Source organism: Phytoamicus setariae (assembly GCF_016722925.1).
Lineage (GTDB): Bacteria > Pseudomonadota > Alphaproteobacteria > Rhizobiales > Rhizobiaceae > Rhizobium_E > Rhizobium_E setariae.
This window is the reverse complement of the sequence record NZ_JAEQNC010000007.1, coordinates 170,900-286,242: the sequence shown is the minus strand read 5'-3', so window position 1 is coordinate 286,242 and position 115,343 is coordinate 170,900. Positions and strand designations below refer to the sequence as shown.

Here is a 115,343-nt window from a genome sequence, read left to right as displayed (position 1 = left end):
GCAACCATTCGCATATTTGGGGAGAGAATTATGAAAAGTGTTGTTGTCATCGGCGCGGGCAAAATCGGTTCGACGATTGCTAGGTTGCTGGCTAATTCCGGCGACTATCACGTCACGGTCACCGATTTGAGCAAAGAGCAACTGGCCCAGATCGACGTTCACCCCAGTGTTGCGACAGTTCAGATCGACATCGCCGACAAGGGCGCGCTGGTCGATCTCCTCAAGGGCAAGTTCGCGGTCCTCAGCGCCGCGCCATTCCAGTTGACGATTGCGATTGCGGAGGCAGCAGCAGCAGCGGACGTCCACTATCTGGATCTGACCGAGGATGTCGAATCGACGCGTCGGGTCAAGCAGATCGCCGCAACAGCCAAAACCGCCTTCATTCCGCAATGCGGCCTGGCGCCAGGGTTCATCTCCATCGTCGCCAACCACATCACAAGTGGCTTCGACACGCTCGAAAGCGTCCGCCTTCGCGTCGGCGCACTGCCGCAATATCCCTCCAATGCGTTGAACTATAATCTGACCTGGAGCACGGACGGCATCATCAACGAATATATCGAGCCCTGCGAAGCCATTGTCGAAGGCAAGCTGATCGAGGTCCCGGCGCTCGAGGAACTCGAGGAATTCTCGCTGGACGGCGTGAGCTATGAGGCGTTCAACACATCCGGCGGTCTCGGCACGCTGTGCGAGACGCTGAAGGGCAAGGTTCGGACGCTCAATTATCGGACTGTCCGATATCCGGGGCACGCCGCTATCATGAAGGCGCTGCTCAATGACCTCGGCCTTCGTCATCGCCGCGACGTGCTGAAGGACATTCTGGAGAAGAGCCTGCCGTCGACGATGCAGGATGTGGTGATCATCTTCGTTACCGTTTCCGGCCAGAAGAACGGCCGTCTCGTTCAGGAAAGCTACGCCAACAAGGTCTATAGCGGCGTCGTTGCCGGCAAGCTGATGAGCGCGATCCAGATCACGACAGCATGCAGCATTTGCGCAGTGCTCGACATGCTGGCCAACGGCGATCTGCCTGCCAAGGGTTTCATCCGTCAGGAAGAGATCGACCTTGACGGTTTCTTGGGAAGCCGGTTCGGCCACTATTACGACATGGATTCTGCCAAGGCCAAGGCTGCCGAATAAGGCCTCGGCCAAACAGCTGCCCGGCGCGCCATGCGGGCCAGTGGAACGCAGCATTGCAATGAAAGAAGGCCGCCTCGATGGGCGGCCTTATTCCGATCTACTGGGTTGCGCGTTAGCGGCAGACGCGGATGCGCTTGATATACATGTTGCCCCAGTCGTCGTAGCGACGAACTTTTTTCACGAAGCAATAGTCGCGATAGCCGGGGGCGATGACGACGCGCGGGCCATATGCGTAGCCGTGGCGCCAACCGTAGCCACGCCATCCATTGTGATGCCAGCGGCGTTCGCTCCAACGATGGTCATGCCCGCGACGGTCATTCCAGCGACGGTCGCCCCGGTCATTATTATGACGCTCTCCGTGGCGCCATTCTTCATTCCGACCGCGTGTGTCAGCCTGAGCGACAGTGGCCAGCGATACAGTTGCGACAACGGCGGCAAGCGCTCCGAGTGCGAGCTTTTTCATAGCGGTTCTCCGAATTAAGAAGGAAACTCAATCGCTTCGTTCTTGTGAGCTACTCCTAGCCATCATCGTCTGAACCGGTTCTGAACGACATGTTCATGTTTGCGCGGCGTCAGTTTCACGCTGTCACCATGTCGCCGTGCCATGCGGTCACGACGGTCCATGGCCATGACCGGCAGGCGTGTTTTCTCGACCCTGCAGACTACAGTCGTCTACCGTCGGCTGGCTTCATTCGCCGGCAGGCTTCAGCGACGTGATGATCTCGCCGAGCACCTGGGCGTGCTTTTCCTGCGTGCCCTTCGAGCCCCAATAGGTGATGACCAGAAGCTTGCCGGCCTTGGGGGAAAGAATGGAGAGGCCGATATTGACGTCCCCTTCGGAGTCGGTGCCGGTCCAATCGAAGTTGGTCATGTCCATGCCGTTTAGCTTCTGATCGGACTGCTTTTGGGTCGAGCCGTCGATTTTGACGCCGTTCTTCTCGAGGAAGGCGATGGCGTCGTCGATCACCTTGTCGCTGGTCTTTGCATCAGCGATATCGATCGAGATATAGATTGCCTTGTCATCGGACGTTGCCTCGATCCCGGATTCGGTCTCAGTCGGGCCCCAGTTGTCGGGGATGGTGATCGACGCGATCGGCGCTTCACTCGGGAAGTTCAGAGTTTCGGCGCAGGCGGCGGCGGCGAATGTCGCAACCATCACGGCTGCAGCAATAAGAGTCTTCATCGAAATTTCCTTTTGACTGCCATTTTCGGCAGGGTGCAACAAGCATGCCCTGGGTTAAGGCCGCGTGAGTTTCCGCGTGAAGAATTGCTGTATGTGGTGCGATTTCGGCGGTACTGGCTGTGATAAGGGCGGCCACGTGATCTCGTGGCAGCGAGGTAGACGTCAATCGCCCGCCCGAGCCCGTTCTAAAGATAACGGCGGTCGCGCCCCGCCGGTCTTGTGGCAGATCGCCGGCCAAAATGAAACAGAAATCGCATTGTCGGCCGATACTGGGCTATCCCCCTGATATGGAACGAATTTCAGTTATTTCATCGGTTTCCTGCCATCAGCCAACTGTAATTTAGCTGTCACAAGCGGCTGCTAGTAGCCCCCTGCAAATGAGCGCCACAGTTCTGTCGGCGTAGCAATTCAGGAGAGTACGACATGGCCAACGGCAAACCGGTTGCGACAGGTTCCGATTTCAACATCAAGCGCAGGACTGTGCTGCTCGGAGCCGCCGCATCCGCCTTCAGCATGCCGTTCATCGGCGGCAAGGCGTTTTCCCAGTCAACCTCGGGCCAGCTACGGCTCAGCGCCTGGGCCGGTTACATCTCCGAGGAGATGCTTGCGGCCTTCGAAAAGGCCACCGGCATCAAGGCGACCTACACGCCCTACGGCACCAATGACGAGATTCTCAGCCTGATGAAGGTCAACCAGGGGCAGGGCTTCGACGTGATCTGGCCGGCGCTCGACCGTGTGCCTAATTATGTCGAGGCCGGTCTTGTCCAGCCGATCGACGAAAAGAAGGTCGAATGGGACCGTTGCATCGACAGCGCCATCAAGAGCTCGGAAACCCTTGGCGCTGTCGTCGATGGCAAGCGTTACCAGGTGCCGACCGACTGGGGCACCGAAGCGCTGGCCTTCGACACGGCAAAGGCGCCGCTGGCATACGGAACCGCGTCCTACAGCGATCTGTGGAAGCCGGAAATGACCGGCAAGGTGACCGTACGTGGTCATTCCGCCCTGGTCGGTCTTGCCCTGTGGCTGGAAGCCGAAGGCAAGCTGTCCAAGCCGTTCCTCGACAGCTTCAAGGATGAAGCGGCGATGCGCGCCAACTACGATGTCATCGTCAAGGAGGCGATTGCCCGCAAGGCCAACATCGCCCAGTTCTGGTCGAACCAGAACGAGGCTCAGGGCGCGTTCCGTACCAATGGCTGCGTTCTCGGCCAGACCTGGGATTCCACGGCGGCCGGGCTGATGCAGGAAGGCCTGCCGGTGGGCTACATCTCTCCCAAGGAGGGGGCGCTGGCATGGATGGAAGGCATCTCGATCCCGGTGGGTGCCACCAATGTCGATCAGGCCTATGCGTTCATCAACTGGATGCTGACGCCAGAAGCTGGCGCCATGTATGCCGCCCACGCCAAGGTCAACACGACGGCCAAGGGCGCCGAAGCGCTGCTGCCAGCGGATTCCAAGGCATTCTTCCAGGCCGCCTATCCGGGCGATGCGCTGGAGAAGCTTTGGTGGTGGCCGGTTCAGGAGAGCTGGTTCGTCGAACTGCGCACCGAGTATCAGGACAAGTTCCTCGGCGCGTAAGTTTCATCCCTGTCTGACGGGCAGCGGCTCTGCACATGGCAGGCCGCTGCCCAACTATGCGCGATTGACAATCGCTGCTCTAGTTTGGCGTATCTCATGACCAATACTGTTAGCCTGATCGATGTCGAAATGAATTTCGCGGCCACAAGGGCTGTGAAGCGAATGTCTCTCGATATCGAATCCGGTGAATTCTTTTCGATTTTGGGGCCCTCCGGCTGCGGCAAGACCACGCTTTTGCGGATGATCGCCGGCTTTCTCACGCCAACGTCGGGACGCATCCTGATCAACGGCGCGGATATGACCGGCGTGGCGGCAAACCGCCGTCCGACCGCGATGATTTTCCAGTCGCTCGCCCTTTTTCCGCTGATGCCGGTGTGGGAAAACATCACATTCGGCCTAGAGGTGCGCGGGGTGGGCAAGAAGGAGCGTCGGCGTCAGGCCGACCGGCTGCTCGACCTGATTGCCTTGCCTGGATACGGCAACAGGATGATCCATGAACTGTCCGGCGGTCAAAAGCAGCGCGTGGCAATCGCGCGGGCACTTGCCATCGAGCCGCAGGTCCTGTTGCTGGATGAACCGCTGTCAGCGCTCGATCTGAAATTGCGGCAGCGGATGCGGGCCGAACTGCGCGAACTGCAGCAGCGCACCGGCGTCACCTTCATCTACATCACCCACGACCAGTCGGAAGCGCTGGCCATGTCGGATCGGGTGGCAGTGATGAATGCAGGCCAATTGCAGCAGGTCGGCGCGCCGCTCGACCTCTACACAAAGCCGGCCACTGCCTTCGTTGCCGAATTTGTCGGCGAAAACAACGTTTTGTCGGGGACGGTCGTGGAAACATTCGATGGCTTTGCCGTGCTGGAGAGCGCTCATGGGCGCTTTGTCGGGCGGGGCGGGGACGGGTTGCGGCCGAGCATGAAGGCTAGAATGTATATTCGCCCCGAGTCGCTTTGCGTCAATCATCAGGGACAGGAGAACCGGCTGACCGCCATCTCGGAACGCTTCGACTTCGAGGGTGCGTTCGCGACCGCGCATGGGATCGTCAGGCATTCGAATGAGCCGGTCAATGTGCAGGTTGCCATCCCGCATCGCCAGCTGGGCGAGGCGCCCGGAATCGGCGCTGAATTTGTCGCAGGCTTTTCCCGGCACGATGCGATCGTTCTTGCCCATGACTGAGTTGTTTCAACGTTTTGGCGGCGTGCTCGGGGCGCTGTTCATGCTGCTGGTGGCGTTGTGGCTGGTCTGCCTTGTGCTGATCCCCAATCTCACCATGCTCGACTTTTCATTGCGTCCCAACCTGCCGGCGGCGCAGGTCGGCGGCACAAAGGATGTGTATTCGCTCAACAACTATCTCTACCTGCTCGGGCACCAGAGCCATGGCTGGATCTTTCTCAAGACGGTCTGGTCGAGCGGCCTTGTGACGTTGGTCACTTTCCTGCTCTGCTATCCACTGGCCTACTGGATGGCGCAGGTGCTGACAGCCCGCCAGACCGGCATCGTGCTGCTGATCCTGACGATACCCTATCTGATGAACGAGGTGCTGCGCGGCCTGGCCTGGTATATCCTTCTCGCTTTCGAGGGGCCGCTCAACGCCGTGCTTCTCAAGGTGGGCGTTCTGGATGCCCCGATCAGGTGGTACGGGGACGGGGGCGTGCTGGCGGGCATGACCTATGCCTATATCCTGTTCATGCTGTTTCCGATCTACAATGCCATCAGCAATCTCGAGCGGGCGCAGATCGAGGCTGCGCGCGATCTCGGGGCGGGAACCGTACGGATTCATCGGCGGATCGTGCTGCCGCATGCGAAGGTCGGTATTGCCACCGGCTGTGTCTTCACCTTCATGTTGGCCGCCGGAAGCTACATGGCGCCAGCGCTGCTCGGCGCGCCGGGCAGCCGCTGGTTCACCCAGCTGATCTACGACTGGTTCTTCGAAAGCGGAAACTGGAACCGCGGTGCAGCCTATGGCGCGACGCTCCTGGTTCTCTGCATCGCCGTGGTGCTCGGCACCCTTCGATTGTTCCGCGTCAGCCTTACGAGCGCAATCAAATGACACTTACTCGATCTGATGCCGCGTTCATGACCGAGCGCAAGAGCAGCACCCTGCCGCGGGCGGTGGCTTTCCGAATGGTGGATGCGATGCCGCGCATCGCCTTCCGTGCCTACCTGCTGGTTTTCTTCGTCTACCTGTTTGCGCCTCTGGCGATTCTGGCGGCTGCGACCTTCAACAAGAGCAGCTTTCCCACGGTGTCGCCATGGCTGGGCACGACCCTGCAATGGGTGGAGGCGCTGGCCAACGACACCGAGATGTGGAAAGCGCTGTGGAGCTCCATCGTGATCGCGGCCGGCGTGATTGCGATTTCGCTGCCGACCGGCACGGCAGCAGCGCTGGTGCTCTCCAGCCTGCACGGGCGTTCACGCGGCTTCTTTTATGCGCTGATGGTCTCGCCGCTGCTGACGCCGGGCGTGGTCATCGGTATCGCGACGCTGCTGTTCTGGCGGCGGGTGGGCGTCGGCGGCGGCATCGGGCTCAGCATCCTGGCGCAATCGAGCTTCATCATCTCCTTCGTCATGCTGATGGTCGCCGCGCGGCTGCAGCGTTTCGACAGGACCATGGAGGAAGCCGCGCTCGGGCTCGGCGCCTCGCGCAGCTACGTCTTTCGCCGCATCCTGTTGCCCTATCTGCGGCCATCATTGTTGGCGGCGTGCTGCATCGCCTTCCTGCAGTCCTTCGAGAACTACAACACGACACTGTTCGTGCGTGGTGTCGAGACGCCGCTGACCATTTTCATCGCCGCAAAAGTCCGGGCGGGATTGACGCCGGCCGTCAATGCGCTCGGGCTGGCAATGATGTTGCTGACCATTGGCGGTGCCATCGGTTGGGAGACGGTTCGCTATTTCAGGGCCCGGAAGAAAATCCGCGCGCCTGAAATCGCTTGAAGCAGGCGGGGTAACCGATCCCGCCTTTCCTTGATGGCGCCGTGCTCCGTGGATGCGCCAAAGGACGACGCCAGCTCGGCGCGCCGCACCTTCCACACATAGAGCGCACGTATCGGCGGGCGGGCAAGGGCTGCCTTCCCGGATGTCCCGCCGCACCTCTTTCTTGATCCAACTCCCGTTCCGATGTGCCGCGTGGTTTTCCCCCGAGGTGGGGCGGTGCGCCTGCATTTGTGCAAGACCCCATTGACAGATCCGTTCCTCAGATACATAGTTCGGTCACTGAACGAATTAATTGAGGACGTCGTGAGCGAAACCCTGCGTATCTCCAGAAAGTTTTCCCAACGCGCCGTCATGGAAGCGATCGTCCAGAATGGGCCGATCTCTCGCGCTTCGATTTCCAAGCAGACCGGCCTGTCCAAGCAGACGATCTCCGAAATCGTCCGCCAGCTCGAGCTTGACGGCTGGGTACAGGAAACGGGCCGTACGTCGGGCCATATCGGCCGCACCGCCGTCACCTACGAACTGATCCCGGATGCGGCTTACATCGCCGCGGTCGATCTGGGCGGCACCAAGGTCCGCGTGGCGATTGCCGATCTCGCCTGTCAGGTGTTCGCAGAGGAGGTGGCGCCGACCGACGCGCGGGGCGGACAGTTCGTCGTCGATCAGATCGCCGAGCTCTGCAAACTGGCAGCAAGCCACCAGAACATTCCGCGCGAACGTATTCGCATGGCTGTTATCGGTGCCCCCGGTGCGCCGGATCAGGCGACGGGCCGCATCCTGCTGGCGCCGAATATTCCCGGCCTCGATCAGATGAATGTTGCAGCCGCTCTCGAAAAAGCTCTGGGCTGCGATGTGACGCTGGAAAATGACGTCAATCTCTGTGTCATCGGTGAGAACTGGCTTGGACAAGGGCAGGGAATCGATAACCTCGCCTATATTGCCCTCGGCACCGGTATCGGCGGCGGGCTGATGGTCAACGGTCAGTTGGTGCGCGGCGTCAGCAATGCGGCGGGCGAACTCGGTTTCCTGCCCTTCGGTGCCGATGCCTTCGACCCTGAATCCCTTCGCACTGGCGCCTATGAGCGGGTGGTTGCCTCCTTCGGCATCATCGAGCGTTACGAGCAACTGGCGGGGCAGAAAGCCACGGTGCCAGCGATCTTCGAAAAGGCGGCTGCCGGCGACAACAACGCTGTGACTGTTCTTGATGACACCGCCAAGCTTTTGGCGCGCGGCATCGGTGCTATTGCGGCGATCGCCAATCCGCAGAAGGTCATTCTCGGCGGTTCTATCGGTCTGCGCGAAGAGTTGATCGAGCGGGTGCGCAAATTCCTGCCGCAGTGCTTTCCCTATCCGGTCGAGATCGAGGCGAGCGTGTTGGGCGCGCGCGCGGCGATCGTCGGTGCTGCAGCAATTGGACTCAGCCATCTGCACAATGCGCTGTTCGGCGCAGATGCGCCTGATAGCCGGATGTCGCTGCCACCAGCGGAAGCCGTGGTCTTCAAGGAGGCTTCGCGATGAGTGCAGACAGTCTCGCCCAGCGGCTGCGCGCCGCGCTCAACAAGGATGATGCGGTCGCGTTGCTCCGCGCGGCGATCGGCAGGCAAAGCATCACCGGCAACGAGGCCAATTTCGTCGGCTTGCTGCAGAAGGAAATGCAGGCGCGGAAGGTCGACAACATCAAGGTCGCCGACTTCCTTCCCGGTCGACCCAACATCTGGGGTGAGCGCAAGGGTGCAGGCGGCGGCAGAAGGCTGCAGTTCATCGGCCATACCGATACGGTGCATGTCGATGGCTGGCGCGAGCACTGGGCCGGCACCGAGCGCGAGGATCCATTCGGAGCGCCCATCATCGACGGGCAGATCTGGGGACGCGGTTCGGGCGACCTCAAGGCGGGTATCTGCACGTCGCTGGCGGCGCTGTCGCTGCTCGACCGGGCAGGCATCCGGTTGAAGGGCGATCTGGCCTTTGCTTTCGTCGGCGACGAGGAAAGTGGGCAGCCCGGAACCGGCGTGTCCGCGGGCGTCAAGGACTACACGGCACGTATCGAAGCCGGCGAGATCGCCAAGCCTGATTTCGTCGTCTATACCGAGCCGACCCAGCTTGCGGTTTATTCCGCACAGATCGGCTTTTTCATCGCCGATATCACCATCACCGGCAAGTCGGCCTATTTCGGCGTGCCGGAACTCGGCAAGGATGCGCTCAAGGCCAGCCACGCTGTCATGGCAGCGCTCTGGAAGCACTCCGATGAGGTTTCTGCGCGCGCCGAGCATCCGCTGATCGGACGCGGCTTCCTGCTGATCACTGGGCTTTCGGGCGGCGGCTTCATCGCCGTTCCGGAGGAGTGCAAGCTTTCGCTGATCCGCAAATTACTGCCGGGTGAATCGCTCGACGATGCCGCAGCCGAAATGGAAGCGGTCATTCGTGGCGCGATCGCTGATCCGGAAATCAAGGTCGATATCGCCTATCCGGCGGGGCGGGACCATGCCGTGGGGGGATCGGCCGCGGAGATCGATCCAAACCTGCCCGAAGTGGCAATGCTCTGCGGAGCCGTGCGCGAGGCGATGGCGGGCAAGGGCGAGATCCAGGGTGCGCCGTTCTGGTCGGAATCGCCGTTCTTCGTCAATCGGCTGGGCGTGCCTGCCGTCTATTGCGCGCCGGGCGACATCCGCAACTGCCATACGTTCGAGGAGCATGTCGACATCGAGGAATACCTCGCCGGCATCGTCGCGTTTGCCACGTTCATGGCGCGCTACTGCGGCGTGGAGGAATAGGGCCGAGCTCATAAAATCACTGTCAACACGTCGAAAAAAGGGAACACGACAATGCTGATGAGGAAAATGTTGAATGCAGCGCTGCTCGCCAGCGCATTGATCGCCGCACCGGTTCTTGCGCATGCGCAGACGGTCGGTCCTTCCGGAGAGGCCGCGACGCAGAGCGCCGAAATCAAGCTTTCGGATGCCGATCTCGCCAAGCTGAAGGGCAAGGGCTACAAGGCCGCGCTTCTCTGGCACACCTCGTCGGACTTCACCAATGCCGTTTCGGCCGGTGCCAAGGACGAATTCGCCAAGGCCGGCGTCGAGGTTGTGGTGACCACGGATGCGGGCTTCGATGCAGCCAAGCAGCGCAGCGACATCGAAACGGCGCTCGCCGCCAAGCCGAACGTGATCCTGGCGCTGCCGCTCGACCCGACGACCTCGGCCGAAGCCTTCAAACAGGCAGTCAAGGACGGCACCAAGCTGGTGTTCCTGTCCAATCTGCCGGCCGGCTACAAGCATGGCACCGACTATGCTGCCATCGTCACCGACGACCTCTTCCAGATGGGCAAGCAGGCAGCCGATGCGCTGGCGGCTTCGATCGGCAAGAAGGGCAAGGTCGGTTATATCTTCCATGACGCCACCTATTATGTGACCAACCAGCGTGACCAGGCGTTCAAGTCGACGATCGAGAAAGACTATCCCGACATCAAGATCGTGGCCGAACAGGGCATTTCCGATCCGGCCCGCGCCGAGGAACTGGCGAGTGCCATGCTGCTGCAGAACCCCGACCTCGACGGTATCTATGTAACCTGGGCGGAGCCGGCCGATGGTGTGCTCGCAGCTTTGCGCGCAGCCGGCAACAAGCATACGAAGATCGTCACGCTCGACCTTTCCGAGCCGGTTGGCCTCGACATGGTCAAGGGCGGCAACGTGACCGCGCTGGTTGCCGACAAGGCCTACGAGCTTGGCCGCACCATGGCCGCGACCGGCCTGAAGTCGCTGCTCGGCGAACAGACCCCGGCCTTCATCGTCGCGCCTGCTCTGACCGTCACCAAGGCCAATGTGTCCGAAGGCTGGAAGGAATCGCTCAACCGCGATGCGCCGCAATCGGTCCTCGACGCGGCAAAATGATCGCTATTGGCCGGTGGCGCATGCCGCCACCGGCTGACCAATTGTTGTTTTCAGGAGGAGTTCCCCATGCGTAAATTGGCAACGCTATCGCTGAGCCTCGCGGCCGCATTCGTCACCACCCATGCTTTCGCCGCCGATGGCGTAACCAGCGGCCCGCACGGCGAGAAGCCCACGCCCGCCTCAAGCTATGTGCTGACGCAGGCTGAAGAGCAGAAGATCAGGGACGGCAAGTACACCGCAGCACTCGTCTGGCACGAGATGAGTGAATACACCACGGCAGTCAACGCCGGGGCGCGTGACGAATTCAAGCGTCTGGGCATCGAGGTCATCGCCGAGACCAATGCCGGCTTCGATGCCGCCCGGCAGAAATCCGATATCGAGACCGTGCTCGCCAAGAAGCCGGCGATCATTCTGTCGCTACCTGTTGATCCCGCCAGTGCTGCCACGGTTTATGAACCGGCGCTCAAGGCCGGGGTCAAACTCGGCTTCGTCGACAATTCGCCTGCCGGCTATGAGCAGGGCAGGGACTATGTGACGATCGTTTCCGACGACCTCTTCCAGATGGGCCACAAGGCCGGCGTCGCCATGGCCGAAGCCTTGGGCAAAAAGGGCAAGGTCGGCTACATCTTTCACGATGCCGATTTCTACGTGACCAACCAGCGCGACCAGGCCTTCAAGAAGACTATCGAGCAGGACTATCCCGACATGAGGATCGTCGCCGAGGCCGGCATGGCCGATCCGGCGCGCGCCGAGGAAATCGCGCAGGCGATGATCACTCAAAATCCCGATCTCGACGGCATCTACGTTACCTGGGCCGAGCCTGCGCTGAGCGTGCTTTCGACGCTGCGTTCGGCCGGCAACTCTCATACCAAGATCGTCGCACTCGACCTCAACGAGCCGGCGGCGCTGGACATGATCAAGGGTGGCAATGTCGCGGCCCTGGTCGCCGATGAAGCCTACAATATCGGTGTCACTGTGGCGCGCGCGTCGGCAGGTTCGCTGATCGGCAAACAGGCCGCACCGTTCCTGGTTGTCGACTCGCTTGCCGTCACCAAGGATACGGTGAAGGACGGCTGGAAGAAGTCGCTCAACAAGGATGTGCCGGCGAGCATCGCCGACGCCCTGAAGTAACACTCAGGCGGGAGGCATCCCCTCCCGCCGTATTTCCCAATTCGGAAGAACGTTATGTCTACCGTCAGCAAAACAGGCGCACCGGTCGTGACCATGAAACGCCGCATCAATCTCCAGCAGTATGTCGTCTATTTCGGCTTCGTCGCGATCTTCCTGTTCTTCGCGGTGGTGCTGAAGGACAGCGGCTTCCTGACAGCGCGAAACCTCTCCAACATCGTGCTGCAGACCGCGCCGGTGACGATCATGGCGATCGGCCTGGTCTTCGTGCTGTCGGCCGGTGAAATCGATCTGTCCATCGGCTCGATCGTGGCGGTATCGGCGCTCAGCGCTGCCGTGATCATGGGCAGCTACGGCATGGTGCCGGGCATTCTTGCAGGGCTTGGCGCCGGGCTGGCGATCGGGTTCGCCAATGGCGTGCTCGTCGCCTATGTCCGTCTGCCGTCCTTTCTCGTCACGCTCGCCACGTTGGGCCTGTTTGCCGGCGTCGCGCGTTCCCTGACCAACCTGCGTTCGGTGCCCGTCACCGATGCGACGTTTACCGGCTTCTTTGGCTCCGGCTCGCTGCTCGGCATTCCCTCGCTGATCTGGTGGACCGCCATCGCCATCGCGGTGGGCCATATCATCTTTCGCGAGACGCGTTTCGGCGCGCATGTGCTGGCGGTGGGCGATAATGCCCGCGCAGCCAGCGTCTCGGGCATCAAGGTGCCGCGCATCCGCCTCGCCGTGATGATGCTCAGCGGCGGCCTCGCCGGTCTGGCTGGCTTGCTCTATGCCGGGCGGCTGCAGGCGGCCAAGTACACGCTCGGGGAGACAGACCTGATGACGGTCATTGCCGCTGTCATCGTCGGCGGCACGCTGCTCAACGGTGGCAAGGGCTCGATCGTTGGCGCGCTCGTCGGTTCGCTGATGATGGGCATGCTCAACAACGGCCTGATCCTGATGGGGCTTTCCGTTTCCGACCAGATGATCGTCCGTGGTCTCATCATTCTTGCAGCGGTCGCCGTGTCGCTCCGCGAAAAGCAGCGCTGAGGAAGGGTTTTCTCATGTTTCTCGACATTCTCCGCCGCCGCAATCCGAAATTCGTCGAGGCAGCCATGGCGCTGCATCGCGAAGGCAGGATCCCGGTCAATTCCTACGTGCTCGATCTCGACGCGGTGCAAGCCAATGCCCGCGTAATGAAGACCGAAGCCGACCGGCTCGGCCTCAAGATCTTCGCGATGACCAAACAGGTCGGTCGCGCCAGTTCGTTTTCGCATGCTGTCATACGCGGCGGCATCGATCGCTCTGTCGCCGTCGACATGGCCTGTGCGCGTGCCACCCATCGCGCCGGATTGAAGGTCGGGCATCTCGGCCATCTGCAGCAGGTTGCGCGCCATGAGGCAAACGCCGCAGCGGCGGCGTTCAAGCCCGACTACTGGACTGTTTTCAACGATGTGAAGGCGGACGAAGCGGCAGCAGGGGCAAAGGCCGCCGGCTATGTGCAGAACCTGCTCGCCCGCATCAAGGCCGAGGGCGATACCTTTTACCGTGGCCATGAGGGTGGCTTCGATGCCGCCGATATCGCTGAAGTCGCCGACGCATTCGACCGGCTGGATGGCGGACGCTTTGCCGGCATCACCACCTTTCCGGCCCTGCTTTTCGATCACCAGACCCGCAAGGTCGTCCCGACCCACAATCTCGCAACGCTGACCAAGGCTGCCGAAGCGCTAGCCAAAGCCGGCCGCAGGGACATCGAGGTCAACGCGCCGGGCACGACATCGTCCGTGCTGCTGGAGGCCCTCGCCAATGCCGGTGCCACCCAGTGCGAACCCGGCAACGGCCTGCATGGCACGACCGCGCTGCATGCGGTCGAGGACCTGCCGGAGTTGCCGGCGGTCTGCTACCTCACCGAGGTCTCGCATCTCTCCGGCGGCAAGGCTTACTGCTTCGGCGGCGGCTTCTATATCGATCCGATCTTCCCTGATTATGATGTCAAGGCGATCGTCTCGGACGAACCGACTGTCGCCGCCTCTGCGCTCCGCAGTGTCGAGGTTCCGCCGCCATCGATGATCGACTACTACGCCATGATCGATGCGTCCGGGCCCAATGCGCCCAAGCCGGGCGATACCGCCGTGTTCGGTTTCCGCGGCCAGGCTTTCGTCACCCGTGCCTATGTGGTCGGCGTATCCGGTATTTCCACGGGGCAGCCCAAGGTCGAAACAATCGAGAACAGCTTCGGCGAGACCGAAGCCTGGCCGGTTTGAGGGATATGTGATGAATGCTTCCGCACCCGTCCTGGAGCTCAAGGACATCAAGAAGAATTTCGACGCCGTCGTGGCGATCGAGAACTTCTCGCTCGAGATCTATCCCGGCGAGATCGTGGCGCTGGTCGGCGACAATGGCGCCGGCAAATCGACGCTGATCAAGATCATCTCCGGCGTCTATGCGCCGTCGTCGGGCACGATCACCATCGAAGGCGACACGGTTGCCATGTCGAGCGCGACGATGGCGCGCTCGCACGGCATTGAAGTCGTGTACCAGGATCTGGCGCTGGCCGACCAGCAGACGGTCTACATGAACATGTTCCTCGGTCGCGAGCTGACCAACGGCATCGGCTTGCTCGACCGCAAGACAATGATCGCCGAGACCGAAAAGCTGGTACAGGAACTCGACGTCCGCATCCCGTCCGCCCATGCGACGATCAAGGATCTTTCGGGCGGCCAGCGGCAGGGCGTGGCGATTGCGCGCGCCACCCGATGGGCAAAAAAACTGATCCTGCTCGATGAGCCGACAGCGGCGCTGGGCGTGGCCGAGACAGCCAAGGTCGAGGCGATCGTGCAATCGCTGAAATCGCGCAATATCGGCGTGCTGATCATCAGCCACAGCCTCGATCAGGTGTTCAAGCTGTCTGACCGCATCTGCGTGCTGCGCCGGGGAAAGCAGATCGGCATCCGCAAGACATCGGAGACCGACAAGAACGAGATCGTTTCAATGATCACGGGCGTGCAATAGTCGCGCAGCGACGACTGCTTTTCAATCGGGCGTACAATGCATTCGGGACCGCATCTACATGCGGTCCCGTTTTTTCGTTGTCTGGTATCAGACCTTGGCGATTGCGGTCATCTCGACGCGCAGGTTGCTGTTGGCGAGACGTGCCTCGACGCAGGCGCGAGCCGCCGGATTGGCCGGGTCGATCCATTTGTCGTAGACCGCGTTCATTGCGTCGAAATCGCTGATCGCCGGCAGGAAGACGTTGACGGCCAGAAGGTTCGACTTGTTGGTGCCGGCCTGCGCCAGCAAGCCATCGATCTTTGCCAGGACCTCTGCCGTCTGGATTTCGAGCGACGCGTTTTCACTATCGGCGACCTGTCCGGCGATGTAGACGGTGCCGTTGTGGACTACGGCTTGGCTCATGCGGGAGCCGACCTCGAAGCGCTTGATCATGGTGGATTTACCTTTCGATTGTCATGAAGTTGTTATTAGCGGCCCATGTAGAGGCGGCGGCCGATCTGGTCGGCAAGCGTCATCCACCGGCGGGCGACCTCGCGGGGGCGACCGCGCGATGCATCAAGGGCTTCGGCCTGCAAAGCCTCCAGTCGATCCTCGGAGAGCGTCGCATTGGCATCGATTTCCTCGGCGATCGCGACATAGCGATCTGCTGCCTTGCGACCGCCCAGCATGGGAGCGACGTCGTCCTCGATGAAGCGATCCCAGGTCAGGGTCGGGTCATAGGAGAAGCGGGCAAAGGCCAGATAGCTGAGTTCGACATTGGCATGATAGGGCGAGGGTTCGCCCCAGACCGTCAGACCCTGCATGCCAACTTCGTGGCTCTTCTGTGCCATCGAGGCGAATGTCTTGGCGTTGAGCGCGTAGCGTTCTGTGCGTTCGTCGCCGTTCCATTGGCAGGCAAACTGGCAGCGCAGCACGTTGGGCTGGGTGGGCAGCGCCTCGACGTAATCGCGCTTCAGCTTGTCCTTCAGCACCCCCCAATAGGTCTTGTTGGCCGTGTGCTGGTAGATGGCGCCCTCGGGCATGGCGTGCAGCGAGTTGTGGGCGACCGGATCGAGAAGATTGTCCCACTGCAGTTCACAATAGGTCCAGAGATCCTTGCGCTTGGCGTTGGCGGCGGCAAACAGGCGGGGGAAGTTGTCCATCATGTCGGCATGCGACCAGGATTCATCGGTGTCGCCCGCACGGCGCGAAGAGTCCTCGCGATCATTGCGGCGCGACGAGCAGCGCGCGCAGCCACAGACGCCGTAGTCGCCGCTTTCGATGTTGATGCCGCCGATTTCGAACGTTTCGGCCAGCCACGAAACCGCTTCTTCCATCCAGTCCATGGTCTCAGGCGCGGATGGGCAGGCGGTCATGGTGTAGTCGCTGCGCGGGAAGTTCAGCGGGAAGGCGAGGTCCTCAAGCTGGAAGCCGACGCCCTTTTCCAGCGTGGCGGCATATTGCGGATACTTCTTCAGCCATGTCGAGAGATTATAGGGATGGTCTCCCTCCCAGTAGACGCCGCCATAGGCGCCGATCGCCACGCCGGGAACGATGCGGACGCCGCGCGCGTTGGCGTAGCGGCACAACTCCTGCGCCGTCTCGATGCCGCCATGGGTGTCGCGCAGGAATCCATAGATGACGACGGCGGGGACGCGGTTGATGCTGCACCAGTCCACGAGCCGCTTGTAGTCGGCCAGGAAGCCGGACGGCGGCTTTTGGAACGGGTTGAACACACCGATTTCCTGCTGGCCGATCTGCGACAGTTCCCAGTTGGTGGAATGGTCCCAGGTCCAGAATGTGCGGTAGGCGAGGCCTGGTGCCGCCTCGATCGGGGCGCTGCCGGCATTCAGCAGGCCGCTGTTGGCGCCGCCGCGGCGGATGAGTTCCTCCACGCCGTAGATGACACCGGAGAACGGTCCGCCGGCGACGGTGATGATGGGCGCGCCATTGCTACCCGAGGCGGTGGAAATCCTGAAAGCGCCTTCGGCCAGACCTGCATCTCCGGTCAGCCGGATGATCGGCTGGGCGGCATCTTCGTTTGGCGCGCGGTCACGCCATTGCAGGCCGCTGAAGGTGTCCTTCAGCCTGTTTGCAGCATGCGGAAAGGCCTGGCCGCCCTCGATAAGAACCTGTCCGGAAATGGCAATGTTATCGTTTTGAACCATGCTTTCTGCTCCCTCAAAAAAACGAATACAGTGTGTGTCGGGGATCGGCGCGCGACTACAGCGCCGAGCCTTGTTTGGCGTGTTGCGGTGCACAGACCTCGCCCGTGCGATTGGATTTCAGGCAGGCATCGACGAGACACATTGTGTCCAGCGAGTCCGGGATTGCGGTCAGCAGCCGGTCATCTTCGCCTGCTTCGAACCGCTGCAGGTTGGCCATGACAGCGGCAAAGGAATCCGGCATGCGCTCACCCTGAAGCGGCACCGTCTGCCAGCCGGTTCCCTCGGTGATCATCTCCAGCCGCTCCGGTGCGCCGTCGGGATAATTGATGAGATAGCCGAGGCCGATGATGGCCGCCCCCTTGGTGCCTTCGATGCGAATGGTCGCGTCTTCGCGGTCCGGTCCCCATTTGTGGGTGTGATTGAGACTCAGGCAGCATCGCGTCCTGTCGCCATAGTCCATGACGATGCTGCTGCGCGCATCGGCCAGATTGGGGTGATCGGGATGGCCGACGGATTTCGCATACACCTTCTTGGGCATGCCGAGCGTGGCCCGGATCCAGTCGAGATAGTGGATGGAATGCAACGGTATTTCCACCGCGTCGAGTTCGGTGAGAAACGGCCATGTCTCCCACGGCGTTCGGCAGGCGAGCCGCACTTCCAGTTCGACGATCTCACCGAAAATGCCGCGCGCGATGGCGTCTTCCGCCGCCAGCATTGCCGGCGTGAACCGGAGCTGGAAATTCGTGGCCGCAGTAATGCGCCGCTGCTTCAGGATGGCCGCAAGCTCGGCGGCATTGGCGGCATCGACGCCGAGCGGCTTCTGGATCAGCGCGGTCGATCCCTCAGGCAATTTGGTGAGGATGGGGCCCAGCGCCTGCGGTGGCAGCGCGACATCGAAAATCACATCGCCGGGCGCCGAAAGCGCCTCTTGGAGGCTCTCATAGACCTTTGCTACCTCGAATTCCGCCGCGACGGTTTTTGCCCGCGCGACGTCCAGATCATAAAGGCCGGCGACCGGAAGACCCCATTTCCGGTACGCCGGCAAGTGGGCGCCCTTGACGATACCGCCGGCGCCGATGATGACGATGGATTTCGGCGCACTGGGCATCGGCCAGATTTGCCTGAGATTTTGAAACAATGTCATTGCTGCACAATTCCTGCTTCGAGCGCGGCTTGCCGCGCCTCTTCAACGAGGTCGGCGGTGGGGATATCGGTGCCAGCGGCGCGGTTCATCAGCGTGTTGATGATCGGCCCAAGGGCGGCAAAACCGGGGCCTGAAGGCGGCATGCGGGCGGTGCGGTAAATCGCCTCCATCGCGCCATAAAAGGGAATTTCCGCCAGCACCTGGCTGTCGCTCCAGGTTGAGCGCCGCGCGCCGATACCGCCTTCGAGCGCTGTTATCCGATCCAACTCGGCGCTTGCGGCATGGCGAAGAAACTCGTAGGCGAGTTCGGGTTCGCTGGAGCCGGCGCCGATCCCCAGCACCCAGTAGACCAGAAGCGAGGTGGGCCGCTCCGGCGTGGCGCCGGGCAAGGGCGCGACGCCGATATTGCCGCGTACGCCTTCGGTGCCGAACAATTGCGCAAAGGCAGCACAGCTGAACCAGTTGATCATCATGGCCGCTTCGCCACGGGCAAAAACGTTTCCGGCCGTGACGCTCGTGGTGGATGCGAACTCCGGGTGCACGAGGCCCGGCTCGCGCAGCATGGACCTGTAGAACTCCACGGCGTCACGCGCCGCGTCGGACGACAGGGCGGGTTTGCCTGAACCGTCGAACAGTTCGCCGCCACGTGCCCAGAGCAGGGCGCAGAAGTCGTAGACCGTGTTGTGGCCATCCGGATAAGCCGAAACAATCGTGCCATAGCGGCCTGCCGAGGGTTCGGAGAGGAAGCTCGCGACTTCCTTGAATGTGTTCCAATCGGCGGGAATTTCGAGCGGCCGGCCATATGTTTGCCGGTAAGCCGCCTGTAGCCCAGGATCCTCCATCAGGTCGCGGCGATAGATCAGGCATTGCGGGCCGACGTGATAGGGCAGGCCGAAAACCTGTTCACCTGATGTCTGGGCTTCGAGCAGGGCAGGCGACCAGCCTTCGGGGTAGGATGAAACGGGATTGGCACCCATCATCGATGAAAGATCGAGCAAATGATGGCCGCTGACCGCCGCGTCGAGCCAGTCGGTACAGATAAAGCCGATGTCCCATTTCCCTGATTTCAGGCCCTGGCGTTCGAAGAGTTCCGTGGGGAGGTCATCGACCTCGAACCGCTGCCATTCCAGCCTGACATCGTGTCCGGATGCGATGCGCCAGGCCTCGAACTGCCGGGAAATCGAGCGCTCGAACCCGTCGAAACTGCGCAGAGCAATTTTAAGGACTTTCTGCGTCACGGTCAGTCTACTCGGAAAGCGGAAACTGCGGCGCTTGCAGGGTTCCGCCAATTTCGCGCGACAGTGCTAAGGCACCTTCAAACAGCTGCTGGGTGGCCTGTTCGATCCCGACCTTGTTCTGCACCCAGATCAGGAATGGCATCGTCAACGCGCAATGCGCCACGCCATTGTTGTCGACGATAGGAAAGCTGACATCGGTGATGCCGCGCAGGGTTTCGCCGGACACCATTTCGTAGCCCTTGTCTCGCACCTGTTCGATCCGCTCCACGAGCGCACTCACCTTGCTGTCTGACGCATCCAGCCCAGGCATCAGGTTGGCAAGCAGGTTTTGCCGCATGCCATCGGATTGGAACGCCAGCAACGTACGGCCGGACGCCGTTTGTAGGACCGGGCTCTGCGCGCCAAGCCGCACCCTGAAACCGATAGGGGCAGGGTTGTCCGCGACCGCGATGACACGGATCATCGCGCCGTCGAGAATGCTCAGGATGATCGCCTGGTCCACTCCATCTGCGAGTTGCTGCATGATCGGCCGGGCCGCATCCATCACTCGCCGCAACGGCGGGTGATTGCAGGCGAGGTCGAACAGTTTCATCGTTAGCTTGAAGGTGTCGTTCGGTGGCTGGCGCGCCACATAGCCACGGCGTTCGAGCGAGATGATGACGCGGTACACTTCCTGCACGGACCGGCCGAGGCTCTGGGCGATCTGGCTGAGTGTGAGGCTCTCGGAATAGCCGGACAGCAGCTCCAGGATATCCAGCCCCTTTTCGAGCGCAGGCGCCCGGTAGGCCGCCTGACTGGCGAGGCTTTCCGGCTTTTCGGTCGCGGTTTCCCGCTTCGCGTCTTTCATTTCGAACTGTCCTCCACTCCCGGAATGTCGCAAGCTAGCCCATTCTCAAGAGAATTCCTGATTGACAATCTGAACGCATGCGTATCATGTGTCAACATTGTTTATCGTATATAAAACGTGTTTCGAGGGACGGGATGTTGGCTGGTGAATGGCCCGAATTCCTGCTCGATCTATCGTTCAAGTCGCGGTCTTTCTGGTTGGCGTCGCCCAGACAGGCCGTATGGAATGTGCCCCGACGAACGCAAGACGGACTTCACACGTGACAAAAACTATTGGTTTTACCGACATCGATTTCGACCGGAATGGCAAGCAGGTCGGGTTTCTCAACCTACCTTCCTCCGTGCATGATGACGCATGGGGCGTGATCCGCGTTCCGTTGACGGTGATCAAGAACGGGCAGGGTCCGACGGTCATCCTGCAGGGTGGCAACCACGGCGATGAATATGAAGGGCCGATCGTGCTCGGCGAAATCATCCGGGATCTCGACCCCGCCAAAGTGTCCGGGCGGCTGATCATCGTGCCGGCCATCAATCTGCCGGCTGTAGTGGCTGCGCGTCGGGTGTCGCCGGTCGATGGCCTGAACTTCAACCGCACATTTCCGGGCGACCCGCTGGGCTCGCCCACCCAGCAACTTTCTTCCTACGTGAATGACGTGCTGTTTCCGCTGGCGGATGCGTTCGTCGACCTGCATTCAGGCGGCTCGTCGCTGTCGATCATCCCCAGCGCGATCATCGAGCCCGCAGAGGATGCGGAACTCGCACGCAAGAACCGCGCAGCGGTGGCGGCATTCGGCGCGCCGATGACTGTGGTCATCGCCAATCTCGGCGATCCTCGCACGTCCACGTCTTCGGCCTGCAGGGCTGGCCTGATCACCGTCGGTACGGAAATGGCTGGCAGAGGTACGGTGTCGCCTGAGGCGGTGAAAGTGTGCCGTCGTGGCGTCCACAACGTGCTGCATCATCTTGGCGTGGTCGAGAGCGCCGATCCGGCTTCGGTTCCCACGGACCTTTCGCCGGCCTATGAGATCGCCGGTCATCGCGCCTATGTACTTGCCACGGATGCGGGCGTTTTCGAGCCCTATCATGAACTCGGCACCGAAGTGAAAGCTGGACAACCGGCCGGGCGCATTCATTTCCTCAATAATCCGGCGCGGGCACCCGAAGTGGTCCATTATGGGTTGGACGGGGTCGTCTATGCGCTCCGGCATCCGGGCCACGTTATCTCCGGTAGCTGCTGTGCTGTCATCGTTTCCGCTTGCAAGGATTTTGCCGCATGATCACGCTCTCCGATATCCAGGACGCTGCTGAGCGCATCGCGCCTTATATCCGCCGCACGCCGCTGATGGAAGCGGTCGCCACAGGCAGCAAACCGACCGAGGCGCAGCTGTTTCTCAAGCTCGAATGCCTGCAGGCGACGGGCTCGTTCAAGGCGCGTGGTGCGACCAACAAGCTGCTGACGACATCGGCTGAAGCGCTTTCCGCCGGCGTGGTGACGGCGTCAGGCGGCAATCACGGGCTGGCCACGGCGCGCGCAGCCCAGATGGCCGGTGTTACCGCCACCATTTTTGTGCCGACCAATGTCGCACCACTGAAGGTCGAGAAGCTGAAGCGGCTCGGGGCGAATGTGCATATTGTCGGCTCGATCTGGAATGAGACCAACGAACATGCGTTGGATTTTGCCGATACGACCGGGGCAGCCTATTTTCATCCGTTCGCCGATCCGGCTGTGTTGGCCGGGCAGGGTACGCTGGCGCTCGAACTGCTCGCGGAAAACCCTGATCTCGACACCGTGCTGATTGCCATCGGCGGCGGCGGCTTGATCACCGGCATGTCGGTGGCACTCAAGGCGCTCAAGCCGTCGATCAGGATCATCGGTATCGAGCCCGTCGGTTGCCCGACCTTCCATGCATCGATGGCCGCCGGCAAGGTCGTTCGTTTGCCCGAAGTGACGACGCGCGTGGCGACAATGGCCTGTGGGGAAACCGACCGCGGCGTCTTTGAGCTTTCCCGGCATGCGATCGACGAGATCGTACTCGTCGAGGACGATGAGATGGTGGAAGCGGCGCAATGGCTGTGGTTCGAATTCGGGCTGGCAGCCGATCTCAGCGGTGCTGCAGCAGTCGCTGCCATGCGCCAGGAACGGATCACGTTCAATGCCGACCAGCAGGTCTGCGCGCTGGTCTGTGGTGCCGGCACCGAAGGCCTTGCGGGGTGAATGCGGAAATGGACAACGCGCTCTATTCCGGCCCGATCATCGATGCCCACCATCATCTGTGGGATTTCGATCAGGGCAAGCATCCCTGGCTCGCCGGTCCGCAGGGCGACGAACTCCAGCCGCTTCGCCATGCTTTCCTGCCTGCCGACTACCTCACGGTAGCGTCCGGCTCCAACGTCGTTGCGACTGTCCATATCGAGGCCGGCTGGGATCCGGTCGATCCGGTCAGCGAGACGGCATGGCTGGAGACCCTGGAAAAGCCGGGCGGCATCGCCTCGCGCTACGTGGCCCATGCGCCGCTCCACGATCCGCAGGCGCCGGAACTTCTGCAGCAGCATGCGGCGTACCAGCGGGTGACCGGTATCCGGGATATTCTCACCTGGCATCCCGATCCCGCCAAGCGCCGGGTTGCCGATGAGTTTCGCATGGAAGATCCGGTCTGGCGGCGAAACTTCGGCCTGCTTGCCAGGCATGGTATGAGTTTTGACCTGATGATCTCGCCGTGGCAGATGCAGGCAGCGCGCCGGCTGGCTGAGGACTTTCCCGAAATCACTATCGTGCTCAACCACTGCGGTAGCCCGATGGATAGGACGCCCGAAGGCATGGAGCGCTGGCGATCAGGGCTGCGCAATCTGGCGAAGACCAGCAATGTCCATATCAAGCTTTCCAATCCGACTGCCTATGACCCGGATTGGACTGCCGAGAGCCTGACCAATGTGCTGAAGCACGGCATCGATTGCTTCGGGCCGGAACGTGTGCTGTTTGCGACCGATTATCCGGTCCTGACTTTGCAGATCGGATTTGCCGCGTGGATTGACGTCTTCAAGACTGCCGTGCGCAGCTACAGTGCCGAGGAGCAGCGGCGCATGTTCCACGACAACGCCAATGCGGTTTATCGTATGGGTCTGCCCTTGAGATGAACCCGCTGCACCCGGCTTTGTAACAAAGCCTGGCAGCCATCCTGCATATCGCGAATCTGGGTGAGACACAGGGCGTACGGAACTTCCGTGCGCCCTTTGTCGTTGCGGTACGCAGGAGAGCGGTATTCAATGTGCTCCGCCGAAATTGTGGATTTGGCGCAATATGGCTTGTTTTTGTCGCAAAATAAGAACAAGAAGCTGGCGTTCATCCGGGGCATCGCGTGGCAGTATGTGACGTTCCGCGTCGCATGCTGATGAGGAGGATCCATGGTTTTCAGCCTGAAAGAGCGTATCGGTCGCAGATTCGATGAAGAAGTAAGGTTCTTCAAGGGGTGGCAGCGGGACAAAAAGGCGGTTGGCGCCATCATCCCAACCTCCAGCTTCACCGCCCGACGGATGGCGAGCGTCATCAATCCCGGCTCCGGTCTGCCGGTGCTGGAACTTGGTCCGGGGACAGGTGTGATTACCAAGGCCATACTTGGCCGGGGCATCAAACCCGAAAACATCGTTTCGGTGGAATATTCGAAGCAATTCTATGACGATCTGGTGGCGCGTTTTCCGGGCGTCGATTTCAGGAATGGCGATGCCTTCGATCTGGACGGCGCACTCGGTGAATGCCGCCATCGGCAGTTCGACAGCGTCATCTGCGCTGTTCCCATGCTGAGCTTTCCTATGGAGCGGCGCGTGGCGCTGCTGGAGGATCTGCTGGCGCGCATACCCGAAGGCCGGCCGGTCATCCAGATCACCTATGGGCCGATGTCACCTGTCGTTGCAATGCCTGACCGCTACAAGATCGCGCACTATGACTTCGTGGTCCGCAATATTCCGCCGGCCCAGCTCTGGGTGTACACCAAAACCTGCTGAGTACGGAGGCTTTCACCAGCGCTTGCCGCCGCGAGGTTGGCGCGAGGCGCTGGATGATTTGGGCAATGGATGGCCTGAGGAAACGGGCAGCTTCAGCGCATCGCTTCAAGGATCGCGATGATTTCCTTGTAGCCCTTCTGGCGTGCGTGCTGGAGAGCGGTGACGCCGTCATTGTCGGCGAGATCGACATCGGCGCCATTGTCGACCAGCAGCCGGACGATTTCGACATGAGGCGGTCCGCCGTCACCGAGAATGACCGCTTCGATCAGTGCGGTCCATCCGAGCCTGTTGACGTGGTCGATCTCGACGCCCGCCTCGATCAGGGTGCGAACGGTTTCCACGTGACCACGCTCGGCCGCCGGGATCAGCGCTGTGCCGCCGTAGCGGTTGGTGCTTTTGAGATCGGCGCCATGGGCAAGCGTCATGCGCAGAATTTCGAGATGACCTCGCGCGCCGGCATAAAGATACGGGCTGTCGTGGATGCTGTCCTTGGCGTTGACGTCGGCACCCGCTTCGATCAGCAGCCGGGCAGCATCGATCTGGTTGGCATGGGTGGCGGCAAGCAACGCGGTTCGCCCGTTTCCGTCGCGGCCGTCGATGGGCACCCGATCCGTGATCAGAGTCTGGATAATCTTGATATCGCCGCGCTCGGCAGCTGCAATCAACGTGTGTTCAGAGGCCATGGTCGCTCCTGTCGAAAGAAGTAGAAATAGCATCAAGGCGATGGATACCAAGGCGACTGGCAACGCTTTCGTAATACGGGGCAATGCAGACCTCCTCGATAGCTATGTCACTGCTTGGTGGGCCGCGCCGGTTTCCGGCTCAGGAGACGTGTGCATCGCCATGGCCTTGCCGTAGTTTGCCGGGTTCAGCCTGACATAGAGAACGAACATGACAGCAACGCAGGCGAGGTTCAGCATCCAGCCTGCCGCAAAGCTGCCGGTCATCCCATGCAACAGCGAGGATGCCAGCGGCGCAAGCGCTGCGATCAGGAAGCCGCCGCCTTGCATGAGGGCCGCAAGAGCCCCCGCCTGCCTTGCATCGGAAAGATGGTCGAGCGCCGTGACCAGCGAAAGCGCAAAAAAACCGCCAAGGCCCATCCCGCAGAGGGCAACCCAGAAAACCGGCGAGGCGCTCGGCAAGAACGCCAGCCCGAAGAAGCCGATTGCCTGCATACCCAGCACAACCCAGAGCCAGGGGCGCCGGTCGCGGCCGGTGCGCGCAGCCAGCGCCGGGATCGCCAGCGCGGCGATGGCCTGAAATATTGCCATGGCCGCAACGAGATTGCCACTGTCCGTCAGGCTCCAGCCCTGCGACTGATAGTAGGGTGCCAGCCATGCCACCATGGACGAATAGCCGCCATTGACCAGCCCGAAGCCGGCCATCAGCAACCAGGTTCGCGGCCGGCGCAGCAGCGTGCCAGTCAACGATGACTGGTGGGCGGAGGTTTGCACGTCGCCAAGCGTGCGACTGGCCAGCAGGAAGGCCACGGCGGCGGGTAGGCCGAGCCAGGCAAGCGCTGATTTCCAGTCTCCGTCCGCGCCCGCCAGGCGCGGTGCCAGTTGGGCGCCAAGCGCGCCGCCTGCCATGATCATGGCGGAGTAGAGGCCTGTGACCGCAGGCACCCGGTTAGGGAACCGGCCCTTGATGATGCCGGGGAACACCGCCTGGATGAAGGCCGCACCCAGCCCGCAGAGCGCCGCGGTGGCCAGTAGCAGGGATGCACTTGTGGCCACGGACCGCAAAGCCGACCCCACCAGCAGCAGCAGTAGTGCCATCAGCAGGCCGCGCCGGGTGCCTATCACGGACTGCAGTGAAGGGGCAGCGAGCGCGCCAAAACCCATCAGCAGCGTCGGCAACAGCGTCATCATCGCCATGGCGTCGTAGCTCATGCCTGTGTCGGCGCTTATGGCTGCGGATAGCGGGCCGGGCGCTGTCAGGAATGGCCTGAGATTGAGTGCCACCACGACGACGGTTGCGATGAACAGCCAGTGGCCGCCCGCCGGGGATGTTCGTTCTGACGATGGCTGCATGAGCGGAAACTCTCAGGAGGCGTTTTGGCTGCGGCCTTGCCAGAGCCGGTAGAGATGCTGCTCGCCCTGCGCCTCCGGGGAATGCGAAACTGCGAGCCGCGCGGGATCGAGCGGACCGGCAAGTTCGGCATAGATCTCCGCGGTCGACAGGCCATAGGGCTCGGCGTCGTCGTTGGAATAGGCAAACATCGCCTTTTTCACGCCGGACATCCGCATCGCAGCCAGACACATCGGGCAGGGTTGCCCGCTGGCATAGACGGCCGCGCCCTCGAGGTTGGGGGTGCCCAAGGTCGCGCCTGCCGCCCGCAAGGCCAGAAGTTCGGCATGGGCGGTTGGGTCGTTATCGGCCCACATGCGATTGACGCCGCGTCCGACGACCTTTCCATCCTTGACCACGACGGCGCCGAATGGCCGGCCGCCCTCGCGGACATTGTCGACAGCCAGCGCGACCGCTTCGGTCAGAAATTCTGCATCTGTCGTCATCGGGTGTCCTTCAATTTTCGTGGAAGGCTTACACCCTGGGTTTTGCATTTGGAAATTAAATGTAAGGATGATAACCAGTGTCTTTATGAATACATTGTTCGACTTGGACCTGCTCCATGCTTTCGTCGCCGTGGTCGATGCGCGCAACTTCACGGCGGCATCCCGCCACCTCAACCTGACACAATCGACGGTGAGCCAGAAAATCCTCAGGCTTGAGGAAACGGCGGGGCTGCGGCTGCTCGACCGGAGCAAACGCACAGTGCGGCCGACGGAGGCGGGCGAGCAATTGCTGGGATATGCAAGGCGAATGCTCAGTCTCAACGACGAGGCGGTTGCGACCCTTTCGAGAGTTTCGATGAACCGAACCTTGCGGCTTGGCCTGCCGGAAGATCTGGCGTCGGCTTTCCTGACACCGGTGTTGGCCGATTTCATCCGCAGCCACGACAAAGTCACGCTTGATGTGACAAGCGGTCTGAGCCAGGACCTGCGGCGCGGCTACGATGTCGGTGAGTTCGATCTGGTGGTGGTCAAGCAACGCAGTGGGGGCAAGGACGGCGTGACGCGCTGGCCCGACCCCCTCGGATGGCTTGACAGCGCCATGCATCCGGTGATCGAGGCGGATCCGCTACCACTTGTGGCCTTTCCGCCGCACGGGCTTTATCGCAGCGACATGACGCAGGCACTCGACGCCGCCGGGCGGCGCTGGAACATCGTCTATACGAGTTCCAGCCTTGCCAGCATCCAGAGCGCGATTGCTGATGGACTGGGAGTGGGCCTGCTGCCTTTGCGCGCGGCGCTACCCGTGCACCGGGTGCTCACGGAGGCGCAAGGGCTGCCCGAAATTCCGCCGATGGAGATTGCCATCCATCATCGGCAGGATGCATCGGCGCTGATCCTTGCGGTGGCTGCGGCTTTGGCAGATGCGATCGATCGTGGTGGTCACGGTGGAAATACCGGCAGCTGAAAAGCCGGTGTCGATATCGCACAGACCTGTCGCTATTTTCCCAATTTCGCGCTACCAATGAGCGAGTGCTGGTGCGTTCTGTCCGGGTGGCAGCATCCGGATTGCCGTGCGGGATGGCGAGGTCTTTTGCCAGCGCAAGTGAGGTCGTCCGATGAGCATGGATCTTGCCGCAATTTTCGATGCCGACCTCGGTGAGGATATCGGGGCGCTTCGCCAAACGGTTCGAAAATTCGCCGACGACAAGATCCAGCCGGTGGCAGCGGACATCGACCGCGATGACAGGTTTCCCCGCCATCTCTGGCCAGAGATGGGCGCGCTAGGGCTGCATGGCATCACGGTATCGGAAGCGTATGGCGGCGCAGCCATGGGGTATCTCGCCCATTGCGTGGCGATGGAGGAGGTGAGCCGCGCCTCCGCCTCGATCGGCCTCTCCTACGGCGCGCATTCCAATCTCTGCATCAACCAGATCCACCGCTGGGGTACCGACGCGCAGAAGGCGCGCTATTTGCCGAAACTGATCTCCGGCGAGCATGTCGGTTCGCTGGCGATGAGCGAAACGGAGGCCGGTTCGGATGTGGTTTCGATGCGGCTCAGGGCGGATCGACGCGGCGACCGCTACATGCTCAACGGATCGAAGATGTGGATCACCAATGGCCATGAGGCCGATACGCTCGTGGTCTATGCCAAGACGGATATGGCGGCAGGTGCGCGCGGCATCAGCGCGTTTCTGATCGAAAAGACCTTTCGGGGGTTCAGGCCCGCGCAAAAACTCGACAAGCTCGGCATGCGCGGCTCGCCCACATCGGAACTCGTCTTCGAGGATTGCGAGGTGCCGGAGGACAATGTTCTCGGCAAGCTCAATGACGGGGTGAGCGTGCTGATGAGCGGTCTGGATTATGAGCGGGCGGTGCTGGCGGCCGGACCGATCGGCATCATGCAGGCGGCTGTCGATCTCGTGCTGCCTTATAGCCGCGAGCGCCGTCAGTTCGGGCAGGCGATCGGCGAATTCCAGCTGGTGCAGGCCAAGATCGCCGATATGTACACGGCGATGAACGCCTCTCGGGCCTATGTCTATGCGGTTGCCAGAGCCTGCGACAACGGCCGTATCACACGCCAGGATGCGGCTGGCGCCATCCTGTTTGCCGCCGAGCGGGCCACGGCGGTGGCGCTCGATGCGATCCAGCTTCTGGGCGGCAGCGGCTACGTCAACGACAGTTCGGCGGGCCGGTTGCTCCGGGATGCCAAGCTCTATGAGATCGGGGCAGGCACCTCGGAGATCCGCCGCATGCTGATCGGCCGCGAACTGTTCAAGAGCAACGCTTGAGGGATGGCGCAATGAGACTGAAATCCTGCCTCTTGCGCAACGATCCGGTTTTTCAAGCCAACCGCGACTACATGTGCAGCCTAGTCGATGACCTGCGCGCAAAGGTTGGAGAGATCGCCATGGGGGGCGGGGAGAAAGCGCGGGCGCGGCATCTGTCGCGGGGAAAGCTGTTGCCGAGGGACCGGATCGATGGCCTGCTCGACCCCGGCACACCCTTTCTCGAGCTATCGCAGTTTGCGGCCTACAAGGTCTATGACGAGCCAGTTCCCGCCGCGGGCATTCTCACGGGTATTGGTCGGGTTTCCGGTCGCGAATGCGTCGTCGTCGTCAACGATGCGACGGTGAAGGGCGGCACCTACTATCCGCTGACGGTGAAGAAGCACCTGCGGGCGCAGGAGATTGCCCGCGAGAACCGTCTGCCCTGCATCTACTTGGTGGATTCCGGCGGCGCAAACCTGCCCAACCAGGACGAGGTGTTTCCCGATCGCGATCATTTCGGCCGTATCTTCTACAATCAGGCGACCATGTCGGCAGAGGGCATTCCGCAGATCGCCGTGGTGATGGGAAGCTGCACGGCGGGCGGCGCCTACGTGCCCGCAATGAGCGACCAGTCGATCATCGTGAAAAACCAGGGCACGATCTTCCTTGCCGGTCCGCCACTGGTGAAGGCTGCAACGGGCGAGGTTGTCACTGCGGAGGAACTGGGTGGTGCTGACGTCCATTCGCGCATTTCCGGCGTTACCGACCACTACGCCAATGACGACCGGCACGCACTGGCGATGGCGCGGAGCATCGTCGGCACGCTCAATTGCAAAAAGCGCGTCGATCTCGATATTCGTCCGCCTCAGGAGCCCTGTTATCCCGTGGAGGAATTGCATGGGATCGTCCCGTCCGATCCCCGCAAACCCTTCGACGTGCGCGAAGTAGTCGCCCGGATCGTCGACGCCAGCGCCTTCGACGAGTTCAAGGCACTCTACGGCACGACGCTGGTCTGCGGCTTTGCCCATATTTCAGGCTATCCCGTTGGCATCGTCGCCAACAATGGCATCCTGTTTTCGGAATCGGCGCTGAAGGGAGCGCATTTCGTCGAACTCTGCGCCCAGCGCGGCATTCCCCTTGTGTTCCTGCAAAACATCACCGGTTTCATGGTCGGCAAGAAATACGAGGCAGGCGGCATCGCCAAGGATGGGGCAAAGCTGGTGACTGCCGTTGCCTGCGCCAAGGTCCCGAAGTTTACCGTGGTGATCGGCGGCAGCTTCGGGGCCGGCAATTACGGCATGTGCGGCCGGGCATATTCGCCGAGATTCCTCTGGATGTGGCCGAATGCGCGCATTTCCGTCATGGGCGGCGAGCAGGCGGCCTCGGTGCTGGCTCAGGTGCGCCGAGACGGATTGGAAGCGCAGGGCAAGAGTTGGAGTGCAGACGAGGAAGAAGCCTTCAAGGCGCCGATCCGTGACAAATACGAAACCGAGGGCCATCCCTATTACGCCAGTGCCCGGCTCTGGGACGACGGTATCATCGATCCGGCCGATACGCGCATGGTGCTGGGGCTGGCCATTTCCGCCGCGTTGAACGCCCCCATCGAGCCGACCCGGTTCGGCATTTTCAGGATGTGAAATGGCGATGTTCTCAAAAATCCTGATCGCAAACCGGGGTGAAATCGCGGTCCGCGTCATCCGTACGGCCCAGCGGATGGGGGTTTCGACCGTCGCCATCTACTCCGAAGCAGACCGCGAGGCTTGGCACGCGGCCATGGCTGACGAGGCCTATGAAATCGGTCCGCCACCCGCTGCCCAGTCCTACTTGGATATCGCAAAGGTGATCGCGGTGGCGAAAGCCAGAGGCGCTGAGGCGATCCATCCGGGCTATGGGTTCCTTTCCGAAAACGCTGGTTTTGCTGCCGCCTGCGCCGAGGCCGGGATGGTATTCATTGGTCCGCCGCCATCGGCAATCCGGTCAATGGGGGGCAAGAGCGAAGCCAAGGCGCTTATGGCCGACGCCGGGGTGCCGGTCGTGCCCGGCTACCACGGCGAGGAACAAGCAGACGACCGGCTGAGCGAGGAGGCCGCCCAGATCGGCTATCCCGTGCTGATCAAGGCATCGGCTGGCGGCGGCGGCAAGGGCATGCGGGTTGCGGCGACGCCCGAAATGTTCCTGGAAGAACTGGAGGGTGCCAAGCGTGAAGCCCTGTCGTCGTTTGGTGATGCCAGGATGCTGCTGGAAAAGTACCTGCTGCGCCCGCGCCATGTCGAGGTCCAGGTCTTTGCCGACAGTCATGGCAATTGTTACTCGCTGTTCGAACGCGATTGCTCGATCCAGCGGCGTCACCAGAAGGTGATCGAGGAGGCGCCGGCCCCGGGGCTGTCCGATGAACTGCGCCGTAGGATGGGACAAACAGCCGTGGCTGCAGCCCTTGCCATCGGCTATGTAGGGGCGGGCACAGTCGAGTTCCTGCTCGATGGCAACGGCGATTTCTATTTCATGGAAATGAACACGCGCCTGCAGGTCGAGCATCCCGTGACCGAGTTTATCACTGGGCTCGATCTGGTCGAATGGCAGTTGCGCGTTGCTGCTGGCGAAGCACTGCCTGCGGGCTGGGCCAATCTCGACATCAACGGTCATGCGATCGAGGCGCGGCTTTATGCCGAGGATCCGGCCAACGGCTTTCTGCCGTCGACGGGACCGGTTTCACATCTGCGTCTGCCGGAAGCCGGTCCCAACCTCCGCATCGACAGCGGCATTCGCGAGGGAGACCAGATCACCGTCCATTATGACCCGATGATTGCAAAACTGGTTGTTTGGGATCTCGACCGGATATCTGCCGTCCGGCGACTCAGCAAAGCGTTGGCCGAGGTCGCGATCTGCGGTGTCGCCAACAATGCGGGCTTTCTGGAACGGCTGACAGCTCAACCAGAGTTTGCTGCCGCTGAGCTCGATACCGGTTTTATCGAACGCCACGAACGACTTCTGTTTCCGGTGGTGGAAGCGCCACAATGGCATTTGGTCGCCATGGCGGCACTTGGACTTCTGCTGTCGCGGCGGGCGGAGATGGCCGATACTGCCGCGAGATCAATCGATCCGTATAGCCCCTGGGCTGATATGAGCGCTTTCCGCCTGAACGCATCGAGGCGGGAAAGACTTGATTTTTCCATCGGCGGTCAACGTGCGGAACTGCAGGTGGTGCATGGATCGGGAGCCTACCTTCTAGAACTGGAAGGGAAAGTACAGACGGTGGAAGGGAAGCTTGAACCGGACGGCAGCTTGCACGCCACCTTCGAAGGTATCAGGAGAAAGGGCTTTTTCTTCAGGGACGGCAAGCACTTCGAGCTTGTTGTTGACGGATTGAATCACTGCGTTGCCGTCGTCGATAACCTGGATGTCGAAATCGATGAAGCGCATTCGGGCGGACTGGCTTCGCCCATGCCGGGGATCATTCGTGCTATACTCGCCAAGCCCGGCGAGGCAGTCGAAAAAGGGCGTCCACTTGTCGTCATGGAGGCGATGAAGATGGAGCACACTGTACGCGCGCCGTCCAAGGGCGTGGTCGCGAGTTTCAATTGCGCCATCGGCACCATGGTCGAGGCGGGCGCTTTGCTTGTCGTGTTCGAACCGGAGGCATGATCATGATGGCATTGCCCGATAAGGTCAGGATTGTGGAAGTCGGCCCCCGGGACGGGCTGCAGAACGAGGCGATTGCTGTTTCAACCGCCGTCAAGATCGAACTCGTGGAGCGGCTCGCCGACGCCGGCCTGCGGGTGGTGGAGGCCGGTTCCTTCGTGTCGCCGCATAAAGTGCCTCAAATGGCCGACACGGTGGATGTGTTTCGGGCAATCGCAAGACGGGCGGATACGTCCTATCCGGCGCTGGTGCCGAACGAGCAGGGTCTCAAGGCCGCACTTGCCTGCGGGGTAACGGAAATCGCGATCTTCGTCTCCGCGTCCGAAAGCTTCAGCCGCAAGAACATCAACTGCTCGCGGGCCGAAAGCCTCGAGCGGCTGGAGCCAGTCGCCGATCTTGCCAATGCAAGCGGGCTGAGGGTGCGCGGCTACATTTCCTGCATCGCCGGTTGTCCCTATGACGGTACGGTCGATGTGGAGGAGGTTGCTCTGATGGCGCGCACGCTCAACGATATGGGCTGCTATGAAATCTCGCTCGGCGACACGATCGGTGTCGGCACCGCAACGAAGGTACGCACCGTGATCAACCGGGTTGCCGCCACGATCCCGCGCGAACGCATCGCCATGCATTTTCATGATACCTACGGGCAGGGTATCGCCAATGTGCTGGCCAGCCTCGAGGAAGGGATCTCGGTGTTCGACAGTTCCGTGGGTGGCCTGGGCGGCTGTCCCTATGCACCCGGCGCCAACGGCAATGTCGCGACCGAGGACGTGCTTTATCTGATGGAGGGACTGGGGATCGAGACAGGCGTTGATCTCGGTTCTGTCGCGCGGATCGGCGACTGGATCAGCGAAGTGCTGAAGCGGCCCAATATGGCCCGGGCCGGGCGGGCCATTCTTGCGTCACGAACGGTTTCCGGAGGTTGATATGACGGGTATACTGCTTTCCGAACGTCACGGGTCAGTGCTCTGGCTGACGCTCAACAGACAGGCGGTGCACAATGCCCTGAACCTGTCGCTGACCGAGGCGCTCGTCGATGCGTTTGCGGCAGCATCCGCCGACGATGATCTTCGCGCCGTGGTGCTGACGGGTGCGGGCGAACGGACGTTTTGCGCTGGCGCCGACCTGAAGGACATTGACGGCGGCATGTTTGCCTCATCTGCCGGGGCCAATCCGATCGCCAATGTTATTCGCGCGATCGGGTCGTGCAGCAAGCCGGTAATTTGCCGCGTCAACGGCTCGGCGTTCGGGGGCGGGCTGGGTCTCGTTTCAGCCTGCGATCTCGCCTACGCCGCCGACCACGCGAATTTCGGTACGCCGGAGGTCCGGGTCGGCGTGTTTCCGTTGATGATCGCGACGACTCTGATGCGGCAGGTGCCGCAGCGGCGTTTGCGCGAAATGGCCTATCTTGGCGAACCGCTGAACGCGGCCGAGGCCGAGCGATACGGCCTGATCAATCGCGCGGTTCCTGCTGGAGAACTCGACGGTGTGATCGACACGGTAATAGCAAAACTGATGCGCGGTTCGCCTTCTGCGATGCGCATGGGCAAGGCGGCGTTTGGCGAAATGCAGGACATGCCGCAAGACGAGAGGCTCGCCTATGCCGAACGCATGATCGGATTGGTGGCCGATACGCCGGACGCGCGCGAGGGGCGAGCGGCGTTTGGCGAAAAGCGCAAACCCCGCTGGGTGCCGGAATGAGCAGCCCCGAAGGGCTGCTGTGACGGGCGGATCTGGTTAGCGCCGGGCGATGCCGTGATGGCCGAGTTTCATGTGCCGGTTGACATCCTTGTAGAGGAGATAGCGGAACTTGCCCGGGCCGCCGGCGTAGCAGGCCTGCGGGCAGAAGGCGCGCAACCACATGAAATCCCCGGCCTCGACCTCGACCCAATCCTGATTGAGGCGATAGACGGCCTTGCCTTCGAGCACGTAGAGCCCGTGCTCCATCACATGCGTTTCGGCAAAAGGAATGACTGCGCCGGGTTCGAATGTGACGATGGTGACATGCATGTCGTGACGTAGATCCATCGGATCGACGAAGCGCGTGGTTGCCCATTTGCCATCGGTGCCAGGCATCGGCGTGGGGGCGACATCGGCTTCGTTGACAAATATCGGATCGGGGACCGCCAGACCGTCGACCTGTTCATAGGCCTTGCGGACCCAATGGAAACGCACCGGCGCATCGCTTTCGTTGCGGACCGTCCACGAACTGGCTGGCGGAATGTAGGCGAACCCGCCCGGCTGCATAACATGGGTTTTTCCGCCGAGATGCACGGTCAGCGTGCCTTCGACTACAAACAGCGCACCCTCGGCGCCGGCATCATTTTCCGGCCGGTCGCTGCCGCCGCCGGGTTCGACTTCCATGATGTATTGCGAAAAGGTCTCGGCAAAGCCGGAGAGCGGGCGCGACAGGACCCAGAGCCGGGTGCGCTCCCAGAAGGGCAGGTAGCTGGTGACGATATCCATCATCACGCCCTTGGGGATGACGGCATAGGCTTCCGTGAAAACGGCACGGCCGGTCAGGAGTTCGGTCTGCTGCGGTGAGCCGCCATGGGGTGCGTAGTAGGTTCTGCCGCTCATTTCACGTCCTGCCTGATTGGTTGCTGCATCTTCATTTCCGTACCTCCTCCGCGCATTTCCGGCGCCGGTCTCCAACCGGGCTATTGCCATTCGATTGATTTGGCAACCGGAGAAAACCACATCTCGCTGATGGAAGCGAGAGGCCTGAACCATCGTCGGTGGAAGATAGATGCTGTCTCAGGCTGCGTGAACGGGAGCGCCGACCAGATGGAACGCCGCTTCGCGGATCGCTTCGTTCTCGCCGGGATGCGGGTGGCTGGTATAGGCGATGTCCTCGGCGGTGGCGGAAAATTCCATCGCCTGAACCGCTTGCGCAATAATCGTGCCGGCAGCACCGGCGACGATATGAGCGCCGATGATCCTGCCGGAGCCTGCCTCCGCCAACAGCTTGACAAAGCCATCGGTCTCCCGGTGAACTTTTGCCCGGCTGTTGGATGACATCGGCACCAAAGCCTTGCGGTAGGGATGGCCGGACGCGACCAGTTCCTGTTCGGTCCTTCCGACACTGGCGGCTTCGGGTTTGGTGTAGATCACGCTGGCAATGAGATCGTGGTCTGTTGGACGGAACCCTCCCGCCAGTCGCTCGGCCAGTGCAATGCCGTCGTCCTGCGCGCGATGCGCCAGCATCGGGCCGCGCGTCACATCGCCGATGGCGAAGATGCCTGCAACGCCGGTGGCGCCTCTGGAATCGACGGGAATGAAGCCGCGCTCGTCCGACACGACCCCGGCATTTTCGAGTTTCAGGGATCGGGTGTTGGCCTTGCGCCCCGTGGCGACGAGCACGGTATCGGCCACCAGCGTTTCCGTCGACTGGCTTGCCGACGAGCGCACCGTTAGTTCGGCTTTGGCGTTGCCCGCTACGGCATCGACGACTGATGTCGCTGTCCTGAGTGCAAGGCCTTGCGTCTTCAGGAGTTTAGCCATGACGCGTCTCACGTCGTTGTCCATGCCGGGCAAGATGTCGTCTTGGAGTTCGATCACTGTCACTTTCGAGCCAAGCCGCCGCCACACGGAGCCGAGTTCCAGCCCGATGACGCCGCCGCCAACGACGACCATGTGTTCGGGGACACGCGCCAGTGCGAGTGCACCAGTCGAGTCCACGAAAGGACCGGATTCGTTGTCGATATCCAGCCCGGGAATGGCCGATGGTGAGGAGCCGGTGGCGATGATGATGGACCGCGCCGTTACCGCCTTTCCTTCGATATCAATCGCATGAGGCGATGCGAAGCTCGCAGTTCCCTTGAGGCGCGTGACGCCATGCTTCTTGAACAGAAAGTCGATGCCCTTTGCCAACGACGCGACAACATCGTCCTTCTGGCGCATCATTGCAGCAAGATCGAACGAGACATTGTCGAACCGGAGGCCGAATGCGGCCAGATGGCCGTTGCTGGCGCTCTCGAAATGGTGGGACGCGTCAAGCAGCGATTTCGAGGGAATGCAGCCGACATTCAGGCAGGTGCCACCCAGTTTGTCCCGTTCCTCGACGCAGGCCGTTCGAAGCCCGAGTTGGGCTGCCCGGATGGCACAGGAATAGCCGCCCGGACCGCCACCGATGACGAGCACGTCGTAGTCGTGGGTTGGGCTCATGATGGCCAGTTCTCGAGCGTGCCGACGAACTCAGAAAGCCAAGCGTTGGTCTGGTAGCCGTCGAGGGCCCGGTGGTCGATGGTCAGCGACACATAGGCGAGCGGCCGGATCTGCATCGTGTCGGTGCCGTCGATTTCGCGCACCACGACACGCTTTTCGACCTTGCCGACGCCGAGGATGGCAGATTGCGGCTGGTTGATGATCGGCGTCGCCAGCAGCGAGCCGGATACGCCGTGATTGGAGATGGTGAAGGTGCCGCCGCGCACATCTGCCGGATCCAATGCGCCGCTACGGGCGCGTGTGGTCAGATCCTGCAGCCTTGCGGCTATGCCTTCGAGCGAGAGCTGTTGTGCCTTATGGATCACCGGCACGATCAGCCCCTTGTCGCCGAGCGCCGTGCCAATGCCGACATTGACGTCGTTGAATACTTCGAGGCGGTCGTCATGCCAGCGGCTGTTGATCTCGGGAACCTTGCGCATGGCCGCAATGCAGGCTGCGATGATATAGGCCGTGTAGGACAGGTTGATGCCCTCAGCGGCCAACAGGGCCTTGTTGCGCTCGCGGTGCCGGATGATGGCGGTGAAATCAGCTTCGAAGACGGCCGATACATGCGGCGCCGTCGCGACGGAATTGACCATGTTGCGGGCAATCGCCAGGCGCATGGGCGAGTGTGGTACGCTGCGGCTGCCGATTGCTGGTTCAATGGCAGGCATCACCGGTTCCGGTTGCCTGAATTCGGGCGCCAATGGAGGAGGCGTTTCGGCAACGGGTGGAGATAGGGGCGCGCGCGGACCTGACGCTTTGGCTTCGTCCATGTCCATGCGGGTCACTCTGCCGCCCTTGCCGCTTCCTTTTACAGTTGCGGGATCGATGCCGTATTCTTCCGCAGCACGCCGAACAGCGGGCGAGTAGCGGATCGGCATTTCGTTATCAAGGGCGGCAGTCCCCGCAGGAAGCTTTGCCGCTGTCGCATGGCCATTGGTGGCTGAAGATCGTTCGCCCTGGCGGATGCGCCCAAGCACAGCGCCGGGTTGCGCGTCCTCACCGCTTTTCATCAACATTTCGGTCAGGACGCCGGCGACGGGTGAGGGGATTTCCTGAGTGACCTTGTCGGTTTCGATCTCCACCAGCGGATCGTCGACCGAAACCGTATCACCGATTGCTTTCAGCCAGTTGCGCACGACGGCTGTGGTCCCCTCCTGCTCGGCCGGGACCTTGACTTCGACAAGCTCGGACATCTCAGAACTCCAGGAGGGAGAGGATTTTCTGACTGATAGTGTCGGCGGAAGGCACAGCCCAGCTCATGAGAGCCGGATTGTGCGGGCTTGTCACGTCGGGCATGGTCAGGCGGGATACGGGAGCATCGAGCTCCATGAAAGCCTCGTCGGCGACCACCGCCGAGATCTCTGCCCCGAAACCGGCCGTCGCCAGATCCTCATGCACGATCAGGCAGCGGCGCGTCCTGCGTACGGAAGCCAGAACGGCCTGCCGATCCCATGGCATCAGGGTCCTGAGGTCGATAACATCGGCGGACAGGTTCTCGGTGGCTTCCTCGCAGCGGTGCACCATCGAGCCCCAGGTCACGACCGTAATGTCGTTGCCTTGCCGGACGAGCCGGGCCTTGCCGAATGGCAGGGCGTAATCATCGCCCGGATAGGGACGCCGCGCCGAAGTATGATCCAGCAGATAGCGGTGTTCGAAAAAGACGACGGGGTCGTTGCCGCGCAGGGATGTCCTGAGCAACCCTACGGCGTCTTCTGCATTCGATGGCACTGCGACCTTCAGGCCAGGCTGGTGAATGAAGGAAACCTCGTTGGTTTGGCTGTGCCAGGGGTCGCCGCATTTGAAGAACCCACCCGGCATCCTGATCACCATCGGGGCTGCAAACCGGTTGTCGGTTCTCCAGCGGATGGTGGCGCAGTTGTTGATTTGCTCGGTGGCGGGCTCGGCATAACGGCGGAACTGGATTTCCGGAACCGGCATCAGGCCGGCGAGTGCCATGCCTATGGCGCGTCCGATGATGCCTTCCTCCGACAGCGAGGTATCGAATACCCGGTTTTCGCCGAATTTTTCCTGCAGGCCGAGAGTAGCCGCATGCACGCCACCCTTTGGTCCCACGTCCTCGCCGAACACCACAACCTTGGGGTTGACGTCCATTTCGCATTCGAGAGTGCGGCGGATCGCCGTCACCATGTTGATGCGCTGGCCGTCCGTGGTCGGCACGTCGGTTGCCCGCGGGGCGCGATAGCCGGCGGGATGCTGCCCGCCCATGGTCTGCAGGTCGCCCTCGAAGAAGATATTGCGCATCACCGATTCCGGTGGGGCAACCGGGCGTTCATCCGCTTTCGCAAGCGCTGCCTCCGCCTTTGCTTGGGCCGCGCGTTCGAGGCCCTCCCATTCATCGGCACCGACAATGACTGGAACAATGTAGTCCTTGAGGCGCGGCAAGGGATCGCGGGCGCGCTCCGACATCAGCACCGCCTCGCTCTTGTAGGCCTGGGTATCCTGGTAGCTGTGGCCTTCAAGGCGCGGCACGGTCAGCCGCAACATGGCCGGCTTGCGGATCTTTCGTACATATTCGACGGCCTTGCGGGTCAGCCGTGCCGCTTCGGCCGGATCGGTGCCGTCGCCTTCGAAAATCTCAAGGCCGCCCCAGCTTGCGAGATTGGCGGCAATGTTGCCGTCCGGCGTCTGCAAGCGCGAAGGGACCGAGATGCCATAGCCGTTGTCTTCGATGTAAAACAGTACCGGCAATTGTTGCGTCGTGGCAATTGTCAGCCCCGACCAGAAACCATTGGAGGCAACCGAACCGTCTCCACCGAGAGCGACAACGATGCTGTCGCCATATTCGCCTTGGCCCAGAGTGTCGCGATAGTAATTGAGTGCGTTGGCCCAACCCGTCGCCGGCGTGTATTGCGCGCCGACGCCGCCGCACATCGGCAGAGCCGACGGGCCATCGAGATTGGGATAGTTGAAGGACACGCCAATATCGCGGCCGCCGGAGTAACCGCCCATGCGCGCCATCGAGGATCCCAGCGCATCGACCGGATCGACGCCAAGCGTCAAGAGGAGCGGGCGATTGCGGTAATATCCCGAAATGGCGTCATGCTTGCCAGTGAGATGGCAGGCCAGCATGATCTGGGCCATGTCGTGGCCCCTGGCGGAAAACTGATAGAGAACCTTTTTATCCGGAACGAGGCTTTTTTCTTCCATCTCGTCGAGCGCGCGGGACAGAAACATGTTTGATGCGATGCGTTTCCAGTCAACGGATTGATCGGGGACATCTCTGACCACGGTCTTCAATACGGCATGCGGCATCTCGGTCCTCCTCCGGTACTGCGCCCTATTGCCTATAGTAGTCGACGCAGTCCGTGAGTTTCGTTCAATTCGAGCTGAAAATAAGCGCTTGCTGATGTAGCTGTTTCGAAATAGCCGGCTTTCTGAACCAATCTGATCGGAAGCCAAGAAGGATCTGTCGAATCGACCTGCGACCGTTCACCCGGGTTCGATTGACGGTTCGTACGCCCTGGATACGGTTCGTGAGTGTATTTCTGATCCGTGATTTGGTAGCATGGTGAAACAATCAGCTCAGAAATGGTGCGATCGTGAAACAGAATGACATTGACGCAATCGACCGCAAGATTCTCAACGTATTGCAGGCACGAGCCGATATCAGTCACGCGGAACTGGCCGAGTTGGTGGGGGCGTCATCGGCCTCATGCTGGCGGCGCATCAAGGCGATGGAGACCTCAGGCATTCTTGGTAGTACGGTGCGGTTGGTCGATCCGGAAACGGTAGGCCGGGGACTCAATGCATTCTGCCAGGTTCGAATGAAGACCCACGATCCGGTCGTGCGCCGGGATTTCGAGCGGTTCTGCGAGAGCCACAACGAAATACTTGAGTGCTATTCGATGTCGGGCGAGTGGGATTACCTGTTGAGGGTGCTTGTTGCCGATGTCAGCAGTTACGAAAGGCTGCTTATGCAGGGGATCCTGACGCATCACGGGGTTGCGTCGTCGTCGTCGCATTTTGCGCTGAAAGCCGTCAAATACACGACGTCGATACCTGTCTAACCAAAGTTGAGGCGTTTGGTCCGCTTGCCAGCGGCAGCCAGAGGAGCGGCGGCTTAGCTCTGTTCCTCGTCCAGACCGACGAGATGGATGAACTTCTCCTTTGGAAGGAACAGTGGTGCAATAGTGGTGAAGCCCTCAACGACGTAGTAAACCCGATCTTCCTCGATCGCGATGATTGTCAGTTGTTTGCCGGTTCGGCGGGAGCGGTGCATTTGGCCAATTTCCAAATTTATTGGATTACTCATCTTCAATGGCATCCGATGCGGGCCTGACTTCGTATTGATGTACTCAAACTCCTGCTGAAACTGGCATCAGGATTCATAGGAGTAAAGAAGGCATTCTCGCCACAATGGCGGATTTTCCAAATTGCCAACAACAAAAGGCAGTGATCGGCGGATGAATACCGGTTTTCCACGGAAACGAGGGGTTTCTCGTGCGTATTGCTCAAGTATTACACAAAATTTGTATCTGCCATTTCCCGCCGATGATGGGGTCAGCCGGCCGGGTCGCGTTGCGGAACGACGTTGCTGAGCCAGGCGGAAAGATCCTGCCCGGTGGTCGTACCCAGCCGCTCGACCTGCGGAGCATAATAGTCGATCAACCGCGTCTTGAGGTCTTTGCTGAGCGGCGGGTAGCGCAACTCCCTGGCGATCACCGATCTGGCTGCCTGGAACACCGGGTTCTGGCGGAATGGCTTGGCGATCGATTTCAGTGGCGCCAATACTTTGCGCAGTCCGGGGCTGATAACCGGCTGCGTCTTGTCCTTGACCTTGGTGGTGACGGGAGGAACTTCCAGTTCGCTGTCGAGCAGGAGGAAATCGCGCACGGCGTCCAACTGCCTCTGCGGTTGCGTCCTGATGTTTTCGAACAGCAGCACGAGTAGTCGATCAGAGGAATAGAGGTCCAGGAAAGCGCGCAACTGGTCGTAATAGAGACCGCCATTCAGGAACCGTCCGCCATCGGCGAGCCTTGGGTCGAGATACTGGTCGATGTCTTTCCCGACCTCGCCCCGGCGGTAGAGCATGCAATAATCGGAATAGGCCCGCTCCACCGGATTGCGCAACTGGGCGATCAGCCTGATATGCGGCAAATCCCTGCGGATGCGTGGGGCAGCCTCGGGCGTATCCATGTAGGAGTTCGATTTTTCTCCCACCAGCCGGTGATGCGGCTGGCGCGCGAATTGCTGCGTGTACCAATCCGTGCCACGCTCATAATAGCGACTGAAATAGTGCAGTTCGGGGTCCGGCATGTGGATTGCCGAATGTTGCTGGAGCGATTGCTGAAGCCAGGTCGTGGCGCTTTTCGTCGCGCCGATGATCAGGAAGTCGATTTCTTGCAGGCGCAATTTCCTCTCCCCTGGGTCGGCATGGACATTTTATGGCTGGCTGACGGCTTGTCGCCAACTATCGTACTTGTGTCGGTCTGACCATTTTTTCGTAGATCTCGGTAATGCCATTCACATGGGCTTTGACACCGTAGTGCTCCAGCGCCTGCTCCCGGGCAGATTTGCTGAGGCGGTGCCATTCATCGGGGTTGCTGAGCAGGCGACGCAGTGGCTCGATAAAAGCTTCGGGATCCTCTGGGCGCACGAGATAGCCGTTTGTGCCGCTGGTGATTGCCTCCGGGTTGCCGCCATGGTCGGTGGCGATCACTGGAGTACCCAACAGCATCGCCTCGATCAGCGTCCTGCCGAATGGTTCGTTGACCGCCGGTACCAGCAGCGCATCGACCGCGCACATAAACGGCGCCACGGGAGAGCGAAATCCCATGCGGTGGATGGAAGAGGAAATACCCAATTTGCGCGCGGTTTCGTCGACTGCAAGGTCCAGTCGCGGGCCGCCCGGTTCAGGTTTGCCGAACAGCAGGCCATGCAATGGAGTTCCGGGATAACGTTTCAGGTATGCGGCAACGATTTCGACAAATAGCATCGGCCGTTTACGCTCGTTCAGGGAACCGAAATAGCCAACGAAATGCACATTGTCGTCCAGTCCCAGTTCGCGCACCAAAGCCATGCGGCAGGCGTCGCGGTTCGGAAGGGCGGCCGGATGATCAAACGGGCTGTGCAGCACAGTTATCTTGTTGTCGACGGCAATGATCGGGCGACTTGGTCGGGAAAATCGGGAGACTGTCACGATCTGGTTTGCAAACAGCGGAGCCAGAACGTTGACGCCGCGTGCAGTGGGATCTCCCCGGTGGTGCCAGAGCAGTCGGGCGCCGGCAACGCGGGTGGGCACGGCCCAGGTGGCGTGCATCTGGCCGTCGTTGGTATGGACAATCGAGACGCCATGCTGGCGCAGGAACCGCACAAGCTTGGGGAAGCATCTGACATAGTCGAGTGCGCTGGACGGGCCATTGTTGCCGGTCGCCCTGTGGCGCGGTGTCAGAACGTGGTCGGACGGGGCTGCCACATAGGAGATACCCTTTTCGCGGAGATAGCCAGCAAGGACCCCGTCGGGTTGATGCAGCACGATGAGTGCCCTGATCTTCGCGGGATCGAGGGCCGTAATCAACTTGATTGCGGAAATATGGCTTCCGCCAACCTCATCGCCGATGAACGGATATGCAACAATGAACGGTTCGGTACTCACGCTGTTCTGTCCTCGCCGTTACAACCGGTATTCGCCCAGATCGGCTTTCAGAACGGCATGTCGGCATCAAGATTTACAGTCACAATTGGCCCGTCTTCACGGATTGTATCATGGTGTGGAGGCGTTTGGGTTGTCAACGCCTAACCTTGAGTAAGGTTGCAAGGATAGTCTCTCCGACCGGTTTCGATACACTTGCGATCGCCAGTACAGCTGTTTTCCGCTCAAATGAAACATGCGGGACAATATTTGCACCGGCTTCATCATTCCAGTTGATCGCAGCTTCAAGCCGATTATGATCGTTTTTACGAGCAAAGGCAGATGTATGCCGGAGCATCGCCGTGCCTGCCGAGCTTCGCCGTACACGAGACTTTTCCCACCAACAGGGTGATGCCGATGTGTAAGCTGCAACTCCAGAAGCGTTTGCATTTTCTGCTGTTGTTTTTGTTCATGGGGTTCGCATCCGTTTGCACAGCTGCACATGCGGCAGAGGCACCTGCGTTCCCCGGCGCCGATGGTTATGGCAAGTTCAGCCAGGGTGGGCGAGGCGGCGCAATCGTGGCCGTGACCAGCCTGGCCGACGATGGCCCTGGCAGCCTCAGGGCCTGTGTGGAAGCGCAAGGGCCGAGAAACTGCATCTTCGCGGTCGGGGGCGTCATACACCTGAAAAGCTCGATCATGGTTTCCGAGGACAACAGCTTTCTATCCATTCTCGGCCAGACGGCGCCCGGCGGTGGGATCATGCTGACGATCGATGAGACGAACGCGAAGAAAAGGCATACGCCGCTGATCGTCAAAGGTGCCCACGATGTCATCCTCAGGCATCTCCGCTTTCGGCCTCGCCTGCCCAATACCGTCAAGAACGTCGACGCGCTGACAATTGAAAGCAGCACGCGCGTTTATGTCGACCACGTTTCCGGTTCCTGGGCGACCGATGAGAACTTCAATTCGCATGCCAACTCGACAGAGTTGACGATTGCCAATTCAGTGTTCGGCGAAGGCCAGAACAAACACAGCAAGTGCGCGCTGCTCGGCTCAGACCCGCGCATCCCCCAGAAGATCACGTTCTGGAGGAATGCCTGCATATCGAACCGGGACCGCAATCCCGATGACAACCACTACGGCGGATCGTGCATCGACATCATCAACAACGTCTTCTTCAACGCCCGGTCGGAATGGGGGGAAGTGTTCTCTCAATATCCGGGTGGAACGCCGATTTCCTTTGTCGGCAACTACTTCAAGGCCGGTCCAAGCACGGAAGACGAGACATATGCGATCAACTGGAACGATACGTTGAGCATGGACGGGCCGCAGATCTACCAGCGCGACAATGAGGTCTGGAGCCCGGACACGCGCAATGTCGTGCTGATCGCGCCTGATACCGAGCAGTACATCGTACCGGTGCCGCCCTGTCCGCTGTCGGTTGCGGCTATCGTGCCGGCGCGCGCGGCCTATGCCGACGTTCGCAAACATGCGGGCGCCTTTCCTCGAGACGACTTCGACAGACGGCTGATGGAGGAGATGGGAGCCATTGGCGAGCCTGGACGAGGCGAAATGGTCAAGGCTCCGGGCGCGTTGCCGGTGTTGAAGGAAGGCCCATCCTATGTCGATGCGGATGGAGATGGCATGGCCGATAGCGCCGAAGCATCGGTAGGGGCCAAACCGGGCGTCAGCGACCCCTGGCTGGATTCCGATCGGGATGGATGGTCCAACTTCGATCAGTTCATGAACCAGCTCGCAGAGGATCGCATGTCAGGCAACTATCCGAGCTGAGCCGGAGCCTATGTCAATACGGCAGCGACCGGCGGTGGAAGATAGGGGGCTGGCGAGAGTGGGCGCGTTGAAGCGAAAGACTGGCTTGAATTTCAACTGGTGTTGACGAGGACAATCGGTGCGCGATGATGTGGGTGCATGAGTTTGAAAGAGGAATGCCGTTGCCATCCGTCGCCGCCAAATCGTTGCGGGGCGGTGGCGAATGAACCAGTTGGTCGGATCCTTGAGGCGTGCGGCAACTGGCGAAACCCCAACCAAGGTCGTCATCGTGTTACCCGCTCTCGGCGCGGGCGGTAGCGAGCATGTCGTCAATCTCGTTGCCAATCATTGGGTGGGGCTCGGCTTCGAGGTGACCATCGTGACGCTGGAGCCGCCCGATGCCAGGCCCTATTACTCCTTTTCGTCGGCCATCCGAATTGTTCGTGTAGGGGTGCCGGCTCAGCGGGCGTCCCGGCTGAAAGCGGCGTGGCTCGCGGTGCAACGCGTCCGGAGGATCCGCCGAACGATACAGGCCGTGCGGCCTGACTTCGTCCTCAGCTTTCTGACCCGCACCAATGTCCTGTCGCTGATCGCCACGTGGGGCAGCGGCATTCCCACGATCGTCTCGGAACGCAACAATCCCGAGGCTCAGCCGTTTGGCGGTGTCTGGAAGTGGCTGCAGAAGCGGCTCTATCCGCATGCTTTCGGACTGGTGACGATGACCGAGGGCGCGCTCGACTACTTTGCCCCGCATGGGCGACGAAAGACCTGGGTCATCCCCAATGCCGTCGACTTGCCGCAGGAATGGAAGAACATGCGCGGCGGCAACCGGCTCACGGCGGTTGGCCGGCTTACCCATCAAAAAGGCTTTGATCTGCTGCTGGAGGCGTTCGCGCGTATCGAGGCATCGTTTCCCGACTGGAAACTGGTGATCTGGGGCGAGGGGGAGGATCGCGCGGCTCTGGAAGGCAAGAGGCGCGACCTCGGGCTCGACGGCCGGGTGGACATGCCGGGCGTGACAGGCCGGCCCGGGCAATGGATAGAGACCGCGGACGTGTTCGTGCTGTCGTCGCGCTATGAGGGGTGGGGCATCGTGCTGCTCGAAGCCATGGCCGCCGGTCTGCCGGTGGTGTCGTTCAACTGCCAGTTCGGCCCGAGCGCCATGGTCACGGACGGCGAGGACGGCTTACTCGTGGAGTCCGGCAATGCGGAGGCGCTGGCCGATGCGCTCGCCAGCGTGCTCGCCGACAGCGACTTGCGCGTCCGACTATCCGAAGCTGCAGTTGAAAGCGCAGCCCGCTACATGCCGGAGCGCATTCTTGCGCAATGGGATGGCGTCGCTTCCGAGGCTCTTGCTAACAGCAGAAAGAAGGTAACCGCATGACTTCGATAGCCCGGCGCATTGTGCGGCGCGTTCAGAAGCGGATCGCGATAACGCGTCACGCTGCCGCTGCCGACAGTTTTCTGGTTTCCTACCCTAAATCCGGGCGGACCTGGTTCCGATATGTCCTGTCTCACTATTTTGCCACCGTCGCAGACGTTGAGGAGCCAGTCGATCTGCATAACATGTTCTCTATCGTGCCGAACTTCGATCTTGACCCGGTGCGGGGCATTCCGGCGTTCCGATTTACCGGCACGCCCGGCGTTGTTCCGCGGATCTGGGTGAGCCATCTCGAATACCGGTCGAGCCTGTTTCTGCGACGGCCGGTCATCATGATGGTACGGGATCCGCGCGATGTGATCGTGTCGGCCTATTTTCACGCCACCAAGCACAAACACAGGTATCAGGGAACCTTGTCGGACTTCATCGACGACCAGGAGCAGGGCATGCCGGCGATGTGCGGCTATCTCGACGGTTGGGCGCGCGGCATTGCCGGCAGGCCGCATCACATCCTGAGCTACGAAGCCCTGACTGCGGATGCCGTGGCCGAGACCCGGGCGGTTCTGCAATTCCTCCGGAGTCCGGTTGATGAGGTTGCGTTGGCGAACGCGGTCGAGGCCGGGCGATTTGAGGCAATGCAGGAGCGCGAAAGGGCAGAGGGCTTGCCGGCGCATGAATATGATCGCAGCGACACGGAAAGCCTGCGCATGCGCCGCGGGCAAGCGGGTGGGTTCGGAGATTATCTCGACGCTGCGATGATCGCGCGGGTCGAGAGCCACTGTGCCAAGAGATTGACGAGTGCCGCCAAGAGTCTGGTGGCCCAGACTGGGCTCATTTTAGCATAGAGCGTTCCCTGGCCATCGCCATAGCCGAAGGTACTCCGGCTGAGGATTGACTTGGCGCGATGGTACACCATGCGGCGTCACATTTAGTTTCTCAACGCTTCGCACTTACTCTGTCTCGAATTTGCATTCTAATTCCGGATTCGTATTTTTATGGGATTCTTTTCAGCTGCTGCTCGGATTTGTTGTGCCTAGTTCCACGTCTACATCGATCCAATCCAAATAATTACTGATTTCATTTTTCTAATTGTTCTTGATTATTTGTTGTTGGATGCAAATTAATATTCAAATAATTTGAATGTTTCTTTTGTTTCAATGGTTTAATTCGATTGTATTTTAGATACGCGTCATTCTATTTGATCTAGTATGTGAAGGGTTATCGTGTTTTTCGGCAGTGTAAGTTGTGCTGTTCTTATATTGCAGTCAAACGTCGAGTAATCGCATTCATTGCTTTCATGCTTGTCAAATCACGGAAATAGTGGGTAAGGCTCTGATCAGTATGCGAAACGTGAATACTAGTGCAGAAAAAAACATTTACAAAAATTTACGTTTATGTAAGCATTCTAATGAACTAGGGCGCGAAGTAATTTTGGTGCGCGCGTTGCTTCAATTCTGGATTGTGTTTCTGGAGTTTCGGGCGCTAAGGCGTCTTTGAACTGGTAAGCGAAAAGTACTGCAATGCATCGAGTAGCCGGGGTCTCAGGATTCCAGGCAGGGTATTTTGTTTGTCGTTTGTTGGATGGGTAACCATGAGACGCGGTGATGCAAGTGTACAAAAGCGTGAGACTCGTACTGAAAGCAAGAGCGCCGACGAAACCGGCAGGTTCCGTCTGTTGTTGAATTCACCGCTGGGCGTGATGTCGAAAAGTGTATGGCCTTTTTTCAAGAGGCGTGCATCGATGGCATTCTCGAGCGTACGAAAATCGACCGGGCTGTTCATAGCCGACATGCTTTCCGCTGTCCTCGCATTGGTGTTTGCGTTCGTGCTTCGCTACGGCGTCGACACGGTTGCATTGAGGCCGGATCTCGTGCGGACGCTGAGCATAGCCGGGCCGCAATATATCGCTGTCTGTGCGGTCGTCTTTCCCTTGTCCGGTCTCTATTCCAGAAACTGGCGCTACGGCTCGATTTCCGATCTCACCACAATTTTGCGCGCGGTTGCGGTCACAACGGTTATTCTCGTTTGTGTTCTGTTTTTTGCCACACGTCTCCAGGACATACCGCGCAGTGCCATTCTGGTGGACAGCCTGCTGCTGGCGGCGTTCCTGCTCGCCTCGCGGCTGAGCTTCAGATTTGACGAATTGCGCCAGTGGAAAAGGGCTTTTACAAGCACGGGCGGCATTGTCGGCAAGCGGGTGCCTACGCTCCTGATTGGCGCACGCGATGCGGCCGATCTCTATCTGCGCGCCTTGAGCCGCGACAAGAATTGCCCTCATGCGCCGGTCGGTTGCCTTGATATCGATTCTGCTCATAAGGGAATGATGCTCAGGGGCGTGCCGATCCTCGGGTCGCTCGAGGACTTCCACACAGTTGTTCAGGATTTGAAGCGCGCAGGAGAGTTTCCCCGGCATGTCGTGTTCACCGAGGCGCCATCCGCGTTTGGCGAGGAGTTGTCCGAGCGGTTGCTGAAAGAAGCCGAGGCGATGGGTATCACCGTTTCACGGCTATCGCACATGACCGAACTGAGGAACGCGAAGCGTGAAAACCGCTACGAGCTGCGTTCTATCGAACTGACCGATTTGCTGGAGCGTCCACAGGCGTCGCTTGATCACGATGCCATCGTCAGGCTGATCCAGGGGCGCAGGGTTCTGGTCACGGGAGCGGGCGGTTCTATCGGCAGCGAACTGACCTTGCAGATTGCAGCCTGCGAGCCTTCCGAACTCATCCTGATCGAAAACTGCGAATACAATCTTTATGCAATCGACATGGAACTGGCGGAACGGTTTCCGTCCGTCCCGCGGTTCGCGCATATGTGCAACGTCCGGCGTGCCAAGCGCGTCGATGATATTTTCGATGCGCACCAGCCGGAGCTGGTCTTTCATGCCGCCGCGCTGAAGCACGTGCCAATGGTCGAGCTCAACCCTTGCGAAGGTGTGTTGACCAACGTCATCGGCACGATGAACGTGGCGAATGCCGCCAAACGCACCGGCGCCCTGGCCATGGTGCAAGTATCCACCGACAAGGTCGTCAACCCCACAAATGTGATGGGCGCGACCAAGCGGCTGGCCGAACTCTATTGCCAGGCGCAGGATATCCGCGGCTTTGAGAAGCACAACGGGCCGCGCTTTATGACAGTTCGCTTCGGCAACGTGCTGGGTTCGAGCGGATCGCTGGTGCCGCTGTTCAAGAAGCAACTGGCCAAGGGTGGACCGTTGACCGTGACCGATGTGGAGATGACACGGTTCTTCATGACGATCCGCGAGGCGGTTCAACTGACTCTCCAAGCTTCGTCCTATGGGCTCGAGGGTGAAATCGGCCAAGGCGAAATCTTCGTCCTCGACATGGGCGAACCCATAAAGATCATCGAAATTGCCCGCAGGATGATCACGCTCGCAGGTCTAACGCCGGACGTGGATATTGCCATCAAGGTTATCGGCCTGCGGCCCGGCGAAAAGCTGTTTGAAGAGCTGTTTGATTTGGCGGAGCAGAGGGTTGCGTCTCCTGTTCCCGGCGTGCTGGGTGCTGTGCCTTCAGCTCTGCCTCTGGCCCTGCTCGAAGATAATTTCGCCCGGTTGCAGCTTTACAGTGAACTTGGCGAAGAAGCCACGGTGCTGAAGATCGTTTGCGACCTGCTTCCCGGCTATCAGCGCAGACCATCTGCCGCAGCCCAGCCAGCTTCGTCGATTGCCGTCGATGGCGTCCAGGTCGACCCTGCATCCGGACGGTCGCCTGGCACGCAGGGGTTTGTACCGTCGATTCCGCATTGAGAGCCTGCCGGGCTGCTTCACCGTTGCCTTCAATGAACCGGGATCGTGCCGAGTTGGAAAATTACCGAGTACTCAATTGCATCACCGGCCTGAATTTCGGGGGCGCCGAATTGATGCTGGCTCGTTTTGCCCGCAAGCTTGGCGAAACGGCCTATTCGCCGCAGGTCCTGTCTCTTATGCCGCCAGGACCGGTGGGTGATTTGCTTGAACGCGATGGCGTGCCGGTTGCGTCGCTGGGGATGGCGGAGGCACGCATCACTCTGGGCGCATTCGCGCGGCTGCCTTCAAGTATCAGGCGCACGGACAGTGACCTGCTGCATGGCTGGATGTATCACGGTAATGTTGCGGCATCGCTCGGAGCGCTCGCCATTGGGCGACTGCCCGTGATCTGGAGCATTCATCACTCCATTGACGACATCGCCGCAGAGAAACGACTGACGCGAATGCTAATCCGTCTTTCGGCGAGGCTCTCCCGTGGCACCGCCGCAATTTCATATTGTTCGCGAGTTTCTGCGCGCCAGCACGAAGCGCTCGGCTTTGATCCCTCCAAGCGGGAGATCATTCCCAATGGCATCGATTGCACAGAATTTCAGCCACGGCAGGATGCGCGCCAGCGCCTGTGCTCGATGTTCTCAATTCCACCCGAGCGTTCGATTATTGGCAACATCGCGCGCGCGCATCCGATGAAGGACCACGAAGGGTTCGTCCGCTCGCTCGCCCAGCTCCGACAGGAGGGCCATGACGTTCATGGACTAATCGTCGGTGCGGGCCATGAGGAGGGGGCTGCCCGCCGTCTGGCGCGTGAACTCGACATCGACGATCGCCTGACGACCCCAGGGCCGCGCTCCGATATTGCCGAGTTTCTGCCCGGGCTCGATGTCTTTCTGCTTTCGTCCGCCTGGGGCGAGGCTTTTCCGCTGTCGGTCGGCGAGGCCATGGCATGCGGGGTGCCGGTCGTCGCCACGGATGTCGGGGATTGCAACTGGCTCATCGGCAATGACGAGATGATTTCCCGCCCAAGGGATCCGGTCGGGCAGGCGGCCGTTATCGGACGCATTCTTGCAATGACAGCGGATGAACGCCGAAATCTCGGATTGGCCGGACGCCATCGCGTGGTCGGCAGTTTCTCGCTGGAGAAGTACACGGAAAGCCACATCAGGATCTACGAGGCCGCCATCGACAACCAGCACCGGCGTAGGGGAATGCAATGACATCGCTGGACAGCGCACCGATACGACGACAGATCGCGGTTGTCGCGAGTTATACGCCATCGCTGACGAATTTCCGTCTGGAATTGCTCAAGCGCATGGTCGAGGCTGGACATGCGGTGACCGCCTATGCACCCGAGGACGATCCGATCGTCAAGGCGGACCTGGCACGGATCGGCATCGATTTCATACCCCTGCCGATGGCCCGGACCGGCCTCAACCCGCTCGACGATCTTGGAACGCTCACCTTTCTCGTTCGGGCCTTTCGAAAGCGCCCGCCGGATACGGTCATCCCTTATACGATGAAACCGATCATCTATGGCGGTATTGCCGCACGGATCGTTGGGGTTGCCCACCGCTGCTTTCTCGTTACCGGGCTGGGGCATGTCTTTTCCGATGCGGGCGCTGCAACCGTCAAGGGCAGGCTGGTACGGTCTATCAGCGTGGCGCTCTACAAGGTTGCATTTTCCGGCGCGCAGGTGGTGTTCGCCTACAATGACGCTGACGAAGCCGACATCCGGAGATACCGGATGCTCAAAGACAATTCGCTGGTGCAACTCGTTCCCGGCTCCGGTGTCGATCTCGAACATTTTGGTTTCAGCGAGGCGCCAGTCGGAAGGCCCGTGTTTCTGCTGATTGCGCGGTTGCTCAAGGACAAGGGAATCGTCGATTACGTGCAAGCCGCCCGGCTGGTGAAGGAAAAGTATCCCGAGGCCGAATTTCGGCTGCTCGGCCATTTCGATCCCAATCCGGCGGCCATCTCCCGTGAGCAGATTCAGGCATGGGTTGACGAGGGGGTCATCAACTATCTCGGCGAGACGCGCGATGTGCGGCCCTATTTGGCAGATTGCAATGTGTTCGTGCTGCCTTCCTACTACCGCGAGGGAATTCCTCGCAGTATTTTGGAGGCGCTTGCCACGGGGCGCGCCGTCATCACCACAAATCTCGAAGGATGCAGGGATACGGTTGAGGATGGTGTGAACGGTTTTCTCGTTCCCCCCAAAGATCCGCAAAAGCTGGCTGACGCGATGATGGCGTTTGCCGCCGAGCCGGGCCTCGTGCGCAAGATGGGGCTTCGCTCGCGGGAACTTGCCAAGCGGAAATTCGACGTTCATCGCGTCAATCGGATGCTGCTGGAACGGATGCAACTGGCATAGCGATTTTCGGAGCGCGTCGCGTCGGGCTGGTTCAGCGGACGGGCGAGGGACGCGAGAGAAATGCACAGCTCAGCGACACGGTAAGAATGATCGGCATGGACCAGAAGCGTCCATAGACGCTGGGGAATGCGTTGATGGACAACAAGAACAGGCTGACAGTACTTACCGTACAGGCGGCAAAGAGCCGCCCGCCCGGCTTGTTCAGGGCCGCAAGTCCGGGTCCGAAGCCGGCGGAAATCATCACGAAGAAACCAACCACACAGAGCAGGCCACCTTCGGTCCACAGCAGCAAATAGAGATTGTGTACGGGCTGCATGAGAAAGCTCGTCACGGCATATTGATCGGCACCCACTCCCAGGAAGATGGTATCGTTGGCGCGCCCGATCGCCTCGTGGATAAGCTCCAGCCTGTGATCGAAACTGCCCGCCTGGCCGATATCGCCGCTTTCCAGGGCGCCAAGCACCCGCCGTTGAAAGACTGCTGGCAGGTAGTCGCGCCCCCAACGGTCAAGCGCCAGCACCGTACCGGCGACCACTGCCGCCGCGCCCACCAGAAACGTCCAGTTCAGGGTGAACAGAGCAAACACGCCCAGCGCATAGGCGAACGAGGCCAGGCCCGTATTAGAGCCGGTTAACATGACGGCGTAACCCATTATCGGCAGAGCCAGCAGCGCAAACTTCGTCAAGCGCCCGCTGCCGCAGAGCAGAAGCAGCATGGGCACGGTCATCGCTATGACGGCCCCGCATTCGTTTTCCCGCTCCACGAAGCCTGTCAACCTGCCGCTCCCGCTGACGAAGGCGGTGTTGGTCTGCCCGTCGATATTGATGAGGTAGGCCCCGTGTATACACATGATGACGATGGACAGGACGTACATCTTGGCGAGGACGATCATCTGCCGCTCTGATCGCCCGCCAATGACCAGAAGCAAAATGAAGTAGGCGAAAAAATACTGGGCGATATAGACAATGCCCCGCATGGGGTCGCCATGGACAAGGCTGCTCAACAGAAGGCTTGCCAGCATTGTCGTCAGACCGATCATCCAGATGGCGGTACTGGCTGGACCGAGCGGCTGCAGCTTCAGGCGACCGCGAAGGACCAGCAGAAGAAGGCAGAGGCAGGCGAGGGCATCGCTGAGCGTGAAATAGAAGAAGGGCAGCCGCAGGAAGTTCATCGGTGAGAAGAAGACTGTGCCGATCGCCAATGCGTACTCGACCGGCCCCAGAATTCGGTCCCAAAAGCCTTGCCCGGAAGAAAACGGCAGATCTACAGCCCCGCCCGTCATCGTCAGGGCGTTGAAACGGTTGCCGACCGGCCTCTGCCTGACCATGCCATGCCTTTCAAATTCTGATTGAAAGGGAGGAAAATCATCGGCACCCGCTAAGATTTAGTGCCATAATCATTGTATACTAAACAATAATTTTAACGATGCCAACAATTGTGATTGGCGATTGGTAAAATATGCATTTTAATGCTTTGACTTTGCCCGTAATTCGACGCCAAACTAGAGTTGGTTGCGGTGCTTGGAGAAGGCATGTCACGCGGCGATATCAGCATTCATCGGCGTATGCCGCCGCAGGGCAAGGCAAGACGCTGAAGTCGTGAGAAGCAGAGAAGTGCAACCGGCCAGCTAATACAGACGCTTGCCGGTATCTGGGTTGATGGTTGTTTGCAGGCCTTGGCAGGCAGTTCCCTCAGTGGCTGGCTTGCGCGGTCATGCATCAGCAAACGAACCCTTCCTGGCGAAACCCTTGCCGAGGGAGGAGCGCACAACCGAGCATGCGGCTCGGGTTTATAACTGGCAATGATCTGTCCGGAGGTGCTATGCTTACGACCGAGCGTGCAGTTGATGCCTTCACCATGCGTAGCCAGCATTCCGCGGGGACACCGCATGCTGGACGATCATTGAAAACCTACGGCCTATCGGAATTGTTCCAATTGGTGTGGCGTTACAAACGCTTTCTCGCGGCCTTCGTTGCTGCGGGGACTCTTCTTTCCATCATCATCACCATGCTGACGCCCGAGGTCTATACTGCGACTTCGGCCATCGTCTTCGATCGCAATGACACCAGACCATACGAGGCTGTCGTTGAAGCTCAAAAACAGGAACGTGACAAATCCGCCATGGAGACAGAGTTGGATGTCATCCGCTCGCGCGTGTTCGTCGGCATTGTCGTGGATGCCATGAAGCTCGTCGATGATCCCTACTACAACAGTTACCTGCCGGCTGCCGACATGGAAAATGGCAACTGGTTGCGCTCATCGATCCAGGCTGTATGGAGAGTATTCAGGGGCAAGAGCGCCGCGGGATCCGAGGCGCCAACAACGACACGCATCATTTCCGAATCCGCGCAGCGCGACAAGGCGATATCAACCCTGCTCAGCACGTTCAGCGTCGATCGCAAGGGCGACAGCCTGGCGATGTCGATCAGAGTCGATCAGGCCAATCCGGTTCAGGCGGCTGCGATCGCCAATGCGGTTGCCCAATATTATGTTTCCTGGACATCCGGCCTGAAGGAGGCCGCGACCAAAGACACCGTCAAGTACTTGCGTAAACAGGCGGAAGATCTGGCGATCTCTATTACCCGTCGAGAGCGTGAGATCGCTTCGTTCACGGCGACCAGCGATCTGACTTTCGACCCCAAGGACGATCTTCTGCGTGCCCGGATGGAGCAGCTCAACGAGCAGTTCGTACTGGCGCGGGTTGATGAAGCGGGCGCCTGGGCCAAGGTGAACGAAGCACAGCAACGTTTGAAGGCCCTGGGGCAGGATGGCGCGGGCAAGGTTTTCACGTCGGAGCTATTGACCAGCCTGAGGACCGAGGAAGCGCGGCTTCAACGCCTCAGGGGACAACTGACATCAAAGTTCGGCATCAACCATCCGCTGGTCGTGGATGCCGATGCCGAACTCGCCTCGAACAAGGCGATGATTGCCGACGAAGCTGGGCGCATCCTGAAGGAGCTGGAAAATTCTGCCGAGATCGCGACGGTCCGGGTCAAGAACTTCGAGCATGAAGTTTCCCTGCTGCAGGACAGGATCAAGTCACGCAACCTCGCTGAAATCAAGCGCAGGGAGCTCGAGCGTGACCTGTTGAGTGAGCAAAAGCGCTATGACGCCGTTCTCCTCCGGTTGAGCACGCTGGATCCGGACCAGGAAGAGGTCAAGGCGACGGCAATGGTCTCGTCCTTTGCCGAAGTGCCGGTTCAGCCATCCTTCCCCCAACCGACGTTTCTGATTGCCGCGGGGATACTCGGTTCCGCGATCCTTGCGGTAATCCTGATGATCGTGCTGGACGCTATCGACGACCGCATCCACAGGCCCGAGGCTGCGTCAGAATTGCTTAATAGACCCAATCTGGTTCACCTGCCCGATTATCGAAAGGGCAGCGTCCCGGTGTCCGATCCCTACAGGCAATTGTTGCGCGATCCCGGTTCCTCCTTCGCCAATGCGATGCGAAGTCTCTGCCTGGCATGGCGAACGATCGACAGTTCGGCCGGCGGAAAAATCGTGATGTTCGTGTCCTCCTCGCAAGGCGACGGCAAGACGACGCTCTCGCTTTCGATGGCGACGGTGGCCAAGCTCAACGGATTGCGTGCCGCCGTCATCGATCTCAATCCACAGCCCGGAGGTGCCGCCGATCTTTGCGGCGTCCGGACGCTGCCCGATGGTGTCTTGGGGCGATACCTGGACGGAAAAGGCGAACTCCGGGATGTCGTGGCGACGTCTTCCCTCCACCCATTCCTGGATGTCATTGCCTCACGAGCTGCCATGCAGGATTATGAGCGCCTCTTTGCGGTGTTGCGGGATCGCTACGATCTGGTGGTCGTTGATACGCCTTCGATCGAGACGGCCGACGATGCAATCTGGCTCTCCGCGCAGGTGGACTCCATCTTCATCATCGTCGCTGCAGGCAAGACCCATGGCCAGGCGCTGACGGAGCTGGCGCAACGGCTGAACCTCAATCACGCGCTGCTGATCGGCAGCATCCTGAACTTCTACGGCAAGCCCAAAGCGCGCCGTGCCCGCTTTGGGCCGATAAACAGCAAGGAAATATTTGCCGGGATCAAGGCTCCCATCGAACGGCGTCTGGAGACATTTCGGCGGGGCAAGAGCAAGGTATAGCAGGTGTTGGCCGCCCAACGGCTGCGCGGGCAGGGCTGCCCGCGCCTTACGCGCCCTGGCTCCAGATATTCTTGCGATAGCTGAGCGTCATCGTTGCCATCCAGATCGTCGCCATCACGATATGCGCAATGTTTGCCCCCATCGCGCCGATGGTCGGTATCAGGCCGATGGCGATGGCATGAAAGGCTGCGGTTGAAATCAGCACGCTACGCAACACCGAGTTTTCCAACCCCATCGCAAGCAGCGCCGATCGCATCACCGAACCGCAAAGCGTCATCATGACAGCAACGGCCTGGACAGTGACGAGTGGTGCAGCCCCACGGAAATCGGCGCCGGCAGTCCAGACAAGCAGCGGCTCGATGGTGACATAGATCCCCCCAACCAGAGCGATGCCCGCACCCAGTAGAATCCACTGCGTTTGCCTGACAATTTGATTGAAGGCGCCGACAGCCCGCGTCGCCCAGAGTTTGGCCAACTCGGGATAGACCACCGCCTGCACCTGTACGCCAGCCTGCTGGGCGATGCGACCAATGCGCTTGGCGATGTGATAGAGCCCGGCGGACGTGGGGTCGGCGAGGTAGCCGACGAGCAAGGTATCGAACTCGCTGGCGCTGGACCGGATCGTCAGGGAAACGTTGGCGGAGAGCGCAAACCGCCAGAGCCCGGGAAATCGCTCGGTGACGCCCCGCAAGGGTGCCATGAATGTCCCGTGCAGACCTTGTCTGCGCAGTTCGGCAAATGCGTAGAGCGTCATGCTCACAGAGGTTGCGATCTGCATGCCCATCCAGATCAGGGTGAATTCCAGCAAGCCCCAGGAGAGGAAAACGCCCAGGAGGCATAAAAGGACCCGGAGGATGCTTCCGAACACCTGGCCGTATGCCAGGACGGAAAACCGGCCATAGAGCCGGAGCGCTGCAGTCGGCATTCCCGAGATCTGGAAGGGCAATACGGTGCAATAGATCAGCGCAAATGTGCGCGTCGCATCGGTTATGCCGAACAAGGGCGAAGCAAAATAGATCAGCAGCACCGCCACGACCCAGGCAAGGAGCGCTGCGGATATGTCCAGCAGCAGGCCGAACTTCAGCAACTGACGCAGATCGTCCAACTTGCCGGTCTCAAGTGCATCCGCACCGAACTTGATCAGGGGTTGCCAGGACTGGAAGCTGACCAGCCGCTCGACTGCACGGGTGAAGGCGAAGCAAAGCGCCAGAATGCCGTAGTCCGCCGGCCCCAGGGCGCGAGCCGTCAGTGCAAACCCCGCCAGGCCGATGAGCGACGCCGAGAAATTGCCCGTCAGCATATGAGCGATGCTCTTCAGTCTTTGCGTAAAGTCTTCCTGGTCCCGAAGCGAGCCGTAGCGTTTTCGGATTTTTGTCCTGATCTTGCTGAACGTTGGCAAAAAATATCCTTTCGACGCAGGAAGAGATATTGGCCTCGTACAAAGGTGTATTGCGCCCGACGTTTTCAATCAGGCGTCTGCTTCTTTGGGAGCGCCATGCGTCCGATGAGACTTGCAGGCGCTGAAACACTCAAGTTGTGCGCAATCCCGTCAGCAATCGGTTCCGATAGATGGGGTATGCGCCGGTGCATTGATTACATAAGTTCGGGCTTTCGTCTTCCGTCCTGCGACGGAGGGAAGGGGCCGGCGCCATCTTATCTTTCGCAATCGCCTTGGCAATCGAGGAGTTCAGTAAACCAGTGTAAATATTGCATATAAAAATTTGGAGACTTGCTATTGTCAAATTAGTCCCGCGCGAACAATAATGAAATTCGCTAGCACTGCGAATGTTGAGCAAACTGAACTATTCAGTGACGGGAATGGGTATGACGTATCCAGAATTCACCGGTAGCAGGCTCGCTCCAGCCATCATGGTCGGGCTTTTTTTCTTCGCGATCTTCTTTGGTGTTATGTCCAGCGCACAGCTTGCGCGTGCGGGCGCAGACGACTACCGGCTTTCGCCGGGCGATATCGTCACGTTCGATTTTCTCGACGACGCAGAACTGCCGGTGACGCTGACCGTCACCTCGGATGGTGACGTGCAGTTTCCGCTTGTCGGCGATGTGCGGATTGCCGGGCTTACCGTGACCCAGGCGCTTGCGGCGCTGCGGGAACAATACAAAAGCCGGCAAATCCTCAACGATCCGAAAATCGCGTTGAACATCACGACGTTCCGGCCGATCTTCGTGCTTGGCGAAGTGAAAACCCCCGGCTCGTTTCCCTACTATCCGGGATTGACCGTCGAGCAAGCGATCGGGCTGGCCGGTGGCACCCAGACTGACCAGACCAATCCGTCCGACAGGATCGTTGCACGCGCCCGCCTGCGTGGCGATATCGACGGGGCGGATGCGGATATCGTGCATGAGGCGATCTATGCGGCGCGACTGATCGCCCAACTCGAGGGCCGAACAAAAGTCGACCTCAAGGATGTGCCCGAGATCGCCAAGCCGTTCGTGCAGAACACGTCAGTCAAGTCCGTGCTCGAGATTGAACAGCGAATTCTCGATACTGACCTTTCGACCAGCCGGACGCAGGTCGAGATCTTGTCGCAGGGCATCGCCGAGGCTGAGAATGGGCTGAAAATTCTCGCGGAACTCGAGGTCGAGCAGAAAGAAGTCGTGGACAGCAACGTGCGTGATTTCCAACGGGTGGATCAGATGCGTAAACGCGAGCTGAACACCATCGCCGAATGGCTGCGCGCCAAGACCTCGGCATCGAACGAGAAAGGCCAATTGCTGCAGATCTATGCCGAAATGTCGCGTTCCAAGCGGGAACTCGGCGGCTTGCGGCTCGAGCTCGCCAAGCTTCAGGCCGATCGCGAGAAGGATATCCTGCTGAAGATTCAGGAGCGCGACGTCGCCATCAAGAAGCTGATCGCGATCAGGCATTCCTCTGAGGAACAATTTTTCCTGATGGCGTCGGCGGTGGTCGAGCAAACCCAAAAGAACAAGATCTCCTTCTCCTATCAGATCCGAAGAGAGGTCGACGGCAAGCGGCAAGGGATCACTGCCCAGGCGGTAAGCGAGGTTCTGCCCGGCGATGTCGTCATCGTCGCTATAAATGGTATGTAAGACACCGCCGTCAAACGTCGATAGCGCGACTGTCATATGGAGGTCGGGTTGAGTACGATGCGCATGGAATCCCAGCTTGCCACGTTCGCGACGCATCGAGCCGGATCGATGCGTGTCAAGAGACTCTTCGATCTTCTGGTTGCCGGCAGCCTGTCCATCGTCACCCTACCGTTGATTGCCGCTACCGCTACAGCCGTTCATGTCGCTGTTGGACGGCCGCTGATATTCCGGCAGGAGCGGGCAGGGCAATTCATGCGGACCTTCCATATCGGTAAATTCCGCACGATGACGGATGCCCGGGATGCCGCAGGGCAATTGTTGCCCGACGATCTCAGGCAGACCCGGCTGACGAAATTCCTCAGGCGCATTCGCGTCGATGAGTTACCGCAGCTTTTTGCCATCCTGCGCGGCGAGATGTCCTTCGTCGGCCCGCGCCCGCTGCCACTCGCAACTCTCAGGGCGTTTGGCGAGAGTGGGCGCATCCGCTGCTCGGTTCCGCCTGGAATGACCGGCTGGGCGCAGGTGAACGGCAATACCAGGCTGACGGACGAGCAGAAGATGGCCCTCGATATCTGGTATGTCGATAACCACAGCCTGGCGATGGACATGTGGATCGTATTGCTGACCATCCGGACGATCATTTTGGGGGAACGGCTCAATACGGCCAATATCGAAAATGCTTTGCTGCATCTACGACAGCGTAGCGGCCTACGTCAGCCCTCAGGCGCGGAAGGCTGACAATGCGCATTGTTCTCGTTGGCGCTGTTGAATCGACACAAGTGGCATTGCAGACATTGATCGCATCGGGCACTCCGCCGAGCCTCGTGCTGACATTGCCCGAGGATGCGTTTGCCCGCCATTCGGATGCGATGGACCTGGCTCCGATAACGACAAACGCTGGTATCGCTCTGCACCATTGCCATGATGTTAATGCGCGGGAGACCGTGGAGACACTGAAGGCGCACGCGCCGGACCTGATCCTGGTCATCGGCTGGTCGCAGCTCTGCAAGGCGGAATTTCGCGCGAGTGCCCGGCTAGGCTGCATCGGTTTTCACCCGTCCGCCTTACCCTCTCTTCGCGGGCGTGCCGTGATACCCTGGACCATTCTGACACGGCAGGAGATCACGGGATCCACATTTTTCTGGCTCGATGACGGCATCGATACAGGCGATATCCTCCTGCAGTCGCGCTTCCGGCTGGGCAGGGAGGAAACTGCGCGTAGTCTCTATGACAAGCAGCTGGAGGCGATCAAGCGGATGCTTCCCGAGGTGGTGGAGCAGTTCGCCAACGGTTCGCCCCAGCGGCATGCGCAGGGCGAGGATGGCATCAGCTATTGCGCGCGCCGGGGTCCCGAGGACGGTCTCATCGATTGGCACGCGCCGGCGGCCGATGTGCTGACGCTGATCCGCGCCGCCGGAGATCCTTACCCCGGCGCCTTCACGACGCTCAAGGGAGAACGCATCGTGGTCTGCGAAGCACGGCTGTTTGCGATGAGTGATCGGTATATCGGGCTGACCGGGCAGGTGCAAACCAGCACGGCGAGCGGGTTCGTCGTTCGCTGCGGCGACAGCGCCTGCATAGAAGTCACCGGCTGGAGATCGCAGGGCGGCGGCAAGCCCGGTCGACATGTCGTATTGGGGAGAGATTGATGAGCTTGGTGCCTGAGATGTTCGGCCGAACGCTGGTGATTGCACCGCATCCCGATGACGAAGTGCTGGGCGCCGGCGGGACGATCGCGCGGTTGGCTGCCTCCGGCAATGAGGTCTATGTGGCCGTGGTGACAGAGGGAAAGCCGCCGGCATTCCCGGCCGAGATGGTCGCGCGCGTCCAGGCAGAAGCACGTGAGGCGCATGGGCTGCTTGGGGTCAAGGATACGTTCTGGCTGGGCCTGCCGGCTGCAGCGCTTGCCGAAACGGCGCATTCTGCCCTCAACGCTGCCCTGCAGGAAATAGTCTTCCGCCTGAAGCCAAAAACCATTCTGGTTCCCTTTGTCGGCGACATGCATATCGACCATCAACTGATTTTCACCTCAACGCTGGTGGCGGCGCGACCCCATCACCACCGTTATCCCGAGCTGATACTCGCCTATGAGACGTTGTCGGAAACGAACTGGAACGCGCCTTACCTGACGCCGGCATTCACGCCAAACGTCTTCATCGACATTTCGGCGCAGCTGGAACTGAAGATGAAGGCCATGCAGTGCTTTGCCTCTCAACTCCGCGAGCCTCCGCACGAGCGGTCGGTCGCGACATTGCGGGCTCTCGCGACATTGCGGGGAGCAACGGTTCTCAAGCAGGCAGCCGAGGCGTTTGTTCTCGTGCGGCATGTCTGTTGAGGGAAGGAAAGAATAAATCCGGAAGCGGGACGCGGATAGCGCCCACGCCAATCAAGGAGTCCGATCGTGGCAAGATGGCCTGACTATGATGAGCAGCAGATCCAGGACGTGGTTGCGGTGCTGCGCTCGGGTGAGGTGAACTCCTGGACAGGACCGCATGTCCGGGCGTTCGAGGAAGCCTATGCGACATATCTCGGAAACAAGCATGCCATCGCGCTGGCAAATGGCACCGTGGCGCTCGATCTCGCGCTTTATGCGCTGGGTCTGAGGCAGGGCGATGAGGTCATCGTCACGCCGCGAAGCTTCGTCGCATCCGGTGCCTGCGTGCCGTTCAGCGGTGGCGTGCCGGTGTTTGCGGAAGTCGATGCCGACAGTCAGAATATCACGGCAGACACAATCGCGGCAAAGATAACGGCGAAAACACGGGGCATCATCGTCGTGCATCTGGCTGGCTGGCCCTGCGATATGCCCGCCATCATGGCGCTGGCGCGGCAAAGGGGTTTGTGGGTAATCGAGGATTGCGCACAGGCGCATGGGGCGGAAATCGACGGCCAGCCCGTGGGCAGCTTCGGCGATATCGCCGCCTTTTCGTTCTGCCAGGACAAGATCATCACCACGGGCGGCGAGGGCGGCCTGATTTCGATGAACGACGACGAGCTCTGGTCAAAAGCCTGGAGCCGCAAGGACCACGGAAAGTCCTACGATACGGTATTCAACACGGCTCATCCTCAGGGATTTCGATGGCTCCACGAATCCATCGGCACCAATTGGCGCATGACATCCATCCAGGCCGTACTCGGTTTACGGCAACTGGGTATGCTCGATGAGTGGCGGCAAATACGCGGTCGCAACGCCGCCATACTCCAGGCCGCCGCCGAAAGCCTCGGAGCCCTTCGTACGCCGAAGCCGGAGACCCGGTTTCGCCATGCCTATTACCGTTTTTACACTTTCGTGCGGCCGGAGCGACTGAAGCCGGGTTATGATCGCGACCGGATCGTTGCGGAAATCAACGCAGCTGGCGTGCCCTGCTTTTCCGGCAGTTGCTCGGAAATGTATCTCGAGAAATGCTTCACCGATCTTGGGCTTGCACCCGCAGAGCGTCTCCGTGTTGCCCGTCGGTTGGGAGAGACCAGTGTTGCGCTACTCGTCGATCCGACGATCGACGAGGCGCAAGCGAGACGCAACGCCGAGGTCCTGTGTGATGTCGTGGAAAGCGCCACGCTTGGCATGGATGCGACCGCCCGGGCGGAGGCTTGACCATGGCCAAGCCCGTCTTCTGCCGCTTTAGCCAACTCGATGCCGCCAGTGTCAATGTCGAGTATCAGGTGCATACGAGCTGGACGGACGGGCAGGCGACTTCCAGCGATGTGCTTGATGTGGCCTCGAAACGCGGGCTCGCGGCCCTGGCTTTTACGGAACATGTCCGCAAGGATACCGACTGGTTTGCTGAGTTCGTCCGGGAAATTCGGGCGGTCTCCACGCTCCATCCGGAGATGACGGTGTTCGTCGGCGCCGAAACCAAGGCGATGGACGAGGAGGGGACGCTCGATATTTCTGCCGATGTGCTTGCCGCGTCCGACATCGTGCTTGGTGTGGTGCATCGGTTTCCCGATGGAGCTGGTGGATACCTCGACTTCAAGACGCTTTCGCCCGAGCAAACGGCCGATATCGAATTCCGGCTATCGATGGGCATGATCCGCAATGCACCGATCGATGTTCTTGGTCATCCCGGAGGGATGTACCAGCGCAGGCATGGCGAGTTTCCGGAAAACTATTTCCGGCAGATGATGCTAGCCACGCTCGAGCGCGGCATCGCCATCGAGATCAACTCGTCCTACCTCGTCAATATGGAACGATTTATCGAACTCTGCCGGGAAATCGACCCGATCGTGTCGATCGGGTCGGATGCGCACAAGCTGGATGAACTGGCCCGCTGCCGCGACAGACTGAAACAGATGGGGATTGGACAATCGTGAAAGTTTTCGTCACCGGCGCTGGTGCGCTTCTTGGCCAGGGCGTTATCCGGGCGCTCAAGCATTCGACGCTGGGCGCGACGATCGTCACGGCCGATCCAAATCCGTTGTCGGCGGGGCTTTACTGGGGGGAAAAGGCGCATCTTCTGCCGATGGCGAGCGCGCCTGATTACCTGGAGCAACTTCGGACCGTCATCGAACGCGAGCGGCCTGATATCGTCATTCCCGGCACCGACGTCGAACTGCACACCATGGCCGCCAACCGTCTGGCCATCGAGAGGGATTTCGATACCCATGTCATCATCAGTTCGCCCGAAGTGGTCTCCATTGCCGACGACAAGTGGCTGACAGCCGAGTTCCTGCGAAACAAGGGGCTCGGTTATGTTCCCTCATGCCTGCCAGGAGATGAGGAAGCCTTGATTGCCGAGGTCGGATTTCCGTTGATCGTCAAGCCGCGCGTCGGCGCGCGTTCGATCGGTTTCAGCGTCATCAGGGATATGGATCGCTTGCAGCGGGCGATCCACGAGCAGCCGGATGTTGTCATCCAGAAACATGTGGGTACGGACCAGACAGAGTACACGGCGGGAACAATAACATTCGACGGGGTTTGCCGCGCTTCCATCGTCATGCGGCGCGACCTGCGCGATGGAAACACCTATCGTGCCTTCACGCAGCCCTACTCGGATCTCAACAGGGCTGTCGAGGAAGCCGCCAATGCGCTCGGAGCCTATGGCCCGGCAAATTTCCAATTCCGGCTGGACGAAGGCGTGCCTCGCATATTCGAGATCAACGGACGGTTTTCCGGCACCACCGGCGTGCGTTATCATGCCGGGTTCAACGAAGTCGAGATGTGCATACGGTACATCCTCACCGGAGAGCCGGTCACCCAGCCCGATCTGCTTGACGTGACGATCCTGCGGCACTGGTCGGAGACGGTGCTGCGCAACGACGATGTCATTCAGGCGTCGTGACGCGGAATTGGAGGGAGGCAAAGCGATGCGGCAGGCAAAGCGACTGGTGATCACCGGCGCCACAGGCTTCATCGGCGGTCGGCTGCTGGATGCCGCCCTCGATCGGGGCATGGAAGTGGTGGCGCTGGCGCGAGATCCCGGCAAGATCCAGCGCCGCGACAGACCGGGTTTGTCCATCCGAACCTGGGAATTCGGCGACAGTCTTCCCGCCGTCGGGGATGCGGATGCAATATGTCACCTTGCGGCGACGATACCCCGCAACTTCGAAGATCCGGGCGAGGCGGCGCGCTGTTTCGAGGCCAATGCATTAAGCTCCCTGTCGTTGGCGTCACAGGCCGCTGACCAGGGGATCGGACAGTTCGTCTATTTCAGTTCCGGGCAGATCTATTCCACCAAAGCAACTCTGGCGTCGGAGGATGCCTCGACCTATCCGATGGGGAGGGCAACCTATTATCTCGCGAGCAAGCTTGCAGGTGAGCTCTGCGTGCAGGCGCTGGGCAAGAGTCGAGGTCTGGACGTCACCGTTTTACGGCTCGCATCGGTTTATGGACCGGGAATGCACGGCAGGGGGATGCTGCCAAACTTCATTCGGCGTCTGGCGAGCGGAGAAACCGTGACGGTCCAGAACGGCGGCGCCTACTGCGTCGATCTGGTTTACGCCGACGATGTCGCAGACTTGGCTTTGCGTGCGGTCGATATGAAGGCAGCGGGGATATTCAATGTAGGAACCGGCGAGGCACGATCCTCGCTCGATGTCGCGCATGCCATTGCCCGCATTGTCGGCGCAGACCGCAGCCTCATCGTGGTGGAGGGCACGGCGGAACCGCATGGCTTTGCTGCCCTGGACATTGCCAAGGCGTCCGATATGCTCGGGTACAGGCCGGCGCGGCTTGAGGACGGATTGGCCGCCTGGGAGCGAACCGGTCAGCTTACGAATTTCAGCACATGATCGGCCAGCCGGTGCGCCAGGGCAACGATCGTCAGAGTCGGCGTGTCGTTGCCAACCGTGGGGAACACGGAACTGCCGGCGATGAAAAGATTGCCGACGCCATGAACCCGGCAGTCTGCATCGACCACGCCCTTGGCAGGGTCAGTGTGCATGCGTGTCGTGCCCATATGGTGCCAGGTCCACATCGGCCGCTTGAGCTGTTCCCATTCCTCGGGTGCCACATCCAGCCGGCCGAGCCCCGAGTGTTGCAACTCCTGCTGAAGCATATGGATTGTCTTGCGGAGACTGGTAAATGTGGACGCGGAAAGTTGCCATGACAACGACGCAAGAGGCATGCCGTGGCGATCTTTGGCCGATGACAGGCTGACCGCGCTGGCGGCGAGCGGCTCGGGCTCCATGAAATGGTGCAAGCGAAAGTTGCTGACCAATGCCAGAGGCCGAATGAAATGCATACCCTTCGTCCAACTGAGGTGTCTTAGCAGCAGGCCCGGCCCGGCCAGCTTGCCGTTCAATATCGACTGGTCGCGATGCTCGAGGAAGAACGACCGGAGCATGTCGAGAGTCTCCGGGTTCTGCCCCACATAGGATGGCTCGACCCAGGCACGGTAATTGAGCAGCTTCTCGCGTTCCTGCACCTCGAAGGGCAGGGTGAGCCCGTTGACGAGGTAATGATGATTTCGCCAGATCTTCAGTTTGCGGGCGATGCGTTGTCGTCTGGCCACGCGAATGCGATCGAGATGGGCAAGAACACCACGAACTTTGCCGTTGGCGGGCGTCAACGTGCCGATGGTAAAGCGTGGATGGTCCATGAAGTAGGCACCCACAAGACCTTGCGGCCGCCCGGCCGCCTGGTTGCTCACCAGCAGCAGGCGGGCGTTCTCGATGCCGCCGGCCGCGACCACAAACGCCTTTGCGACAACGCGGAAACGACGGTCTTCCGCATCGGCGCATATGGCGGCGCGGATGGTGTTGCCGTCGTCGGCATATTCCAGCATCAGCACTCGTACATGCGTAAGGACATTGACTGCGGTGGACCGCTCGACCGGATCATGCATGTGTCTCCCAAGGCGATAGTTCGGGCAAAGCTCGACCTTGTCCGCTGAAACAAGCGCCGAACGGTCTGGAAAGAGATGGTTGCGCCCGGCAAATACGTCAATGTCATCCAGTCCGAGCGTCACGCGTGCCCGGTCGTAGAAGGGCCGCAGATGCTCGACCCCGAAGGGCCAGCCGCTATCGGCGACCCAGGGACGACTGACGAAATCCTGTGGGTCGAGTGGCTTGCAAAAGCCGCCCCAGCCGAGTGTCTGCGTGCTTCCGCCGAAACCTCGCAGACGGCACGTGGACAGAGGCGCATAGGTCAGCCCCGAAGGCGGCTCCGGGTCCGGTTCGTATGAAAGCGGTCGGCCACCGTTTCCGCCGCTTTCAAGGATGCCTACCTTAAGCTTGCTGTTAAGAAAGTTTGATGCGAGGCTCAGGCCCCCGGCGCCCGCACCAATTATGCAGATATCCAACTGGATTTCCGACGGAAGATCCCTGCCGACAACTATGCTCATGTACGCGTTCCCGATGACGTCCGAGGCAGAAATGTATGCTGTAAAATTCTCTGTCGGGCAGGCCACGGCGGTCAGCGTGAGGAGTGGCTGACCGTTTCGCTATGCCGAGCGACAGGCTTATGCAGATTTCATTCCCCAACCGCTGCATCCTTGACAGAGAAGGCCCATTGCCAAAATACACGGTTTACTGCTGCCATGCCTACACGTTAGTTGACTAATCGGGACAAGAGCAAATCAAATTTGACCCGAAGTCGCGTTCATAATGTGCACGTTAACCTAATAAATGCAAACTGTGGACTGTTGTTTTGTTATATCAGGGATTTATTATATTTCTATTGTGCGTTTCGGCTTGTGACAAATTCGTCACCGAAATATGCAAGGAAATGTATCAAAGAACGGATGGTCGAATATGCGTCTTGTCATGATTGGTTCAGGATACGTGGGTCTCGTATCCGGAGCGTGTTTTGCGGATTTCGGACATGATGTGGTCTGCGTCGACAAGGTTGAGGCAAAGATCGATGCTTTGCGCAATGGCGTCATGCCGATCTATGAGCCTGGGCTCGCCGAAATCGTCCAGAACAATGTCAGTTCCGGGCGGTTGAAGTTCTCGCTCGATCTTGCCGATGCGGTCCAGGATGCCGATGTGGTGTTCATCGCGGTCGGCACGCCGTCGCGGCGCGGTGACGGCCATGCCGACCTTGCCTATGTCTATGCGGCTGCCGAAGAGGTGGCCCGTGCCGCGACCGGCTATACCGTCGTGGTGACGAAGTCGACGGTTCCTGTCGGTACCGGCGATGAAGTCGAGCGGATCGTCAAGCGCGTCAATCCGGATGCCGATATCGAGGTGGTCTCCAATCCCGAATTTCTTCGGGAAGGTGCGGCGATTTCGGATTTCAAACGTCCGGACCGCATCGTTATCGGCACTGACAGCGAGCGCGCCGCAGATGTGATGCGGGCGGTCTATCGGCCGCTCTATCTCAATGAAGCGCCGATCCTGGTTTGCGAGCGGCGGACGTCGGAACTCATCAAGTACGCCGGCAACGCTTTCCTTGCCATGAAGATCACCTTCATCAACGAGATTGCCGATCTCTGCGAGAAAGTGGGCGCAGACGTACAGAAGGTAGCGAAGGGTATCGGTCTCGACAAACGGATCGGCGACAAGTTCCTGCATGCCGGCCCTGGATATGGTGGATCCTGCTTTCCGAAGGATACGCTGGCGCTCGTAAAGACCGCACAGGACAACGATATTTCCCTCGGGTTGATAGAGGCGACGGTCAACTTCAACGACAAGCGCAAAAGGGCGATGGCCCGCAAGGTGGTGGCCGCCTGCAATGGCAGCGTTCGCGACAAAAAAATTGCCGTGCTGGGCCTGACATTCAAACCCAATACCGACGACATGCGCGAGGCACCATCGCTGTCGATCATTCAGGCCCTGCAGGATGCCGGCGCAATCGTGCATGCCCACGATCCCGAGGGCATGGAGGCTGCCAGAAGCTTTCTCGGCAATGTCACCTACGGCGCCAGCGCCTATGACATCGCGGAGGGAGCCGATGCGCTGGTGATCGTCACGGAATGGGATGTTTTCCGCGCCCTGGATTTCCCACGCCTCAAGGAACTGATGAAGAGCCCTGTGCTCGTCGATCTCAGGAATGTCTATCGAGACAGCGAAGTTACCCCACATGGTTTCAGTTATGTCGGCGTCGGACGTTGAGGCAATTATAGATGAAATATTTCATAACCGGCACGGCCGGCTTTATCGGCTTTCACCTCGCGCGACGGCTGCTCGAAGCGGGACATCAGGTTTCCGGTTACGACGGGATGACACCCTATTATGATGTTCGGCTAAAGGAAGCGCGGCATGCGGCGCTCAAGCAGTTCGAGACATTCGAGCCGCATATCGCCATGCTCGAGGATCGCCAGCATTTGGAGGATGCGATCGGTACGTCCAGGCCGGATGTCATCGTCCATCTGGCGGCCCAGGCCGGTGTCCGCTATAGCCTGGAGAACCCGGACGCCTACATCCAGTCCAATCTCATCGGTTCATGGAACCTGCTGGAGTCGGCCCGAAAGGCTGAGTGCAAACATCTGCTGCTGGCGTCCACCTCGTCAGTGTATGGCGCGAACGATTCCATCCCCTTCCGCGAGACTGACCGGGCCGACGAGCCTCTGACGATCTACGCCGCAACGAAGAAGAGCATGGAGGCAATGGCGCATTGCCAGTCGCACCTGCACAAGATCCCCACGACGGTATTCCGGTTCTTCACGGTCTATGGTCCCTGGGGTAGGCCCGACATGGCCCTGTTCAAATTCACCAAGGCAATCCTGGAGAACCATGAGATCGAGATCTACGGTGAAGGCCAGATGAGCCGCGATTTCACCTTCATCGACGATCTGGTCGAAGGCATCGTACGACTGAGCGCGATCGTTCCCGCCGAAGCCAACAGGGTGCACGATCCTGCCGGCATCGATACGCTGTCGAAAGTCGCCCCCTATCGGGTTGTCAATATCGGCGGCGGCCAGCCGCAGGGGCTGATGGATTTCGTCACCGTGCTCGAAGAGGTGCTCGGCAAGAAAACCAGCCACAAGATGCTGCCGATGCAAAAGGGCGACGTCCCGCGCACCTTCGCTGCACCTGATTTGCTTTACGCGCTGACCGGTTATCAGCCGGATACGGACCTGAAAACCGGAATTGCCGCATTTGTCGAATGGTATCGGCAGGTGCAGGCGGAACTGGTGCGGTAAGGGTAAAAGCGGCTTGAACGCAGGGCGAGATGCTGCCGAGAGGTGCATTCCGTGATTGTGCCGCAAAGCACAAATTCCACGATTTGTAATATTTCGCGATTTTACTGGCGCGCCGGCAGTTATGGCGCGCTGCAAATTGCGGCAACCTACATCATCCGGTTTTTTCATGAACGCAAAAGTCGAGACATCTTCGGGTCATACAAGTGTTGGGTATGGCCTGCGAGCAAAGGATCATTTCTGGTCTAAATATTAGCAATTAGCTCAAATAACACTTTTGAATATACTGGTCGTTCATGTAGTCTCACAGCCGACTGTTTCATTGAGAATCCGAATTGTGTCCGCCGTGGAATGCACGGCACAGTAAAGCGGGAGTTCAAGAACATGGCAACCAAAACGATACCAGCAGGCAAGACTACGCAGCAACTGCTCGAAGCCGACAATGATACGTGGGTTGTAAGCCTCGGTAACACGTTCAGCGTCTCGGGTGAATCGGCTTTCTTTGGAGCGCCGGCTTTCACCGGCAATACCATCAGAGTCGCCGGCACCATCGAAAGCACCGGTCAAGTCAATGCAGTATTTATCAATGGTAACCATACCAAGGTTGTGATCACACAATCCGGTGACATAGACTCGGACGGTTCGGCGATAGTGCTGACAGGCAAAAGCTCGCAAGTTGATATCAACGGCGGCACTATCGAGGCGGCCGCTTTCGGCATCAGTATCACAGACGATGAAAGCCAGGTAGAGAACCAGGGCACGATCAACATTACCGGTGCGGGGACGGGGATTCGCATTGAGGGTACTGGTGGCGAGATCACGAATACTGGCACCATCAACGCAAACGTTGCCGGTAGCGTGGGAGTCGATCTTGATACCGGATCGGGAGACAAGAGTGAGCTGGTCAACGGCGGTGCAGGCACGATCACCGGAACGGAAAACTCTGTAGTCGGCGGTGCCGGCAACGACAAGGTCATCAACAGAGGCACATTGAACGGTGATGTCGCCCTGTCTGGGGGCAACGATACGTTCGATACCGCCGGTGGCACGCTGAATGGCGAGGTGTTCGGTGGCTTCGGCAACGACACATATATCCTCGGCAATACAGGAATTGCACCGCATGAGGGAATTGGTGGAGGTGTCGATAAGGTCCTCTCAAGCGTGACCTATACGCTCGGCGCAAATATCGAACGGCTTACGCTCTCCGGCAATGGTGCCATCGACGGTACTGGCAATGGCACAGCCAATCTTCTGACTGGCAACAACGCTGGCAATGACCTCGACGGGTCGGGCGGCCGTGACAGGCTTGCCGGTCGCGGTGGTGCTGATATTTTGACCGGGGGTGCTGCCGCAGATACGTTCGTGTTCGCCGACAATATGGGCAAGGATGTGATCACCGACTTCGTGGCGACCGGTGCGCAGCATGACCGCATCGATCTGCGCGCCGTATCCGCGATCACCAACTTCAATGATCTGGATACCCATCACATGACGCAGGTCGGAGCAGACGTGGTCATAAGGGTAACGAACCAGCACAAGATCACGATCGAGGATGTGAACATCAACGACCTGAACGGGTCCGATTTCCTGTTCTAGTCGAGCGCCTCGGGCCGCGACGTTGTCAACATGCAGCGGCATCGTTTGCCGCTGACGGTTGCATGTCGCCTCGAGAGATGATTTGAAGGACGCATTGGTCTCAAAATCATTGGAATGCGAATGTTCGATTTGATCTGGCGCGGCGCCCTGATTGGCGCAGGTGCAACTGTGCTCATGGATATATGGGCCGTGTTATTGTGGAAGGCACTCGGGCAGAGTAAGCCGAACTGGGCGCCAGTCGGGCGGTGGTTCTGGCATTTGCGCCGCGGCGTGGTCTTCCACACGGATATCGCCAAGGCGCAACCTTACCGTTATGAACAAGCGCTTGGCTGGATTAGCCATTATGCGGTCGGCATCGTCTACGGTATTGTCCTTGTCGTGTTTGTAGGCAGCGGGTGGCTTGCGGCACCGACGTTCCTGCCGGCCTGGATCTGGAGCATTCTGACAGTAGGCGCCGGGTGGTTCCTGTTGCAGCCGGGGCTGGGCATAGGCTGGGCGGCGTCGAAAACGCCCAATCCCACCAAGGTGCGGGCGTTGAACCTGGTCTCTCACACCGTATTTGCCCTCGGCCTTTACGGAAGCGCGCTACTTCTGCCCGTGCTTTGAAATTGTGCGTGGTTACTGTCGGCGCAGCGGTGCGTGGCGGGTGAGGGAAACTTCCGTTGCCTGCCTCGGTGGTTCGACGGCGTAGTCGTAGTCCGCCAGCATGGCGACGGCCCGCTCGGTGATCACAATCTTCTTTGCCGCCTCCTCGATCGAGGCGGTGATCGCCTCTATCCGGGCCCGTAGCATGTGTCCGAGCATATCGTGTTGCGGGCGCCGCTCCAGCCGCTTGAGGTGGCTGCGGATGCGGCTGGCATGCCCCTCCATCTCCTTCATGTGAAAGCGCGACTTGCTGATGTCATCGGCCAGTTTTTCCCGCATGCGGGCGATTGGATCGAATGTGCCGGGCTCGCGCTCGTCAAGCACGATTTCATTGACGAGGCTTTCGATCAGCAGCAGGCCCTGCAGATCGCCGGGATCGGTGCTGTCAGGGTCATAGCCGGTGGCATCGAAGAACTTTCGCCGCGCCGGATCGAGAAGCAGTTCTCCGGCCTTCTGGATCTCGACGAATGCATCGGTTGCTCCACCCGAATCCGGATGGGCGGTCTTCGCCTTGCGACGAAAGGCTGCCCTGATTCTTTCATCGTCGGCATCGCGGGGGATGCCGAGAGCTTCATAGGGGTCGATCACGATGCGTCCTTTCATCCGGTATCGCGGATGTAACTGCCAATCCGTTCAGCCTGTCGCTGCGAACAGCCACTCAATCCTCGATCAGTCCGTCGAAGACTTCAAGCATGGCATCGGCGATTGCCTGTCCGAGCGCGGTTCCTGATGTCGCAAGCGCCTCTTCGTTCATATCGCGTGACGCAAGGGCGAGCGCGGCCCCTTCGTTCATGACGATTTCCCGCGCACGTTCGATTGCCCATTGCGCAAAGTCGCTACGCGATGAAATCTCTACTGTATCCATGGTGTCGATCTTCCGTTTCGAGATTGGTTTGTGGGCGGCCTCTGCCAGGAGGCTTACGCGCCGGTGTTGCTATTTGCTGGATTGGTACCATCGATGTCGGCTGGCGGCCAACGCCTCAATGCCTCGACCCCGGATTGCGTCAGCGCATAAATGCCGCGCTCGACCCTGTCGAACCATCCATAGACATTATGGATCAATATTTTGGCGGCGTCAGGGGCAAATGGCTTGATGTCGCGGGGACGCACATGACCATTCTGCAGCGCGGCGGCGCACGCCAAGGCCTGTTGGCGATAGGCTGTCATGATCGGCGCGCGCGTTCCGCCGCCCAGTGCCGGATCTCCCTTCCTGCGACGGTGCTCCGCCACGAGGCGCGACCTGCGCCTGGGGTTCTTTCGCGGCATCGGCGCGTCCGGGCTGACGATGATGTCGACCGTCCCATTTTCGGCGACAGCGAGCATGCCGACACCCAGCCGACGGCACAGATCCCTGAATCGGCGGTCGGATTCGCGGCCCTTGCCCTTGGCGGAAACCCGCGCGGCGATCCACACTTCATCGGCACTGCTTGCGCGGTCGACGGCCTGCAATATGAGTTCGAGATTGAAGGTCAGCTTGAGTTCGCAAACCACGAGCACGGGCGGTTCGCCATCGCATAGCGCAACGATGTCGCAGCCACCTATTTCGCCCTTCACGGCATAGCCCGCCGCCTCCAGGAACAGTTTGACAGGCGGATAGAGCGCGGTCTCCAAACTCATTGCCTTGGTCAGCCTTTGCTCTAACGCCCCATTGTCGATGTCGGGGGATATCAGACGCAAACCGGGATTCGAAGCGGAAATCTGTTGTCGTGGCGCTTTTGTATCCCGGCTGGGGCTGATCAGCCCTGACGTCGGCCTATGCGGCGGTTAGCTCAGCCGCCCGAGATTGCGCTGACGATAGTCGCGAGGACTCAGGTCGAATTTCGATTTGAACACGCGCGAGAAATAGGCCTGGTCGGAGAAGCCGCGCCGATAGCAGATCTCGGAAATCGACAGCGGATTTCTGGTGGTGAGAAGGTCTTCCCTTGCTGCTTCGAGCCGCATGTCGCGGATCCATTGGCCGAGCGTCTGATTGGTGTCGCGGAACAGTTCGTGCAGATAGCGGATGGAGATGCCGCATTCGCCGGCGATCAGTTCCGGGTCGAGCTCGAGGCGATGCAGGTTTGCCCTGACATAGTTCTCGATGCGGGTGAGGTGAGCGGTGCGAACCGTCGATGCGCCAGACGTCAACGTCCGTTCATCGGATTCGATGGAGAGCGCCAGCAGGTCGACCAGCTGGTTGCCGATGGCTTCGCGGGCCGCCGCCGGCATGGTCGCGAAACGTTCGGGGATATGATGGATAAGGTCGGTGAACAGGCCGCCGACGCCATTAGTGGCGTTGAACTGCATGCTGCAGAAGCGGTCGGGCGCGCGGATCCTGCCGGCCAGCGCCTTGGTGGCGATCTTCAGCACCCAGAGATCGGCGTCTTCGGAATGGGAGAATTCGTAGGGTTCGTGGCTGCGTTCGAGAATGTAGCTGCCCGGGCTGCAGCGGACCTCATTGCCACATTGGGAGAAAAACACCTCGGAACGGGCGGGAATGGTGATCAACAGCTGCTCGTCGCAGTCCTGAACCAGATGCTTCTTCAGCCGCTTGTATTGCAGCGCGCCGCTGCGCAACCGCGAAAGCGATACCGAACCAAGGTTCCAGCTCAGCAGTTCGCCATTGAAATGGGCGGAATCGCCGAACTGCAGGTTCAGCGAAAAATAGGCTTCAGCAATGGCCTGATGCCAGTAAGTGCTACGGCTTGCCGGATCCATTCCGGCCGTGCTGATCACGGTTTCCATGGCATGCGTCCCAGTAGATGTGGTGTAGTTCCCGTTTTTTTTAACTCTATGCCGAGATCGCCGAAATCACAAAGCGGAAACCTGTCGCAGTGCGCTGGAAGTCAAATTTTACTGCACGGCAATGAAAGACGGATGCCGTTTGACGTGACTAGTCTTTGTCCCATCGCATCAAAAAGGACGAGGGAACGAAATCATGGCGAAGAAAACCGCAAAATCTCCGGGCAAGGCGAAGCCCAGAAAACCCGTCGATCCGATCACTCTATCGGTGGTTCGCGGCATTCTCGAAACCACCCAGCGCGAGATGACCCTGTCGCTTGAAAAGACGGCACGCTCGAGTGTGTTCAATCTGGCGCACGACTATTCCACGGCATTGTTCAACGGCAAGCCGGAGATGATCCTGCAGGGACAGGACATTCCGATCCATCTGGGCTCGCTCATTCCGGCCATGAAGATCGTTCAGGGCTATTTCGGCGACGACATCCACGAGGGCGATCTCATCCTCCACAATGACCCCGCCTATGGCGGCAGTCATGCGATCGACATGTGCATGTACAAGCCGGTGTTCTACAAGGGCGAGCTCGTCTATTGGACTGTCTGCAAGGGCCATCTGACCGATATCGGCGGCCCGGTCCCTGCCGGCTACAACCCCTCCGCCAAGGAAATCTACGCCGAGTGCCTGCGCATTCCGCCGGTCAAGATCTGGGACAAGGGCAAGCCGCGCCACGACGTGCTCAACATGATCCTGACCAACATGCGTGCCCGTCGCGACCAGGAAGGCGACTTCAAAGCACTGATCGGCGCCTGCCAGGTGGGCGAGCGTAGCCTGATCGCCATGCTCGACAAATACGGCAAGGAAACCGTCGATGCCTGCATCGAGGAACTGCTCGACATGGCAGAGCGCCAGATGCGCAGCCTGATCAAGAGCGTTCCGGATGGCACCTACAGCAGCGTCGCAATCCTCGAGGACGCCGGCCACGGCTTCGGCGATTTCGAGATCAAGGCCAAGGTCACCGTCAAGGACGACAATTGCCACATCGAGATCTCCAGCCCGCCGCAGATCCCGTATTTCATCAACTCCTACGAGGGCAATTCCTATTCGGGCGTCTATCTCGGGCTGATGATGTTTGCCCAGCTGCCGCCGCCCTACAATGAAGGGCTTTATCGCTGCGTCACGGTCAACATGGGGCCGAAGGGCACGCTCTGCAATGCGGTGGAACCGGCGCCGCACATGAACTGCACCACCACGCCGATGGAAACGCTGACCGACGCCGTCCGGCTCGCCTTCGAGCAGGCGGTGCCCTCCAAGGTTTCGGCATCGTGGGGCCATGCCAACGGCCTCAACATCGCCGGCTGGGACAGCCGCCACAATGAGGAATACGTCACGATGGTGCTTGCCACCATCATCTCGGGTGCCGGTGCGACGCCGCATCAGGATGGCTGGCATGCCTGCGGTCCGGAATGCTGCTTCGGGGCGCTGACCTCGGGCGATATCGAACTGCTCGAATACTCCTATCCGATCATCATCCATCGCTACTCGCTGATGACCGATTCCGGTGGGGCAGGGATGTTCCGTGGCGGTTCGGGCACGGCCTGGGAAGTCGAGCCGCTCAACAACGACATGACTTTCATCATGTTCGGCGAAGGCCGCCGTATTCCGGCGCTGGGTGCCGCAGGCGCGGAATCGCAGTTGATCGATCCGAAGGTCGGCCGGCTGGAGCTCAAGAAGAACGGCGCTTCTACCACCATCCGCGACAATGTCATTGACGTGATCAAGCCGGGCGAAACCGTCACCAACATGAATCCCGGCGGCGGCGGCTTCGGCGACCCGATGATGCGGCCGGTAGAAAAGGTCGTCGACGATATCCGCAATGGCCTTGTGTCGCTCGAAGGCGCGCGCCTCGACTATGGCGTGGTCGTCACCTGCAGCGAAACGCTGAAAGTCGACCTTGCTGCAACCGCCAAGCTTCGCACGACAGCCCGCGCTGCCGCCTAACCGTTCAGGAGAGATACCATCATGCGTACCAAATATCGTCTTGGCATCGATGCCGGCGGCACTTTCACCGATTTCGTCCTGGCAGAGAAGGCCGTAGGAACCCGCCTGTTCAAGGTGCTGTCCACCCCCTCCGACCCGACCCTCGCCATCCGCAATGGGCTTGCGCTGATCTCCGAGGAGCTTGGCGTACCGATGGACGAGATCATCCCCAACTGCGACCTGTGCATCAACGGCACCACTGTTGGACTCAATGCTCTGATCCAGCACAAGGGCGCCAAGACAGGGTTGATCTGCACCGCCGGCCATGAGGACTCCATCGAGATCCGCAACGGCCACAAGGAAGACGGCTATCGTTACGACGCGGAATATCCCAAGGCCGTGATGCTTGTGCCGCGCTATCTGCGCAAGGGCGTGCGTGAGCGCGTCCTGTCGGATGGTTCCATCCGTACGCCGATGGCGGAAGAGGATGTCCGCGCTGCCTGCGAGTTCTTCCTCAAGGAGGGCATCGAATCCGTGGCGATCTCGTTCGTCTGGTCGGTGCTCAACATGGATCACGAATTGCGCGCCGCAAAAATCGTCCGCGAAATGATGCCCGATGCGATCATCACCGTGGGTTCGGAACTCTACCCACAGATCCGCGAATATACCCGTACATCGACGGCGATTACCAACGCCTATCTGGCGCCGATCCTCAAGCGCTACGTGACTGCGGTGGATGGACACTTCAGGCAGCTCGGCGCGCGCCAGCCGGTGCGTTACTTCCAGTCCAACGGAGGCCTTGCCGTCGGCCAGATGATGAGCGACCGCTCGGTCTATGCCATCAACTCCGGACCGGCGTCCGCGCCGACCGCCGGTCTGCACGTCACCCGGCCGTTCGACAAGAAGAACGTCATTACCGTCGATATGGGCGGCACGTCCTTCGACATCACGCTGACGCGCGATGGCACCACTAACCTCAACAAAAACATCGACTTCCTGCGCTACCGGATCGGCGTGCCGATGATTCAGGTCGAGACGCTGGGCGCGGGTGGCGGTTCGATTGGCTGGATCGACGATACCGGTCTTCTACAGGTCGGCCCGCAGAGCGCCGGCTCCGATCCGGGCCCGGCCTGCTACGGGCAGGGTGGCACGCTTCCGACGACGACCGACGCCAATCTGGTGCTCGGCTATCTCAACCCGGACGGGTTGGTCGGCGGACGCTTGCCGCTCGACGTGGAGAAGGCCGAGACCGCTATCCGCGAGAAGATCGCCGAGCCGCTCGGCATCTCGCTTGAAAAGGCCGCCTACGGCATGTTCACCATCGTCAATGCCAGCATGGTCAATGGCATCCGCCGCGTCTCGGTCGAGCGCGGCTACGATCCGCGCGACTTCGTGCTGGTTTGCGCCGGCGGTGCCACGGGTGCCCATATCACGGCGCTTGCCTCCAGCATGGGCATCACCCAGATCGTGGTGCCGAAGCTGGCATCCGGTCTCTGCGCCTTCGGCCAGATCATCTCGGACGTCAAATACAACTACATGGCCACATGCCCCGTTCGTCTGGACAATGACGAGGCCTATGCCAGGATCAACACCCTGTTTAGGGAACTCGAAGCCCAGGGTCTCGTGCATCTGAAGAAGGATGGCTTCGGCAAGGCAAACACCAAGATCAGCCGCAGCCTTGAAATGCGCTATGTCGGCCAGGTGCATGAATGCACCGTCGAGATCGACAATTTCGAGATCAATGCCAAGACCGTCGACCGGCTGAAAAAGGCGTTCAACGAGCGGCATGAGCAGCTCTACACCTATAGCGAACCCCAATCGGCGATCGAAGTCGTCAATCTGGAAAGCACGCTCTATGGCCTGATCGACAAGCCCGATGCGGCCGCCATTCCCAAAGGCAAGGGTTCGGATGCCGCACTCAAGGGCACCCGCAAGGCCATCTTCACGCTCGATGGCAAGCGTCAGCGCGTACCGGTCTACGAAGGCGCGAAACTGGGTGCAGGCGACATCGTTCAGGGGCCCGCCATCATCGAGGAAGTCACGACGACAATCGTGGTCGAACCGCATTGGGTGGCGCGTCTTGACGAGAGCGGCTCCTACGTGATCGACTACAAGGCGAAAGCATAAGGGGAGTTGAGAATGCCAAACCACCGGATCATTTCCGATGTATCAGAATACCGCGAAGACTGGGAGCGGCTCTATGCGGGCTATGCGACCTACTACAAGGTCGAGCAGTCAGCCGAGATGCGCGACAAGGTCTGGAACTGGATCCGGGAAGGCAGGACCAATTGCCTGATGGCACTCGATGCGGACGGCAGACCCGTCGGCATCGCCCATGTCAGGGAGTTCATCCGACCGTTGATGGCAACGGTCGGAGGCTATCTCGACGATCTCTATGTGGATCCGACCCTCCGCGGGGCCGGTGTCGTCGATGATCTGTTCGCTGCGGCAAAGGACCTGGGGCGCGCGCGTGGCTGGTCGCTGATCCGCTGGATCACGCGCGAGGACAACTATCGCGCCCGGGCGGTCTATGACCGGCTGGCGACGAAGACCAACTGGACGACCTACGATCTGGTTCTCTAAATCGTGACTAGAAACGGGGAGGGGTCCCCCAACGAAAACGCGAAGCTCAGTAGACCTTCGCGTTTTCGCTTTTTCCGGCTTCCGCTGCCTTTGCCGTTTTGAAATCGGCCAGCAGTTTTGTCGTCGCGTTGACGAACAAGCCGACATCGGAACCGATACCCACAAAGGTCGCGCCGAGCTCGACGTAACGCTTGGCGAGCGACTGATCGGCCGTCAGGATGCCTGCGGCCTTGCCGAATGACTGAATGCGGGCAAGTGCGGCTTCCACCGCCTGCTGGACCTCGGGCGCGCCCGGCTTGCCGAGAAAACCCATGTCGGCGGCGAGATCGGCGGGGCCGATGAACACCCCGTCGACGCCTTCGGTCGCGGCAATCTCATCGAGATTGGCAAGCCCGGCCCGGCTTTCGATCTGCAGGAGCAGGCAGATCTCGTCGTTGGCCGTCTGAAGATAGTCCGGAATGCGGTTGAAGCTTGAGGCGCGCGCAAGCGACGCGCCGACGCCACGAATGCCATGTGGCGGATACCGGACGGCACGGACCAGGGCCTCGGCCTGTTCCTTCGTCTCCACCATCGGCACCAATATCGTCTGCGCGCCGATGTCGAGGATCTGCTTGATAATCCAGGCTTCGCCGATCGGCGGCCGGACGATCGGATGGACCGGATGCTTCGCCAGTGCCTGCAACTGGGCGACCAGCGTCTGGATGTCATTGGGCGCATGTTCGGCATCTACCAGCAGCCAATCGTAACCCGCGCCGCCGCAGATCTCGGCGGTGTAGGGGCTGGTCAGAGCGACCCACAGGCCCAACTGGGTACGGCCCTCCTTGAGGGCCGCCTTGAATGTATTCTTTGGTGCAGGCATGTAACTCTCACTTAAAGAAGCAGCTGATCGTGCCGTAGGGGCCGAAGTCGGCGGTAATCGTGTCGCCATGCCGGGCCTCGATGGGCCGGATGAACGAACCCGCCAGCACGATCTGCCCCGCTTCGATTCCGTCGCCATACTCGGCCAGCCGGTTGGCAAGCCAGGCAATGCCGCGGGCAGGGTGGTTGAGCACGCCGGCGCCCAGTCCGGTTTCCTCGACTTCGGCATTGCGGCTGACGATCGCGCCCATCCAGCGCATGTCGACCGCATCCGGGCGCATCTGCCGGCCGCCGATGACGATACCTGCATTGGCGGCATTGTCGGAAATCGTGTCGACGATGGTACGGGCCTTTTTCGTTTCCGGGTCCACCCGCAGGATTCGGGTATCGAGGATTTCGAGCGCCGGAGTCACGTAATCGGTGGCGTTCAGCACGTCGAACACCGTCACCCCGGGTCCGTCAAGCGGTGCCTTCATCACGAATGCGATCTCGGCTTCGATGCGCGGCTGGATGAAGCGATCATCAGGGATCACCGCACCGTCATCGAAATACATGTCACCGAACAGCACGCCGGAATCGGGGATGTCGATGTTGAGCGCATATTGCATCGCCTTCGACGTCAGTCCGATTTTCCAGCCGATCACCTTGCGGCCGCCATCGATCTTCCGTTTCACCCAGGCAGCCTGTACAGCATAGGCGTCATCCATGGTCATGCCGGGATGCGCAAGCGAGAGAAGGCCTGTCTGCTGGCGGTTCTTCTCGGCAGTGTCGAGGGCGGATGCGGCGGCGGCGATCTGGTCGGAAGTCAGCATGTCAGGCCTCGTCGGCGATGGTGTTGCGCAAAATTCCGATACCGTCGGCCTCCACCTCGACCACATCGCCCGGCTTCAGCCAGATCGGCGGATCGAAACGGGCGCCGGCACCGGTTGGCGTTCCCGTGACGATGACGTCACCGGGCACCAGTGTCGTGAACGTCGAGATATAGTTGATAATCTTGCGGAAGGAAAAGATCATCCGCGACGTGCGGTCCTGCTGGCGGACTTCGCCATTGACGCGGGTCTCGAGCTTGATGTCGGCGAGCTGCGCCTCATCGGTGAACGGCACAAGCCACGGCCCGATCGAGCCTGTCCGGTCGAAATTCTTACCCTGCGTGACGTTGAACTTGGCATGCCGGACCCAGTCGCGGATCGTGCCTTCGTTGCACAGCGACAGTGCCGCGATGTGGCCGAGTGCCTCGGCTTCCGGGATGCGCCGCCCGCCCTTGCCGATGACGATGACGATTTCACCCTCGTAATCCAGCTGTGGGCTTTCCGGCGGGCGGATCAGCGGCTGGTCATGGCCGGTAAAGGAACGAGGGAAGCGGATGAACAGCGACGGATTGGAGGGAGCCGATTGGCCGTCCTTGTATTCCTCGTTGCGGTCGGGAAAGTTGACGCCGACGCAGATCAGCTTCTCCGGCATCGGAATCGGGATTTCGAAACGAATGTCCGAAAGTGCGAGATCGGGCGTCATCGTTGCGGCCTCTTCGGCCAGGCGGCTAAGCGCTCCTGCCTCGATCACCTCTCTGAGCGTCGGCCAGACTTCGCCATGGCGCGCGGAAAGGTCGATGATACCGCTATCGGTGACAACGCCGTAGCCTTTGCCCTTGGCGGTGGAGAAACTTGCGATTTTTGGCGGCATCTTGTGATCCTCTTTGCCCCTCACCCCGGGAGCAACTTAGTTGCTCTAGCCCACTCCCTGTAAGAACGGGGAGAGGGAACTTCGCTGGCGCTTGCCGCGCTCAATTCCGCTCAATTTGACCCGGGAGCGTACCACACGTTCCTTCTCCCCGTTATTACGGGGAGAAGGTGGCGGCAGCCGGATGAGGGGCAGAAGCCCCAAGTATCAGGGCGCGACGATTGGCTGGGCCTTGAGGATCGAATCCCGAACCTCGGTTCCGGCAAACGTGCTGCCCTCCTCGAACCATGACTTCGGTGCCGGTGCGCCCCAGAGCGTCTGGCGCTGCGGGTCCTTGAGGTCCCACTTGATCGGCTCGAGATCGGGATCGACCGTCTGGTAATCCGAGCAGTAGATCTCGATGCGATGGCCGTCGGGATCGCGGATGTAGAGGAAGAAGGCGTTGGAAATACCGTGGCGGCCGGGGCCGCGTTCGATGTTCGCCAGCCAGCCAGTGGTCGACATCAGGTCGAGCAGGTCGATGATGTTGAGCGGCGTCGGTACCCAGAAGGCGGTGTGATGCAGGCGCGGGCCGCGGCCGTTGGTGAAGGCGATGTCATGCACGCCACCCTTGCGGTGCGTCCATGCGGCCCAGAGGCGACCGGTTTCCTCATCGGCGGTGTATTCGGTGACGCGGAAGCCGAGTTCGTTGTAGAAGGCGACCGATTCATCGACATTCGGCGAAAAGCAGTTGAAGTGGTCGATGCGTAGCGGTTTGACGCCCTTGTAGAGCGCGTATTTCTGGTGGATCGGCGGCAGGCGGTCCATCTTCGAATAGAATTCCAGAGGAATGCCATGCGGGTCACGGGTGCGGAAGGTCCGCGACTGGTAGGGACGGTCGATCCATTCGACCGGCAGGCCCTTGCCCTTGAAGAAGTGCTCGGCCTTGTCGAGGTCCTCATCCGAGAAAACCTTGAAGCCGAGGTCGCGGGCTTCAGCCTTGCCGGACTTCTTCAGCACGATGCAGTGATGGCCGCGTTCTTCCATGGCGCGCAGATAGATCGTGTCCTTGTCTTCATCCGTCACCTGCAGGCCGAGCGTGTCGACATAGAAGGCGCGGGACTTGGCCAGATCGGTAACGGCGAGTTCGACATGGGACAGCCGGACGATGTTGAAGGCGGGGTAGAGATTGGGTTTCGGCAGAGCCATGGTTTCCTCCTCAGATATGTGTAGCGGCAAAAGGCGTCCTGGATACGATCTCCATCGTCAGCCGCCGAGTTTCTGGATTGCATGCGCCGTGTTGGCAAACGCGATGTTCTTGGTTTCCATGTAGAAATCGAACGACCAGTCGCCGCCGTCGCGGCCGATGCCGGAGTTCTTGACGCCACCGAACGGCGTCGGCAGGTGGCGGACATTCTCCGAATTGACCCAGATCATGCCAGCTTCGAGCGCGTCGGTGAAGCGGAATGCGCGGGTCACGTCATTGGTCCAGAGGTAGCCGGTCAATCCGTACTGAACGTCGTTGGCAAGCTCCAGCGCCTCGGCTTCGTCCTTGAACGGGATGGCGGTCAGTACCGGCCCGAAGATTTCTTCCTGGGCGATGCGCATCTGGTTGTTGGCGCCGGTAAACAGCGTCGGCGAGACGTAGCAGCCGCCGCCGGGGCCGGCGAACTTCTCGCCGCCGGCAGCAACGGTGGCGCCTTCGTTTCTGCCGATGCCGATATATTCCAGCACCTTCTTTTCATGCACCGGATGGATCAGCGGGCCGACGACCGTTTCGGGATCGAGCGGATGGCCGACCTTGATGCGCTTGGCCTTCTCGGCCACCATGGCGGTGAACTTGTCATAGACGCTCTCCTCGACCAGCAGGCGCGAGGATGAGGTGCAACGCTCGCCATTGAGCGAATAGATCATAAACACTGCTGCATCGGCGGCGCGCTCAAGATCGGCGTCGGCGAACACCACGACCGGGTTCTTGCCGCCGAGTTCGAAATGCACGCGCTTGAGCGTATCGGCACCCTGCTTCATGATCATCGAACCCGTGCGACTTTCGCCGACAAAGCCGATGGCCTTGATGGCGGGATGTTCGGTCAGCGCCTTGCCCGCATCTTCGCCAAAACCGTTGACGAGGTTCCAGGCGCCCTTGGGCAGGCCGGCTTCTTCGGCAATCTCGACCAGCAGGCGCGCGGTCAGCGGCGAAAATTCGGCCGGCTTGTGAACGACCGTGCAGCCGGCAGCGAGCGCCGGGGCGATCTTCCAGGTCGACAGCATGAAGGGCGTGTTCCAGGGCGTGATGATGCCCACCGGACCAATCGGCACGCGGGTGGTCATGTTGACCTGGCCGGGGCCGCGCAGCGTCTTGCCATCGCGGGCCTCTGGCGCGCGGTCGGCAAAGAAGCGGAAGTTCTCGGCGCCGCGCAGGGCTGCCTTGGCCATGAACTTCATCGACTGCCCGGTATCCATGCATTCGACGAAAGCAATTTCCTCGGCACGTGCGACGATGGCATCGGCGATCTTGTGCAACAGCTTCTTGCGGGCGGCACCATCCATCGCAGCCCACGCAGGGAAGGCGGCCTTTGCCGCCTTGGCGGCGCGATCGATATCGGCGGCTTTGCCCAGCGCCACGGTCGCCAGCGGCTTGAGATCGACCGGCGAGATCGTCTCATAGGTGGCGCCATCGGCGGCCCAGACATCCTCACCATCGATCCGGTTCATCACACCCTTCTCGAACTTTGCGAGATAGGCCTTTGCTTTTGCGATGTTTTCGTCGAGCTTTGACATTTCATCTCCATCAGGCGGTCAGTCGCCCTGTTTCGAGAACGGGCGTGTTGTCGGAATATCCAGGGGCGGGTGGCGCCTAGCTGCTCTTGGCGCGGAGCCTTGGGTGAATGGCGTTCTTCTTCCAGCTGAGATCCGGATCGATCTCGCGGATCTCAAGCGTCAGCGCGAAATGCGGCGTGGCAAACAGTGGCGCCAGAAAGTCGGTAACAGTTGCAAAGATCGCATCGCCCGTGGCCTTGCGCTCGTCCTTGGTGCGGCCGACGCCGATACGGAACGACATGTCGATGAAGGCGTTTTCCGGCAGGAGATCGGCGATCGCATAGGCGTCGCATCGGATGGTGCGTACGCGCACAGCGCCGAGCTCGAACAGGCCGGTCTTCATGATCGTCTCGTGCACTGCGCGGCAGAGCGCGGCAAAGTCAACCTGGTTGTCCAGATTGGCCGAATACTCGAACGTGAAATGCGGCATCGTTCCTCCCATGCGTCTTTCTTATATATTTAACATGTTAATGATATCGCGGTTGATGTCAAGAGGTTTCGTCGATTTCTCGTGGTGAAACGGGCAATTGCAAATCCGTGTGAAATGGAAGATAGAACTGTCATGACCGAACAATCCTCCGCCAAATCCAAGCTGCAGCAGGACGCACTGCTTCCTCGCAACACCCGCCGTTCGCTGCCGATCGCGCTGTTGCGAGCGCGCGAGGCGGTAATGAGCCATTTTCGGCCGATGCTTGCCGAACACGAGATGACCGAGCAGCAGTGGCGCGTGATCCGCATCCTTGCCGAGCAGGAAGTTGTCGATGCGTCGGAGATGGCCGACAAGGCTTTTATCCTCGCGCCCAGCCTGACCCGGATCATCCGCTCGCTCGAAGAGCGCGGTATTATCACCAAGCACAAGGACGAGAATGACGGCCGCCGTGTCCTGCTCCGGATCACGCCGGCCGGCATGGCGATCATAAACGAGGTTAGCCCTGAAAGCCGCCTGATCTACGATCGGCTCGAAAAGCGCTTCGGCCGTGACAAGATCGAGCAGTTGCTCGACATGCTCGACGAGGTCGCGACCTTCAACGAAACGCAGTGAGCGTCATCCGGCGGTTTCGACGGCTTGCGCGAGTTCCCGCGTATCCCGGATGTACCGTGCCAACCGGTCGCCTGCGTCGGGTAGTTCCGATCGCTCTCCCGCCCAGCCGATATAGGTCAGGCTGCGCAGCAGCAGGAAGAGCGGCAGATTTGCAAGCGTCGCGTCACTCAGCGACCGCTTTGATCGATACCCTTCGATAAGCGACGACACGATCAGCGGATAGTGGGGCTCGCGCCGGTTCCGCAGCAATGCCGTGGCAATTTCGAACAGCCTGTAGCCGTAGCCGCTGTCGTCGAAATCGATCAGAGCCACACGATCGCCATTCACCAGTACATTCTCGCGCACGAGATCCGCGTGGATCAGGCCGTAATCTAGATCAGCTGAAAGCGCGTCCATTCTTTGCTGCAGCTCGATTCTCAGTCCGGCAAGCAATGTTCGATCCTCGGTGGACAAGCCGGGGCAATCCCAGAAGCGCCCCCAGAGCGGCGACTCTCCCAACAGGCCCTGCCGATCCCAGGCGCTTCGGGTGAAGCTCGCCGGGGGTGACCAGCGATCGGAGATGTTGTGCATCTCGGCCATGGACGCGCCGACCAACCGGTAGATGCGTGCCAATTCGTCGGCGGTATGTTCGAGCAGTTTGCCGCTCTCGCCTATCTGCTGGCCGTCGACCCAGCCGATGAGATCGGCATACTGTTCATTCGACCGGTCGAGCGCCACCAGCAGCGACCCGTCCGCAGCCGGAATAGGCCGCGGCACATCAAGGCCGTTGTTACGAAGATCGTCCATCCAGAGAAGTTCCGATCTGAGTGCCGCCTCAGAATGGTAACCGGGTCGGTGCAGGCGCAGCGCCGCACCTTCGCCGTTTGGAAGCTCGACCCTGAACACCGCATTCTCGCGGTATTTCAGCAGCTTCGGCTCCTGTTCGGACAGGGCCCAGCAGGCGAGGGCCTTTCGGGCGCGCGCCTTGAGATCATCAAGTATGCTTGACATCAGAGTCCCGCCAGCACGTCGTCGAGAGTCGAGAGCATGAAATCGGCATTTTCGGTGCTGAAAGGCATCGGCGGCCTGATCTTGGTGGCATTCTGGTGGATACCCAGCTTGCCCATCAGCACGCCGCGTTCGCGCATCTCGTTGATGACGGTGGTTGCCAATTCGGTGGCCGGTGCCTTCGTAGACTGATCGAGCACTAGTTCGGCTCCGAAAAACAGGCCGCTGCCGCGCACATTGCCGATCACGTCATGCTTCTCCGCGAGCTTGCGCAGCCCTGCCTGTGCATAGGCACCAACGATCCGGGCATTTTCGAGCAGGTTTTCGTCCCTGATGACATCGAGTACCGCCATGGCTGCCGCACAGGAAACCGGGTTGCCACCGAAGGTATTGAAATAGCGGAATGCCTTGCGGAAGGCGTTCAGCGTTTCCGAATTGGCGACCACGCCGCCGACCGGATGGCCGTTGCCCATCGGCTTGCCGAGCGTGACGACATCGGGAACGATGCCTGCCCGCTGGTGGCCCCACATATGGTTACCGGTACGGCCAAATCCCGGCTGCACTTCATCGCAGATCAGTAGGCCGCCTGCTTTCCTGACGATGGCCGCCGCCTTTTGCAGGAAGCCGTCCGGCAGATCCGGAAAACCTTCATTGGCGAAGAAGGGATCGATGATCAGCGCGGAGAAACCATGCGGCGTTTGCTGCAACGAGGCGATGGCCTTTTCGATCTCGGCCGCCCAGGCATCGGTGAAGGCTTCGCCCGGTTCGCCGCCGAGCGGACGATAGCCGTCCGGCGCCGGAACGTGGCGGACATGGCCGCCATAGCCACCGACCGGTGGCATGCGGGTCGATAGCTGCGACACCGCCGCCGTGTTGCCGTGATAGGTATGATCGGTGGCGATCACCCCGGTCTTGCCGGTGACGGCCTGGGCCATGCGCAGCGCGATATCGTTGGCCTCGCTGCCGGTGCAGGTGAGGATCGCCGTATCGAGGCTGTCGTCGAAGGTCGCTGTCAGGCGTTCGATATAGTCGAGAATACCCTCGTGCAGGTAACGCGTATGGGTGTTGAGTGTCGACGCCTGGCGCGTGATCACCTCGACCACGCGCGGATGGCAATGGCCGACATGCGGAACATTGTTATAGCAGTCGAGATAGCGCTTGCCGTCGGCATCCCAGAGCCAGACACCTTCGCCCCGTACCAGATGCACGGGGTCCTGATAGAAGGTCGACATGTTCTTGCCGAGGAGCTTTTCGCGCCTGGCAAGCAACGCTTTGTTGTCGGACATCTTATTTTCCTCCAGCTGCCGAAAGACCTTCGTCTAGCGCGGAGATGATACGGCTGACATCCCCTGCGGAGATGACGAGCGGCGGCGAGATGATGACGTTGGACCCTGAGGTGCGGACCATGACGCCGGCCTCATAGGCGGTGTCGTAGACCTTGGCGACCACATCCTTGGCGGCGGCCGATTTCTTCTGCCGATCCGAGACGAGTTCGAGCGCTGCCATCAGGCCCTTGCCGCGCACATCACCAACCAGCTCGTGCTTGGCCTTCAGCCCTTCCAGGCCAGCCATCAACTCGGCGCCGCGTGCAGCAGCGTTGGCGGCAGTGTTTTGGCGCTTGGTTTCCTTCAGGGTTGCGAGGGCGGCAGCGGCGCCCACGGGATGGCCGGAATAGGTGTAGCCGTGGCCGATCGAGCCGAACGAGTTCTTGTTGCTTTCGAAAGCGGCTGTGACCTTCTCGGAAATCATGACTGCGCCAAACGGGAAATAGCCGTTGGTGATGGCCTTGGCTGTCGACATCATGTCCGGCTTGACGCCCCAACCGCGCGAACCCGTCCAGGCGCCGGTGCGGCCGAATGCGGTAATGACTTCGTCGGCGATCAGCAGGATGCCGTGCTTGTCGCAGATCTCGCGCATCAGCGGCATGAAGGTTTCGTGCGGAACAATGACGCCGCCGGCGCCCAGCACCGGCTCCATGATCAGCGCGGCAATGGTGTCTGCGCCCTGGAAAGCGATCTCGTCTTCGAACTGGCGGGCGATCGCCTGAGCGATTTCAGCCGCATCCGTGGTGTTGAACGGATTGCGGTAGGTGTAGGGGGCAGCAAGATGGAAGACCCCCGGCAGCAGCGGCTCGTAGTTGCGGCGGAAATTCGAGTTGCCGTTGACCGATGCGCCGCCGAAATGCGTGCCGTGGTAACCCTTCTTCAGCGCCACGAACTTGGTGCGCTCCGGCTGGCCGTTGATCTTGTGATACTGACGGGCGAGCCGCAGTGCCGTTTCGACCGAGTCCGAACCGCCCGAAGTGAAGAACGCGCGCACCAGCCCGTCTTCCTTGAACCATTCGGCGAGCTCGTAGGATAGCTCGATCAGCGGCGAATTGGTGGTGCCACGGAAGGTCGAGTAATAGGGCAACTCTTCGAGCTGGTCGCGGATCGCCTTCTTCACCGGCTCGCAGGAATAGCCGAGATTGACGTTCCACAGTCCGCCCACGGCATCGAGGACCTTCTTGCCGTGGATATCGATGACGTCGACGCCTTCAGCTGCATTGATGATGCGCGGTGGATTGGCCAGCATTTCGGCCGGGTGCGCCATCGGATGCCAAAGGTGGCGGGCATTGTTTTCGATCAGGAAGTTGGTTTCACGCATCGGATTTTCCTTTCATATTCCAAGCATCTTGAGTGCCTGGGCATAACTTTCGGCGGGGCGGGTGACGTCGAAATGCACGTAGGGCAGTTCGACTGCTTCAGCACCCTCGATGTTCTTCTTCTGGTCGTCGACAAAGACGCAGTCCTTGCGATCGAGACCGAGCTCGCCCAGCACCAGCTCGTAGGCGCGCGGGTCGGGCTTCAGGATCTTGGTGTAGGTCGCATCGACGATAACGTCGAACAGCTCGATCAGCGGGAAACGCTTGCGGAACTCGACGCCATAGAACAGGTCGAGCTCGTTCGACAGGATGGCGAGTTTGAGCCCCGCATCCTTCGCCCTGATGATGGCGGCGCGCGCCTCGGGCCGCAGCACGAGGCCGGGTTCGGCACCGCGTGCCCGCTGGACGAAGGTCTGCATGTCGGGCCAATCTTCGCCGACCAGCGCGCCGACTTCCTTTGTCCTGGTCATCCAGTAGTCGCGCTCGGTGATCTCGCGGTTCTGCATGGACACCCAGAGCGGATCGGTCGATGGGTCGAATGGTCCGCGCCAGCTCAGCGTTCCCGGCGCCAGCCCAAGGGCACTCTCGGTAAGGTCGTGGGTTTCGAACAGCGTGCGGGTGACGACACCGCCGAAATCGAGGATCAGAGCCTTGTGGGAATTCATCGGCGGCCTCCCGGAACCACGCCTTCGGCGACCCAGCGGTCGAAGATTTCGAGTGCCGTTTCAGAGAATTCGGGTGAATTGATATGGGTGTCGATTTCTTCGAAGATGACGGAGGCCGGAGCTGCACGCCGCATCTCGTCGACGAAGGCGTCCAGCGCTTCGGGTTCGTAGAGCGGTTCGCCCTCCTGATCCCATTCCTGAATGCCTTTGGTGGGTAGAACGAAAGCGACAGGGGACTTCGCGCCCGCAAGCTTTTCGCCGATGACGCGGGCGATGGCGCGACGCCCTTGCGGATCGGTCGTCACCGAGCCGATCAGTCGGTTGTGCGCATGATAAGGGCGCTCGGCAAATCGTTCGGGCAGGGGCTGCCATGCCGGCAGGTCGACCATGTCTATTGCGCCGGGAGCGACGATCTGCGGTATACCTGCGCGACCGGCATTTTCCATCCGGTCAGGGCCAGATGTCACGACGGTTCCGTTGTGATGGTTGGAAACCTCCTGGATGCAGAAGTCGAAGACAGCGGCGAAACCCTTCTGGGCGGCAATCGCTTCAAAGGCGCGGCCGCCCATGCCGGTGGCGTGGAAGACGGCGACGTCGTAGCCGCGCTTCTCCAGCTCGGGCTTCAGGTATTTCATGTATTTCAGGCAGGAGGAGCCGAGCGAGGTCATGCCGATCAGTGGCTTGTCGGTGTTCGGCTTCTGGCCGTGCAGGGCTGCACCAACAACGGCACCGGCTGCCTGCGACAGCACCGAGCGGCAGATGCCGTTCAGGCCATAGAGGCCGCCGGCCCAGAGGATCATCATCAGGTCCGGCGCAATGCGCTCGGGTGGCAGGAGGTGGGAGTAGGCGATGGTGGAGATGACGAATTTCGGTACCCCGAGCGGCAGGACTGCCGCAACATCGAGCGCCAGATCCGTGCCCAACGAGCCGCCGAGGACGATCACGCCGTCGACCTGACCAACATCGTAGAGCTGGCGCACGAGGGCCGCAGCCCCCTTTGCCATCAGTTCCATGGCGGAGTGCTCGTCGCCACTGTCGATAATCGCCTGGATGGTCGTGTCAGCGGCCTTGGCGACATCGTGCTTGGTGTATTCCGGGCTATAAGCCGGATCGCCGAGAATGCTGACATCGATCATGACCGGAAGACCGCCGGCCTTGCCGATCACATCAGCCATGAAGGTCAGCTCATCGCTCTTGGTGTCACCGGTGCCGATCACAAGTATATGGGGCATTCGAGCATTCACGCTCATCAATTCGTCCTCCTCGATTGCGGCACGGTCCGGACTTGCCGGTCCGCGCCGAAGAATGCGTCTGAAATTCTCCTGGCCGTCGAAGCTGCGGCGAGTCCGTGCTCGCGAACCTTTCCGGCATCGGCTCTTACAAGGGGGGCCGCAATGGTGATGCAGCCGACGGGCCTCGCCCCCGGCGTGAGGATCGCGGCAGAGGTGCTGATTACACCCGCCTCCAAGCCCTGCCGGCTGACCGAGTAGCCGTCCGCTTGGGTCTGTTCGATGCTCTGGCGAAACGAGGCCGGATCCGTGAGTGTGTAGTCCGTGTAACTTTGTAGTGGGGCCGAGATGGCGGCCTCGATATCGGCTGCAGGACAGGACGAGATGAAGGCTAGACCCGAAGCCGTGGCATGAAACGGCAGCAAAGTGCCGACCGCGACGAAGACCCGGTGCGCCTTGGTCGAGTCCTCTACATGCACGGTCGATAGCCGGCCGCCGGTGAATTCGGAAAGATGTACGGTCTCGTCCACCTCCTCGACCAGTCGCTTGACGAAGGGCATTGCCGTACGCAGGAAAGGATAGCACGCTTCCCGGATCCGTCCGAGGCGAACGGGGGCAGAGCCGATCCGGTATTTGCGCGACTCGGCCAGTTGCTCGACAAAGCCATGCTTTTCAAGCTCGACGAGGAACCGTCGGGCAGTGGCCTTATCCAGGTCGCATGCCTTGGCAATCTCCGTCAGCCCCGCTTCGCTCTGCATGAGCGACAGCGTATCCAGTAATGTCAGCGCTTTACTGATCGTTCCCATTTTTCTCGTTTCCTCGCCTGCTGGAATGCCCTTTGGGCCTCCGAAATGGTAGGGGTGCCACCTGTCAAGTCCGCTTCCTCATGCGTCGAGATACTTAACATGCGAAATAACTTGACAGGAACCGTTTCTATTTGCAAGTCTATATTTGAAGCGTCGGTTTGAATAGTGAACCGATTGCGCAGGCCGGCTTGCAAGCATAAAAATAACTACAGGCAACCGGAGCGAACTGGGGCCGTCGCTTGATCGACGGAGGAGAAATCGCAAAGGGGAGCTAAGCGATATGAGCAATTCATCTTCACAAGCCAGCGGTGCAAACCAGCTGCGCAAGAACAGTCTCGGCGTCGGCGCCGTCACTTTTCTTGTGGTTTCTGCGGCAGCGCCGCTAACCGCGGTCGCCGGCGGCGTGCCGCTATCGATGTTGCTCGGCAATGGTCCGGGCATTCCACTGACATTCCTGCTGGTCACCACAATCCTGCTGCTGTTTGCAGTCGGCTATGTGGCCATGGCCCGCCACATCAGAAATGCCGGCGCCTTCTATGCCTATACCGCCCAGGGTCTCGGCGGCATGATGGGAGGGGCTGCCGCGCTGGTTGCCATTCTCGCCTATAACGCCATGCAGATCGGCATCTTCGGTCTTTTTGGCGCTGCCACACAGGGTCTGTTTGCCGGCATCGGCCTCGACCTGCCATGGTGGGTCTGGACCTTTATTGGTATCGCCTTCGTTGCAGTATTCGGCTACCGCCGTGTCGATCTGTCGGCCAAGGTGCTGACGGTTCTCGTCGTTCTCGAATACCTCGTTGTGCTGATCATCGATGCCGCGATCCTGTTCAAGGGTGGCGACAGCGGCATTTCCGCCGCGCCGTTCACGCCGACAGCCTTTCTGAGCGGTGTGCCCGCTGTCGGCATCCTGTTCTGCTTTGCCGCCTTCATCGGCTTTGAAGCGACAACCATTTACAGCGAAGAAGCCCGCGAGCCGCACAAGACCGTGCCGCGCGCCACATACATCTCGGTGCTGATCATCGGCCTGTTCTACATGCTGACCTCATGGCTGATGGTCAACGGTGCCGGCGTCGACAAGCTGGTGCCGGAACTGCAGGGCCTTGCTGATCCCACCACCTTCCTGTTCGGCCTTGCCGACCGTTATGTGGGCCACTGGATCGTCGTCACCATGAACGTGCTGTTCGTCACCAGCCTGTTTGCCGGCGTGCTTGCCTTCCACAACGGCGTTGCCCGCTACATGTATGTTGCTGGTCGCGAAGGCCTGTTGCCGAAGTCGGTGGGCGTCACTCATCCTGTGTTCCAGAGCCCGCATGTCGGCTCGGTGATCCAGACGGTCATCGCCGTGCTCGTCGTCGCGCTCTTTGCCTTCACTGGTCAGGATCCCGTGCTGGCGCTCTTTTCATGGCTGACCAATGTCGGTACTCTGGCGATCATGCTGCTGATGGCGTTCACTGCCTTCGCGATCGTGGCTTTCTTCTCCCGCAATCCGGGCCTGGAAAGCAGCGTGCTTGCGACCAAGGTGCTTCCTGTTCTCACAGGCCTGGTCCTGTTGGCGCTGGTTTTCTATATCGCCACCAATTTCGGCACGATTGCCGGCGCGAGCGGCTTCCTGGCGGTATTCCTCCCGGGTCTGGTGGTGATCGCAGCTGTCATCGGCTTTATCGCTGCAGCACGGCTGAAATCCGCCGACTCCCCCGGATTTGCGCGGCTCGGCGCGGGGCAGGAAGCCTGATCGTCGACAGACTATGATGGCGGGCGCTTCGCCCGCCATTTTCTTTGAGGGAATGGAAACATGCAGGACAAGATCGACCAACTCCGCACACTCGCAATCGCCCCGCAGTCGTTGTTCATCGGCGGGACATGGCGCGAGCCTGTCAACGGCGCGACGATGGACGTCATTTCGCCCATCGATGGCTGCAAGCTGACCACCATCGGCGACGCCGGGGCTGACGATGTCGATCTGGCAGTCAAGGCGGCACGTGCTGCCTTCGAAAAGGGAAGCTGGTCGAAAGCCGCGCCCGCAGAGCGCAAAAAGGTCCTGCTGAAAATTGCCGAACTGATCGAGAAACACGCACTGGAGCTTGCCGTGCTCGGCGTGCGCGATAACGGCACCGAAATTTCGATGGCGCTCAAGGCCGAGCCGGGTAGTGCGGCCGGCACCTTCCGCTACTATGCGGAGGCGATCGACAAGGTCTATGGCGAGATCGCACCCACGGCAGAAAATGTGCTCGGCCTCGTGCATCGCGAGCCGGTCGGCGTCATCGCGGCCATCGTGCCGTGGAATTTCCCGATGATGATCGGTGCCTGGAAGATCGCGCCTGCATTGGCGGCGGGCAATTCCGTGGTGTTGAAGCCGGCAGAGGGCGCTTCGCTTTCGCTGCTCAAATTGGCCGCGTTGTGCGCCGAAGCGGGATTGCCGGAAGGCGTGCTGAATGTCGTGACGGGCAGGGGGGCGGTCAGCGGCGAAGCGCTCGGCCTGCATATGGATATCGACGTACTGGCGTTTACCGGCTCAGGCCCTGTCGGCCGCCGGCTGCTGGAATATTCCGCTCGCTCGAACCTCAAGCGCGTCTATCTCGAGCTCGGCGGCAAGTCGCCCAACATAGTCTTTGCCGACGCGCCCAGCCTCGACCAGGCCGCCAAGGTGTCGGCTTACGGGATCTTCCGCAATTCCGGCCAGGTCTGCGTGGCGGGCTCGCGGTTGCTGGTGGAAAAATCAATTCACGAGGAATTTTCAGAGAAGGTGGCGAAGATCGCAGCTGGCATGAAGCTTGGCGATCCCTTGGCCTTGACCACCGAAGCCGGGGCGATCTCCAGCGAAATACAGCTCCGGAAGGATCTCGGTTATGCCGAGCAGGCACTTTCGGAAGGCGCCGCGCTTCGCACCGGTGGCAAGCAGATTATGCAGGAGACTGGTGGTTTCTACATGCAGCCGACCGTCTTCGACGTGACGCCCGGTATGACGCTTGCGCGGGAAGAAGTGTTCGGGCCGATCCTGTCGATCATCCCGTTCGAGACCGAGGCCGAAGCCCTACAGATCGCCAATGCCACTGATTATGGGCTGGCCTCGGCGGTCTGGACATCCAATCTTTCACGCGCCCACCGCATGGTGCGCGGCATCAAGGCCGGCGTCGTGCATGTGAATACCTATGGCGGTTCGGACAACACCGTGCCGCTTGGCGGCGTCAGGCAATCCGGCAACGGTCACGACAAGTCGCTGCATGCGCTGGACAAATATGTCGATCTGAAAACGGCGTGGATACAATTGTAAAAGATAGAGATTTGAGGGAGGGAGGCCCGAAATGACATTCTTGGACGAGGTGACGGTCGAGCAACTGGAGAACGACCCCTATCCGATCTACGAGCGGTTGCGGCGGGAAGCGCCGGTCGCTTATATCCCGGCGGTCAATCTCTGGTTCGTAACCCGCTTCAAGGACGTGGAATATCTGTCGAAAACCCCTGAGCTGTTCGCCGCCGAGGTGGAAAGCTCGCCGCTCGACAAGACCTGGGGCAAGCCGACGATCCTCACCTCCGATGGACCGGTGCACAAATGCCTGCGGAGCGGCGTCGATCCGAAATACAGCCCCAAGCGCGTAGCGACCTATATGGACGATCTGGTCATGCCGATCGCCAGCGCCTGTCTCTCCGCGTTGCGGGCCAAAGGCGGCGGCGATCTGATGTCGGATTATTTCGAGCCGATCTCTATCCTCAGCCTGACCCGTTCGCTTGGTCTTGGCGATGTCGATCTCGACACGCTCCGCCGCTGGTTCTTCGGGCTGGCACAGGGCGCGATCAATTTCGAATGCGATCCGGAACGGCAAAAGATTGCCGATGAGATCAGCGCTGAGATTACCGAAATCGTCACGCCGGTGATGGAACGCTTGAGCAGGGAGCCCGACGATTCCGCGCTGTCCCACATGTTGCATGATGGCATGGCGGTGGGCGAAACCCGTCCCTTTCCGTTCCTTCTGCCGACATTGAAAGTCATGTTGCTGGGCGGCATGCAGGAGCCGGGCCATGGCGCCGGCTCGATCATGGCGGGACTGCTGCAAAATCCCGATCAATTCGCCGAGGTCAAGGCAGAGATGGACAAGCTGCTGCCGCGCGCGGTCGACGAGGGCTTGCGCTGGGTGACGCCGATCGGCACCCAGACACGGCAGACGACGCGGGATGTGGAAATCGGCGGCGTGACGATTCCCGCCAACCAGCCGGTTGCCGCGGTTCTGGCCTCCGCCTCACATTGCGAAAGCCGATTCAGCCAGCCGGGCCGTTTCAATCTGCATCGAAACGAGGGCAATCATGCTGCCTTCGGCTTCGGTCACCACTTCTGCGCCGGCCGCTGGTTTGCCCGCCAGCAGATCACCGTGGCCCTTCGTTATCTGATCGACAACGTGCCCGATATCAGGCTTGCGGACGAAAAACCGGTGCGCTTCAGAGGATGGGAATTCCGCGCGCCGGTATCGCTGGAGGTCGCGTTTTAGGCAGGAAATTCGGTGGCGAGGGGGGCAGGGTTGTTACTCCGCGGCCACCTTCTTCAACTCCGTCATTCCTGTGAACTGATGTAGCCGGCTGGTGCGGGCGACAGGTGTGGCGCTGGTTCCTGAAGTACTGATTTATCTTTGATCCATATCAACGTTGCGGAGCAAGCATCCGGATAGCCTCCATCTTAATAGATGGAGGTTGTTTCATGTCACTTGCTACATCGCTACAGCATTGTTCCACCAACGTGAGCCGATGGTGGAATGCGCGAACCGCGCGGGCGCGCGACCTGCGGGAATTGTACTCGCTGAGCGCCCGTGAAATCGAACTGCTAAGTGCTGACATCGGTCTCACCCGGTATCAATTCGAGAAACTCGTTGTCGCGGGTCCTCATGCGACAGATGAACTGGATCGCATGATGGCTGCTCTCGGGATCGACAAGACGACGGGGCTAACCCCACGGGTCGCCGAGATGCGCGATTTGAGAGCGACTTGCGCAACGTGCGACGCCAAGAAAATCTGCCGAGCGAGGCTTGCCGACGGCACCGCGGCGAGCTCGATGCGGTCCTTCTGCCCCAATAGCGAAGAGCTCGTTGAAATGGCCTCGCAGGAAACGATGCACGCCGCCTGACACAAATGGCGCCGCAGAACTTGCGGCGCCATGGTCTTATCTATTCAGGGGTGTCCCCCGGCGCGTTCTTACCCGCCGAAACTCCCCACTTGCGTCGGGACGTTGATGTAGCTCCGGTCGAAATAGAGCAGCGCGTTGCCGTCCGCCCTTGAACGGATGCCGATAACCTGGCCGATGAAGATGTGGTGGGTGCCCACCAGCCGCGCCTCCGTCAGGCGGCAGTCGAGCGAGACCATGGCGCCGGCCAGTGCCTGGCTGCCCGAGGGCATATCGACCCATTCGGCTGCTGCATAGCGCGCCGCCATGTCCGCCTGGCGGCCGGCAAAATAGCCGGCCAGTTCCTGGTGGTCCTGCGCCAGCACATTGACGCAGAAGCGGCGGTTTTCGAGAAACAGGCCGCATTGCGCCGATTTGCCGTTCATGCAGACGAGCAGCGTCGGCGGCTCGTCGGTGACGCTGCACATGGCGGTAGCGGTAAACCCGCCGCGTCCCGCCGGGCCATTCGTGGTGATCACGTTGACTGGCGCGCAGACACGCGCCATGGCATCGCGAAACTCGGTCTTGGAAACTGCCTCCTCCATGTCAGTTGTTCCTCAGCCGTTGAGTGGCGGCAACCAGGTGTCGCCGGTCCAGCCATTCTCGTCGTAGTCGCTCATGCAGGTATCGACCAGCGCTTCCATTTCCCTGAGCCTTCCACCGCGTTCGGCGCCCTTCAGCACCTGCAGGCGAACCTCTTCGGGCGCGCCGGCATAGTTGAGCTCATAGAGCGCATGGCGGCCGCCGAACTCGGTGCCCGTCGCATCCCACAGCAGCTTCATGACCTTGATGCGCTCGATGTGACCCATGTCATTGGAGCCGCGGACATACTGGGTGAGATAGCGGTCGATTTCAGGGTTGTTGAAATCCTTGGCCGAAGACGGCAGGTAGATAAGTCCGGATGCCACCGTGCGGCGGATCAGGTCGATGACCTTGGGATACTGCTCCGACATGAAGGTGCGGTAGCAGAGCGCCGCTTCGAGATTGGGTAGCACCGCGCCGTTCGCCCAGGGAATCGGGTTGTGCGCCATGGCATTGGAGAAGCTCCAGAACATGTGGCGGATGGCGATGACCTCGCCGAGCATGGCCTGGTTGCCACGGAAGGCGTCACCACCGGTGGCGCGCAACGCCTTGGCGAGAAGGCCGGCGAGGAAATCGAGCTTGACTGCAAGCCGGGTGCAACCCTGGAAGCAGTAGCCGTGCATGAAGCCCGACGCCGGGTGGAAGGACAGGATCTTCTGTGCATCGCGCAGCACCAGCACGTCTTCCCAGGGAATGAAAACGTTGTCGAGCACCAGAATCGCGTCGTTTTCGTCGAACCGCGACGACAGCGGGTAGTCGAACGGCGTGCCGACGGTGTTGGCCGTCTGCTCGTAAGAGACGCGGCAGAACATCTTGATGCCCGGCGCGTTCATCGGCACGATAAACATCACCGACAGCGACGGGTCTTCGGTCACGGTCGCCGAACTCTGGGCGAGGAAATTGTAATGGGTCAAGGCCGATGAGGTCGCTACCACCTTGGCGCCGGAGACATAGATGCCGGCATCGGTTTCCTTGGTGATATGCACGAAGACGTCCTTCACCTGATCGGCCGGCTTGTGGCGGTCGATCGGCGGGTTGACAATCGCGTGGTTCATGAACAGCACGGATTCCTGCGCCCGCTTGTGCCAGGCCAGTGCGTTGTCCTTGAACTGGCCGTACCAGTCGGCATTGGCGCCCAGTGTGTTCATCAGGGCTGCCTTGTAGTCGGCGGTGCGGCCCATCCAGCCATAGGACATTCGCGCCCAGTCGGCGATCGCGCCCTGCTGGGCGACAAGTTCTGCCGACGATTTGGCGACGCGGAAATATTTATGGGTATAGCCGCCGCTGCCGGTGTCGGTCGGCGAGGTCAGCCGCTCCTTGGTCTTCTCGTCATGCAGCGCGTCGTACATGCGGGCAAGCGAGCGGACGGAATTGCGCATGGAGGGGTGCGCCGTCACGTCAGCCACGCGTTCCCCGTTGATGTAGACTTCGCGGCCGTCACGCAGGCTTTCGAGATATTCGGCGCCGGTGAAAGGGCGCTTCTTGTCGGCGCGATAGTCCTCAGCCTTCATCAAAGGGCGATGATCGTGAATATTCATAGTACTCCTCCATTCAAATTTCGGCGAATGATAAGCCTTGCATTCCGTTCGCTCCATGCACAGAATTGCAAAATCGCTTGTACTTTTTCCGGTGGTTCCGTGGCCCGTTCCGTTCCAAGATTTTTCGTCTATGGCGAGCCAGACCGGCCGCTCGAGGTCGGATTCATGCATGTGGAAACGGTGATGGCCCGGAAAAACCTGCATCTCGGCCAGGTGGAAGCGCACAGCCACGCCCGCATGGCGCAGATCACCTTCTGGACGAGCGGGCGCGGAACCTACTATATCGAAGACGAACGGTTGGATTTTTTCGCGCCAGCGGTCAGTTTCGTGCCGAGTGGCGTTGTGCATGGTTTTTCCGTCGAACCCGAAGAGACGGATGCGATTGTGGTGTCCATCGCCGACAGCGCGCTGGTGCCGATCCGCGAGCAGACGATCCTGCCGCTCGATGCCCCGGTCATGATAACGGCTGAGGGCGACGCGTCCGCATGGCGCCGGCTGGCAAACACCATTCACTTGATTGCGGACGAGTATCGGAGCGGTCGCCCTGGCATGGAGACGGTGCTTTCGGCGCTTGTGGCCGTTGCATTGACGGAGATCGGCCGATTCGATTCGGTGCTAACCCCTGAAACGAAAACCGGGCACACGATCCTCGCCTCAGAGTTCCGCAGACTTGTTGACCGGCATTTCAGGGAGAACTGGCCGGTCGATCAGTATGTAAGCGGGCTCGGCACGACGCCACACCTGCTTGCCAAGGCGTGCCAGGCGGCTTTCGGTCTATCGGTGAAGGATTTTCTCAGCGAGCGGCGCTTGCTGGAATCCAAGCGGCTGCTGCTGTTCACGGTGCGACCGCTCGAGGATATCGCCTACGAGGTGGGGCTCAAGGACGCCGCCTATTTCTCCCGCTTCTTCAAGGCGCGGGAAGGGATCTCGCCAAGCGAGTGGCGAGCACGGCACCTTTCGGTTCCTGCGGGTTGAGCGCCCGACTACTTACAGACAATCAATATATTTAACGTGTGAACTATATTGACACGACCGTGAAGTCGGGCCATTCTAATAGTTGAATATGCGGTTCAAATATTGAACCATGTTTTGGAGGAAGCAAGCATGTCCACAAGCAGCCGGTCGGCCGATTTCATTCTTTCAAACGGCCGTATCTACACGGTCGATGAAAAGATGCCGTGGGCGGAGGCTGTTGCGATTGCCGATGGTCGGATTCTTGCTATCGGCTCCAGCAAGGACATTGCCGCATTTGCCGGTCCGGCTACCGAAACGATCGACCTGCAGGGCAAGATGGCGATGCCAGGCTTCGTCGATGTCCACAATCACATCATGATGGGCGGTCAGGCCGATCTGTTCGAGACCCAACTGCCGGTTGGTGCCTCGGTCGATGGCATCTGCGCCCATGTTCGCGTCCAGGCCGAAATGGCTGCGCCCGGCCAGTGGATCGTTGCCAACCAATGGGGCGCGGACATGATGACCGCGCTCAACAGCGAGGCTTCGCTCGCCAAGCTCGATGCGGCAAGTCTTGGCCATCCCGTTCTGTTGCGTGACGAGACCGTGCACAATCGCTGGGTCAACAGCGAGGCGATGCGCCTGTCCGGCATTTCCAACAACCAGCCCGATCCGCCAGCCGGCGCTTTCGGCCGCGACCCGAAGACGGGCCGCCTCACGGGACTGCTGATCGAATCCGCCGCCGGCATCGTCGAGCGGGTCGTCGCCGATCATTTCACTGAAGCGATGGGGGAAGCTGCCGTTGCCCGCGCCGTCGAAATCGTCAATTCTCATGGCGTTACCGCCTTCCAGGACGCGGCCTCCGTGCTGCCGATCCTACAAGCGCTGGTCAATCTCGATAACAAGGGCAAACTGACGGCATGGGCGGTGACCTCGCTGCCGCTGATCGAGCCTTCCTTCATGTTCGGCCTGTCCGGCGATGAGCTGCTTGCCTTGCGTGAGGATTATCGCACCGATCACGTCAAGTCGAACTTCACCAAGATCTTCCTCGATGGCGTGCCCGGTGCGCAGACAGCCGCCTTCCATGAGGCCTATGTCGGTGATGACGCGCATCCTCATGGCCATCGCGGCGAGACGCTGGTTACCTATCCCGATCTCGTCAAGCATATCGACAAATCTGAAAAGCTCGGTTTGGGACTGAAGATCCATTGCACCGGCGACTATTCCGTCACCGAGATGCTCGACGCCGTGGAGGCTGTCCGCCATTTCAACGGGCCTACGGACGTTCGCCACCAGATAGCGCATGCGAGCTATATCAGGGCCGATGACGTCAAGCGCTTCGCCAAGCTCGGCGTGGTTGCCGACCTCAGCCCGATGATCTGGCATCCGACCACCTTCCTCGAAGGCCACAAGGAAGTGATGGGAGAGGAGCGTGCGACGCGCTTCTGGCCAATCGCCGATCTCAAGAATTCGGGCGCGCTGCTGGCGGGTGGTTCGGACTGGCCGGTCATTCCGGTTCCAGATCCGTGGCACGGTATCGAAGGCATGGTGACGCGACAGAACCCTTCGGGCGCGTTTCCAGGAGTTTCGCTCTGGGCCGAACAGGCAATCGATCTCGCCGCCGCTATCCAGATCTACACACTCAATTCGGCTGTTGCGATGGGCATCGACAAGCAAACCGGCTCGCTAGAGGCCGGCAAGTCAGCCGACATCATCGTGCTCGACCAGAACGTCTTCGAGGTTCCGGCTGACCAGATCGCCGATACCAAAGTGCTGACCACCTATTTCGAAGGGAAGGCAGTCTTCCAGCGATAATCATTGCCGGCGGGGAGGAAACCGCCGAACCATAAAACAGGAAAGGGAACAGAATGTCGAAAATCAGATATGAACTCCTTGCTTTCGGTGCCGTGTGCCTGGGCCTGGCGCTGACCGGCACGGCAGCATTCGCCGCGCCGACCTGCGAAAACGGTCCGATCCAGATCGGCGCCGTCTCGACCGTCACCGGCGTCGTAGATTTTTCCGATGCGCCAAAGGCAACGGCGGCAACCTTCGAGCAGATAAACGCGGCTGGCGGCATCAACGGCTGCAAGATCGAGTACACGCTTGCCGACGACAAAGGTGACCCGCAGGTCGCTGCCCAGGCTGCCCGCGACCTGATCGACAACAAGGGCGTGGTTGCTCTTTCGGGTGGCGCGAGCCTGCTCGACTGCGCCGTCAATGCCGGCACCTACAACAAGAACGACGTGCTTTCGGTGCAGGGCGTCGGCGTCGATCCGCTCTGCTTCAACGCGCCGAGCGTATCACCTGTCAATGTCGGCCCGTATACGCTGACCACCGCCGTACTCGACTATGCCGACAAGAACCTCGGCTCGCAGAAGCTCTGCGCTTTCTTCCTCATCCTCGGCGGCACGCAGGAAGCCTATTCGGCAGCGATCGCAAACTGGGAAAAGGTGAGCGGCAAGAAGATTGGCCTCGTCGACTTGACGCTGCCGGCGCAAGGCGACCTGACGCCTTACGTCATCAAGGCACGTGATGCCGGTTGCGATGCGGTGCTGACCAACCAGGTCGAGCCGGGTGTCGTCCAGTGGATCAAGACCGCCGACGCACAGAAGATCACCGGCATGAACATGCTGTTCCTCGCGCCGGGTTATACCGAAGGCGTTGCCAAGGCGCTGGCCGATACCAAGCAGCCGATCTATGTCGGCACCGAATGGGAGCCATATACGGAAGCCAGCGACGCCAACAAGGACTGGATCGCGACCATGGACAAGGCCGGTCTGGCCAAGACGGCCTTCTCGCAGGGCGGCTACATGGCTGCTAAGGTGATGATCGACACGATCTCGGCCATTGACGGCGAAGTGACCCGCGAAAGCGTCACTGCGGCCCTGAAGGCTGGCAAGGAACTGAAGTACCCGATCGCTGGTAGCCCGTATGTCTTCGGCGATGCAAAGGCCCACGCGCCGATGCAGGCCACCAAGATCATGCAGCTGGTGGATGGCAAATGGACCGTCAAGACGCCGGATTGGTTCTCGCTGCCGAAGGGCGAGTGAGGGCGAAGCGGCACGTACCCCCTTTCCCCGCTCTTACGGGGAGAGGGCTAGGGTGAGGGGCATTATGCGATGCCTTGAGCCGTGGGACCGCCCCTCATCCGGCTGCCGCCACCTTCTCCCCGTAAGGACGGGGAGAAGGGTATGAAGCGCCCTTATTGCCCCGATCGTCCCTCCGACAAGAGGGCATCTGTTCCTTGGGATAGGAATAGCACTTTGCACCGCCGTAATGCCTGAACCCGGAGACCCGGAATGTATTCTCTATTAACGTCCGCAGTCGCCGGGCTATCCGCGGGTGGCGCCTATGCCATCCTCGGGGTCTGCGCGATCTTTACCTATCGTCTTGTCGCGGTGGTCAATTTCACCGGGGCGGCGATCGGTGCGACGGGCACCTTTGCCATGGTTGCTCTCTATGAGTTGGGCCTGCCGCTCCTGCCGGCGACTTTGCTGGGTATTATAGCCGGGGCGGTCGCAGCCACGCTGATCGGTCTGGTGATGACAACCTGGTTTGCCAACTCCAATGCCTCGACCAAGGCGGCGGTGACGGCGGCACTGCTGGTCGGCTTCATCGCTATTGGTCTCAGGCTGACCGGCGGCCAGCATCCACACTTCTTCCCCGAATTGATCCCCGGTTCTGCCTTCCGGCTGGCCGGTGTCGAAGTCACATGGTCAGCGGTGGTGACATTGCTGATTTCGGTGGTGTTCACCATTCTGACCGAACAGTTTCTGGCTCGCACCCGCACCGGTCTGCAGCTGCGCGCGTTGTCCCAGCGTCCGATGGCGGCAGAGCTGATCGGCATTCGCGTGCGTCTGCTGGCGCTCGGCGTCTGGGCTCTGATGGGGGCCGTGACCTCCTTTGCACTGATGATCATCGCGCCGCTGCGGTCGCCCGATTTCATGTCGCTCAGCCTGCTGGTGGTGCCGGCGCTGGCCGCCGCCCTGATCGGTGCCTTCGTCAGCTTCCGCGCCGCGCTGTTCGGTGGCGTCATGATCGGCGTGATCGAGGGACTGGTGAGCGGCCTTGACGCATTCAGCCAATATCGCTCGACCGTACCTTTCCTTGTCATTCTTGCCGTCCTTCTGTGGTCGCAAAGAGGAGCCCGCTGGGATGAAGCACGCTAGTTTTCGCGCCGCTGCGACCACGGCCATATCGCTTGCCGTTCTCGGCGCGCTGGTCCTACTTCTCCTCCCCAAATACTGGGTGTTTTTGATCACTGCCGTGTTCATCATCGGCATTGCGCTGCAGAGCCTCGGGCTGGTGACGGGCCGTACCGGCATGATCTCGCTTTGTCAGATGTCGTTTGCCGGCGTTGGTGCCTGGGTGACTGGCTATCTCAACGTCGCGGAAGCACCGGGTGGACTGATCGTCTGGGTGCTGATCGGCGGACTGGCGGCCGTGCCGGTGGGCATCGCCATCGGGCTTCCGGCGCTGCGCCTGCGCGGCATCAATCTGGCAATCGTCACCCTCGGCTTTGCCGCCGCCTTCGACACGGTGCTTGCTACGATCACGTTCCCCGGCCAGACGACGTTCACCCAGGTGGTGCGTCCCGAATTGTTCGACAGTGACCGCGGCTATTTCATCTTCATCCTCGGCTTCTACGGTATCATCGCCGTGGTGCTGGAATTCGTCAGCCGCTCGCGGCTGGGGGCGTCGTGGCTGGCCGTGCGTCACTCGGAACGTGCCGCCGCCGCGCACGGTATTTCGGTCCCCAAGGCCAAGCTCAGCGCCTTTGCGATCAGCGCCTTCATATCAGGTATCTCCGGTGGCCTGCTCGCCGGATACCTCGGCACGCTGGTGGCGGAAAACTTCAACATGATGCAGTCGCTGGCGCTGTTTGCGGTGTCGACCATGGTCGGCGCACATTTCACCCTTGGCGCGATCATCGGCGGCATCCTGATCACGTTGTTTCCGGAACTGCTGCGCCGTCTCAACCTGCCGCAGGATGTAGGCAACCTGTTCTTCGCCCTTGGTGCGGTTCAGGCGTTGTCGACCGGCGAGACAATTGCAGAGACCTGGGCGCGGCTAGGCCGCAAGTGGATGCCCAAGCGGGCAGCAAAGGAAACTGGCGATCTCTCGGCCCATCTGCCGGCGCCGGTACAACACGCAGCCGGAATTGCGCTGGAAGTCTCCGACCTCACCGTCCGTTATGGCGCCGTGGTGGCGCTTGACAAGGTCCACCTCAAGGTTCCGGCCAAAACCGTCGTCGGGCTCGTAGGGCCGAACGGTGCGGGCAAGTCGACCATGGTCGACGCGATTGCCGGCTTCCTTGCCAGCTACGAAGGCTCGATCAAACTGAATGGCCAGCCCCTCGACGGCCAGTCGGCAACAGTGCGCGCCCATCTCGGCATCCGCCGCACATGGCAGACGACCCGCATCGCGCCGGAACTGCGCGTCGGTGAATACATCCGCTTGGCCGCCGGCCCGATCAGTGACAGCGAACTCGAAGCCGTGCTGCAATGGTTCGACTGCCCGCCGCCGGAAACGCTGATCTCCACGGTCGATGCGGGAACGCGCCGGCTGCTCGACGTCGCCGGCGTTGTCGCAGCGCGGCCGCCGGTGATTCTGCTCGATGAACCGGCCGCCGGCCAGTCCTATGCGGAAGCGTTGAAGCTCGGCGAACGCATCGCCGCCATCCCGGAAAAATTCGGCAGCGCCGTGCTGCTGATCGAACACGACATGGATCTGGTGCGCCGTGCCTGCTCGGCAATCACCGTCTTCGATTTTGGCCGCGTCATTGCCGACGGCGCGCCGCAAGCGGTGCTGGCGATGCCCATCGTGCAGAAGGCCTATATGGGTATCGAACTCGAGGAGAACGCGGCATGACGACGCTTTCCATCAATGGCCTGATCGTCAACCGCAGCGGCATTCCGGTCGTGCGTGGCGTGGAAATCGAGGCGAAGAGCGGCGAAATCAGCGTGCTGCTCGGCTCCAACGGCGCGGGCAAGACGACGCTGCTCGAAGGCATTTCGGGCATCATCGCGAGTGCGGCGGGCGAAGTTATGCTCGACGGGCATGACCTGATGCGGGCAAGGGCGGGGGTGCGGGCACGCGCCGGGCTCAGCCATGTCGAGCAGGGCCGTACGGTGTTCTCGCAGATGACAACGGAGGAGAACCTCAAGGTGGCGCTGCACCCCGATGCCACGCTCGATGAGGCATACGCACTGTTTCCCGAACTAAGGCAGCGGCGCGACATTGCCGCAGGCATGCTTTCGGGTGGCGAGCAGCAGATGGTGGTGATTGCGAGGGCGCTGGTGGGACGACCGAAAGTTATCATGATCGACGAGATGTCCTCGGGCCTCGCGCCCGTCGTCGTCAGCCGCCTGATGACCGCGGTGCGCAAGCTCGCTGACGATGGCATGGCGGTGATCCTGGTCGAGCAGTTCGCCACGTTGGCGCTGGCGATCGGCAATCGCGCCTACGTGCTCAGGCGCGGCCAGACCGTCTATGACGGCGGTTGCGAAGAGCTGGCGAGGGATCCTGCCCGGCTTCATCGCCTCTATCTGGGCGAGGCTTCTGAAGCGACCTGAGGCGCTTGCTTGACGAACTGCACGAAACCGGTGCATATTTCATGTGTTAAGTAAATGCGCTCCGATCAGGGGCGCATTTGTGCGCAACCGGCACTGTTGGGAGGCAGAGTTGGAACTTTTGGGCAGCCACAATCTCGTCCCGGCGAACTGGGCGACCGTACCTTACGACAAGTGGGCGGACGATCTGCATTCCATCTGCGGAAGCTTCAATCCACGTACCACCGAGCGGGGAAAATCCGTTCTCGGCGCGGCGCGTGGCATCGATGTCTGCGGCATGCAGTTTGCCCATGTTTCCAACGATCTCGACCGGGTGCACCGCGACTGGGAAGATATTCGCCGCGACAGTGCCGAGCATCTTTTCTTGATCGTACAACTCGAAGGTTCCTGCGGTGTCGATCATATCGGCCAGCAGAATACGCTCGATGTCGGTGACTGCATTCTGGTGGATTCCACCAAGCCGACGACTTTCCACTTCGGAGGAACGTTCAGCAACCATCTCTCCATGCACCTGCCGCGACAGACGATGTATTCGGAAAAGCGTGCCGAATTCGACATCGCCCGCAAGCTCGAAGGCTTCGACCCAATGGCGATCATGCTCCGGGCGCTGATCGCCAAGATCATGACAACGCCGGAAGGCGATGCCAATGCCGCCAGCCTCAAGCAGTTGATGTTCAACGCCACCCGTCAGGCCTTCGTTTCCGACGCCGCTATGCAGGGAATGCAGGCGATGCACGAGAGCGCCACCAGGCGATTGCAGATGGTCGACATCCTGATCGACCGGCATCTGACGGACGCCAACCTGTCGGCCAAGTGGCTGGCAACCCGCATCGGCGTCTCGATCCGCACCTTGCAGCAGGATTTCCAGGGCGTCGGCGTTACCTGCACGATGATCATTCGTGACAAGCGGCTGAAGTTCGCCAAGGAAAAGATCGAGCAGATCAAGGATCACGGTGGCGGCAAGACGATCGCCGAAGTGGCGTACTCCGCAGGGTTCAACGACATTTCCTATTTCAATCGCAGCTTCAAGGAACTGTTCGACTGTGCGCCGACGGATCTTTTGAGGCAGGCAGGCGGGAAAGCCGAATAAGCAACAAGTCTTCTGCTTTGCAGGGTCTTCGGCGTCGACGCGCCGGAGCTGGCCTTTTGTGACAAGCACAGGAGCGGCCGATGGCGCAGCTGTGTCGGGACCTATCGGAGTGTTGCGCTGCACCTGCGTTTTTCTCCAAGACGGGGCGCGCAATCCTCCAAGACAGGCCGAAGTGTCCCCCGCATACTCCAGCCATAAGTTCAGCGCGGTCTCCCAAGCCGCGTTTGGGAGGAGGAGCATTTCATGGAATACAGCCTGCTTATCGGCGGGCAGCGCATTGCTGCCGCCAATCATGCCCACGTCAAGAATCCATCGACCGGCGATGTCGTCGGCCTGATGCCGCTTGCGACACCTGCGCAGCTCGATCAGGCCGTCGATGCGGCGCAGATCGCGTTCAAGTCGTGGAGCCAGACATCGGACGAAGCGCGCATCGATGCCTGCCGCGCGGTAGCCGAGGCGATTTCCAACCATGCCGAGGAACTGGCAACGCTGCTGACGCAGGAGCAGGGCAAGCCGATGAACGGCCTTGGCTCGCGCTTCGAGATCGGCGGCGCGCTTGCCTGGACGCGTTATACGGCAGAACTCCAGCTGCCGGTCGAAATTCTGCAGGACGATAATGAAGGCCGCGTCGAGCTGCACCGCAAGCCGATCGGCGTGGTGGGTTCGATCACGCCATGGAACTGGCCTGTGATGATCGCCTGCTGGCATATCATCCCCGCCATCCGCGCCGGCAACACTGTCGTCATCAAGCCGTCGCCGATGACGCCGCTCTCGACCATCCGGCTTGTCGAAATCATCAATGAGGTTCTGCCGGCGGGCGTCGTCAATGTCGTGACCGGCGAGAACGCAATCGGCGGCCTGCTTTCGGCGCATCCCGGCATCGCCAAGATGACGTTCACCGGATCGACCGAGACCGGCAAGAAAATCATGGCGTCCGCCGTCGAGACGTTGAAGCGACTGACACTGGAACTCGGCGGCAACGATGCCGGCATCGTGCTCCCCGATGTCGATCCCCGCGGGATCGCCGAGGGTCTTTTCTGGGGCGCCTTCATCAACAACGGCCAGACCTGCGCGGCACTCAAGCGGCTCTACGTGCATGACAGCATCTATGATGCTGTCTGCGAAGCGCTTGCCGATTATGCCGGCAAGATCACCGTCGGCGACGGCATGGACGAGAAAAGCGTGCTCGGCCCGGTGCAGAACGAAATGCAGTTCAACAAGGTACGCGAACTGGTCGAGGATGCCCGCGCCAATGGTGGTCGTATCCTCACCGGCGGCGCGCCGATGGAACGCGCCGGCTACTTCTACCCGATTACCCTGGTGGCAGACGTAACCGACGGCATGCGCATCGTCGACGAAGAGCAGTTCGGTCCGGCGTTGCCGATCATCCGCTATTCCGATGTCGAGGAAGTGATCGAACGGGCCAACCGTAATCCGGCGGGCCTTGGTGGCTCGGTCTGGTCTTCCGATCCCGAGAAAGCCAAGCGGTACGCGCTCAGGTTGGAATGCGGCTCTGTCTGGATCAACAAGCATGGTGCGATCCAGCCAAACGCCCCCTTCGGCGGCGTCAAGAGCTCGGGCATCGGCGTCGAATTCGGCGCAGAGGGCCTCAAGGAATTCACCACTATCCAGACCGTATTGAGCTAAGCCGATGGAAACTTACGATTACATCATTGTTGGCGGCGGATCCGCCGGATGCGTGCTCGCCAACCGGCTATCCGAAAACCCTGCGCACAAGGTGCTGCTGATCGAATCCGGCCGCCGCGACAAGGATCCCTGGATTCATATCCCGGCGACCTTCTTCAAGGTGATCGGCAAAGGTATCGACATCCATCCCTATATGTCCGAGCCCGAGAAGGGGCTCAACGGCCGGCCGCAGATCGTACCGCAGGGCAACGTGCTGGGGGGCGGCAGTTCGATCAATGCGATGATCTATGTGCGAGGCCATCGCAACGACTATGACACCTGGTCGCAGATGGGGTGCCAGGGCTGGTCTTACGAGGACGTGTTGCCGGCCTTCCGGTCGCTTGAAAGCAACGACCGGCTGAATGGTCAGTATCACGGCACCAAAGGTACGCTTTCGGTTTCCGATCCGCGCCACCGCCATCCGCTCAACGTAGCCTTCGTCAAGGCCGCCACCGAAATCGGCCTGCCGCTCAACCCCGATTTCAATGGCGAGCAGCAGGAAGGCGTCGGCTTCTACCAGAGCACCACGCGCAACGGCCGTCGCTGGAGTTCGGCAATGGCATTCCTGCGCGACGCGGAGAAGCGCCCCAATTTCAAGGTGATGACCGAGACAAAGGTCGGCCGTATCCTGTTTACCGGCAAGCGCGCCACTGGCGTCGAACTGCTTGACGGCACGCAGATCGGCGCCTCCAGGGAAATTGTCCTGACGGCTGGCGCAATCGCTACACCGAAGATCCTGCAGGTTTCCGGTATCGGCGATGCAGACCATCTCGCCAGCCTCGGCATTCCCGTCATCGCCGATCTGCCCGGCGTCGGATCGAATTTCCAGGACCATCTGGAAGTGCCTGTTCAGGGCGAGACCCGCGATCCGATCTCGATTTTCGGCGAGGATCAGGGCCTCCGTGCGGCCATGCACATGCTGAAATATCTTGTCAGCCATCGCGGCCTGTTAAGCTCGAATGTGGTCGAGAGCGGGGGCTTCGTCGACACAGTGGGCACCGGTCAGCCGGATATCCAGTTCCATGTCCTGCCGGTGCTGGTCGGCTTTGCCGATCGCGACCCCGAGCCCGGCCATGGCCTGTCGATCGGACCCTGTTTCCTGCGTCCGCGGTCGCGCGGCACCGTCAGGCTGAAGTCGGCGGACCCGCGCGAAGGTGCGTTGTTCAACGCCAATGCGCTCTCGGACCCAGCCGATATCGAGACGCTGGTGCGGGGGGTGGAAACCGCAATCCGCATTCTCGAGGCGCCGGCTCTGGCGAAACTCGTCAAGCGCCGCGTCCTACCCAAACCCGGTGTCGAGAAGGACCCGGCAGCTCTGCGCGACTACATCCGGCAAACGGCCAAGACCGTGTTCCATCCATCGGGGACGGCCAGGATGGGCCGTGCCGACGACCGGACGGCCGTGGTCGGTCCCGATCTTAGGGTGCATGGCATCGAGGGGCTGCGCGTTGCCGACGCCTCGATCATGCCGACGCTGGTTTCCGGCAATACCAATGCGCCAACCATGATGATCGCAGCGCGCGCCGCGTCCTTCATGACCGGCAAGACGATCTCGGCCTGAGCGATCAGGCAATCACACCCGGCCCACGGGAGGTGGACCGGCAAGCATATACACTGGAGGAGGAAAGAATGAAACGCACAGCCTATCTGCTTGCCGCAACGGCGGGCCTTATCATTGCGACTGGCGCCAGCGCCTGGGCGGCCCCCACCTGCGGGCTCAACAACGGCAAGAAGGCCGAGGGCGATCCGATCCTCGTCGGCGCCGTTGTCGGTCAGACCGGCCCTGATGATTTCTCGTCTTCGGCCGATGCCGCCAAAGCTTACTTCAACTGCGTCAACGAGAATGGTGGCATCAACGGTCGGCCGATCGAATATCTCGTCGAGGACGACCAGTGGAATCCGGAAGTCGCCGGTCAGGTCGCGACCAAGCTGGTCAAGGACAAGAAGGTCGTGGCGCTGGTCGCCAGCGGGTCGTTCGTCGAGATGGGCGTCAATGCCAAGCTCTATGCGGACGAGAACGTGATGTCGATGGCGGCAGCATGCGCCGTGGCTGAATGCTTCGAGTCCCGGAATATCGTTTCGACCAACGAAGGCCCGCTGCCTTCGGTCGTCGGTGCGGCGCAATGGGCCGTCGCCAATCTCGGCTCCAAGAATGTCGTCTGCATCGGCGTGACCATTCCCAGTGTCGGTCCGTATTCCTGCGGCTGGATGGAAAAGTACATGCAGGCAAAGGGTTTGACAGGTTCGAGCGTGCTGCTCGATCCGGGCACTGCGGACATGAATTCCGCCTATCTGGAAGCCGTTGCTTCGGGCGCCGATACGGTGCTGATGAACCTGCCGGCCGGCATGGCTGCCGCCTTCCTGCAGGTGGTGACCGAATCCGGAACCAAGGACCAGTACAAGTGGATCTCGTCCACGCCGCTTTATGATGCCGATGTGCCCGGCCTGCTGGGACCGGCATGGGCAGGTACGATGTATGTCAACGCCGAACTCAACCCGATCGACGGCACCGGCCCTGACGCCACCAACTGGCGCGCGGTCATGGACAAGCATGCGGCGGAAAGTGATCCGCGCGATACGTTCAGTCAGGCCGGCTACCTTTCGGCGCGCTTCTTCGTCGACGCGATGCTGAAGCTCGATCCCGCCAAGATCGACCGCGCTAGCGCTACCGAGGCGATCCGCAACATCAACAACCAGACGTCGGATCTGCTCTGCGGCCCGTATTATGTCGGTCACGGCGACCGCCATATGCCCAACCACGCCAACATCATGATGCAGTTGGTCGAGGGCGGCTTCAAGCAGGTAAGCCAGTGCACCGACGTTGACAGCGCTTATCTCGATCCGATCCGGGCTCAGGAAAAAGAGCTCGGGATCGCTCAAGACTGATCGGAACCTGCAATGGGTGCTTATGGAATGTTCCTGGTATCCGGTCTGGCCGTGGGCGCGCTTTACGCCCTCGGCGGGGTCGGTCTGGTTCTTCTCAACCGCGCGACCGGCGTTCTCAACTTCGCCTATGGGGCGATCGGCGCGCTGGGGGCCATGAGTGCCTGGCAGGTGCTGCAATGGGGATATCCCGAACCGGTGGCGTGGTTTGCGTGCCTTGTCATCGGCGTGGCCTTGTCGATGGGCTATGGCGTGCTGATCGCGCCCGGCCTTTCGCATCGCGAACCGGTGGTCAAGGCCGTCGCCACATTGGGCTTCGGCATCGCCATCCTCGGCGCGATGAACCTGATCTGGGTCGTCAATCCGAGAAAGCTGACACTGGCGTTTGACGGCGTTTCCGTTTCCTTTTTCGGTCTTCGGATGACTGGCACACGCGTGTTGGCCCTTGTCGCCGGCATCGTTGTCACCGCAGGCATGGGGGTCTTTTTGACCAGAACACGGCTTGGGCTGATGATGCGGACGCTTGCCGACGACCGGCAGCTCGCGGCCGTGCTCGGCACGCCGATCCGCAAGGTCGAGACGGTCGCCTGGGGCTTTTCCGGCTTCCTCGCCGGCGTCACCGGCATGCTGTTCGGCGATCTCGTGCGGCTCGATCCCGCCGTGCTGACCTTCATCGTCATCCCGATCATCGCCACGACCGTGGTGGGACGACTGACCTCGATCAAGGTGACATTTTTTGCAGGGCTGGCAATCGGCATCATCGAGAGCTTCCTGACACTCTATAAGCCGCTCGCGCCGTTTCGCGTCGCGTCTCCCTTCATCGTCGCGATCCTCGTGCTGATGTGGCTGCAGCGCGGCCGGAAGCTGACTTTCGCAGGAGCGGACTGATGGAAATCGCAACCCGCATGTCCCGTAGCAACACTGGCGAAAGCCGCAAATTTACACCCACAACCGCATGGCCGCTGCTTGCCGTGCTCGCGGTCGCCATCGTGCTGCCGATGGTTGCCGCAGCCTTGTGGCTGAAGGTGATGACCTCGGTCGTCATCTATGCGCTCACGGCTGCCAGCATCGCGCTGCTCTATCGCAAACTCGGTCAGGTGTCGCTGGCGCAGGTAGCCTTCATGGGCTGTGGCGGCTGGGTGGCGCTGCGGCTCGCCTATGGTGCGGGCCTGCCGTTCGAGCTCAACATCCTTGCCGGCGGCATCATTGCCGCGGTCGTCGGCATGATCTTTGCCTATCCGGCGCTCAGGATGCGCGGGCTTTATCTGGCGCTGGTGACGTTGATGGCGGCTGGCGGCTTCGGCATCCTCATCAATGTCATCCAGTTTCCGAACGGCGGCGACGGCTTTCTCGGCTTTGCGGTGAAATCGCTATCCTACATGCCACGCCCCTGGCTGGCGCAGTCGGATGAGGCCTATTTCCGCTACTGCGTGGGTGTGGCATTTCTCGGTTTCTTGCTGATCCAACTGCATGAGCGTGGCAAGCCGGGGCGGGCATGGGCGCTGATCCGCAGAAGCGAAGCGGCGGCGATGGCCGTCGGTATCAACGTCACTTTCTACAAGATCTGGGGCTTTGCGCTTTCCGGGTTCCTTGCCGGTGTTGCTGGCGGCCTGCTTGCTGGAAATCTACAAATGCTCGACGCCCGCTCGTTTCCGCCGGCGGAGTCGGTGATGATCTTTGCCCTGACGATCGTCGGCGGCGCGTGGCACTGGTATGGCGCGGTCATCGCCGCATTGCTCTATCGCTTCGTGCCCGCGCTTCTCAACGACATCGGTGTCAGCGGTGACGCGGCCTATATCATCTTCGGTGCCGCACTGATCCATGCGCTGATGACCGCGCCACGCGGCATTGCCGGGCAACTGACTGACCTTGTCTCCAGACTGTTCGGAAAGAAGGAGGCCAGCCAATGATTGCGATCCGCGATATATCCGTCGCCTTCGGTGGCGTTACCGCGCTCAACCATGTGACTGTCGATCTCTCCGATCTGGTGGTTGGCATCATCGGGCCGAACGGCGCCGGCAAGACCACCTTCCTCAATGTTCTCTCGGGCTTCGTGGTGCCGAAATCCGGTTCGATCAACGCTTTCGGTACCGAGGTTCTGGCCCTTTCGCCCCACAGGCGCAGTCGCTGGGGCCTGCGACGCTCCTTCCAGAAGGAACAGGTGGTGGATGAGTTGACGGTCGAGGACAATGTCGGCGCCGTGCTCGACAACCTGTCGCTGGGCTCGCAGGAGC

Annotated in this window: 101 protein-coding genes (1 of these 101 cut by a window edge); 63 read left to right on the top strand and 38 right to left on the bottom strand. The window is 60.5% G+C overall.

Annotation, left to right across the window (positions count from 1 at the left end; translation table 11 throughout):
• Positions 1 to 30 precede the first annotated feature (30 nt).
• Positions 31 to 1,134: a saccharopine dehydrogenase family protein gene (locus JJB09_RS14915; RefSeq protein WP_201659560.1), complete on the top strand. Its 1,104-nt coding sequence runs from the start codon at positions 31 to 33 to the stop codon at positions 1,132 to 1,134.
• A gap of 112 nt (positions 1,135 to 1,246) precedes the next feature.
• Here JJB09_RS14915 and JJB09_RS14910 read toward each other — a convergent pair whose 3' ends face one another.
• Both JJB09_RS14910 and JJB09_RS14905 read right to left on the bottom strand, forming a co-directional pair.
• The gene (locus JJB09_RS14910) at positions 1,247 to 1,597 is read right to left on the bottom strand and encodes a hypothetical protein (protein ID WP_201659558.1); all 351 of its coding nucleotides are present in this window, start codon (positions 1,595 to 1,597) and stop codon (positions 1,247 to 1,249) included.
• Between the two features lie 225 nt (positions 1,598 to 1,822).
• The gene (locus JJB09_RS14905; RefSeq protein ID WP_201659555.1) at positions 1,823 to 2,317 is read right to left on the bottom strand and encodes a histidine kinase; all 495 of its coding nucleotides are present in this window, start codon (positions 2,315 to 2,317) and stop codon (positions 1,823 to 1,825) included.
• 423 nt (positions 2,318 to 2,740) lie between these two features.
• On the opposite strand from JJB09_RS14905, the gene JJB09_RS14900 reads away from it, so the two are divergent.
• The 11 genes from JJB09_RS14900 to JJB09_RS14850 all read left to right on the top strand — a co-directional run bounded on the left by JJB09_RS14900 (position 2,741) and on the right by JJB09_RS14850 (position 14,838).
• Complete coding sequence (locus JJB09_RS14900) at positions 2,741 to 3,892, top strand: extracellular solute-binding protein (protein WP_201659552.1); 1,152 nt, start codon at positions 2,741 to 2,743, stop codon at positions 3,890 to 3,892.
• Between the two features lie 96 nt (positions 3,893 to 3,988).
• Positions 3,989 to 5,068 (top strand): ABC transporter ATP-binding protein, encoded by a 1,080-nt coding sequence (locus JJB09_RS14895; RefSeq protein WP_201659550.1) that lies wholly within the window; start codon positions 3,989 to 3,991, stop codon positions 5,066 to 5,068.
• Positions 5,061 to 5,942 (top strand): ABC transporter permease, encoded by an 882-nt coding sequence (locus tag JJB09_RS14890; RefSeq protein ID WP_201659548.1) that lies wholly within the window; start codon positions 5,061 to 5,063, stop codon positions 5,940 to 5,942. Before JJB09_RS14895 ends, JJB09_RS14890 begins: the two co-directional genes overlap by 8 nt.
• On the top strand, positions 5,939 to 6,829 hold the full coding sequence (locus JJB09_RS14885; RefSeq protein WP_246748731.1) for an ABC transporter permease: 891 nt from the start codon (positions 5,939 to 5,941) through the stop codon (positions 6,827 to 6,829). Before JJB09_RS14890 ends, JJB09_RS14885 begins: the two co-directional genes overlap by 4 nt.
• Positions 6,830 to 7,132: 303 nt before the next feature.
• The gene (locus tag JJB09_RS14880; RefSeq protein WP_201659545.1) at positions 7,133 to 8,347 is read left to right on the top strand and encodes an ROK family protein; all 1,215 of its coding nucleotides are present in this window, start codon (positions 7,133 to 7,135) and stop codon (positions 8,345 to 8,347) included.
• Positions 8,344 to 9,600 carry a M20 family metallopeptidase gene (locus JJB09_RS14875; protein WP_201659542.1) on the top strand — a complete coding sequence of 419 codons (1,257 nt, stop codon included), beginning with the start codon at positions 8,344 to 8,346 and terminating at the stop codon, positions 9,598 to 9,600. The genes JJB09_RS14880 and JJB09_RS14875 overlap by 4 nt, the downstream gene beginning before the upstream one ends.
• 51 nt (positions 9,601 to 9,651) lie before the next feature.
• Positions 9,652 to 10,716, top strand: coding sequence for a substrate-binding domain-containing protein (locus tag JJB09_RS14870; RefSeq protein WP_201659539.1), 1,065 nt, complete (start codon positions 9,652 to 9,654; stop codon positions 10,714 to 10,716).
• Positions 10,717 to 10,782: 66 nt separating this feature from the next.
• Positions 10,783 to 11,847, top strand: a complete 1,065-nt coding sequence (locus JJB09_RS14865) for a substrate-binding domain-containing protein (RefSeq protein ID WP_201659536.1) — start codon at positions 10,783 to 10,785, stop codon at positions 11,845 to 11,847.
• 54 nt (positions 11,848 to 11,901) lie between these two features.
• Positions 11,902 to 12,876: an ABC transporter permease gene (locus JJB09_RS14860; protein WP_246748730.1), complete on the top strand. Its 975-nt coding sequence runs from the start codon at positions 11,902 to 11,904 to the stop codon at positions 12,874 to 12,876.
• Positions 12,877 to 12,890: 14 nt separating this feature from the next.
• Complete coding sequence (locus tag JJB09_RS14855; RefSeq protein WP_201659534.1) at positions 12,891 to 14,090, top strand: alanine racemase; 1,200 nt, start codon at positions 12,891 to 12,893, stop codon at positions 14,088 to 14,090.
• A gap of 10 nt (positions 14,091 to 14,100) precedes the next feature.
• On the top strand, positions 14,101 to 14,838 hold the full coding sequence (locus JJB09_RS14850) for an ATP-binding cassette domain-containing protein (protein ID WP_201659531.1): 738 nt from the start codon (positions 14,101 to 14,103) through the stop codon (positions 14,836 to 14,838).
• 87 nt (positions 14,839 to 14,925) lie between these two features.
• Here JJB09_RS14850 and JJB09_RS14845 read toward each other — a convergent pair whose 3' ends face one another.
• Genes JJB09_RS14845 through JJB09_RS14825 form a run of 5 tightly spaced genes read right to left on the bottom strand, consistent with a single transcriptional unit; the run spans position 14,926 to position 20,214 of the window.
• Positions 14,926 to 15,270 carry a RidA family protein gene (locus JJB09_RS14845; RefSeq protein ID WP_201659528.1) on the bottom strand — a complete coding sequence of 115 codons (345 nt, stop codon included), beginning with the start codon at positions 15,268 to 15,270 and terminating at the stop codon, positions 14,926 to 14,928.
• Between the two features lie 35 nt (positions 15,271 to 15,305).
• A complete protein-coding gene (locus tag JJB09_RS14840) occupies positions 15,306 to 16,985 on the bottom strand; it encodes a hypothetical protein (RefSeq protein WP_201659525.1) in 1,680 nt (559 codons plus the stop codon).
• A gap of 55 nt (positions 16,986 to 17,040) precedes the next feature.
• Positions 17,041 to 18,129 carry a Gfo/Idh/MocA family protein gene (locus tag JJB09_RS14835; RefSeq protein ID WP_201659522.1) on the bottom strand — a complete coding sequence of 363 codons (1,089 nt, stop codon included), beginning with the start codon at positions 18,127 to 18,129 and terminating at the stop codon, positions 17,041 to 17,043.
• Positions 18,126 to 19,367, bottom strand: a complete 1,242-nt coding sequence (locus tag JJB09_RS14830; protein WP_201659519.1) for an extracellular solute-binding protein — start codon at positions 19,365 to 19,367, stop codon at positions 18,126 to 18,128. The genes JJB09_RS14835 and JJB09_RS14830 overlap by 4 nt, the downstream gene beginning before the upstream one ends.
• 7 nt (positions 19,368 to 19,374) lie before the next feature.
• A complete protein-coding gene (locus tag JJB09_RS14825) occupies positions 19,375 to 20,214 on the bottom strand; it encodes an IclR family transcriptional regulator (protein ID WP_201659516.1) in 840 nt (279 codons plus the stop codon).
• Between the two features lie 259 nt (positions 20,215 to 20,473).
• On the opposite strand from JJB09_RS14825, the gene JJB09_RS14820 reads away from it, so the two are divergent.
• From JJB09_RS14820 to pmtA, 4 genes are all read left to right on the top strand, one after another.
• Positions 20,474 to 21,490, top strand: a complete 1,017-nt coding sequence (locus JJB09_RS14820) for a succinylglutamate desuccinylase/aspartoacylase family protein (RefSeq protein WP_343229031.1) — start codon at positions 20,474 to 20,476, stop codon at positions 21,488 to 21,490.
• Positions 21,487 to 22,428, top strand: a complete 942-nt coding sequence (locus tag JJB09_RS14815) for a threonine ammonia-lyase (RefSeq protein ID WP_201659513.1) — start codon at positions 21,487 to 21,489, stop codon at positions 22,426 to 22,428. The genes JJB09_RS14820 and JJB09_RS14815 overlap by 4 nt, the downstream gene beginning before the upstream one ends.
• A gap of 8 nt (positions 22,429 to 22,436) precedes the next feature.
• The gene (locus JJB09_RS14810) at positions 22,437 to 23,348 is read left to right on the top strand and encodes an amidohydrolase family protein (RefSeq protein ID WP_201659510.1); all 912 of its coding nucleotides are present in this window, start codon (positions 22,437 to 22,439) and stop codon (positions 23,346 to 23,348) included.
• 267 nt (positions 23,349 to 23,615) lie between these two features.
• On the top strand, positions 23,616 to 24,212 hold the full coding sequence (pmtA, locus tag JJB09_RS14805) for a phospholipid N-methyltransferase PmtA (protein ID WP_201659507.1): 597 nt from the start codon (positions 23,616 to 23,618) through the stop codon (positions 24,210 to 24,212).
• Between the two features lie 92 nt (positions 24,213 to 24,304).
• On the opposite strand, the gene JJB09_RS14800 is transcribed toward pmtA, so the two are convergent.
• The 3 genes from JJB09_RS14800 to JJB09_RS14790 all read right to left on the bottom strand — a co-directional run bounded on the left by JJB09_RS14800 (position 24,305) and on the right by JJB09_RS14790 (position 26,728).
• Positions 24,305 to 24,895: an ankyrin repeat domain-containing protein gene (locus JJB09_RS14800; protein WP_343229030.1), complete on the bottom strand. Its 591-nt coding sequence runs from the start codon at positions 24,893 to 24,895 to the stop codon at positions 24,305 to 24,307.
• A 102-nt stretch (positions 24,896 to 24,997) separates the two neighbouring features.
• The gene (locus JJB09_RS14795) at positions 24,998 to 26,245 is read right to left on the bottom strand and encodes a cyanate transporter (protein WP_201659504.1); all 1,248 of its coding nucleotides are present in this window, start codon (positions 26,243 to 26,245) and stop codon (positions 24,998 to 25,000) included.
• 12 nt (positions 26,246 to 26,257) lie between these two features.
• Positions 26,258 to 26,728: a nucleoside deaminase gene (locus JJB09_RS14790; RefSeq protein WP_201659501.1), complete on the bottom strand. Its 471-nt coding sequence runs from the start codon at positions 26,726 to 26,728 to the stop codon at positions 26,258 to 26,260.
• A gap of 85 nt (positions 26,729 to 26,813) precedes the next feature.
• On the opposite strand from JJB09_RS14790, the gene JJB09_RS14785 reads away from it, so the two are divergent.
• The 6 genes from JJB09_RS14785 to JJB09_RS14760 all read left to right on the top strand — a co-directional run bounded on the left by JJB09_RS14785 (position 26,814) and on the right by JJB09_RS14760 (position 34,335).
• The gene (locus tag JJB09_RS14785; RefSeq protein ID WP_201659498.1) at positions 26,814 to 27,692 is read left to right on the top strand and encodes a LysR substrate-binding domain-containing protein; all 879 of its coding nucleotides are present in this window, start codon (positions 26,814 to 26,816) and stop codon (positions 27,690 to 27,692) included.
• A gap of 151 nt (positions 27,693 to 27,843) precedes the next feature.
• A complete protein-coding gene (locus JJB09_RS14780; protein ID WP_281431833.1) occupies positions 27,844 to 29,016 on the top strand; it encodes an isovaleryl-CoA dehydrogenase in 1,173 nt (390 codons plus the stop codon).
• An 11-nt stretch (positions 29,017 to 29,027) separates the two neighbouring features.
• Entirely contained in the window at positions 29,028 to 30,632 is a 1,605-nt protein-coding gene (locus JJB09_RS14775) for a carboxyl transferase domain-containing protein (RefSeq protein WP_201659495.1), read from the top strand.
• 7 nt (positions 30,633 to 30,639) lie between these two features.
• Positions 30,640 to 32,637: an acetyl/propionyl/methylcrotonyl-CoA carboxylase subunit alpha gene (locus JJB09_RS14770; protein ID WP_201659694.1), complete on the top strand. Its 1,998-nt coding sequence runs from the start codon at positions 30,640 to 30,642 to the stop codon at positions 32,635 to 32,637.
• Positions 32,638 to 32,642: 5 nt separating this feature from the next.
• Positions 32,643 to 33,560, top strand: coding sequence for a hydroxymethylglutaryl-CoA lyase (locus JJB09_RS14765; RefSeq protein ID WP_201659691.1), 918 nt, complete (start codon positions 32,643 to 32,645; stop codon positions 33,558 to 33,560).
• A 1-nt stretch (position 33,561) separates the two neighbouring features.
• Positions 33,562 to 34,335, top strand: coding sequence for an enoyl-CoA hydratase-related protein (locus JJB09_RS14760; RefSeq protein WP_201659493.1), 774 nt, complete (start codon positions 33,562 to 33,564; stop codon positions 34,333 to 34,335).
• Between the two features lie 36 nt (positions 34,336 to 34,371).
• Here the strand turns inward: JJB09_RS14760 and JJB09_RS14755 are convergent, their stop codons facing one another.
• The 4 genes from JJB09_RS14755 to JJB09_RS14740 form a co-directional block, all read right to left on the bottom strand.
• Positions 34,372 to 35,214, bottom strand: a complete 843-nt coding sequence (locus JJB09_RS14755) for a bifunctional allantoicase/(S)-ureidoglycine aminohydrolase (protein ID WP_201659490.1) — start codon at positions 35,212 to 35,214, stop codon at positions 34,372 to 34,374.
• Positions 35,215 to 35,391: 177 nt separating this feature from the next.
• Entirely contained in the window at positions 35,392 to 36,801 is a 1,410-nt protein-coding gene (gene lpdA, locus JJB09_RS14750; RefSeq protein WP_201659487.1) for a dihydrolipoyl dehydrogenase, read from the bottom strand.
• Entirely contained in the window at positions 36,798 to 38,039 is a 1,242-nt protein-coding gene (locus JJB09_RS14745; RefSeq protein WP_201659484.1) for a dihydrolipoamide acetyltransferase family protein, read from the bottom strand. The genes lpdA and JJB09_RS14745 overlap by 4 nt, the downstream gene beginning before the upstream one ends.
• 1 nt (position 38,040) lies before the next feature.
• Entirely contained in the window at positions 38,041 to 40,119 is a 2,079-nt protein-coding gene (locus JJB09_RS14740; RefSeq protein WP_246748728.1) for an alpha-ketoacid dehydrogenase subunit alpha/beta, read from the bottom strand.
• A 287-nt stretch (positions 40,120 to 40,406) separates the two neighbouring features.
• On the opposite strand from JJB09_RS14740, the gene JJB09_RS14735 reads away from it, so the two are divergent.
• On the top strand, positions 40,407 to 40,874 hold the full coding sequence (locus JJB09_RS14735) for an Lrp/AsnC family transcriptional regulator (RefSeq protein WP_425523728.1): 468 nt from the start codon (positions 40,407 to 40,409) through the stop codon (positions 40,872 to 40,874).
• Between the two features lie 53 nt (positions 40,875 to 40,927).
• Here the strand turns inward: JJB09_RS14735 and JJB09_RS14730 are convergent, their stop codons facing one another.
• The 3 genes from JJB09_RS14730 to JJB09_RS27040 all read right to left on the bottom strand — a co-directional run bounded on the left by JJB09_RS14730 (position 40,928) and on the right by JJB09_RS27040 (position 43,462).
• The gene (locus tag JJB09_RS14730; protein ID WP_201659481.1) at positions 40,928 to 41,086 is read right to left on the bottom strand and encodes a hypothetical protein; all 159 of its coding nucleotides are present in this window, start codon (positions 41,084 to 41,086) and stop codon (positions 40,928 to 40,930) included.
• Between the two features lie 281 nt (positions 41,087 to 41,367).
• On the bottom strand, positions 41,368 to 42,219 hold the full coding sequence (locus tag JJB09_RS14725; RefSeq protein WP_201659478.1) for a sulfotransferase family protein: 852 nt from the start codon (positions 42,217 to 42,219) through the stop codon (positions 41,368 to 41,370).
• Between the two features lie 58 nt (positions 42,220 to 42,277).
• On the bottom strand, positions 42,278 to 43,462 hold the full coding sequence (locus tag JJB09_RS27040; RefSeq protein WP_201659475.1) for a glycosyltransferase: 1,185 nt from the start codon (positions 43,460 to 43,462) through the stop codon (positions 42,278 to 42,280).
• Between the two features lie 393 nt (positions 43,463 to 43,855).
• On the opposite strand from JJB09_RS27040, the gene JJB09_RS14715 reads away from it, so the two are divergent.
• From JJB09_RS14715 to JJB09_RS14690, 6 genes are all read left to right on the top strand, one after another.
• On the top strand, positions 43,856 to 45,232 hold the full coding sequence (locus JJB09_RS14715) for a pectate lyase family protein (RefSeq protein ID WP_201659471.1): 1,377 nt from the start codon (positions 43,856 to 43,858) through the stop codon (positions 45,230 to 45,232).
• 202 nt (positions 45,233 to 45,434) lie between these two features.
• The gene (locus JJB09_RS14710; RefSeq protein WP_201659469.1) at positions 45,435 to 46,595 is read left to right on the top strand and encodes a glycosyltransferase family 4 protein; all 1,161 of its coding nucleotides are present in this window, start codon (positions 45,435 to 45,437) and stop codon (positions 46,593 to 46,595) included.
• Positions 46,592 to 47,437, top strand: coding sequence for a sulfotransferase domain-containing protein (locus JJB09_RS14705; protein WP_201659467.1), 846 nt, complete (start codon positions 46,592 to 46,594; stop codon positions 47,435 to 47,437). The genes JJB09_RS14710 and JJB09_RS14705 overlap by 4 nt, the downstream gene beginning before the upstream one ends.
• An 896-nt stretch (positions 47,438 to 48,333) precedes the next feature.
• Positions 48,334 to 50,361 carry a polysaccharide biosynthesis protein gene (locus tag JJB09_RS14700; protein ID WP_246748727.1) on the top strand — a complete coding sequence of 676 codons (2,028 nt, stop codon included), beginning with the start codon at positions 48,334 to 48,336 and terminating at the stop codon, positions 50,359 to 50,361.
• Between the two features lie 53 nt (positions 50,362 to 50,414).
• Positions 50,415 to 51,572, top strand: coding sequence for a glycosyltransferase (locus JJB09_RS14695; protein ID WP_201659465.1), 1,158 nt, complete (start codon positions 50,415 to 50,417; stop codon positions 51,570 to 51,572).
• Positions 51,569 to 52,726: a glycosyltransferase family 4 protein gene (locus JJB09_RS14690; RefSeq protein ID WP_201659463.1), complete on the top strand. Its 1,158-nt coding sequence runs from the start codon at positions 51,569 to 51,571 to the stop codon at positions 52,724 to 52,726. The genes JJB09_RS14695 and JJB09_RS14690 overlap by 4 nt, the downstream gene beginning before the upstream one ends.
• 31 nt (positions 52,727 to 52,757) lie before the next feature.
• On the opposite strand, the gene JJB09_RS14685 is transcribed toward JJB09_RS14690, so the two are convergent.
• The gene (locus JJB09_RS14685; protein WP_201659461.1) at positions 52,758 to 54,053 is read right to left on the bottom strand and encodes an O-antigen ligase family protein; all 1,296 of its coding nucleotides are present in this window, start codon (positions 54,051 to 54,053) and stop codon (positions 52,758 to 52,760) included.
• Between the two features lie 494 nt (positions 54,054 to 54,547).
• On the opposite strand from JJB09_RS14685, the gene JJB09_RS14680 reads away from it, so the two are divergent.
• Positions 54,548 to 56,845, top strand: a complete 2,298-nt coding sequence (locus tag JJB09_RS14680; protein ID WP_201659459.1) for a GumC family protein — start codon at positions 54,548 to 54,550, stop codon at positions 56,843 to 56,845.
• 46 nt (positions 56,846 to 56,891) lie between these two features.
• On the opposite strand, the gene JJB09_RS14675 is transcribed toward JJB09_RS14680, so the two are convergent.
• Positions 56,892 to 58,244: a lipopolysaccharide biosynthesis protein gene (locus tag JJB09_RS14675; protein WP_425523727.1), complete on the bottom strand. Its 1,353-nt coding sequence runs from the start codon at positions 58,242 to 58,244 to the stop codon at positions 56,892 to 56,894.
• A 425-nt stretch (positions 58,245 to 58,669) separates the two neighbouring features.
• Here JJB09_RS14675 and JJB09_RS14670 point away from each other — a divergent pair, with 425 nt between their 5' ends.
• The 8 genes from JJB09_RS14670 to JJB09_RS14635 all read left to right on the top strand — a co-directional run bounded on the left by JJB09_RS14670 (position 58,670) and on the right by JJB09_RS14635 (position 66,142).
• Positions 58,670 to 59,914: a polysaccharide biosynthesis/export family protein gene (locus JJB09_RS14670; protein ID WP_246748726.1), complete on the top strand. Its 1,245-nt coding sequence runs from the start codon at positions 58,670 to 58,672 to the stop codon at positions 59,912 to 59,914.
• A 57-nt stretch (positions 59,915 to 59,971) separates the two neighbouring features.
• Complete coding sequence (locus JJB09_RS14665; protein WP_201659676.1) at positions 59,972 to 60,652, top strand: sugar transferase; 681 nt, start codon at positions 59,972 to 59,974, stop codon at positions 60,650 to 60,652.
• Positions 60,653 to 60,654: 2 nt separating this feature from the next.
• A complete protein-coding gene (locus JJB09_RS14660) occupies positions 60,655 to 61,563 on the top strand; it encodes a methionyl-tRNA formyltransferase (protein WP_201659454.1) in 909 nt (302 codons plus the stop codon).
• On the top strand, positions 61,563 to 62,249 hold the full coding sequence (locus tag JJB09_RS14655) for a PIG-L deacetylase family protein (protein ID WP_201659452.1): 687 nt from the start codon (positions 61,563 to 61,565) through the stop codon (positions 62,247 to 62,249). Before JJB09_RS14660 ends, JJB09_RS14655 begins: the two co-directional genes overlap by 1 nt.
• 66 nt (positions 62,250 to 62,315) lie before the next feature.
• Entirely contained in the window at positions 62,316 to 63,506 is a 1,191-nt protein-coding gene (locus JJB09_RS14650; protein WP_201659450.1) for a DegT/DnrJ/EryC1/StrS family aminotransferase, read from the top strand.
• A 2-nt stretch (positions 63,507 to 63,508) separates the two neighbouring features.
• A complete protein-coding gene (locus tag JJB09_RS14645; RefSeq protein WP_201659448.1) occupies positions 63,509 to 64,225 on the top strand; it encodes a PHP domain-containing protein in 717 nt (238 codons plus the stop codon).
• Positions 64,222 to 65,193, top strand: a complete 972-nt coding sequence (locus JJB09_RS14640; RefSeq protein WP_201659446.1) for an ATP-grasp domain-containing protein — start codon at positions 64,222 to 64,224, stop codon at positions 65,191 to 65,193. Before JJB09_RS14645 ends, JJB09_RS14640 begins: the two co-directional genes overlap by 4 nt.
• Before the next feature lie 25 nt (positions 65,194 to 65,218).
• Positions 65,219 to 66,142, top strand: coding sequence for an NAD-dependent epimerase/dehydratase family protein (locus JJB09_RS14635; protein WP_201659444.1), 924 nt, complete (start codon positions 65,219 to 65,221; stop codon positions 66,140 to 66,142).
• Here JJB09_RS14635 and JJB09_RS14630 read toward each other — a convergent pair.
• The gene (locus tag JJB09_RS14630) at positions 66,118 to 67,695 is read right to left on the bottom strand and encodes a GMC oxidoreductase (protein ID WP_201659442.1); all 1,578 of its coding nucleotides are present in this window, start codon (positions 67,693 to 67,695) and stop codon (positions 66,118 to 66,120) included. The genes JJB09_RS14635 and JJB09_RS14630 overlap by 25 nt on opposite strands.
• A 409-nt stretch (positions 67,696 to 68,104) precedes the next feature.
• Between JJB09_RS14630 and JJB09_RS14625 the strand changes: the two genes are divergently transcribed.
• The 4 genes from JJB09_RS14625 to JJB09_RS14610 all read left to right on the top strand — a co-directional run bounded on the left by JJB09_RS14625 (position 68,105) and on the right by JJB09_RS14610 (position 72,636).
• On the top strand, positions 68,105 to 69,406 hold the full coding sequence (locus JJB09_RS14625; protein ID WP_201659439.1) for a UDP-glucose dehydrogenase family protein: 1,302 nt from the start codon (positions 68,105 to 68,107) through the stop codon (positions 69,404 to 69,406).
• 11 nt (positions 69,407 to 69,417) lie between these two features.
• Positions 69,418 to 70,437: an NAD-dependent epimerase/dehydratase family protein gene (locus tag JJB09_RS14620; protein ID WP_201659437.1), complete on the top strand. Its 1,020-nt coding sequence runs from the start codon at positions 69,418 to 69,420 to the stop codon at positions 70,435 to 70,437.
• A gap of 381 nt (positions 70,438 to 70,818) precedes the next feature.
• Positions 70,819 to 72,030, top strand: coding sequence for a calcium-binding protein (locus JJB09_RS14615; protein WP_201659434.1), 1,212 nt, complete (start codon positions 70,819 to 70,821; stop codon positions 72,028 to 72,030).
• Between the two features lie 120 nt (positions 72,031 to 72,150).
• Entirely contained in the window at positions 72,151 to 72,636 is a 486-nt protein-coding gene (locus JJB09_RS14610; RefSeq protein ID WP_201659431.1) for a DUF2938 domain-containing protein, read from the top strand.
• A gap of 12 nt (positions 72,637 to 72,648) precedes the next feature.
• On the opposite strand, the gene JJB09_RS14605 is transcribed toward JJB09_RS14610, so the two are convergent.
• The 4 genes from JJB09_RS14605 to JJB09_RS14590 all read right to left on the bottom strand — a co-directional run bounded on the left by JJB09_RS14605 (position 72,649) and on the right by JJB09_RS14590 (position 75,399).
• Entirely contained in the window at positions 72,649 to 73,278 is a 630-nt protein-coding gene (locus JJB09_RS14605; protein WP_201659429.1) for a J domain-containing protein, read from the bottom strand.
• A 55-nt stretch (positions 73,279 to 73,333) separates the two neighbouring features.
• A complete protein-coding gene (locus tag JJB09_RS14600; protein WP_201659426.1) occupies positions 73,334 to 73,540 on the bottom strand; it encodes a hypothetical protein in 207 nt (68 codons plus the stop codon).
• A 53-nt stretch (positions 73,541 to 73,593) separates the two neighbouring features.
• Positions 73,594 to 74,286, bottom strand: coding sequence for a DUF2161 domain-containing phosphodiesterase (locus JJB09_RS14595; RefSeq protein ID WP_201659673.1), 693 nt, complete (start codon positions 74,284 to 74,286; stop codon positions 73,594 to 73,596).
• Between the two features lie 153 nt (positions 74,287 to 74,439).
• Entirely contained in the window at positions 74,440 to 75,399 is a 960-nt protein-coding gene (locus JJB09_RS14590) for an AraC-like ligand-binding domain-containing protein (protein WP_201659423.1), read from the bottom strand.
• A 193-nt stretch (positions 75,400 to 75,592) separates the two neighbouring features.
• On the opposite strand from JJB09_RS14590, the gene capB reads away from it, so the two are divergent.
• The 3 genes from capB to JJB09_RS14575 are packed head-to-tail and all read left to right on the top strand — an operon-like array spanning position 75,593 to position 79,954.
• Positions 75,593 to 77,392 (top strand): caprolactamase subunit beta, encoded by a 1,800-nt coding sequence (gene capB / locus JJB09_RS14585; protein ID WP_201659420.1) that lies wholly within the window; start codon positions 75,593 to 75,595, stop codon positions 77,390 to 77,392.
• A 21-nt stretch (positions 77,393 to 77,413) separates the two neighbouring features.
• Positions 77,414 to 79,498, top strand: coding sequence for a caprolactamase subunit alpha (capA, locus tag JJB09_RS14580; RefSeq protein ID WP_201659417.1), 2,085 nt, complete (start codon positions 77,414 to 77,416; stop codon positions 79,496 to 79,498).
• Positions 79,499 to 79,510: 12 nt separating this feature from the next.
• Positions 79,511 to 79,954, top strand: a complete 444-nt coding sequence (locus tag JJB09_RS14575) for a GNAT family N-acetyltransferase (protein WP_201659414.1) — start codon at positions 79,511 to 79,513, stop codon at positions 79,952 to 79,954.
• A gap of 46 nt (positions 79,955 to 80,000) precedes the next feature.
• On the opposite strand, the gene hpaI is transcribed toward JJB09_RS14575, so the two are convergent.
• The 6 genes from hpaI to JJB09_RS14545 form a co-directional block, all read right to left on the bottom strand.
• Positions 80,001 to 80,813, bottom strand: a complete 813-nt coding sequence (gene hpaI, locus JJB09_RS14570) for a 4-hydroxy-2-oxoheptanedioate aldolase (protein WP_201659411.1) — start codon at positions 80,811 to 80,813, stop codon at positions 80,001 to 80,003.
• A 7-nt stretch (positions 80,814 to 80,820) separates the two neighbouring features.
• Positions 80,821 to 81,624, bottom strand: a complete 804-nt coding sequence (hpaH, locus tag JJB09_RS14565) for a 2-oxo-hept-4-ene-1,7-dioate hydratase (protein ID WP_201659408.1) — start codon at positions 81,622 to 81,624, stop codon at positions 80,821 to 80,823.
• Position 81,625: 1 nt separating this feature from the next.
• On the bottom strand, positions 81,626 to 82,492 hold the full coding sequence (locus JJB09_RS14560; protein WP_201659405.1) for a fumarylacetoacetate hydrolase family protein: 867 nt from the start codon (positions 82,490 to 82,492) through the stop codon (positions 81,626 to 81,628).
• A gap of 204 nt (positions 82,493 to 82,696) precedes the next feature.
• On the bottom strand, positions 82,697 to 83,677 hold the full coding sequence (gene hpaD, locus JJB09_RS14555; protein WP_201659402.1) for a 3,4-dihydroxyphenylacetate 2,3-dioxygenase: 981 nt from the start codon (positions 83,675 to 83,677) through the stop codon (positions 82,697 to 82,699).
• A 57-nt stretch (positions 83,678 to 83,734) separates the two neighbouring features.
• A complete protein-coding gene (hpaE, locus tag JJB09_RS14550; protein ID WP_201659400.1) occupies positions 83,735 to 85,249 on the bottom strand; it encodes a 5-carboxymethyl-2-hydroxymuconate semialdehyde dehydrogenase in 1,515 nt (504 codons plus the stop codon).
• 76 nt (positions 85,250 to 85,325) lie between these two features.
• Positions 85,326 to 85,718, bottom strand: coding sequence for a 5-carboxymethyl-2-hydroxymuconate Delta-isomerase (locus tag JJB09_RS14545; protein ID WP_201659397.1), 393 nt, complete (start codon positions 85,716 to 85,718; stop codon positions 85,326 to 85,328).
• A 132-nt stretch (positions 85,719 to 85,850) separates the two neighbouring features.
• Here JJB09_RS14545 and hpaR point away from each other — a divergent pair, with 132 nt between their 5' ends.
• Entirely contained in the window at positions 85,851 to 86,330 is a 480-nt protein-coding gene (gene hpaR / locus JJB09_RS14540; RefSeq protein WP_201659394.1) for a homoprotocatechuate degradation operon regulator HpaR, read from the top strand.
• 3 nt (positions 86,331 to 86,333) lie between these two features.
• Here the strand turns inward: hpaR and JJB09_RS14535 are convergent, their stop codons facing one another.
• The 6 genes from JJB09_RS14535 to JJB09_RS14510 are packed head-to-tail and all read right to left on the bottom strand — an operon-like array spanning position 86,334 to position 92,661.
• Entirely contained in the window at positions 86,334 to 87,320 is a 987-nt protein-coding gene (locus JJB09_RS14535) for a phosphotransferase enzyme family protein (RefSeq protein ID WP_201659391.1), read from the bottom strand.
• Positions 87,320 to 88,603: an aspartate aminotransferase family protein gene (locus JJB09_RS14530; protein ID WP_201659388.1), complete on the bottom strand. Its 1,284-nt coding sequence runs from the start codon at positions 88,601 to 88,603 to the stop codon at positions 87,320 to 87,322. Before JJB09_RS14530 ends, JJB09_RS14535 begins: the two co-directional genes overlap by 1 nt.
• A gap of 1 nt (position 88,604) precedes the next feature.
• Positions 88,605 to 89,963: an aspartate aminotransferase family protein gene (locus JJB09_RS14525; protein ID WP_201659385.1), complete on the bottom strand. Its 1,359-nt coding sequence runs from the start codon at positions 89,961 to 89,963 to the stop codon at positions 88,605 to 88,607.
• 12 nt (positions 89,964 to 89,975) lie between these two features.
• Positions 89,976 to 90,626 carry an HAD family hydrolase gene (locus tag JJB09_RS14520; protein ID WP_201659382.1) on the bottom strand — a complete coding sequence of 217 codons (651 nt, stop codon included), beginning with the start codon at positions 90,624 to 90,626 and terminating at the stop codon, positions 89,976 to 89,978.
• Positions 90,623 to 91,876, bottom strand: a complete 1,254-nt coding sequence (locus JJB09_RS14515) for a Tm-1-like ATP-binding domain-containing protein (protein WP_201659379.1) — start codon at positions 91,874 to 91,876, stop codon at positions 90,623 to 90,625. Before JJB09_RS14515 ends, JJB09_RS14520 begins: the two co-directional genes overlap by 4 nt.
• Complete coding sequence (locus JJB09_RS14510; RefSeq protein ID WP_201659376.1) at positions 91,876 to 92,661, bottom strand: IclR family transcriptional regulator; 786 nt, start codon at positions 92,659 to 92,661, stop codon at positions 91,876 to 91,878. Before JJB09_RS14510 ends, JJB09_RS14515 begins: the two co-directional genes overlap by 1 nt.
• A gap of 280 nt (positions 92,662 to 92,941) precedes the next feature.
• On the opposite strand from JJB09_RS14510, the gene JJB09_RS14505 reads away from it, so the two are divergent.
• The 4 genes from JJB09_RS14505 to JJB09_RS14490 all read left to right on the top strand — a co-directional run bounded on the left by JJB09_RS14505 (position 92,942) and on the right by JJB09_RS14490 (position 97,771).
• The gene (locus JJB09_RS14505; protein WP_201659373.1) at positions 92,942 to 94,393 is read left to right on the top strand and encodes an APC family permease; all 1,452 of its coding nucleotides are present in this window, start codon (positions 92,942 to 92,944) and stop codon (positions 94,391 to 94,393) included.
• 60 nt (positions 94,394 to 94,453) lie between these two features.
• A complete protein-coding gene (locus JJB09_RS14500; RefSeq protein WP_201659370.1) occupies positions 94,454 to 95,932 on the top strand; it encodes an aldehyde dehydrogenase in 1,479 nt (492 codons plus the stop codon).
• Positions 95,933 to 95,963: 31 nt separating this feature from the next.
• Positions 95,964 to 97,142, top strand: coding sequence for a cytochrome P450 (locus JJB09_RS14495; RefSeq protein ID WP_201659367.1), 1,179 nt, complete (start codon positions 95,964 to 95,966; stop codon positions 97,140 to 97,142).
• Between the two features lie 206 nt (positions 97,143 to 97,348).
• On the top strand, positions 97,349 to 97,771 hold the full coding sequence (locus tag JJB09_RS14490) for a DUF6455 family protein (protein ID WP_201659364.1): 423 nt from the start codon (positions 97,349 to 97,351) through the stop codon (positions 97,769 to 97,771).
• 68 nt (positions 97,772 to 97,839) lie between these two features.
• Here JJB09_RS14490 and JJB09_RS14485 read toward each other — a convergent pair whose 3' ends face one another.
• Together JJB09_RS14485 and JJB09_RS14480 are read right to left on the bottom strand one after the other, a co-directional pair.
• On the bottom strand, positions 97,840 to 98,352 hold the full coding sequence (locus JJB09_RS14485; RefSeq protein WP_201659361.1) for a flavin reductase: 513 nt from the start codon (positions 98,350 to 98,352) through the stop codon (positions 97,840 to 97,842).
• A 12-nt stretch (positions 98,353 to 98,364) separates the two neighbouring features.
• Positions 98,365 to 99,900, bottom strand: coding sequence for a 4-hydroxyphenylacetate 3-hydroxylase N-terminal domain-containing protein (locus JJB09_RS14480; protein WP_201659671.1), 1,536 nt, complete (start codon positions 99,898 to 99,900; stop codon positions 98,365 to 98,367).
• 210 nt (positions 99,901 to 100,110) lie between these two features.
• On the opposite strand from JJB09_RS14480, the gene JJB09_RS14475 reads away from it, so the two are divergent.
• From JJB09_RS14475 to JJB09_RS14415, 13 genes are all read left to right on the top strand, one after another.
• The gene (locus JJB09_RS14475; RefSeq protein WP_246748725.1) at positions 100,111 to 100,902 is read left to right on the top strand and encodes a helix-turn-helix domain-containing protein; all 792 of its coding nucleotides are present in this window, start codon (positions 100,111 to 100,113) and stop codon (positions 100,900 to 100,902) included.
• 129 nt (positions 100,903 to 101,031) lie between these two features.
• Positions 101,032 to 102,693, top strand: a complete 1,662-nt coding sequence (locus JJB09_RS14470) for an amidohydrolase (RefSeq protein WP_201659357.1) — start codon at positions 101,032 to 101,034, stop codon at positions 102,691 to 102,693.
• Between the two features lie 53 nt (positions 102,694 to 102,746).
• Complete coding sequence (locus JJB09_RS14465) at positions 102,747 to 103,928, top strand: ABC transporter substrate-binding protein (protein WP_201659356.1); 1,182 nt, start codon at positions 102,747 to 102,749, stop codon at positions 103,926 to 103,928.
• Positions 103,929 to 104,177: 249 nt separating this feature from the next.
• A complete protein-coding gene (locus JJB09_RS14460; RefSeq protein ID WP_201659354.1) occupies positions 104,178 to 105,047 on the top strand; it encodes a branched-chain amino acid ABC transporter permease in 870 nt (289 codons plus the stop codon).
• Entirely contained in the window at positions 105,034 to 106,749 is a 1,716-nt protein-coding gene (locus JJB09_RS14455) for a branched-chain amino acid ABC transporter ATP-binding protein/permease (RefSeq protein ID WP_201659352.1), read from the top strand. Before JJB09_RS14460 ends, JJB09_RS14455 begins: the two co-directional genes overlap by 14 nt.
• On the top strand, positions 106,746 to 107,453 hold the full coding sequence (locus JJB09_RS14450; protein ID WP_201659350.1) for an ABC transporter ATP-binding protein: 708 nt from the start codon (positions 106,746 to 106,748) through the stop codon (positions 107,451 to 107,453). Before JJB09_RS14455 ends, JJB09_RS14450 begins: the two co-directional genes overlap by 4 nt.
• 109 nt (positions 107,454 to 107,562) lie before the next feature.
• Positions 107,563 to 108,540, top strand: coding sequence for a helix-turn-helix domain-containing protein (locus JJB09_RS14445; protein WP_201659348.1), 978 nt, complete (start codon positions 107,563 to 107,565; stop codon positions 108,538 to 108,540).
• 243 nt (positions 108,541 to 108,783) lie between these two features.
• Positions 108,784 to 110,187, top strand: coding sequence for an aldehyde dehydrogenase family protein (locus tag JJB09_RS14440; protein WP_201659346.1), 1,404 nt, complete (start codon positions 108,784 to 108,786; stop codon positions 110,185 to 110,187).
• Between the two features lie 4 nt (positions 110,188 to 110,191).
• The gene (locus JJB09_RS14435; RefSeq protein WP_201659343.1) at positions 110,192 to 111,787 is read left to right on the top strand and encodes a GMC family oxidoreductase; all 1,596 of its coding nucleotides are present in this window, start codon (positions 110,192 to 110,194) and stop codon (positions 111,785 to 111,787) included.
• 68 nt (positions 111,788 to 111,855) lie between these two features.
• A complete protein-coding gene (locus tag JJB09_RS14430) occupies positions 111,856 to 113,112 on the top strand; it encodes an ABC transporter substrate-binding protein (protein ID WP_201659340.1) in 1,257 nt (418 codons plus the stop codon).
• Positions 113,113 to 113,124: 12 nt separating this feature from the next.
• A complete protein-coding gene (locus JJB09_RS14425) occupies positions 113,125 to 113,997 on the top strand; it encodes a branched-chain amino acid ABC transporter permease (protein WP_201659337.1) in 873 nt (290 codons plus the stop codon).
• Positions 113,997 to 115,019 (top strand): branched-chain amino acid ABC transporter permease, encoded by a 1,023-nt coding sequence (locus JJB09_RS14420; protein WP_201659335.1) that lies wholly within the window; start codon positions 113,997 to 113,999, stop codon positions 115,017 to 115,019. Before JJB09_RS14425 ends, JJB09_RS14420 begins: the two co-directional genes overlap by 1 nt.
• On the top strand, positions 115,016 to 115,343 hold the 5' portion of the coding sequence (locus JJB09_RS14415; RefSeq protein WP_201659332.1) for an ABC transporter ATP-binding protein. 389 nt of this gene lie beyond the right edge of the window; the window shows 328 of its 717 coding nt (coding positions 1-328); the start codon lies at positions 115,016 to 115,018; the stop codon falls past the right edge of the window. The genes JJB09_RS14420 and JJB09_RS14415 overlap by 4 nt, the downstream gene beginning before the upstream one ends.

Excerpts from the sequence above, each read along its gene's own strand:
- JJB09_RS14915 (WP_201659560.1), top strand. The coding sequence starts at position 31 with ATGAAAAGTGTTGTTGTCATCGGCGCGGGCAAAATCGGTTCGACGATT.
- JJB09_RS14910 (WP_201659558.1), bottom strand. The coding sequence starts at position 1,597 with ATGAAAAAGCTCGCACTCGGAGCGCTTGCCGCCGTTGTCGCAACTGTA.
- JJB09_RS14905 (WP_201659555.1), bottom strand. The coding sequence starts at position 2,317 with ATGAAGACTCTTATTGCTGCAGCCGTGATGGTTGCGACATTCGCCGCC.
- JJB09_RS14900 (WP_201659552.1), top strand. The coding sequence starts at position 2,741 with ATGGCCAACGGCAAACCGGTTGCGACAGGTTCCGATTTCAACATCAAG.
- JJB09_RS14895 (WP_201659550.1), top strand. The coding sequence starts at position 3,989 with ATGACCAATACTGTTAGCCTGATCGATGTCGAAATGAATTTCGCGGCC.
- JJB09_RS14890 (WP_201659548.1), top strand. The coding sequence starts at position 5,061 with ATGACTGAGTTGTTTCAACGTTTTGGCGGCGTGCTCGGGGCGCTGTTC.
- JJB09_RS14885 (WP_246748731.1), top strand. The coding sequence starts at position 5,939 with ATGACACTTACTCGATCTGATGCCGCGTTCATGACCGAGCGCAAGAGC.
- JJB09_RS14875 (WP_201659542.1), top strand. The coding sequence starts at position 8,344 with ATGAGTGCAGACAGTCTCGCCCAGCGGCTGCGCGCCGCGCTCAACAAG.
- JJB09_RS14870 (WP_201659539.1), top strand. The coding sequence starts at position 9,652 with ATGCTGATGAGGAAAATGTTGAATGCAGCGCTGCTCGCCAGCGCATTG.
- JJB09_RS14865 (WP_201659536.1), top strand. The coding sequence starts at position 10,783 with ATGCGTAAATTGGCAACGCTATCGCTGAGCCTCGCGGCCGCATTCGTC.
- JJB09_RS14860 (WP_246748730.1), top strand. The coding sequence starts at position 11,902 with ATGTCTACCGTCAGCAAAACAGGCGCACCGGTCGTGACCATGAAACGC.
- JJB09_RS14855 (WP_201659534.1), top strand. The coding sequence starts at position 12,891 with ATGTTTCTCGACATTCTCCGCCGCCGCAATCCGAAATTCGTCGAGGCA.
- JJB09_RS14850 (WP_201659531.1), top strand. The coding sequence starts at position 14,101 with ATGAATGCTTCCGCACCCGTCCTGGAGCTCAAGGACATCAAGAAGAAT.
- JJB09_RS14845 (WP_201659528.1), bottom strand. The coding sequence starts at position 15,270 with ATGATCAAGCGCTTCGAGGTCGGCTCCCGCATGAGCCAAGCCGTAGTC.
- JJB09_RS14840 (WP_201659525.1), bottom strand. The coding sequence starts at position 16,985 with ATGGTTCAAAACGATAACATTGCCATTTCCGGACAGGTTCTTATCGAG.
- JJB09_RS14835 (WP_201659522.1), bottom strand. The coding sequence starts at position 18,129 with ATGACATTGTTTCAAAATCTCAGGCAAATCTGGCCGATGCCCAGTGCG.
- JJB09_RS14825 (WP_201659516.1), bottom strand. The coding sequence starts at position 20,214 with ATGAAAGACGCGAAGCGGGAAACCGCGACCGAAAAGCCGGAAAGCCTC.
- JJB09_RS14815 (WP_201659513.1), top strand. The coding sequence starts at position 21,487 with ATGATCACGCTCTCCGATATCCAGGACGCTGCTGAGCGCATCGCGCCT.
- JJB09_RS14810 (WP_201659510.1), top strand. The coding sequence starts at position 22,437 with ATGGACAACGCGCTCTATTCCGGCCCGATCATCGATGCCCACCATCAT.
- pmtA (WP_201659507.1), top strand. The coding sequence starts at position 23,616 with ATGGTTTTCAGCCTGAAAGAGCGTATCGGTCGCAGATTCGATGAAGAA.
- JJB09_RS14800 (WP_343229030.1), bottom strand. The coding sequence starts at position 24,895 with ATGGCCTCTGAACACACGTTGATTGCAGCTGCCGAGCGCGGCGATATC.
- JJB09_RS14795 (WP_201659504.1), bottom strand. The coding sequence starts at position 26,245 with ATGCAGCCATCGTCAGAACGAACATCCCCGGCGGGCGGCCACTGGCTG.
- JJB09_RS14790 (WP_201659501.1), bottom strand. The coding sequence starts at position 26,728 with ATGACGACAGATGCAGAATTTCTGACCGAAGCGGTCGCGCTGGCTGTC.
- JJB09_RS14785 (WP_201659498.1), top strand. The coding sequence starts at position 26,814 with ATGAATACATTGTTCGACTTGGACCTGCTCCATGCTTTCGTCGCCGTG.
- JJB09_RS14780 (WP_281431833.1), top strand. The coding sequence starts at position 27,844 with ATGAGCATGGATCTTGCCGCAATTTTCGATGCCGACCTCGGTGAGGAT.
- JJB09_RS14775 (WP_201659495.1), top strand. The coding sequence starts at position 29,028 with ATGAGACTGAAATCCTGCCTCTTGCGCAACGATCCGGTTTTTCAAGCC.
- JJB09_RS14770 (WP_201659694.1), top strand. The coding sequence starts at position 30,640 with ATGTTCTCAAAAATCCTGATCGCAAACCGGGGTGAAATCGCGGTCCGC.
- JJB09_RS14765 (WP_201659691.1), top strand. The coding sequence starts at position 32,643 with ATGGCATTGCCCGATAAGGTCAGGATTGTGGAAGTCGGCCCCCGGGAC.
- JJB09_RS14760 (WP_201659493.1), top strand. The coding sequence starts at position 33,562 with ATGACGGGTATACTGCTTTCCGAACGTCACGGGTCAGTGCTCTGGCTG.
- JJB09_RS14755 (WP_201659490.1), bottom strand. The coding sequence starts at position 35,214 with ATGAGCGGCAGAACCTACTACGCACCCCATGGCGGCTCACCGCAGCAG.
- lpdA (WP_201659487.1), bottom strand. The coding sequence starts at position 36,801 with ATGAGCCCAACCCACGACTACGACGTGCTCGTCATCGGTGGCGGTCCG.
- JJB09_RS14745 (WP_201659484.1), bottom strand. The coding sequence starts at position 38,039 with ATGTCCGAGCTTGTCGAAGTCAAGGTCCCGGCCGAGCAGGAGGGGACC.
- JJB09_RS14740 (WP_246748728.1), bottom strand. The coding sequence starts at position 40,119 with ATGCCGCATGCCGTATTGAAGACCGTGGTCAGAGATGTCCCCGATCAA.
- JJB09_RS14730 (WP_201659481.1), bottom strand. The coding sequence starts at position 41,086 with ATGCACCGCTCCCGCCGAACCGGCAAACAACTGACAATCATCGCGATC.
- JJB09_RS14715 (WP_201659471.1), top strand. The coding sequence starts at position 43,856 with ATGTGTAAGCTGCAACTCCAGAAGCGTTTGCATTTTCTGCTGTTGTTT.
- JJB09_RS14710 (WP_201659469.1), top strand. The coding sequence starts at position 45,435 with ATGAACCAGTTGGTCGGATCCTTGAGGCGTGCGGCAACTGGCGAAACC.
- JJB09_RS14705 (WP_201659467.1), top strand. The coding sequence starts at position 46,592 with ATGACTTCGATAGCCCGGCGCATTGTGCGGCGCGTTCAGAAGCGGATC.
- JJB09_RS14700 (WP_246748727.1), top strand. The coding sequence starts at position 48,334 with ATGGCATTCTCGAGCGTACGAAAATCGACCGGGCTGTTCATAGCCGAC.
- JJB09_RS14690 (WP_201659463.1), top strand. The coding sequence starts at position 51,569 with ATGACATCGCTGGACAGCGCACCGATACGACGACAGATCGCGGTTGTC.
- JJB09_RS14685 (WP_201659461.1), bottom strand. The coding sequence starts at position 54,053 with ATGGTCAGGCAGAGGCCGGTCGGCAACCGTTTCAACGCCCTGACGATG.
- JJB09_RS14680 (WP_201659459.1), top strand. The coding sequence starts at position 54,548 with ATGCTTACGACCGAGCGTGCAGTTGATGCCTTCACCATGCGTAGCCAG.
- JJB09_RS14670 (WP_246748726.1), top strand. The coding sequence starts at position 58,670 with ATGACGTATCCAGAATTCACCGGTAGCAGGCTCGCTCCAGCCATCATG.
- JJB09_RS14665 (WP_201659676.1), top strand. The coding sequence starts at position 59,972 with ATGCGCATGGAATCCCAGCTTGCCACGTTCGCGACGCATCGAGCCGGA.
- JJB09_RS14660 (WP_201659454.1), top strand. The coding sequence starts at position 60,655 with ATGCGCATTGTTCTCGTTGGCGCTGTTGAATCGACACAAGTGGCATTG.
- JJB09_RS14655 (WP_201659452.1), top strand. The coding sequence starts at position 61,563 with ATGAGCTTGGTGCCTGAGATGTTCGGCCGAACGCTGGTGATTGCACCG.
- JJB09_RS14645 (WP_201659448.1), top strand. The coding sequence starts at position 63,509 with ATGGCCAAGCCCGTCTTCTGCCGCTTTAGCCAACTCGATGCCGCCAGT.
- JJB09_RS14635 (WP_201659444.1), top strand. The coding sequence starts at position 65,219 with ATGCGGCAGGCAAAGCGACTGGTGATCACCGGCGCCACAGGCTTCATC.
- JJB09_RS14630 (WP_201659442.1), bottom strand. The coding sequence starts at position 67,695 with ATGAGCATAGTTGTCGGCAGGGATCTTCCGTCGGAAATCCAGTTGGAT.
- JJB09_RS14625 (WP_201659439.1), top strand. The coding sequence starts at position 68,105 with ATGCGTCTTGTCATGATTGGTTCAGGATACGTGGGTCTCGTATCCGGA.
- JJB09_RS14620 (WP_201659437.1), top strand. The coding sequence starts at position 69,418 with ATGAAATATTTCATAACCGGCACGGCCGGCTTTATCGGCTTTCACCTC.
- JJB09_RS14615 (WP_201659434.1), top strand. The coding sequence starts at position 70,819 with ATGGCAACCAAAACGATACCAGCAGGCAAGACTACGCAGCAACTGCTC.
- JJB09_RS14610 (WP_201659431.1), top strand. The coding sequence starts at position 72,151 with ATGTTCGATTTGATCTGGCGCGGCGCCCTGATTGGCGCAGGTGCAACT.
- JJB09_RS14605 (WP_201659429.1), bottom strand. The coding sequence starts at position 73,278 with ATGAAAGGACGCATCGTGATCGACCCCTATGAAGCTCTCGGCATCCCC.
- JJB09_RS14600 (WP_201659426.1), bottom strand. The coding sequence starts at position 73,540 with ATGGATACAGTAGAGATTTCATCGCGTAGCGACTTTGCGCAATGGGCA.
- JJB09_RS14590 (WP_201659423.1), bottom strand. The coding sequence starts at position 75,399 with ATGGAAACCGTGATCAGCACGGCCGGAATGGATCCGGCAAGCCGTAGC.
- capB (WP_201659420.1), top strand. The coding sequence starts at position 75,593 with ATGGCGAAGAAAACCGCAAAATCTCCGGGCAAGGCGAAGCCCAGAAAA.
- capA (WP_201659417.1), top strand. The coding sequence starts at position 77,414 with ATGCGTACCAAATATCGTCTTGGCATCGATGCCGGCGGCACTTTCACC.
- JJB09_RS14575 (WP_201659414.1), top strand. The coding sequence starts at position 79,511 with ATGCCAAACCACCGGATCATTTCCGATGTATCAGAATACCGCGAAGAC.
- hpaI (WP_201659411.1), bottom strand. The coding sequence starts at position 80,813 with ATGCCTGCACCAAAGAATACATTCAAGGCGGCCCTCAAGGAGGGCCGT.
- hpaH (WP_201659408.1), bottom strand. The coding sequence starts at position 81,624 with ATGCTGACTTCCGACCAGATCGCCGCCGCCGCATCCGCCCTCGACACT.
- JJB09_RS14560 (WP_201659405.1), bottom strand. The coding sequence starts at position 82,492 with ATGCCGCCAAAAATCGCAAGTTTCTCCACCGCCAAGGGCAAAGGCTAC.
- hpaD (WP_201659402.1), bottom strand. The coding sequence starts at position 83,677 with ATGGCTCTGCCGAAACCCAATCTCTACCCCGCCTTCAACATCGTCCGG.
- hpaE (WP_201659400.1), bottom strand. The coding sequence starts at position 85,249 with ATGTCAAAGCTCGACGAAAACATCGCAAAAGCAAAGGCCTATCTCGCA.
- JJB09_RS14545 (WP_201659397.1), bottom strand. The coding sequence starts at position 85,718 with ATGCCGCATTTCACGTTCGAGTATTCGGCCAATCTGGACAACCAGGTT.
- hpaR (WP_201659394.1), top strand. The coding sequence starts at position 85,851 with ATGACCGAACAATCCTCCGCCAAATCCAAGCTGCAGCAGGACGCACTG.
- JJB09_RS14535 (WP_201659391.1), bottom strand. The coding sequence starts at position 87,320 with ATGTCAAGCATACTTGATGATCTCAAGGCGCGCGCCCGAAAGGCCCTC.
- JJB09_RS14530 (WP_201659388.1), bottom strand. The coding sequence starts at position 88,603 with ATGTCCGACAACAAAGCGTTGCTTGCCAGGCGCGAAAAGCTCCTCGGC.
- JJB09_RS14525 (WP_201659385.1), bottom strand. The coding sequence starts at position 89,963 with ATGCGTGAAACCAACTTCCTGATCGAAAACAATGCCCGCCACCTTTGG.
- JJB09_RS14520 (WP_201659382.1), bottom strand. The coding sequence starts at position 90,626 with ATGAATTCCCACAAGGCTCTGATCCTCGATTTCGGCGGTGTCGTCACC.
- JJB09_RS14515 (WP_201659379.1), bottom strand. The coding sequence starts at position 91,876 with ATGAGCGTGAATGCTCGAATGCCCCATATACTTGTGATCGGCACCGGT.
- JJB09_RS14510 (WP_201659376.1), bottom strand. The coding sequence starts at position 92,661 with ATGGGAACGATCAGTAAAGCGCTGACATTACTGGATACGCTGTCGCTC.
- JJB09_RS14505 (WP_201659373.1), top strand. The coding sequence starts at position 92,942 with ATGAGCAATTCATCTTCACAAGCCAGCGGTGCAAACCAGCTGCGCAAG.
- JJB09_RS14500 (WP_201659370.1), top strand. The coding sequence starts at position 94,454 with ATGCAGGACAAGATCGACCAACTCCGCACACTCGCAATCGCCCCGCAG.
- JJB09_RS14495 (WP_201659367.1), top strand. The coding sequence starts at position 95,964 with ATGACATTCTTGGACGAGGTGACGGTCGAGCAACTGGAGAACGACCCC.
- JJB09_RS14490 (WP_201659364.1), top strand. The coding sequence starts at position 97,349 with ATGTCACTTGCTACATCGCTACAGCATTGTTCCACCAACGTGAGCCGA.
- JJB09_RS14485 (WP_201659361.1), bottom strand. The coding sequence starts at position 98,352 with ATGGAGGAGGCAGTTTCCAAGACCGAGTTTCGCGATGCCATGGCGCGT.
- JJB09_RS14480 (WP_201659671.1), bottom strand. The coding sequence starts at position 99,900 with ATGAAGGCTGAGGACTATCGCGCCGACAAGAAGCGCCCTTTCACCGGC.
- JJB09_RS14475 (WP_246748725.1), top strand. The coding sequence starts at position 100,111 with ATGGCCCGGAAAAACCTGCATCTCGGCCAGGTGGAAGCGCACAGCCAC.
- JJB09_RS14470 (WP_201659357.1), top strand. The coding sequence starts at position 101,032 with ATGTCCACAAGCAGCCGGTCGGCCGATTTCATTCTTTCAAACGGCCGT.
- JJB09_RS14465 (WP_201659356.1), top strand. The coding sequence starts at position 102,747 with ATGTCGAAAATCAGATATGAACTCCTTGCTTTCGGTGCCGTGTGCCTG.
- JJB09_RS14460 (WP_201659354.1), top strand. The coding sequence starts at position 104,178 with ATGTATTCTCTATTAACGTCCGCAGTCGCCGGGCTATCCGCGGGTGGC.
- JJB09_RS14455 (WP_201659352.1), top strand. The coding sequence starts at position 105,034 with ATGAAGCACGCTAGTTTTCGCGCCGCTGCGACCACGGCCATATCGCTT.
- JJB09_RS14450 (WP_201659350.1), top strand. The coding sequence starts at position 106,746 with ATGACGACGCTTTCCATCAATGGCCTGATCGTCAACCGCAGCGGCATT.
- JJB09_RS14440 (WP_201659346.1), top strand. The coding sequence starts at position 108,784 with ATGGAATACAGCCTGCTTATCGGCGGGCAGCGCATTGCTGCCGCCAAT.
- JJB09_RS14435 (WP_201659343.1), top strand. The coding sequence starts at position 110,192 with ATGGAAACTTACGATTACATCATTGTTGGCGGCGGATCCGCCGGATGC.
- JJB09_RS14430 (WP_201659340.1), top strand. The coding sequence starts at position 111,856 with ATGAAACGCACAGCCTATCTGCTTGCCGCAACGGCGGGCCTTATCATT.
- JJB09_RS14425 (WP_201659337.1), top strand. The coding sequence starts at position 113,125 with ATGGGTGCTTATGGAATGTTCCTGGTATCCGGTCTGGCCGTGGGCGCG.
- JJB09_RS14420 (WP_201659335.1), top strand. The coding sequence starts at position 113,997 with ATGGAAATCGCAACCCGCATGTCCCGTAGCAACACTGGCGAAAGCCGC.